This is a genomic window from Xanthomonas arboricola pv. guizotiae, assembly GCF_002940205.1.
Taxonomy (GTDB): Bacteria; Pseudomonadota; Gammaproteobacteria; order Xanthomonadales; family Xanthomonadaceae; genus Xanthomonas; species Xanthomonas arboricola_C.
The window spans coordinates 113,135-203,738 of record NZ_MDSK01000002.1; the positions used below are offsets into that span (position 1 = coordinate 113,135).

A 90,604-nucleotide genomic window follows, 5' to 3' on the forward strand; every position below is an offset into this window, starting at 1 on the left:
CAGGTGGAAGAGAAGACCCGTGCCGCCTACGTGCAGCTGGAACTGAAGGGCGACATCTCCGGCATGACCACCAATACGCGGCTGGGTTTGCGCTACGAGCGTACCGATGTGGAATCCACCTCGCAGGTGGCCACGCCCACGGCATTGCTGTGGCAGGCCAACAACGACTTCCAGCTGTTGCGCTCCACCGAGCAGCAGCCCTTCAGCGTGAAGACCAGCTACAACTACCTCCTGCCCAATCTGGACTTCAGCATCGACATCTCCGATCAGCTGAAGGGGCGCGCCTCGTTCGGCCAGACCATCGCACGCGCGCCCTACAACAACCTGATCGCCGGCCCGACGCCGAATACGCCCAATGGCTCGATTCTGATCAATCCGTCCAACCGTGCCGGTGGCAGCTCGCAGAACCCGCAACTGGACCCGCTGGAATCGGACAACCTCGATCTGGCGCTGGAGTGGTACTTCGCCGATGCCAGCTACGTGTCGGCCACGTTCTGGAACAAGCGCGTCAGCAACTTCATCGGCAACACGGTCTCGCGCGAATCCCTGTACGGGCTGAGCGATCCCACCTCCGGTCCTGACGCCCAGGCCGCGCTGGCGTTCCTGCAGAGCGGCGCCTGTGCGGCGCAGGTGGGCGCCTCCGGCAACGACGTCGCGGCGGCGTGCTCGGCCAACGACACCTCGCTGTTTGCGGCGATGGCGCTGCTGCGCAATGCCGCGGCCACCGGCGGGCTGGCCGCCTACAACGGCAGCTCCGCGCAGAGCCTGGCACTGGAGAACGCCTACGATATCGTCGGCAATGCCTCCGATCCGCTGTATCAGTTCGACGTGTCGCGCCCGGTCAACCAGAACAAGGCCAACATCCACGGCTGGGAATTGGGCGGGCAGTACTTCTTCGACAGCACCGGCTTCGGCATCTACGCCAACTACACCATCGTCGAAGGCGATGTGGGCTTCGACAACACCGTGATCGATCGCGACCAGTTCGCGCTGCTCGGCCTCAGCGACACCGCCAACGTGATGCTGATGTACGAAAAATACGGCTGGAGCGCGCGCCTGGCCTGGAACTGGCGCGACGAGTACCTGATCGCCGCCAACCAGGACAATGCCAACCGCAATCCGTACTACGTCGAGGCGTATCAGCAGTGGGACCTCAGCGTCAGCTACAGCTTCAGCAAGCAACTTTCCGTGGGCTTTGAGGCGATCAACCTCACCGGCGAGGACGTGCGCTGGCATGGGCGCTCGGACAAGCAGATCATCCGCCTGATCGACCAGCAGCCACGCTACACGCTGGGTGTGCGTTACGCGTTCTGACCCACCGGCTGCGCTCACTTCCCTCCCGGTGAGCGCAGCCGGTGCCTGGTGGGGCAGATGCCGACGTGCAGGCTGGTGCGGGCCCGTGGTGCGCTTCTTCTGAAGGCACCCGGGCAATCGTTCGCTGGTTGCGCGGAGTGGCCGGGTCGCGTCGTCAGCCTGCGTGGCGCTGGTCTGGCGACCGCAACTGCAGGCTCGACCTCGATGCCGCGACGCATTCGTGGATGCGGCCGGCACGCATTGCGGTTGCTTGCAAGCAAACGCCCGCCTGCTGGTGGCCGCTATGGCAGCGCAGCGACGCCGAGTGCAGCAGGCTTGTTCCCATGCTGCTGTGCCGCTTGCCGGCCTGGCGCTTTTTGGCAATGCTCGCCAACAGCGGGCGCGCCACCCGGCCGCGCGATCGACGCATTCCACGCAATGCGGTACTCCGTGGCGGAGCACCGTTGGAGTTTCAGATGACGCGATACGCAGTGCTCAACAATGTGGCGCATCACGATCTGCGCGTCGTGCTGCGCTTCGGTGCCGAGTTCGGCGATGCGCTCGGCCTGGTGCCGGCGTTCGTCACCGAATACGCCGAGCTGCAGCGCGAGTACCCGCTGTTCTTTCGCAAGGATCCGGCCACCGGCGGCTACCAGTCGGTGGCGCTGCTGGGCTTTGCACAGGACGAGAATCTGTTCCTGCAGGACGGCCGTTGGACGGCCAGCTATCTGCCGGGCATCGTCGCCAAGGGTCCGTTTCTGATCGGCTTCCAGGAGCAGCGCATCGATGGCGCCTTGGTGCAGGAGCCGGTGATCCACGTCGATCTGGAGCACCCGCGCATCAGCCGTCACGAAGGCGAGGCGGTGTTTCTGCCGCAGGGCGGCCATAGCCCGTACCTGGAGCACATCATCGGTGTATTGCGCGGTATCCGCGACGGTGTGGATGCCGGCCAGGCGATGGCGGCCGCGCTGGATGCGTTGGGGCTGATCCAGCCGGTGCAGCTGGATGTCACGCTGGATGCCACCCACGCCACCACGCTGGAAGGCCTGTTCGCCATCGACCGCGAGCGGCTTGCCGCACTCGATGCGTCCTCGTTGCAGCAACTGCATCGGGCCGGCTATCTGGAGGCTGCGTTCCTGATGCTGGCCTCGCTGCACAACGTGCGTCGGCTGATGGCCGAGAAGCAGCGCCGCCTGCAGCAGGCGCACAGTGCGTCTGCGACTGCTGCGTTCGCCTGAGCGCATGACGACCGGCGCAGCCTTCTCCTCCCTTGCGGCCGCCGCCGAGCGCAGCGATTGCCACCCCGACGCGCTGCCGCTTGCCGCGCTGTGCGATGCCGCCGAGCCGGTGGTGCTGCGTGGCGTCGCACGCGACTGGTCGCTGGTGCAGGCCGGGCTGCGCAGCCCCGAGGAGGCGATGGCGCTGCTGCGCGCGCACGATAGTGGACGCCCCCTGCAGTATTCCCGCGGCGGCCCGGAGATCGCCGGCCGGCCGTTCTATACCGACGATTGCAGTGCGCTGAATTTCGAGGTGCAGCGCGGTAGCTTGAGCAGCTTGCTGGAGGCCATCGTGACGCATCGCGACGATCCGCAGCCGCCTACCTATTACCTGGCGTCGTTGCCTATTGACGACAATCTCCCGGGCCTGCGTGCAGGCAACGATCTGGATTTCGCCGCCAGCGGCATCGCGGTGCAGCCGAGTATCTGGATCGGTAATCGCGTCACTGCTTCCTGCCATTACGATGCGCCCAACAACCTGGCCTGCTGCACGGTGGGGCAACGTCGCTTCACGCTGTTTCCGCCCGAGCAGGTGGCCAACCTGTATCCCGGCCCGCTGGATCCCACGCCGGGCGGGCAGGTGGTGAGCATGGTGGATATCGCCAATCCGGATCTGCTGCGGTATCCACGCTTCGCCCAGGCGCTGGCGCAGGCGCGCACCGTTGTGCTGGAGCCGGGCGATGCAGTGTTCATTCCCGGCATGTGGTGGCATCACGTGCAATCGCTGCAGCCATTCAACGTGCTGGTCAACTACTGGTGGAGCAGCGTGCCCGCGCAGTTGCCGGCGCCGATGCCCGCGCTGTATCACGCGCTGTGGGCCATCCGCGACCGCCCGGCAGCGGAGAAGGAGGCCTGGCGCGCCCTGTTCGACTACTACGTGTTCGGCCCTGCCGAGCGCGCGGGCGAGCATCTGCCCGAGCAGGCACGGCAGGCGCTGGGCCCGATCGACCCCACGCTGGCGCGACAGCTGCGCGCGCTGTTGCTTGGCAGGCTCAACCGCTGATGCGCGCGATCGGCTCCAAGGCCACTGGCCGGACAACTGCGCAGCTGCCGGGCGGGCAGGGCCGATGTGCGGCATTGGCAGGTGCCACTCACGCGTTCCACTCCCGGCGGGCCACCCGCGTTGTCCAGACGATCGATCAAGACCTCACCCCGGATCCATCACCCAGGAGCGCACAGTGAGCCGGGCCCCGATTCGCAAGGTCGTCATCGCCGGCGGCGGCACCGCTGGCTGGATCGCCGCCTGCGCACTGTCGCATCAATTCCGCGAGCTGCTGGAGATCACGCTGGTCGAGTCCGAGCAGATCGGTACCGTGGGTGTGGGCGAATCCACGGTGCCGCCGATCCGCAGCTTCCATCGCTTCCTGCAGATCGACGAGCAGGAGTTTTTGCGCGCGGTGGCCGGAACCTTCAAGTTGTCGATCTCCTTCGAACATTGGCGCCGCCCGGGCGAGCGCTATCTCCATCCGTTCGGCATCGCCGGGCAAAGCACGCTGGTGTGCGCCTTTCACCATCTATGGCTGGAAAGCCAGCGCCGCGGCATGCCGGGCAGCTTTGGCGATTACTGCCTGGAAACCGTGGCCTCGCGTGTCGACCGTTTCGCCTTGCTGCGCGAGCCTGCGGTCAACTATGCCTATCACCTGGATGCCGCACTGTATGCCAGGTTCCTGCGCACGCGCAGCGAAGCCTGTGGCGTCAGGCGTATCGAGGGCAGGATCCAGCAGGTGACATTGCAGCCGGACAGTGGCGATGTCGCCAGCCTGCTGCTGGAAGACGGGCAGGTGCTCGAGGGCGACCTGTTCATCGATTGCAGCGGTTTTCGCGGCCTGCTGATCGAGCAGGCGCTGCACACCGGTTACGAGGACTGGAGCCAGTGGTTGCCGTGCGATCGCGCCGTTGCGGTGCAGACCGAAGCGCTTGGCCCGCCGGTGCCGTACACCCGCGCCATCGCGCACGAAGCCGGATGGCGCTGGCATATCCCGCTGCAGCATCGCGTCGGAAATGGTCTGGTCTTTTCCAGCAAACACCTGTCCGACGACGAGGCGCATACCAAGTTGCTACGCGATGTGGCCGCGCCTGCGCTGAAAGACCCCTGGCTGGTGCCGTTCCGCACCGGCCGCCGCCTCAAGGCCTGGAACAAGAACGTGGTGTCGCTGGGCCTGGCCAGCGGCTTTATCGAGCCGCTGGAATCCACCAGCATCCATCTCGCCATTGCCGCGGTGGTGCGCCTGATCAGCTTGTTCCCGGCGGATGGCATCGCGCCCTCGCAGGTGCAACTGTTCAACGATATCAGCCGCGCCGAAATGGAACATGTGCGCGACTTCATCATCCTGCATTACCACGCCACCCAGCGCGAGGAACCGCTATGGCGTCAATGCCGCGCGATGGAACTGCCCGACTCGCTGGCGCTGCGCCTGCGCGCCTGGCGCGAACGCGCACATGCCTGGCAAGCGGCCGATGAGCTGTTCCGCGTCGACTCCTGGACCCATGTGCTGATGGGGCAGGGCATGCTGCCCGAGCAGCATCACCCACTGGCGCGCGCGCTGTCCGATCGCGACCTGCGTCGCCTGCTGGACGGCATCGCCCAGCCGATCCGGCACGCGGTGGAGCAGATGCCGTCGCAGCAGGCGTTTATCGACGCGTACTGCAAGGCAGGGGCGAGCGTGTGGGGCCTGGGCAGTCCGGTGGTGGCGTAGAGCGGCTGGCAAGGCTGGGGCGCCGCCGGCAGGCAGGCGCAACCGCTGCCCACAACCGACACAGCGCCAGCACGTCCTGGCCCGGCTCGGCAATGCGATGCGGGACGGGCGGCGTGCTCCGCGCAGTCGGCAAGGACGGCCGGCACGGGCCGTCGGCGCGGGCCAGACCAATGTAGGAGCGCGCTTGCGCGCGATTCGATTGAGCGTCACCGGAAACGCCTCGTCGCGCCCTTCCACCCCGGTTCCGAGCGCGCCGTCCACGTCCACCTGGCGACTGCTTGCTACGTGTTAGCCGCTCTTGGGCACACGAGACCACAGATCCAGTGTCGCCTGCTGTGTCGTGCCCGCTCTGCACGATGCCTGGTGATTGCGTGCCGCTTGAGAGCGGTTGCCGACATCACTGCCGGATACAGCTCGAATGCGCTGACGACAGGACGCAGCCGGATCCATCGCTGCGGTGCCCGGCTGCTTCGCTACAAGCGCATCAAATCCTTGCCGACCACAATCGGCCCGGCGTAGTGCCTGCGCGCGCCCTCGCTCCACATCGCATCGCTGATCGTCGGGTCGCCGCCGGGCACGAAGTGATTGAGCACCAGCATCCTTGCGCCGGCCGCTGCCGCGATCCTGCCCACTTCTTCGCTGGTGGAATGGCTCTTGAGCAGATGGTCGAGCAAGGTCGGTGCGTTGTCGTTGGTCTTGAGCATCGTTTCCAGCGCGGGCAGGTACATCACCTCGTGCACCAGGATGTCGGTGTCCTTCGCGAAGTCGGCCAGTGCAGGCAGGTAGCGCGTATCGCCGGAGAACACCACCGTGCGGTCGCGCGCGGCGAAACGGTAGGCGAACGCCGGCTTGAGCGTGTAGTGGTCCACCAGCGTCGCGGTGACAGTGACCTGGTCGTTCTGCAGCACCGTGCCGGGCTGGTCGAACTCGTGCACATGGATCAGCTGCTTGAACGGCGGGCGGCCTTCTTCGCGGATGCGCGCATCGATGTCGATGGCATTCATCTCGACAAAGGCATCCACCATCCTGGCGATACCGGGCGGGCCATAGAGATGCACCGGTGTCTGCAGACCGCTGGCCCAGGCCAGCCAGACCACGTTGAGCAGGTCGGCGTTGTGGTCGGAGTGGTGATGGGTCAGGAAGATGTCGCGCAGCGCAGGCAGGCGGATGCCGGCCTTGGCCAGTTGCTGTGCAACGCCATTGCCGCAGTCGATCAGGTAGGGCTGCCCGTCGATGACCAGCGCATTGGCGGCCGCGGCGCGCAGCGGTGATGGCGTGGGGCCGCCCTTGGTGCCGAGCAGCACCAGCACGCTGCCGTTGGCCGGAAAGGGTGCCGGCGGCGACGGGTCGGACGACGCAGGGTCTTCCTTCGGTGCGCGCCGTAGTGCGGCACCCAGCTGGCTCGTCACGCTCAGCGTGGCCGCTGCCAGCGCGATGCGCAGCACCTGGCGACGGGAAGGGCGTGGCGAAGCTGCGGACATGACGGCTCCTGTCGAAGCGGGAAGAGGATGTGCCAGGCGGGGAGTGGAAGTGCCTCAGACTAACGTGGGGCTGCCGGGTTTGCGAATGGCTCACGCAAACCTCGGCACTGGCATGCCCACGCCCGATGCAGCAGAGCTGCAACTGCGACGCACGCGGCGCGTGTACTGCTCGATCCGATGGCCCGCACCGAATCGGCCACGCCGATCCATCCGTTGCCTTCCAACGGTGGGCTTGCATCGATTGCCTTCAGAGTTCCTGTGCAATGAACGCGTTCAACGCAGGCGAACGATAAAACGCCATGCATTGCGCGAAGATCCTGTTGAACGGACCGCGGCGGGATTCGTCCTTCATCGGCACTTCGGCGCGATGGAAGTCTGCCGTCTGCTCGGCCACGAAACGGTGCAGGCGGTCGGTGGCACCGGCCTTGGCATTGTCGAGCGCGTAGGTCGTCAGCAGATACGAGCGATCGCGCAGCTGGTCGGAGGTGTATTTGCCGCTACGCTCATAGTTGTTGTCCAGGCACAGCTGCAGCGCGTAGGCCTTGACGTCGTCGCGATTGGCGGGTTTGCCGGCTGCATGGGCGGTGACCTGTAGCGACAAGGCCAGGAGTGCAGCTACGGCGATGACACAAGGAGTGCGTTGAACGGGCATACCGATCCAGGTGAAGGACGAGCTGCCAAGTCTGCATCATCCGGGCGCTGCAGATGAAGTGCATGACGACTGACGCGCGTGACCGATAAGGTCCAAGGGTCAGTGCAAAAAACATCAACCCGCACAGATCGATCCACACAGCACATCAAACAATCGACCACACTCTGTACAGGCCAGGCGCAGTCGCACGTGGCAGGCGCTACCCGCCTGCCACGCACATCACCCGCTTACGGGCCGAAGTAGGTGGAAATGCTGGAATACACGTCCGAGAAGCGCGAGTAGTAATCCGGATCGGTCTGCGCGGTGCAGAACGAGTAGCCGCCGTACAGGCCGCCGCGCAGCTGGTAGGCGCCACCGCTGGCGACGGTGAACAGGCCCGAGCCGGACGAGCCGCCCTCGGTGACGCCATCGTTCCAGACCACACGGTACAGCGGGCTCTTGCCGTCGATGCTGGTGCTCAGCCCGTTGACGGTGCCCAGCGAATACTTCTTGACGTCGCCGGACGGGTGATGGATGCCGACGATCGAGGTGCCGGTCGCGCCGATCGCTGCGCTGTTCCATGCTGCATAGAACGCGCCGCTCGGCGGTGCGGTCTTCAGCTCCAGCAATGCGGTGTCGCGCGTGGTATTGGCGTGGCGCAGGAATGCACCGCCGGTCAAGGTGGTGGCCTGCGAGCTGGCGGTATTGCCGTTGCAGCTGGCCGCGTCGTAGAACCAGTAGGTCTGCAGTGTGTTGGCGACCGTCTGCGTGCTGATGCAATGCGCTGCGGTCCAGAACAGGTTGCGCTTGGGCGAGTTGGTGTTGTTGAGCAGCGTGCCGGTGCACAGGAACGAGCCCTGGCTGGTGGTGAACACCATGCGCGCCACCGCCTTTGCGGCATTGGTGAAGCCGGCGGTGGGATTGGCGCGGCAGACGATGTCGTTCTGGCAGGAATCGCTCTCGCCGATGGCAATGGTCATCATGTCGCGCGCGCTGGCGGTGGGGCTGATGTCCAGGTGCGACAGTTGCGGGATGCTCAGGCTGAAGTTCTCCGGATACTGGCCGGCCGGCAGCGACAGCTCCACCAACAGATTCTCGCCGCTGACGGTCGGCGACCAGCCGCTGGCGTCGCCGCTGGCGGCGAAGCTGGCACCGGATTGCTCGAATACCCGGCCATCGTCGCCGGCAAAGCGTAGCGTCACCTTGGACGGATCGCCCGGCGTGGCGCCGGCACCACGCAGGATCAGCGCCGCACGCAGCGAGGCCGCCTGCGCGGAGCCGACCTTCAAGGTCGCCACGCGTGAGCCATCTTTGGCCATCTGCCAATCGAGCGTGGCCAGATTCACCAGGGGCTTGGCCACCGCGCGCGAAAACCCGATCTGCAGGGGCTGCCCATGTTTGACCTGCGCGATGCGACGCTCACGCACGCGACCGATCTCGGTGCTGGTGGGCGCAGTGAGTTGCACCACACGCGTGGGCAGGATGCCGCCACGCAGACTTGCCGACTGCAACGTCGCCGCGCCGAGCTTGGCCGCCTGCGGCGCGGTACTCACCGGCGCCGCATCCATTTCGGTCGGCGGCGTTGCCAGTGCAGCGCCGGAAACGGCGGAAAACAGCGCCAGGTACAAGGCATTCTTGCGATTCATGGGTAGTCCTTCTTATCAGGGAACGACAGGCTGCAGCGGGGGCCACAGCGTGCGGGCGCCATCGTTGGCGCCGAACGAGACTAGCGAATGTTTAAAGCTGAATATGTGCTGAAAATCTCGTTCAGAGATTGATAGTCGATAAAAAGATCATCGTGTTTTGAGCGCAGCAGTCGACGTGCGCACGACTTGCCAGTGGCCTTGCGCAGACGAACACGCATATGCACACGCATGGCGCCGCAGCGCCGCATTCCAGGAATCGTCTGCAACACGTACGCCGCTCTACCTGCGGCAACTGCGGTCGCGCAGCGCACCGGCAGCGCCGCCTTGATCAAGCTGTCAGGCGATGCAGGTAGCTACGCTGCATGCGGGATGGTGAGCGCGCATAACCTTTGCGGGCTTTGACAAGCGCGCGCTACGTCCCTGCAAGCAGGCATATCGACGACGCCGGCAGCCAGCAGCAAGGCTGCATATCGGCTCGCGACGGATTATTCCAACGCGTCGCTGGCGCGGAAGTCGGTCGAGCGACCGCTGGCTTTCAAAAACGCCAACACTGCAAGCCCGACCACCATCCAGGCCGTGCCGCCGAGTTGCGCATGCCGGTCGGCATTGATCAGCACATAGGCCAGGATCACGATGCCGATCAACGGCGTCGCGACATGCAACAGTACGCGGCGGCCCTGTCCGCGGAAATGCCACAGCACCGCCACGTGCAACAGGATGAAGGCGGTCAGCGCGCCGACATTGCACAACGAGGACAGCAGCGCGATCTGGCCGACGAAGACTTCGCCCAGCACCATGCTCAGGCCTGCCACCAGCAGGATGGCGCGCTGCGGCACGCCGGTACGTGGATGGATATGGCGCAGAAAGGCCGGCAGCTGGCGGTCGCGCGCCATGGCGAACAACAGGCGCGAGGTGGCGGCCTGCGCCACCAGGGAATTGGCGATCGCCGCACTGATCGCGACCGTGAGCGCAATGACGATCTGCAACCACGGCCCGGCGATCAGGCGCCCGATCTCGAAGAAGGCATCGTTGGAAGCCTGCGCGCTGGGATAGCGTTGCAGGGTGGGCTGCAGCAGCGCGGCCAGCCAGGTCTGCAGCACGAACAGGCCGGCCACCAGCAACAGCGCCAGCAGGGTCGCGCGCCCGACCACGCGGTTGCCGCCACGGGCCTCTTCGGACAGTGTGGAGATCGCATCGAAGCCCAGGAACGACACCACGGCCACCGACAAGGCGCTGAAGATCAGCTGCGGCGAAAAGGCCTGCGGGTTGTAGAACGGACGCAGGTTCCAGTGCGCACCATTGACGCCACGCTGGATCGCCAGGCTGGCCAGCACCACGAAGACCGCCAGCACCACCAGCTGCGCGTAGAGGAAGAAGCGATTGGCACGCGCGGTGGTTTCGATGCCGCGCAGGTTGACCAGCGTGTTGAGCAGCACGAAGAAGGCGATCCACGCCGGCTGCGGCACCGCCGGCAACACGTTGTGCATGGCGTTGGCGCCCACCACGTAGAGCAGGGTGGGCACCAGCAGATAATCGAGCAGGATCGCCCAGCCGGCCAGAAAGCCGATGCCGCTGCTCAGGCCACGCCCCACATACGCATACACCGAGCCGGCGACCGGAAACGCCTGCGACATCTGCTGGTAGCTCAACGCAGTGAACAGCATCGCCACGAAGCCGACCAGATAGGTCAGCGGCACCATCCCGGCGCTGATGTCGAACACGCCGCCGAAAATGGAGAACGGCGCGGTCGGCACCATGAACACCAGCCCGTAGATCAGCAGGTCCTTGAGCGTCAGCCGCCGCTTGAGCTCCTGGGTATAGCCAAAGCGTTCCAGCGCGGCCGCGTCGTCGCGGCGGGAGGTGTCGGTCATGCAGGTGTCCGCTGAAAGGAGTGCCGGATTGCGAGGCAGGCGCGGTGGAGCGCCTGCACGTGATGCTGCAGTGCAGCTGTCTGACTGGCATTGTGACGATAAAGTGGCCGCCAAGCCCATCCATTGGTAAAAGTGCTAGGTTTTCCACGCTGGATGTCGTCCAGCGGCGTACGTCGACACCGAAGGACCCACCATGTTCGACACTCTGGCCAGCCTGGGCCGCGACCTGCAGGCGCTGCACACGCTCAATGCCTGCCTGGATCGGGTGTTTTCCGACGTCTGCGGGCTGGGCTTCCAGTCCCTGGTCTACGACTACGCACCGGTCCCGCTGAGTCTGGAAGGGGCATTGATCACCCCGTCGGTGTTCATGCAGCGCAATGCGCCGGGCGACATGCAGCACATCTGGTGCGAGCACGGCTATTACCAGCACGACCCGGTGCAGCAGCGTGCGACGCGCCGCACCACGCCATTCGTATGGTCCTACCGCAGCGACGGCGAGATGGAAGGCGTGGAATATGTCGGCAGCCAGCATCGGCAGGTCACGCGCTACCTGTGCGACAGCGGCATGGGAACCGGTGTCACCGTGCCCCTGCACCTGCCGGGCGGCGCGTTCGCGACATTCAGTGCTGCGGTCGACGCGGTCGCGGCGGAGGCGCCACGGCTGGCCGAAGCGCAGCTGTCGCCCTTCCTGCTGCTGGCGCATACCTTCCAGGCACGTGCGCAGGAACTGCTCGATCCGCAGGAGCGCCGCTGCCACCACATCGCGTTGACCCGCCGCGAGCGCGAATGCCTGCAGTATTCAGCCAAGGGGCTGACAGCCAAGAGCATTGCCGCGGCGCTCAACCGTTCCACCGCCACGGTGAACCTGCATCTGAACTCGGCAGCACGCAAGCTGGGCGCGCGCAATCGCGTCGAGGCTGTCGTGCGCGGCATGCATTATCGATTGCTGGAGCCGTAGCGCGGCGGATTCAGCCCCGACGGCAGGCCGCGATGGACGATTTTCCAGTGGGGGAAAATTTGCGATCGGCAGGCGCAATCGCTGCACGGGTTGATGCCCGTCCTGGCGAGCACTGACCCGCCCGGCCGATCGTGCGGCGCGCTCGGACCTTCGAAGGCGCTACAAACCTGGGAGTTTTGCCAGTTAACGCGCGCCGGTTGCCTCGCTAGGCTCGGCGCTCATTCTTGCCGTTAGCAGGCGCAGGTCATGCAGTCCACCGAGGGTTACGTCGAATTCCGTGGGTACCGGACCTGGTACCGCATCACCGGCGACCTGCGCAGCGACGCCTGCCCGCTGATCGTGCTGCACGGCGGCCCCGGCTGCACCCACGACTATGTGGACAGCTTCAAGGACCTGGCGGCCAATGGCCGCGCGGTGATCCATTACGACCAACTCGGCAACGGCAGGTCCACCCATCTTCCCGATGCAGACCCCGGTTTCTGGACGGTGGGGCTGTTTCTGGACGAGTTGCAGGCCCTGATCATGCAACTGGGGCTGTCGCAGTACGCATTGCTGGGGCAGTCCTGGGGCGGGATGCTGGCGGCCGAGCATGCGGTGCGCCGGCCGGCCGGCCTGCGTGCGCTGGTGATCGCCAACTCCCCGGCATCGATGGGCTTGTGGCGCGCTGCCGCGCTACGGCTGCGCGCGCGCCTGCCCGAGGACATCCAGGCGGCGCTGGACGCGCACGAGGCGGCCGGCACCCTGGACGACCCGGCCTATCGCGCCGCAAGCCAGGTGTTCTACGCCCAGCACGTCTGCCGCGTGCTGCCGTGGCCCGCGGAAGTGGCGCGCACCTTCGCCGCCATCGATGCCGACCCGACCGTGTATCACGCGATGAATGGCCCGACCGAATTCCATGTGGTGGGCAGCCTGCGCAACTGGAGCATCATCGAGCGCCTGCACCGCATCAACGCGCCCACGCTGGTGCTGTCGGGCAAGTACGACGAGGCCACGCCGGAAACGGTGGAACCGTACGCGCGCCTGATCCCGGACGCGCGGTGGCATGTATTCGCCAATTCCAGCCATATGCCGCATGTGGAAGAACGCCCGGCGTGCATGCGCCTGGTCGGCAACTTCCTCGACGACCACACGCCGTGGCCCGGCGAGCGGCTGGTGCATGCCTCCCTACAGGCCAGCCGCGCGGTGTGAGCGGATGGGGTGGGATGGATGTGAGTGCACGTGAAGCTGAGCGTGCCCGGCTGCGGTGCGCAGCTGCGACGCGTCGCGATTGAGCATGAGCTGCCTTGCTTGCGCATTACATGCGTCAGCGTGAGCAATGATTGAAGAGTCCTCCTGTCGATACACGCAGCTATGCCTCAACCGCGTGTCGCTGAGCCGACACATCCAATGCGGATTGCCAGCTACGGTCGAACACCACCTGACGCACCACGTGGTTGGACCTACGCGGCCTGACCATGTCGAGAGAGGCTGGTCGTCGCGCCGGCGCTCGCCCACTGTCGCGATTGCGCCAGAAGCGCAAGCAAGCATCGTCTTCTGCAAAGCGCCATCTGACGTGGCGTAAACCACACGAACCACACAAACCTCGCAAACCGCATGTGCCTGCGATGGCGCTGCTGCTACGCACCAATGACGCTCACAACACACGTTCGTGTGCAGTGACCACCGCGCAGCATTGCGTGTTGCACTTCGATGCTTAAAAAACGCTTCTGCCACTCGCAACTGCGGTCGAACGCGCGCGTGAGTAAACCAGCATCGGCCTGCGTTTGCATGCATGAAAAACACATCTGCATATAGAGGAAAACACTGCGCACGCCGCAACGGTGTCCTGTCCCGGGTGTCCCGCGCTGTCTCTTTTGCATGTCCTGCAGGGAGAACACCGCGATGCGTCAAAGTTTCAGTGATGGATAATTGTTTTATGTTTTAAATCGCGCGAAGAATGCGGCCCCCCACGCACCGCTTTGCTGTTGCCGTCGCTCCGGCGCAGGCAGCACGCATCGCTTTCCATACTTTGGGAGAGGCTGCATGATCATCAAGACATTCCAGGGCGCAGTTGTGCTTGCACTGTCCGCCTGCACTGCGGGCGCCATCGCCGGGCCGGTCGGGTACGGCGCCGGCACCACCGGCGGCGGCAACAAGACACCGGTCACGGTGACCACCTTCGAGGCGATGCAGGCTGCGATCGACAGTTATTCCGGCAGCGGCGGGTTGGTGCTCAACTACACCGGCAAGTTCGACTTCGGCAGCATCAAGGACGTCTGCGCGCAGTGGAAATTGCCGGCCAAGACCGTGCAGATCAAGAACAAGAGCGACATCACCATCAAGGGTGCCAACGGCTCGTCGGCCAACTTCGGGCTCTGGGTGGTAGGCAACTCCAGCAACATCATTCTCCAGAACATGACCATCGGCCTGCTGCAGGGCGGTGAAGATGCCGACGCGATTTCGCTGGAGGGCAATTCCAGCGGCTCGCCGTCCAGGATCTGGGTCGACCACAACACCGTGTTCGCCTCCTTGACCAAGTGCTCGGGCGCCGGCGATGCGTCTTTCGATGGCGGCATCGACATGAAGAAGGGCACCCATCACGTCACCGTGTCCTACAACCACGTCTACAACTATCAGAAGGTGGCGCTCAACGGATACAGCGACAGCGACAGCAAGAATTCGGCCGCGCGCACCACCTATCACCACAACCGCTTCAAGAACGTCGAGTCGCGCGTGCCGTTGCAACGGCGTGGGCTGAGCCACATCTACAACAACTACTTCAACAGCGTCACCACCTCGGGCATCAACGTGCGCATGGGCGGGGTTGCCAAGATCGAGTCCAACTACTTCGAGAACATCAAGAACCCGGTGACCTCGCGCGACAGCAGCGAGATCGGCTACTGGGACCTGATCAACAACTACGTCGGCAGCGGCATCACCTGGGGCACCCCGGACGGCAGCAAGCCCTACGCCAACGCCACCAACTGGATCACCACCAAGGTGTTCCCCGAGCCGCTGGGCTACACCTACAGCATCACCCCGGCCGCACAGGTCAAGGCCAAGGTGATCGCCACTGCCGGCGCGGGCACCAACCTGGCCGAGTAAGCGGCAACAGGGTGCGCTCACATGGATCCCCGGCCTGGCCGGGGATGCTTGTCTGCGCGGTGCAACCGTTCGCGCAGCGACGGTCGCAGCCAGGCATGGCGCTGGCCGGTGGTTGCCCACGTGCGGTGAATCCCTGGCGGTGGATGCAGGCAAGCGCCCGCCCGGCTTGATCGACCTCGCTCCGGCGCCGGCGTCAAGAGGCGCGGCAGGCGCCGCGACGCGGTATCGTGTCGCGATCCCATCCATGCAAGCCCGTCCATGCCGCTTCCGACCGATCCCGTTGCTGAGCACGCTCCGTCCGCCGCACCCACCTTGCGCCACGCGCTGAAACCGCGGCAATTGATGATGATGGGCCTGGGCACGGCGATCGGTGCCGGGCTGTTTCTGGGCTCGGGTGTGGGGATCCATGCGGCGGGGCCGGCAGTGCTGGTGTCGTACCTGATCGCCGGAGCGCTGGTGATCATCGTGATGAACGCGCTGGGCGAAATGGCTGCGTCCAAGCCGGCCAGCGGTGCGTTTTCCGTATACGCGGCCGACGCGATGGGGCCGACCGCCGGTGCGACGGTGGGCTGGTTGTGGTGGCTGCAGATCGTGGTGGTGATCGCGGCCGAAGCGGTCGGCGCGGCGGGCCTGCTCGCCTCGGTATGGCCGGCGTTGTCGGTGCCGTTGCTGGCGGTGGTGTTCATGGCCATCTTCACTGCGATCAATCTGCTCGGCGTGCGCAATTTCGGCGAGTTCGAATTCTGGTTCGCCATCCTCAAGGTCGTTGCGATCGTGGTGTTCCTGCTGATCGGCGTGGCCTTGCTGGCCGGCTGGCTGCCCGGCGTGGTGTCGCCGGGGCTGTCCAACTTCACCCGGAACGGCGGGTTCGCGCCGAAGGGGCTGGCCGGCATCGGTTCGGCGTTGCTGGTGGTGGTGTTCGCCTTCGGCGGCACCGAAATCGTGGCGGTTGCCGCTGCGGAAACCGCCGACCCGGGCCGCAGCCTGGCACGCACGATTCGCACCGTGGCCTGGCGCATCCTGGTGTTCTACATCGGCTCGATCAGCGTGATCGTGGCGGTGGTGCCGTGGACCAGCGCGGCGCTCAGCTCGCCGTTCGCCGCCGTGCTGGAGGTGGCGCGCATTCCCGGCGCGGCCACCGCCATCACCCTGGTCGCCGTGGTGGCCTTGCTGTCGGCGCTCAATGCCAATCTGTACGGCGCCTCGCGGATGATCTTCTCGCTGGCGCAGCGTGGTGAAGCGCCGCGCTGGCTTGGCAGGACCAGCGGCGAGCAGGTGCCGCTGGTGGCGGTGATCGCCAGCGTGCTGTTCGGCTTTGCCGCAGCCGCGCTGGAACTGCTGTACCCCAACAAGGTGTTGCCGATGCTGCTCAACATCGTCGGCGCCACCTGCCTGCTGGTGTGGACGATCTCGCTGCTGTCGCAGCTGATCCTGCGCGCACGCGCCGACCGCGCCGGCATCGCGTTGCCGTTCCGCATGCGGGGGTATCCGTTTCTGACCCTGCTGGCCCTGGCGATCCTGGCGGTGATCTTCGTGCTGCTGGCGTCCTCGGCGGACACCCGCGCGCAGTTCCTGTCGATGGTCGGTCTGACTGTCTTCATCGCCGTGGTCAGCGAAGTGGCGCGACGCGTGCGTGCAAGGACATGAGCTTATAGGTCTGCGCGGCTGAGTGCGTGATCGTCCAGCGGCGCAACCACGGCTGCAGTGCGCTTTTGCACACCGTCGAAGCGAGAACAGGCAAGCAGTCTTGCGGTTTCCTTCCCATCGGACAGGCGAGTGGCTGGATCTGCCGATCCAGCTCGGCTACTGTGGTTCGGTCGATTCTGTCCGTTGCATCGGGTTGCCTGGAAACAGCGACGCGCCAGCGCGCGACGATGAAAACACACCGCTGCACTCCTTGATTGTTTCAGCAGTCATCGCCGGGGTTCGCGCATGCATGCCGTTTCGTCCGAGAATTCTGCTGCCTCGCCTGCCGCCCGCACCCTGGAGGCAGTGCATGCGCTGGCCTATCCGGTCGATACGCATCTGGACTCCCTGTATCTGTCGCGCCTGGGCGGCTTCGATTTCTGGAAGGGCGACTGGAAAGCGCATCGGCGCTCGCTGATCCTCTGGCTGATGTCCAGGACCTCGCCAAGAGGGCGCAACCAACCGCTGATGTACCACGTCAGCGGCCCGGACTTTCTGGCCGGCGGCTACGGCGCTGCCTGCTTCAGCGCCCACGCGTTGTGGGAAAACCTCTTCGGCGCGCCGTTTCTCGATCCCTGGAACAACTGGGTGGAGCATCAGCGCTATGTCGAGGAGATGGTGGCCGCGAGCAAGGGTCGGATGCGGCTGGCACGCAGCGCCGCCGAGCTGCGCGCGGTTCGGGCCGAAGGCCTGTGCTGCGCCATCCTGTCGCTGGAGGGCGCGCATATGCTCGGCCCACGCGGGGTCCGCAGCCAGGCGCTGCGGCTGCAGCGCCTGGACATCGCTGCCAGGGCCGGCGCCGCCTATGTGACGCTCAACCATTTCAGCCATACCGACATCTCCCAGGCCGGCTATGCGCCGCTCAATCCGTGGTGCGGGATCGAGGGCGCGGGGCTGTCGGAATTCGGCCGCAAGGTCGTGGAGCGCTGCATCGATGCCGGACTGCTGGTGGATCTTTCGCATACCTCGAGCCAGGGCGTGCTCGATGCCTGCGCCATCTGCGTCCGTCGCAACGTGCCGGCCTTCGCCTCGCATGCCGCCTCGCGCAGCGTCACTCGTGGCGCCGAAACGCGGCCGTCGCGTCATCTCGACCGCGGGCTCGACGACGCGGCGATCCGCGCCATCGTCCAGACCGGTGGCTGCATCAGCGTCATCCTGGCACCGTACTTTCTGCAGCATACGTATCTGGCCGATGGCAAGCCGAACATGGATGCCGATCTCGCCTTTGTCATCGGCTACTACGAAGCCTTCGCCCGGCAGATCGCCGCCATGGGGATCGTCGAGGATGCGTGGAAACACCTGAGCTTCGGCAGCGATTTCGATGGCGGCATTTCCAGCCTGCCGACCGGTATGCGCAGCGGTGCGGATCTGCCCAGGCTCACCCAGGCGATGATGAATGCCGGCTGGCCCACCCAACGCATCGTCGATGTGTACAGCGGCAATTTCCTGCGGATCTGGGAGCGGGTGCGGCCGTAGCGTTTTCCGGCGACCTGCGTGCGGATGGGTGGGGGCGGCCCCAGCCCCAGCCCCGGCCGCGTGCGCCGGGCGCATCGCAGTGACCGGCCCGCGCGCAACGCCTCCGCATGCGAGGAATACGCGCTGCATTGCACACCGGGTGTAGCATCGCGCACAGGGCCAACAAAACTGCTGCGCCGCGGTCAGGCGGGCGCGGCCGGTGCTCGAATCGGCATGGACCACGCATGCGCTGCGGTTCCGGGCGCGCCGTCCGCATCCACCTGACGACCACTGGCTACGTTTTGTTGGTCGCCCTTGGTTGCACAAACGCGGCACTTGCCGCAGATGCGACGCCGTGTCGCATCGGGAACACGCACGACCGTCCTTATGATGATCCCGTAGCGCAGACATCGCGATCGGCCGGCACTGGTGTTCGGCAATCGACCTGCAGCCCGTGCGCTGATGCTGCCCCATCTTTTCCTGGAGGACTCTCCATGGATGCCTTGCTGTTATCGCGGATCCAGTTCGGATTCGTCATCGCATTCCACGTGCTGTTTCCCGCATTCACCATCGGGCTGTCCAGCCTGCTGGCATTTCTCGAGTGGCGCTGGCTGCGCACCCGGCTGCCGGTGTGGCGCGAGCTGTATTTCTTCTGGCAGAAGATCTTCGCGGTGTCGTTCGGCATGGGCGTGGTCAGCGGCATCGTGATGGCCTTCCAGTTCGGAGCCAACTGGCCGGAGCTGAGCCGGATCGCCGGCAGCGTGATCGGCCCGTTGCTGAGCTACGAGGTGCTGACCGCGTTCTTCCTCGAAGCCAGTTTCCTGGGCGTGATGATGTTCGGCTGGGGGCGCATTTCCGAGCGCCTGCATTTCCTGGCGACCTGCATGGTGGCGCTGGGTACGCTGTTTTCCACGTTCTGGATCCTGTCGTCCAATAGCTGGCTGCAGACCCCGGCCGGCTATGAGGTGGTGGGCGGCGTCGTGCATCCGGTGGCGTGGCTGAAGATCATTTTCAACCCCTCGTTCCCGTACCGGCTTGCGCATATGGCGCTGGGCTCGTTCATCACCACCTGCTTTGTGGTCGGTGCGGTGGGGGCGTGGTATCTGCATCGCGGCGTGCACCGCGAGGCCGGGCTGCGCATGCTCAAGCTGGCGGTGGCCTTCGCGGCGATCACCGTGCCGCTGCAGATCTTCGTCGGTGACATGCATGGCTTGAACACGCTAAAGCACCAGCCGATGAAGATCGCGGCGATGGAAGCGCACTGGCATGACGAAGGCCAGGGCAAGGGGTTTCCGCTGGTGCTGTTCGCGCTGCCCAATGCGCAGGCCGAGCGCAACGATTACGAGGTGGCGATCCCGCGCCTGGGCAGCCTGATCCTGACCCACAGCCTGGAAGGCAGCATCGCGCCGCTGACCTCGGTGCCGGCACAGGATCGCCCGCCGGTGACGCCGGTGTTCTTCGCCTTCCGCATCATGGTCGGGCTGGGCTCGTTGATGCTGCTGGTGGCCTGGGTCTCGGCGTTCGCCTGGTGGCGCGGCACCTTGCTGCAGTGGCGCTGGCTGCTGGCGACCTGGCGCTGGATGTTGCCGAGCGGCTTCATCGCGCTGGTCTCGGGCTGGTTCGTCACCGAGATGGGGCGGCAGCCGTATGTGGTCTATGGCCTGTTGCGCACTGCCGATGCGGTGGGCCCGCAATCGACGCTGATGACCGCGATCTCGCTGGCGGTGTACGTGGTCGGCTATGCCTTCGTGTTCGGCTGGGGCATCTGGTACCTGGTCAAGATCGGCAAGATCGGGCCGACCCCGCATGACGCGCCGCAGCTGGACCACGGCGAACACACCCCGGCACGGCCGCTGTCGGCGGCCGATGAACCGATCGACGGAGCCGCATGATGGACATGAGCAGCGTATTGCCGGTGGCATGGTTCGCGGTGATCGGCTTCGGGGTGTTGATGTACGTGGTGCTGGACGGCTTCGTGCTCGGCATCGGCATCCTGGCGCCGTTCCGCAAGGACGAAGCGCAGCTGGACCTGATGATGAATACCGCCGCGCCGATCTGGGACGGCAACGAGACCTGGCTGGTGCTGGGCGGGGCAGGGCTGCTGGCGGCGTTTCCCAAGGCGTATGCGGTGATCCTGTCGGCGCTGTATCTGCCGGTACTGTTGATGGTGATGGCGCTGGTGTTCCGCGGGGTGGCGTTCGAGTTCCGCTTCAAGGCGCATCGCTCGCGGCGGCTGTGGAGCAACGCCTTCGCTGCCGGCTCGATCCTGGCCACGTTTGCGCAGGGCGTGATCCTGGGCGCGCTGGTGCAGGGCCTGCCGATCGCAGACGACCGCTATGTCGGCGGCATCTGGGGCTGGTTCAGTCCGTTCGCGATGCTGACCGGCGCGGCGCTGGTGTTCGGCTACGCGCTGCTCGGCAGCACCTGGCTGATCCTCAAGACCGAAGGCCATGTGCAACAGCTCGCGCGGCAGTTGAGCCGGCCGCTGACCATCAGCGTGTTGATCTTCATCGGCCTGGTCAGCGCGTGGTTGCCGTCGCTGCAATCGCATGTGATGGACCGCTGGTTCAGCGGTGCGCATTACCTGTGGCTGCTGCCGGTGCCGGTGCTGGTCGCCATCGTCGGCTTCGCGCTCTGGCGCTGCACCGAAGCGGGGCGGCCGGATACGCCGCCGTTCCTGCTGGCGATGGGCCTGTTCGTGCTCGGCTTCCTCGGCCTGGTGCTGGGCATGTGGCCGTACCTGGTGCCGCCGGTCTACACCATCTGGCAGGCCGCCGCGCCGCCGTCGTCGCAGCTGTTCGCGCTGATCGGCCTGGTGGTGCTGCTGCCGCTGATCCTGGGCTACACGGTGTGGTCGTACCGCGTGTTCCGCGGCAAGATCACCGCAGATACCGGCTATCACCACTGAGCGGGCGCAGACCGCACCGGCGCGATGCGCCGCCCGCTCAGTGCAGGCGCTGCCTGAACATCCACTCCCACATCGCCGGGTCTGCGTAGGTCGCATCCCAGGCGTTGTGGTTGCCGTCCGGATATTCGCTGTAGCGCACGTTGGCGCCGATGCCCTTGGCGGCGCGGTACAGCGCACGGTCGTCGTGCGGTGGCACCGAGTCGTCCTTGGCGCCATGGAACATCCAGATCGGCACGTGCCTGAGCTGGGTGACCGCAGCGGTATACGGGTCGGCTTCCTTGGCCACCAGGCTGACGTAGAGCGTGCGACGCTCATCGCGCGGCGCCTTGAGCGCACCGCAGATCGGCACGATCGCGGCAAAGCGCTGCGGCTGCATCAGGGCGATTTCCCAGGCGCCATAGCCGCCCATCGAGATGCCGGTGAGATAGGTGCGCTGCGGGTCGGCAGCGAATTCGGCACTGGCCGCATCCAGCGCGGCGATCGCCATGCGTGCATTGATGCCCAGCCACTCCTCGTCGTCGGGCACCTGCGGCAGCACCACCAGCGCCGGGAACTCGGCGGTGTGTTCGCTCAGGTAAGGCCCGATGCCGACTTCGGCCTGATCGCGCCCGTTGTCGCCGCGTTCGCCCGAGCCATGCAGGAACAGCACGATGGGGCGCGGTTGCGGCGCCCTGGAGGTCGGCACGAACACCTGATAGCGGTAGAGCCGTCCTTCCAGCTGCAGCGTGCGGGTGACGAAATGGCCGCGGCGTCCGTCGTGGTGGCGCTCAGCCATGCTGGAACAGCCGGCCAGCAGCAGCGCAAGAATCGCAAGAACAAGACAACGACGGATCACGCACACCTCCTGACCGATGACATCCCCGCAGTATCGCCGCATGCAGCTGTGCTGGCATGTCGCGCTGCGACGGTTTCTGCCGAGTATTCATCTGATTGTGGCCGCGATGCGCCTGGCGCAAAGTCGATCGCAATGGCTCGACATGGCGACTACGGCAGCAGGATCAGCGTCGCCAGGCCGAGGAAGCTCAGGAACCCCATCACGTCGGTCAGCGTGGTCAGGATCACGCCGCCGGCCAATGCCGGATCGAAGCCCAGCCGTTTCAGCGTCACCGGGACCAGCACCCCGCCGAATGCGGCGGTGAGCATGTTCACCGTCAGCGCGGTGCCGATCACCAGCGACAGCATCGGCTGCTGGAACCAGGCCAGCACGATCAGGCCCAGGCCCACGCCCAGCACCAGGCCGTTGATCAACGCGACGGTGAGCTCCTTCTTGAGCAGGGTCATCACGTTGGACGAGCCGATCTGGCCCAGCGCCAGGCCGCGCACCATCAGCGCCAGCACCTGGGTGCCGGCATTGCCGCCCATGCCGGCGACGATCGGCATCAACGCCGCCAGCGCCACCAGTTGCGCGATGGTCCCCTCGAATTCGCTGACCACGCTTGAGGCCAGGAACGCGGTGCACAGGTTGATGCCCAGCCAGATCAGGCGGCGGCGGAAGGCGCGCCGCGCCGGGCTGAACATGTCCTCGTCCTCGTCCAGACCGGCCGCGCTCATGGCCTGGTGTTCGGCCTGCTCGCGGATGATGTCGACCACGTCGTCGATGGTGATGCGGCCGAGCAGGATGTTGTTGTCGTCCACCACCGGGGCGGAGATCCAGTCGTGGTCCGAGAAGCGCCGTGCGACCTCGTCGGAGCCATCGCCGACATCGATCGCCGGTTGCTCGTCGTCGATCAGGCGGTTGACCGGCGTGCTGTCCTCATGGGTGACCAGCGCGGCCAGCGACACCCGGCCCAGGTATTGATGACGCCGGCTCACCACGTACAGGTGATCGGTGTGGTCGGGCAGCTCGCCGCGCAGGCGCAGATAGCGCAGCACCACATCGACATTGACGTCGGCACGCACCGTCACCACGTCCGGGTTCATCAGGCGCCCGGCAGTGTCCTCCGGATACGACAGCACCTGCTCGAGCCGCTCGCGGTTCTCGCGGTCCATCGACTTGAGCACTTCGTCGATGACGGTGTCGGGCAGGTCTTCGACCAGATTGGCCAGATCGTCGATGTCGAGGTCTTCGACCGCGGCGACGATCTCGTCGGTGTCCATGTCGGCCAGCAGGCTTTCGCGGACTTCATCGCCGACATGCAGCAGCACTTCGCCATCGTCTTCCGGGTCGACCAGCCCCCACACCACTTCGCGCTTGCCGGGCGGCAGCGACTCCAGCAGGTTGCCGATCTCCGCCGGCGCCAGCGTATTGACCAGCCGGCGTACCGGGCCCAGGCGTCCGCTATCCAGCGCATCGGACAGCAATCGCAGCTGGCGCGCGGTCTTGTCGTGGCGGACGGCTTCGGCCATGCGCGGCTCCCTGGAAGAGTGGACACGTCCCGATGGAAGACGCGCTGCTGAGTCAGCACGACATTATCGCTTGCGCACGGTGACGAAACATACAGTGCCGCTCGCAACGCGTTAGAACATCGCCTGCGCGATGCCGCGATCGCTCAGCGCGCCAGGCCCTGCGCGACGTTGGCCAGCCACTTCTCGATCCCCTTGCGGTCGCGCGCGTGCAGCAGCTTGTCGCCCTGCACACGCAACTCGCCCAGGTGGATGTCGCGCACCGCACGGCGCACTTCCAGCAGCGTGGCAGGATGCAGGCTGAACTCGGTGAGCCCCAGGGCCAGCAACATCGGGACGAACCGCGGGTCGCCCGCGATCTCGCCGCACACCGCCACCGGCTTGGCGTACGCGCGCCCGGTGGCGATCACCTGCGCGATCAGCCGCAGCACCGCCGGATGCAACGGCGAATACAACTCGCCCAATGCCTCGTTGTTGCGATCCACCGCCAGCAGGTACTGCACCAGATCGTTGGTGCCGATCGACAGGAAATCGATGTCGTCGATAAAGCAGTCCAGTGCCAGGGCCGCAGCCGGCACTTCGATCATCGCGCCCAGCGGAATGTGCTCGGCGATCTCGTGGCCTTGTTCGCGCAATTGCGCGGCCAGCTTCTTGATCTGCCGGCGCAGCAGCTGGACTTCCTCGCGGCCGCTGACCATCGGAACCAGGATGCGCACCGGCCCGTAGCCGGAGGCGCGCAGGATCGCGCGCAACTGCGCCTGCGCCACCGCAGGCCGGGCCAGCGACAAGCGCACCCCGCGCAGGCCCAGCGCCGGGTTGTCCTCATCGCTCAAGGTCAGGCCGGTGCGGTCGGCCTTGTCGGCGCCCAGGTCCAGGGTGCGGATGGTGACCGGTCGCCCGCTCATGCCCAGCACGGTGTCGCGATAGGTGTGGAACTGTTCTTCTTCGTCGGGCAGCTCGTTGCGCTGCAGGAACAGGAATTCGGTGCGATACAGCCCCAGGCCGCTGGCGCCGAGCGCATGCGCCTTGGCCACGTCCTCCAGCGATTCGGCATTGGCCAGCAGCGTGATGTCGACGTTGTCGCGCGTGCGCGTGGGCTTGGAGCGCAGCCGGCCCAGTTCGCGCTGTTCCTTGGCCAGCGCACGCAGGCGCTCGCGGTAGTCGCGCAGATGCTCGGGGGTGGGGTCGACGATCACCTGGCCCGAGCCGGCATCGACGATCAACACATCGCCATCTTCGATGCGCTGCACCGCGTCGCTCACGCCCACCACCAACGGCAGGTGCAGGCTGCGCGCCAGGATCGCGCTATGCGACAGCGCACTGCCGGCGGTGGTGACGATGCCCACCACCCCTTGCGCCTGCAGCTGCGCCAGTTCGGACGGTGCCACGTTGTCGCAGACCAGGATCTCGCCGGCCACGCCCTTGAGGTCGGGTGCGCGCTTGTGCAGGAACGCATGGATGCGGCCGATCACGTGATCCAGGTCGTCCATGCGGCTCTTGAGGTAGGCGTCCTCCATGCCGTCGAACACCGCCGCCAGCCGGTCGCGCTGCACGCGCAAGGCGTAGTCGGCGCTGTAGCGGTGGGTGCGGATCAACTCGTCCAGGCCTTGCAGCAGCTCCGGGTCGTCGAGCAGCAGCGCATGCAGTTCGAGGAACTCGCCGACCTCGCGCGCAAGCGCGCCATGCAGGCGGTCGCGCAGCTGCTGCATTTCGGTGCGTGCCGCCTCGATCGCCACGTGCAGACGCTGCAGCTGGGTTTCCACCTGGCTGGCGGGCACGCGTTGTTCGGCCACTTCCAGCGTGTGGCTCTGGCGCACGCGCGCGCGTCCGAGTGCGTTGCCGCGCGAGGCGGCGTGTCCACGCAAACGCAGGCTCATATGTGGCCCTGGCGCGGACGCGCCCTGTCGGTCAGCCTCGCACCGACGCGGCGCATGCTCAGCTGTCCTCGTCGAAACGACGCTCGAACAGGTCCACCAGCGCCTGCAGCGCTTGCGCTTCGTCCTCGCCATCCAGCCGCACCACCACGCTGGTGCCCTGGCCGGCGGCCAGCAGCATCACGCCCATGATGCTCTTGGCATTCACCTCGCGGCCCTTGGCCGCCAGGGTGGCGTTGCTGCGGAAGGACGACAGCGTCTGCACCAGCTTGGCGGTGGCCCGCGCATGCAGCCCGAGTCGGTTGGAAACTATGAGTTCGCGTTCAAGCATCGTCGATGATCGCTCCGTTGCGGGTGCCTGCCGCCGCGGTGGCGGGCAGCTCCTGCAATCCTTGTTCGGGGTAGTTCATCACCCGCAGCAGCATCGGCAGGCTGAGCGCGGACACCCGGCGAACCGGCGTGCCGAGCTTTGCCAACCGGCTGGCGAGATTGCTGGGGCTGGCGCCGTACAGGTCGGTCATGACCAGCACGCCGTCGCCGCCGTCGACCCGCCGCATCGCCGACGAGGCCTGGGGCAGCAAGGCGTCCAGGTCTGCATCGAGCGGCACGTCGAACGCTTCGGTCTTCAGCGGCAACTGCCGCAACAGCCCCGTCGCCACGTTCAACAACGCCGCGCCGATGCCGGGATGAGTAATGAGGAGAATGCCACAGGCCATGCCGAAACGTTAACAGGTCGGCATGACCGCGCGATAGCGTTTGCCGGCATCGATGTGTTGCGAAATGAATAGCCGTTTAGGACCGCTGCAGCGTGTCGCGTGCACTGCATGCAGCAAGCGCGCCGCTGCCCACATGGCGATGATCGTGCGTCCGCAGCCTGCCGATGCGAACCGCATCACAAGCGAACGCTGCAGCGCGCACTTGCTGGGCAGCGCATGATCGGAACGCGCCGACGAAATGCACCGATCAAACGTTTTTTCCGCAGGCCCACTGCCTGCGCCAGGCCGATCGATCTGCGACCGGCAGCAAAACAAGGAAGCAGCAGTGACAAAGGCGGCCTGCAGCTCCAAATGAGCCATCAAGATCAAAGTCTCGACAGCAACCGCGGGGCAGGGATCCGATGCCGAGGCCAACTCGCAAGGCCAAGCTTCAAAGCACAGCTGTCATCGACCGTTCGCACATTCCAAGCCGCATGACACCGCTTTGACGATTCCCGAATCCCGAATCCCGAATCCCCGCCCTTCAATCCTGCTCGCGATGAAACGTCGCCACCTCCGGCCAGCCCTGTTCGCGCGCGTGCCGGGCCATGCGCTCGGCCATGTACACCGAGCGGTGCTTGCCGCCAGTGCAGCCGAAGGCGATGGTCACGTAGCTGCGGGTGTCGTTGCGTAGCCGCGGCAGCCAGGTATCGAGCAGATCCACGATCTGCGCGCTGTAGCGCTGCACATCGGCTTCGTTGTCCAGGTACTCGCGCACGCCGGCATCGCGGCCGGTCAGCGGGCGCAGTTCCGGATCCCAGTGGGGATTGGGCAGGACGCGCGCATCGAACACGAAATCGGCCTCGGTCGGCACGCCGCGTTTGTAGGCGAACGATTCGAACAGCAGCGACAGCCGGTCGCTGCTGCCGAGCGCGAATTCGGTGACCACGCGGCGACGCAGCTGGTGCACGTTGAGCGCGCTGGTGTCGATGATGGCGTCGGCCTGCGCACGCAGCGGTTCGGTCAACTGCCGCTCGCGGGTGATCGCTTCCGGCAAGGCCAGGCCCAGATGGCTGAGCGGATGGCGGCGGCGGGTATCGGCGTAGCGCTTGATCAGCGCCTCGTCGCTGGCCTCGAAAAACAGCAGCCGCGCCTCGATGCCGTATTCCTGCGCGGCCTGACGCCATTGCGCCAGCTGGGTCAGGTCGCTGCGGCTGCGGACATCGATGCCAACCGCCAGGCGCTGGTCGCCCAGCGGGTTGCCGCGCAGGCGGCTGCGCACGAAATCCGGCAGCAGCTCCACCGGCAGGTTGTCCGAACAGTAGTAGTCCAGATCCTCGAAGGTCTTCAACGCGACCGATTTGCCCGAGCCGGACAGCCCGCTCACGATCATCAACGTGGAGGGCGCGGTACTCATGGCGTGCGTCGCTCCAGCAGGTTGCTGTGGCGGGCGATGAACATCGCCGCCGGGTCGATGCCCTTGGTACGCAGGATATGCAGGCGCGTGGCGGCTTCGGTCAGCACCGCCAGGTTGCGGCCGGGCATCACCGGCAGGGTGATCAGCGGCACATCCAGATCCAGCACGTGCCGGCTGCCGGAATCGCCGGTCAGGCGTTCGTAGCCGGACGGGGTGGGCTCGGTCATCGGGCGGGTCAGGTGCACGATCAGGCGCAGGTACTTGTTCTTCTTCACCGCGGTGTCGCCGAACATGTCGCGCACGTTCAACACGCCCAGGCCGCGCACTTCCAGCAGGTCCTGCAGCAGTTCCGGGCAGGTGCCGTCGAGCACATCGGGGGCGATCTGGGTGAATTCGGGCGCGTCATCGGCCACCAGCCGGTGGCCGCGGCTGAGCAGCTCGAGCGCCAGCTCGCTCTTGCCCGAGCCGGCCTCGCCGGTGATCAGCACGCCGATCGAATAGATCTCCATGAACACGCCATGCAGCGTGACCCGCGGCGCCAGCGTGCGCGCCAGGTGGTAGGAGAGGTGATTGAGCAGTTCATGGCCGCGCTTGGGCGAGATCCACAGCGGCGTGTTGGATTCGTCGGCGGCCGCGCGCAGGTCTTCCGGGCACGACTGGTTCTTGCTGATCGCCAGCGCCAGCGGTTGTACCTGGATGATCTTCTCGATGGTTTCCCAGCGTTGCCGCGCATCCAGCGAATCCAGCCAGGCCAGCTCCTCGGTGCCCAGGATCTGCACCTTGTTGGGATAGATCACATTGAGATAGCCGGCCAGCGACGGGCGGCGTGCGTTGTTGCTGCCGGCCTGGATCTCGCGGTGCTCGCCCTTCTGGCCGGCCACCCAGCGCAGCGCCAGCTTGTCGCGTTGCTGGTCGAACAGTTCGCGTGCAGTGATGCTGGTATTCATGCGGCGCTGGCCTGTGCTGGCGGTGCGTCGGTGAGCAGCGCCAGCAAGGCGTCGGCATTGGGGGCGGCGCGCAACTGCTGACGGAAGTCCGCATCGGAAAACCGCTCGGCCAGTTCCGACAGCAGCATCAGATGCTGGTGGGTGTAGTGCGCAGGCACCGCCATCGCGAAGATCAGGTCCACCGGCTCGTCGCCGCCGAAGGCCACGGGTGTGTCCAAGCGCAGCAAGGCGCCACGCGGTTCGGTGAGATTGGGACAGCGCCCATGCGGGATGGCGATGCCGTGACCGATGGCGGTGCTGCCCAGGGCCTCGCGTTCGCACAGGTTGGCGTAGAGCTCGTCGGCGCCGGCCTGGCGGCAGGACAGCAGGTCGGCGGCGGTGTGCAGGACGGTGTCGCGATCGGCGGCCGGCGACACCACGGTGCGCACGGCCGCCATCAGATCGGTTAAAGGCATGGGGGCATCAAGCGGGAAGCGTCACGCGGGATTGTCGCGCACCTCGCGTGCATGGTGGTTACATTTCTTTTCCTTGTGCTTGAGCACCAGGCGGTCGAGCTTGTCGACCAGCAGGTCGATGGCCGCATACATGCTGGAGCCGCTGGCATCTGCGTGCAGGGTACGACCGGGAAGGTTGACGGTGGCGACCACGTGGTGGTCTGGCTTGCGAACGGCCAGCTGGGTGCGGACTTCGCAGTGCTGGTCGAAATGGCGCTGCAGTCGTTGCAGCTTGCTTGCCACGTACTCCCGCAGCGCCGGGGTCACTTCAAGCTGGTGGCCATACGTCTCGATACGCATCGGATACCTCCATTGGTCGGTGGGCCAATGAACCGTTCCGGTGATCCGACAAACCCGGCGCAGGCCGGCGTTGCGGTGGTTGCAACGTCAGGCGATGCGGACGCGTTCGTGGGAGGCGGAAATGTTCATGGCCTCACGATACTTCGCAACGGTGCGCCGCGCCACTGGTACGCCGGATGTTTTCAGCAGATCGGCCAGTTTGGCGTCGGACAAGGGTTTGCGCGGGTTTTCCGCCTCGATCAGGCGCCGGATCATGGCCTGGATGGCGGTGCTGGAGGCCTCCCCGCCGCTGTCGGTGTCGATGCCGGAGGCGAAGAACGAACGCAGCGCGATGGTGCCGCGCGGGGTGCGCACGTATTTGCGGGCGATCGCGCGGGAAATGGTGGATTCGTGCAGGCCGAGCTCGCCGGCGATCTCGCGCAGGGTCAGCGGACGCAAGGCCTGCGCGCCGAATTCCAGGAACCCGGCCTGGTGCTGCAGCAGGCAGCGCACCACCCGCAGCAGGGTCTCGCCGCGCGCCTCCAGGCTCTTGAGCAGCCAGCGCGCCTCCTGCAGCTGACCGCGCAGGTAGCCGGCGTCGGACTCGCCGCAACTGCGGATCAGGTTCTCGTAGCCGCGGTGGATGGTGACCTTGGGCTGCGCGCGGCCGGCGAGCGAGGCCCGCCACACGCCGCGCTGGCGCCAGATCACGCAGTCCGGCACGACGTAGGTGTCCTGCGACAGGTCGCCGATCTGCTTGCCCGGGCGCGGGTCCAGCGAGCGCACCAGCTGGACCGCCTGCTCGACATCGGCGGTGGAGCGCTTGAGTTCGTGCGCCAGGCCGGCCACGCCGCTGCGCGGCAGGCGCTCCAGCGGGCCGGCGACGATCTGCAGCGCCAGCGCGCGCCCCGGAGTGGCCGGGTCGAGCACCGCCAACTGCAGTGCCAGGCATTCGCCCAGAGTGCGCGCACCCACGCCGACCGGGTCGAAGCGCTGGATCTGGTGCAGCACGGTCAGCACTTCGGCCTCGTCCACCGCCGCACCGAGCGCCAGCGTTTCCAGAATCGCCGACAGCGGCTCGCGCAGGTAGCCGTCCTCATCCAGCGCATCGATCAGCAGCGCGCCGATCTGGCGGTCGCGCGGCGACAGCGGCGACAGGTGCAGCTGCCACAGCAGGTGGTCGGCCAGGGTTTCGGATTCGGCTACGCGCTCGGCGGCATCGCCGGATTCGTCGTCGTCGAAGCTGCCGCCGCTGCCCGACCCGGTCCACTGCAGTTCGTCCTGCGACCAGTCGTCGTCGCGCTCGGCCGGCGCCGGCTCTTCGCGCGGGGTGTCGTCGGTGGAGGCGGCCGACGACGCGTCCACCGGCAGCTCGTTGGCCGCATGCGCGGCCTCGTCGGCCCATTCCAGAAGCGGATTGGTCTCCACCGCTTCGGCGATTTCCAGTTCCAGCTCGGTGGTGGACATCTGCAATAGCTTGATCGCCTGACGCAATTGCGGCGTCATGACCAACTGTTGTCCTAGCGATGTCTGAAGCCGGGCTTTCATCTTTTCCCCATGTTCTGTTGCATGTCCAACAGATCTTATGCGATTGTGAAGGCGCCGATCGTCGGCTATTCAATCTAAGGATGGTTTTATGTATAGCTTGGGCTCATGGGTCAAAGTCGTAGCTTCAGTCGGTATGCTTTCTTTTGCTCTAGTTATTCCGGATGCGAAAGCGTCTGATGAAGTTGAAATTAATGGTAACACTTATAGTTGTACAAATCGTTGCGTAGTTACTGTTACCGCTGGTGGCTATAGTGTCAGAGATTGTTGTGGGGGGCGCCTTTTTGTGACGCTAGCGAGATAATCTGGATCGCATTAGTTGGATGGTCTATTTTATTGAGGGCTGGTCATGAAGACTGTACTTTACTTTTGTGCAATTATTTCTGTGATTTTCGCAGGACTTCATTTATTTTTTTTTCGTGAAGGTCTTGAGCGAAGTAACGAGATTTTTGTGGCCAGTCCTCTTAAAGAAGAGCATAAGGTAGGCGAGTCTAATGCTGGGATTTCTGTCCTGCCATCTCCTGCTGGTTTGATTGATAAGGGGTCTTCAATCGTCCCCAATTCTAAAATCACTTCGCCTGTAGATGTCAAAGTGGTGCTTGCTGGTGCCTTGTCTAGAGACGGTCAGCTAAATTTGCTGAAAGCTGGCTACTTGTTGGATGATTTGAAATTTCAGCCTGCTTTGAATGCTGTTTCTAATAGTGCCAACGGAAGTTATAATGCTATTAGGGTAAGGAGTGAGATTTATGCTGCTATTAATGATTTTTCTGGGCGGCATGGTGGCTCAAGGCTTGTGCAGCTTGAGTGTAATGAAGCTCTTTGTATGGGGGAGTTCAATTCCCGTAACAAGGGTGATTATAAGGCCATGGTGCACGAGGTTTTTGAGGTGGATGGTGCATTTAGTTCTTTTGTGGATAAGTCAATTAAAATTGAGGGGGGGGAGTCCTATCGTTTCTTAGTTACTATAGGGGGGGGCGGGAAAGGCGTGGCAGGGCGCTAAGATCCTATTTACAGTAGGGTTGCTAAAGTTGGAAGCTATCACCTAGGTAAACACGCCTCACATCTGAGTTCGAAAGTATTGAACTTGGGGATCCCTGCGCCAGCACGCCCCCTTCAGCGAGAATATACGCGCGATCGCAGATTCCCAAGGTTTCGCGCACGTTGTGATCGGTGATCAACACGCCGATGCCGCGTTCCTTGAGGTGGATGATGATGCGCTGGATCTCGCCGACAGAAATCGGATCCACGCCGGCAAAGGGTTCGTCGAGCAGCATCATGCGCGGCTTGGCGGCCAACGCGCGCGCGATTTCGCAACGGCGCCGCTCACCACCGGACAGGCTGGCGCCCAACTGGTCGGCCACATGGGTGATCTGCAATTCTTCCAGCAGCGAGGTCAGTTCCTTCTCGCGCCCCGCACTGTCCAGGTCTTCGCGCAGCTCCAGCACCAGGCGGATGTTGTCGGCCACGGTGAGCTTGCGGAAGATCGAGGGCTCCTGCGGCAGATAACCAACGCCGAGTTTGGCGCGCGCGTACATCGGCTCGGCAGTGAGGTCGCGGCCGTCCAGCTCGATACGCCCGGCATCGGCCTCGACCAGGCCGACGATCATGTAGAAGCAGGTGGTCTTGCCGGCGCCGTTGGGGCCGAGCAGGCCGACCACTTCGCCGGCCTCGAGCGTGAGGCCGAATTCCTTGACCACTTCGCGTTGCTTGTACTTCTTGCGCAGACCGGTGGCGACCAGCATTACTTCTTCCCCTGCGGCTTGGCAACGGCGGGCTTGGCGGCAGGTGCCGGAGCAGGCGTCGCCGCCGCAGGCGCCGCGGTCTTCGGCTGGATGATCGTACGCACGCGGCTGCCGTCGCCGCCGCTCTGCATGTTGCCGGTCTTGGTGTTGTAGACCATGCGCTGGCCGGCGTTGGAACCCTTGGGCGACTTAATGCTGTAGTTGCCAGTGAGCACGATGATCTCTTCGCCAACCTTGTACTCAATATTGTCCGCTTGCCCGTTCATCAATGAACCATCATCCATTTCTTGCTTGAGCGTGGCTTGCTTGCCGCCCAATATCACACGGTCAATCTCGCCATTTTTACGATGAAGATCGGCAGTTTCTGCATGAATCTCAAGTGTTCCTTGCACGATCACGACGTTTCCCGAGTAGCGGATTACGCCGTTGTCGTCGAGCATGTTGCCGTCCTGCCTAGTCGAATCGATCGTCATCGGCTGGTTACGATCGCTGGTCTTGGCCAATGCAGCCATGGGCAGCAACAGCGCGAGCAACATCAAGTTAGCGGGCAGCATTCGGTTCATAGCGGGTCTTGACCTGGGAAAGGAGCTTGTACTGGCGTGATTTGAGATCGGCCTCGAAGCCGACCCCGCTCTGCATGATACCCGGCCGGCTCATGCTCACCGGGGCCGCGGTCTTGGCGAGGTTCTGCTGCGGGAACACGTCCAGGCTCTGGGTGCGGAACGTGGTCGGCGGGGTCGCGCCGCCGGTGGGGCTGTCGCCCTCGACATCGCCGCGCAGGCGCAGCTCGTCGCCCGTGGGGCTGATCCAGCCGGTCTTGGAGCGCAGCGTCCACGGTTGATTGGTGTTGTCGGGCAGCAGGAACACCGGGGTGGTGACTTCGGAAGTGCGATCGGCGCGGTTGCGATGCATCTCCGGCGCGCGCAGCGTCATCGATTCCTTGCCGGTTTCCTTGTCCAGCGCAATCAGTTCGAAGTCGCGCAGCACGTAGTCGGCGCGCGCATCGTCTGTCGCCGCGGCGACCGGCCGCGCGCGCTGCTGCCACGCCGACCAGCCGGAAATCACCGCGGCGGCGAACAGCGCCACGCCCAGGGTGGTGCGCCAGTTCCAGCTCATGCGGAGAACCTTTCGATGATGCCCTCGACCTGACCCTGCGCGGCCAGCACCACATCGCAGACCTCGCGCGCGGCGCCTTCGCCGCCACGTGCCCGGGTATGCCACTGCACGCGCTCGGCGATCCACGGGTGCGCGTTGGCCGGTGCCACCGGCAGGCCGACCGCCAGCAGGGCCGGCAGGTCCGGCAGGTCGTCGCCCATGAACAACACCTGGTCCAGCGACAGGCCGTGCTCCTGGCACAGGGCCAGCACCGCCAGGCGCTTGTTCTTGACCCCGATCTGCACGTGCAGGCCCAGATCCTGGCCGCGTTTTTCCGCCGACAGGCTGGCGCGCGCGGTGATCAGCGCGACATGGATGCCGGCATGGTCGAGCTGCTTGAGCCCCTGGCCGTCGAGCACATTGAACGACTTGCTCTCGTTGCCGGCATGGTCGTAATAAAGACGGCCGTCGGTCAGGGTGCCGTCGACGTCGAAACAGGCCAGGCGGATACGCGCGGCGCGGTCGGTGATGTCGGCGGGCAGGTGTTGCAGAGGGGAATAGGGCATCGGCACGAATCGGTGAGAACGGGGTTCCAACGGTAGAAAACTGAACCTGTTAAACCACTTTGGCGCGCAACAGGTCGTGAATGTTCAATGCGCCCACCGCGCGCTGCTGCGCGTCGACCACGATCAAACCGTTGATCTTGTAATCCTCCATCAGCCGTGCGGCTTCGGCGGCCAGCTGGTCGGCGCCGATGGTGCGTGGGTTGCGTGTCATCACCTGGGCGATGCCGGCGCTGCGCACGTCGATCTCGCTGTCCAGCGCGCGGCGCAGGTCGCCGTCGGTGAACAGGCCGATCAGGCGGCCGTCTGCGTCCACCACGGCGGTCATGCCCAGCCGCTTGCGGCTCATTTCCATCAGTGCCTCGCTCAGGCTGGCGTCCTCGCGCACGCGCGGCAGGTCGTCCCCGGCATGCATCACGTCGGTGATGTGCAGCAGCAGGCGGCGGCCCAGGCTGCCGGCCGGATGCGAGCGCGCGAAGTCGTCGGCGGTGAAGCCGCGTGCATCCAGCAGCGCGACCGCCAGGGCGTCGCCCATCGCCAGCGAGGCGGTGGTGCTGGAGGTCGGCGCCAGATGCAACGGGCAGGCTTCGGCCGACACGCTCACGTCCAGGTGCACGTCGGCGGCCTGGGCCAGGCTGGAGCTCGCGCGCCCGGTCATGGCGATGATCGGGTTGCCCTGGCGCTTGAGTACCGGCAGCAACATGCGCACTTCGTCCGATTCGCCGGAGTAGGACAGCGCCAGCACGATGTCGGCCGCGGTGATCATGCCCAGGTCGCCGTGCCCGGCCTCGCCCGGATGCACGAAGAACGCCGGGGTACCGGTCGAGGCCAGGGTGGCGGCGATCTTGCGCGCGATATGCCCGGACTTGCCCATGCCGGTGGCCACCACGCGCCCGCGCGAGGTCAGCACCAGCCGGCAGGCCGCGGCGAAGTCGCTGCCGATCCGCGCGCCCACGCTGGCCAGCGCCTCGCGCTCGATCTCCAGCACGCGCTGGCCGCTGGCGACCAGGCTGGCGTCGCTGACGGTGGCGGAGGGCAGGTGCGAGACGGCCATGCGGGACTCGGGTGAAGAGTAGAATGTGCGCTCATTTTATGAGGAAACGCCCTGTGGACGCCGAAACCATCCGTAAACTCATCGAATCCGGCTTGCCCGAAGCCCGCGTCGACGTGCACGGCGACGACGGTGTGCACTTCGAGGCGACCGTGATCAGCCCCGCATTCGCCGGCAAGGCCCCGTTGGCGCGCCATCGCATGGTCTACGCGACCCTGGGCGAACTGATGGGCGGCGCGATCCACGCGCTGCAGCTCAAGACGCTCACGCCCGACGAAGGCTGAGCGTCAGTCGGATCCTGGCCTGTCGGGCTGCGCCTGCGCCCCGACTGCCAGGTGCCCGGCCGGCTCCTGGCGACGCTTCCCATTCCCCCGACATCCCTTTTCGGATTCCCCAAGCTCCCATGGCAAAAATCGTAGTGACCGGCGGCCAAGCGCTGCACGGTGAGGTCAATATTTCCGGCGCCAAGAACGCGGTGCTGCCGATCCTGTGCGCCACCCTGCTGGCCGATGCGCCGGTGGAGATCAGCAACGTGCCGCATCTGCACGATGTGATCACCACGGTGAAACTGCTCAGCGAGCTGGGCGCCGAGGTCACCATCGACGAAGGCACGCTGGCCAAGGGCCGCTCGATCCTGGTCGACCCACGCTCGGTCACCCACCAGGTCGCGCCCTACGAGCTGGTCAAGACCATGCGCGCCTCGATCCTGGTACTCGGCCCGCTGCTGGCGCGCTACGGCACCGCCGAAGTGTCGCTGCCCGGCGGCTGCGCGATCGGCTCGCGCCCGGTCGACCAGCACATCAAGGGCCTGCAGGCGCTGGGTGCGGAGATCAGCGTGGAGAACGGCTACATCAAGGCCACCAGCAAAGGGCGCCTGAAGGGCGGCCGCTACGTGTTCGACATGGTCAGCGTCACCGGTACCGAGAACGTGCTGATGGCCGCCGTGCTGGCCGAAGGCACCACCGTGCTGGAGAACGCGGCGATGGAGCCGGAAGTCACCGACCTGGCCGACTGCCTGATCGCACTCGGTGCGCAGATCGAAGGTGCCGGCACGCCGCGCATCGTGGTGCAGGGCGTGGAGCGCCTGGGCGGCGGGCACCATGCGGTGCTGCCGGATCGCATCGAGACCGGCACCTTCCTGGTCGCCGCGGCGATGACCGGCGGCAGCGTCAGCGTGCGCCGCGCCCGTCCGGACACCCTGGACGCGGTGCTGGACAAGCTCACCGAAGCCGGTGCCAGCATCACCACTACCGCCGACAGCATCACGCTGGACATGCACGGCAAGCGCCCGCGTGCGGTCAACCTGACCACCGCGCCGTACCCGGCGTTCCCCACCGACATGCAGGCGCAGTTCATGGCGCTCAACTGCGTGGCCGACGGGGTGGGCGTGATCAACGAAACCATCTTCGAAAACCGCTTCATGCACGTCAACGAACTGCTGCGCCTGGGCGCCGACATCCAGGTCGAAGGCCATACCGCGATCGTGCGCGGCGCCGAGCGCCTCAGCGGCGCGCCGGTGATGGCGACCGACCTGCGCGCCTCGGCGTCGTTGATCCTGGCTGGCCTGGTGGCCGACGGCGACACCACCATCGATCGCATCTACCACCTGGACCGTGGCTACGAAAACATCGAGGAGAAGCTGGGGGCGCTGGGCGCGACCATCCGGCGCATCGCATGATCCTGCGCGGGCGCTTCACCACCCGGCGCAAGATCCTGCTCGGCGTGATCGTGCTGATCCTGGCGTGGCTGGCGTATGCCTGGTCGGTGGGCATGGCGATCACCCAGGGCGTCGAGTTCAAGGACATGGACTGGAACAACGACGGCACCGCCAGCCGCGACGAGATCGCGCAGTCGTTCTATGCGGTGGCGGACAGGAAGACCGTCGAAGGCAAGCGCCATTGCGACCTGTTCTACTGGCGCAGCACCGGCGAGCAGATCCGCGTGGACTGCCGCACGGTGTTCTCCAGCGGCGAGGACAAGGCGGCGGCCAAGCCCTGAGGGTCGAGCGTTTCTGGGTGCTGCGCAGCGTCCGCCGCACGCCGATCGGAACCAAGAGCCCGGCTCGCAGCCGGGCTCTTCCTCGCTGTCGGAGCAGGTTTCCATGCCCCGGTAGGAGCGTGCCCGCGCGCGACGGGGCGTTACCGATCACGCAACGGGGCCTTACCGATCACGCGACGGGGCCTTACCGAGAAAGCCCCGTCGCGCGCGGGCACGCTCCTACCGAGCGCGCCTGGCGCTTAGCGCAGGCCCTTGATGGTCAGATCCAGCGCGTCCTGGCCTTTTTCCTTCTGCAGCAGGCGCGCCGGTACCGGCAGGTCCTTGACCACCCAGGCGATCAGTTCCTTGTCGCCATCCACGCGCGACACCTTGGTCGCCTGTTCCTGCTTGCCGTTGACGGTGATGGTTTCCTTGCCGACCACCTTGTAGCTCATCGGCTTGATCCGGCCTTCGTCGACCATGCGGTAGTTCAGCGGCTTGCCGGCGGCCAGGTCGCGGGTAATGGCCAGGTTGATCAGCAGCGCATCCATGTCGCCGGGCTGCAACTTCACCGGGCCACGGCGGTCCGGCTTGATGTCGCCGCCCCAGGTCGCCTGGCTGGTTTTCCAGTCGTAATTGGCGGTGACGTTGCGGCGCTTGACCATCATCGACGAGGTGTCGTTGCTGCTGACCGGACGCAGTTGGCCGTTGCTCTCTTCGAACACCGTGCTCTGGGTCAGGTTGGCCAGCTGGTTCTGGATGGTGAGCGTATAGCGCCACTGGTTGGCGCCGGCGGCGGCCAGGGTCATGGTGCCGTTGGCCTGCATGCCCATGTAGTTGGCCGAATAGTCGGCCTGAAAGGGCTGCATGGCGAATGCGGGCAGGCTGGACATCGCCAGTGCGGCGGCGGCGATCAGCGAACAGGTGCGGGAAACGGTGTGCATGGGTCAGGCTCCTTGGTATTCGACCAGGCGCAGATCGACCTGATCCTCACCTTTGTCACGTTGCAGGATACGCACCGGCGTGGGAACGCCGTTGGCGATCCAGAGGATGGTTTCGTTGTCGCCGCCGTTGACGCGGTACACGCGCAACGCGTCGTAGCTGAGGTCGCCGACCTGTACCACCTCGGTGGCATCGGCGACCTTGTAGTCGTACTTGCGCACCCGGCCGACATCGACGTAGCGGTAGCTCAGGCTGCGTCCGGGTTGCGCGTCGCGCATCAGCGACAGGTTCAGCGACAGCGCGCTCTGGTCGCCGCGCTGCAAGGGAATCGCCTGCTGGCGCTCCTTCTTCAGGTCGCCGTCCCACTGGGCGCTGGCGGTCTGCCAGTTGTAGACGCCGGTGACCTTCTTGCCGAAGAACATCGCCTTGCGTACCGTGCTCTGGCTCAACGGCACATAGGTGTCGCCATCGACGCGGAACACCGTGCTCTGTTCCAGATTGAGTCCGAGGATGCTGGCAAAGCCCTTGCGGCCGCGCACCGACATGTCGATACGCCACTGGCTGCCTTCGCCGTTGCTGACCTGCATGGTGGCATCGCCGGCTTCCTTGCCACGGTAGAACGCCTGGTAGGTGGCCACGAAGGGTTGCAGTGGCGGCGGCGTCCAGGTGCTGGCCGGCAGGGCCGCTGCCGATGCCGGCGCCGACACCGGAGCGCCGGTGGCTGGCGCAGGTACGGCAGGGGCCTGTTGCGCGCGGCCGGCAGCGGCCGGGGCGAGCAGGGCAGTGGTCAACAGCGCGGTGGCGATCGGGAGGCGTTTCATGCGCTGGGAGGGGGCACGGGGGCCGCCAGGATGTCCGAGACAGGATGAGGAGGGCGTATCCGCATTCAGGCCAACGCGGTGTCAGCGGACTCTAGTCGCAGTGGCGTAAACAGGCACTGACCGTCGAGATGGACGCCATCGCCACGCACCTCCACGCGCCCGCTGGCGAGCAGGTCCAGCGTGGCCAGCAGCAGCGGGTGTTCGCGCGCCAGCACGCGCGCGGCCAGCTGCTCGGCGCTGTCGTCGGGCAGCACCGGCACGCGCGCCTGCGCGATCACCGTGCCGGCGTCCAGTTCCGGCACCACCAGGTGCACGCTGGCGCCATGTTCGGCATCGCCGGCCTCCAGCGCGCGGGCATGGGTGTGCAGGCCGCGGTATCTGGGCAGCAGCGAGGGGTGGATGTTGAGCATGCGCCCGGCAAAGCGGCGCACCAGCGGCTCGCCGAGGATGCGCATGTAGCCGGCGCAGATCACCCAGTCCGGCTGCGCGGCGGCGATCGCATCGCCCAGCGCAGCGTCGAAGGCGGCGCGGTCGGCGAAGTCGCGCGGGCTGGCGCTCCAGCGCAATGCCTCATCGACCTTGTGCAGCGCCGGCGCCTGCGGGCGATCGGAAAACACGCCGACGACCTCGGCCGGCAGCCGGCCGCTGGCGATGGCATCGAGGATGGCCTGCAGGTTGCTGCCACGGCCGGAGGCCAGGACGGCCAGACGCAGGCTCATGGGGGCGGATTCGCTGAAGTCATGCGGCAGTGCGCGTCAGGCGGCGGTGGCGGTCGGAGCGAACAAGGCCTTGACCTGCGGGCGCAGCAGCACCACCAGCGTAAACACGCCGACGACGGTGCCGAACGGCATGAAGGAGCAGGAAATGCCGGCCACGATCAGGCACAGCAGATGCCGTCTGCGCTGGGCGATGCAGCGGCCAGCGTAGGCCATGCACGCCGCCAGCGTCAGGCCGCAGACAATGAATACAGCCGCGAACGCCACGAAGAACCAGCCGAACAGCCGCTCGTCCATCTGCGGCGCCCCGGAACCGGTTTGGGCCGGCATGTGGCCACTGACCATGGCGATGCCCAGGAACAGATGCAGCAGCGGGAACAGGGAGAACAGCCCGGTGATGCCGGCCAGCACATAGTGAAAGATCGACAGCAGCTTGAGTTGCTGCAGGTCTTCGGCGCTGGCCGAGGGGGTGGTGGCGAGTGGGGAAGCGTCCATGCAGGTCTCCGAGATTGCCCGATCAAGCGATCCGCACGCGCTCGCCGCCCTGCGCCGGGACCACCTGGCCGATGCGCCAATGCGCCAGCGACTGCGCATCCAGTGCCTGTTCCAGCGCGGCAGCCTGCTCGGGTGCGGCGATCAGCACGAAGCCGATGCCGCAGTTGAAGGTGCGCCACATTTCGGCATCGGCCACCGCGCCTTCGCGCTGCAGCCAGGCGAACACTGGCGGCAGCGTCCAGGCGGTGGCGTCGATGTCCAGGCCCAGGCCGTCGGGGATCACCCGGATGATGTTTTCGGTCAGCCCGCCGCCGGTGATGTGCGCCATCGCGTGGATGCTGTCGCCCTGCGACTTGAGCAGCGCCAGGATCGGCTTGACGTACAGCGCGGTCGGCGCCATCAGCGCATCGATCAGCTTGACGCCGTCGTCCAGCACCAGCTCGGCGGGTGCGCCGGCACGTTCGTAGATCTTGCGGATCAGCGAGTAGCCATTGGAATGCGGGCCGGACGAGGCGATGCCGATCAGCACGTCGCCCGCGCGCACCTGCGCGCCGTCCAGCAGCTGCGATTTTTCCACCGCGCCGACGGTGAAGCCGGCCAGGTCGTACTCGCCCGGCGGATACATGTCGGGCATCTCGGCGGTTTCGCCGCCGATCAGGGCGCAGCCGGACAGCTCGCAGCCGCGCGCGATGCCGCCGACCACCGCCGCGGCGGTGTCCACGTCCAGCTTGCCGGTGGCGAAATAGTCCAGGAAGAACAGCGGCTCGGCGCCCTGCACGAGCACGTCGTTGACGCACATGCCGACCAGGTCGATGCCGATGGTGTCGTGCCGGCCGAGCTGCTGCGCCAGCTTGAGCTTGGTGCCGACGCCGTCGGTGCCGGACACCAGCACCGGCTCCCGGTACTTGCCGGACAGGTCGAACAAGGCGCCAAAACCGCCCAGGCCACCCATCACCTCCGGCCGGAAGCTGCGCTTGACCAGCGGCTTGATGCGTTCGACCAACGCATTGCCGGCATCGATGTCGACACCCGCGTCACGGTAGGTCATGGGCGAGGAGCTGGAAGGCGTTTGGCTGGTCACGGGCAGGGAGGGCTCGGCTGTAAAGGCGGCGATTTTAGCAGCCACGTTGGCGCTGGCGTTCCATTCGGGCAACAATTCACCCGGATACGCTTACGTCATGGAACCGTCGATGCGCCGCAGTCTCGCTTTCTTTCTCGCCCTCGTGGTCGCCATGCCCCTCGCGCCAGCCTTTGCGCAGGCCGATCTGCGCACCGAAGGCGACGTCGCCAAGGCGCAAAGTGCCTACGAGGCCGAAGTGCCGGTCAACAGCCAGAGCGAGTCCGATCGCCCCGGTGCGCTGGCGCGCGCGTTGGGCGCGGTGCTGGGCAAGGTCTCCGGCGACCGCGGCGTGATGAGCCGCCCCGGCGTCCCGCAGGCATTGCGCGGCGCGCCGGGCTATGTCGAAAACTACGATTACCGTCAGGACCAGGGCACCTCGCGCACCGGCGCGCCGACCTTCCGCACCGTGCTGGTGGCGCGCTTCCGGCAAGCGGACGTGGATGGCCTGATCGCCGCGCTGGGCCTGCCGGTGTGGCCGCTGCCGCGGCCCAAGCCGGTGCTGTGGCTGGCCATCGACGACGGCAGCGGCCCGCGCCTGGTCGGCGTGGCGCAGGCCAATGCCGCGCGCAGCGTGCTGGACCGGGCGATCGAGCGCGGCTACCGGCTCGGCCTGCCCGGCGGTGCCGCCGCCGAGCAGGTGCTGGCTGGCGCGATCTGGCGCAAGGACACCGCCATGGTGGCGCGCGCATCGGCCAAGTACAGCCCGCCGATGCAGTTGATCGGCAAGCTCTACCGCCATGACGCCGGCTGGACCGCCGACTGGGTCTTTGTCGACAACGGCAACGTGCTGTCCAGCTGGACCAGCAGCGACGCCGACGCGCGTCGTGCGATGGCTGCAGGCGCCGACGGCGCCGCCGACGCTCTGGTCAAGCGCTACGCCAAGCGGGTGGAGTCGGGTGTGCCCGGGGTCTACCGCGCGGTGATCACCGGCATCGGCAGCGCCGACGACTACCTGCGCGTCTCTGCCGCGCTGCAGGGCGTCTCGGTGGTGCGCAGCATCCGCCCGGTCAGCGCCAATGGCGACCGCATGGAAGTGGATCTGGAATTGCTCACGGGCATTTCCGGCCTCAACCGTATGCTCGGCGACAACAGCCCGTTGGTGCCCGTGTCGGTACCGACCGAGGGCCCGATCATTCTCGAAAACGAGCACGCCGAGTACCGCCTGAAATGACTTTGACTCCCGAAGCCGAAATCGCCCTGTTTCTGCGTCGCCTGAAATGGGTGGCGGTGACCGTCGGCGTGTTGTGGGTGGTATCGCTGCTGTCGCCGATCCTGACGCCGTTCGTGCTGGCGCTGCTGCTGGCCTGGCTGGGCGACCCGCTGGTGGACCGCATCGAGCGCGCCGGCCGCTCGCGCAACATCGCGGTGGTGCTGGTGTTCGTGCTGGCAACGCTGCTGTTCGTGCTGGCGCTGATGATCCTGGTGCCGATGATCGAGCGCCAGATCATGACCCTGATCGATGCGCTGCCGCAGATGCGCAACTGGGCAATCGGCACCGCCATTCCCTGGCTGGAAGCCAAGACCGGCGTGGAGCTGATGGCCTGGCTGGACCCGGAACGCCTGATCGACTGGATCCGCAGCCACTGGGAGCAGGCTGGCGGCGCCGCCAAGACCTTCTTCGGCTATGTGCAGCGGTCGGGCTTTGCGATGGTGACCTGGGTGATCAACCTGGCGTTGCTGCCGATCCTGGCGTTTTATTTCCTGCGCGACTGGGACCGCCTGGTCGAGCGTGTGGCCGCGGTCATTCCGCGCGCCTACATCGGCACCGTGAGCCGGCTGGCGCAGGAATCCAACGATGTGCTGGGTGGCTTCATCCGCGGCCAGTTCCTGGTGATGCTGGCGCTGGGGGCGATCTATGCCGCCGGCCTGTCCATCATCGGGCTCAATCTGGGCCTGTTGATCGGCATCATCGCCGGCCTGATCAGCTTCATTCCGTATCTGGGCGCCACCACCGGCATCGTGCTCGCCCTGCTGGCGGCGGTGGTGCAGGCACAGGGCTTCGACCTCAAACTGCTGATCGGCGTCGGGGTGGTGTTCACCGTCGGCCAGCTGCTGGAGAGCTATGTGCTGACGCCGCGCATCGTCGGCGACAAGATCGGCCTGCATCCGGTGGCGGTGATCTTCGCGGTGATGGCGGGCGGCCAGTTGTTCGGCTTCCTCGGCATGCTGCTGGCGCTGCCGGTGGCGGCGGTGGCGAATGTGCTGCTGCGCTATGCGCATGAGCAGTACACGCGCAGCGATCTGTATGCGGGTGAACGTGCCGGCATCGTGCTGCAGTCCACCAACGAGCGCAGCGTGATCATCGACCCGAGCAAGGACACGGATCGGCTGTGAGCGTCCCGCAGTTGCCACTGGCGCTACGCGCGCCGCCCGATCAGCGATTCGATAGTTACATCGCCGCGCCTGACGGCCTGCTATCGCAACTGCAGGCGTTGGCGGTCGGGCAGGTGAGCGACTGGCTGTATCTGGCCGGCCCCGCCGGCACCGGCAAGACGCATCTGGCGTTGTCGGTGTGCGCCGCCGCCGAGCAGGCCGGGCGCGCCCCGGCGTACCTGCCTCTGCACGCCGCCACTGGCCGGTTGCGCGATGCGCTGGAAGCGCTGGAAGGGCGCAGCCTGGTCGCGCTGGATGGCGTGGAAAGCATTGCCGGGCAGCGCGACGACGAAGTGGCGCTGTTCGATTTCCATAACCGCGCGCGCGCTGCCGGCACCACCTTGCTGTATACCGCGCGGCACATGCCCGACGGCCTGGCCCTGGTGTTGCCAGATCTGCGCTCGCGGCTGTCGCAGTGCATCCGCATCAGCCTGCCGGTGCTCGACGACGCAGGGCGCGCGGCGGTGTTGCGCGATCGTGCGCAACGGCGCGGACTGGCACTGGACGAGGCGGCAATCGACTGGCTGCTGATCCATAGCGAACGCGAACTGGCCGGACTGGTGGCATTGCTGGACCGGCTGGATCGCGAATCGCTGGCTGCCAAGCGCCGCATCACCGTGCCGTTCCTGCGGCGGGTGCTGGAGGATCGCGGCTCTTCGAGCAGCTGACGGGATTACTGTGTTCAGCGCTAGATCGCGGGTTGCTTAGCGCTTCCCATCTGCACATCTATCGCAGTGTCCGGGCATTCGAGGCACATCGCCTGAAGCTTGTAGAGCAGCTGATCTGCGGGTTGGCTGCATGGCCCTTGCCCGCCTACCGTCGCGGGGACACGCCGCAAGTACGTCCATGTAGGCTCTTACGCGGCATCCATGCCGCGTAAGGTCCCGCGACGGTAGGCGGGCAAGGACCTGTCAAGATGGTCGGTGCGCATGGACAAGAGCAGGAGCGGCGCCGGCGGTTTGGCTGCAAGTCCGTCGAGATGGTCGGTGTTCGTGGTTCGAGCAATGCGCGACGCGCGGCCCGGCACTTGCAGCGGCGTGGTTGCGATCAGCCGCCGTCGCGCAGCAATCGGGCATCCAGCTCCGCCAATCGCTGCGGCGTGCCGACATCGGTCCAGCGCCCGGCATGGTGGATGCCATCGATCAGGCCTGCCGCCATTTGCGCGCGCAGGATCGGCGCCAGCGCGAAGCGCGGCGCCGTGCCGGCGGGCTCCGGGAGCTGGCCGATGACCGATTGCCAATCGCGCAGCAACGCCGGTCGATACATGCCGATGCCGGCGTAGGTCAGCGTGGCGGGTAGATCTGCGCGCACCTTGCCATCGGCATCCAGCGCAAAGTCTGCGCGCGCCGCATAGGCGGGTTGATCGACCAGCATCAGCTGGGCCAGGCCCGCCGGCGCGGCTGACAGCCGCGCGAAATCGAAATCGGTCCAGATATCGCCGTTGACCAGCAGGAACGGCGCATCGCCCAGCAACGGCAACGCGTGCAGCATGCCGCCACCGGTCTCCAGCGGGGTATCGCCCTCAAAGGAGTACGTCAGCCGCAGCCCGAACGCGCTGCCATCGCCCAGTTCCTGCGGAAACTGCTCGGCCAGCCACGAGGTATTGATCACTACCTCGTCCACTCCCAGTGCGGCCAGCTTGCGCAGATGCCAGACGATCAGCGGCGTGCCGCCGACCGACAGCAGTGGCTTGGGCGTGCGCTCGGTCAACGGACGCATGCGCTCGCCGAAACCGGCGGCGAAGACCAGTGCCTTCATGCGCCGGCCTGCGCGGAGCGTGCCGCCAGGGCGGGTTTGACCAGGTCTTCCAGCAGGCCGATCAGTGGCGCAAGTTCCGGATGACGCGGCAACACCTCGTCCAGATAGACAATGAAACGCGGCACGTTATCCAGATACCAGTGCTTGCCGTCGCGATGGCTCAGGCGCGAGAAGATGCCGAGATTCTTCAGGTGCCGCTGCACGCCCATCCAGTCCGCATCGCGCAGGAATTGCGTCAGCGGCGGCACCGGCAATCCAGCCGCTGCGGCACGTGCGTGGTAGCGCGCCAGCCAGCCATCCACGCGCGCCAGCGGCCAACTCACCGAGGTGTCCTTGAACAGGCTGATCGGGTCGTAGGCGATCGGCCCGATCACGCAATCCTGGAAGTCCAGCACCGCCAGCCCGTCGCCGACCGGCATCAGATTGCGCGGCATGAAATCGCGATGGGTAAACACGCGCGGCTGTGCCAGTGCGTTGTCCATCAAGCGGCGCTGCACCAACTGCAGCTGCTCGGCCTGGCCGCAGTCCAGCTGCAGGCCCAGGTGGCAGCCAAGAAACCATTCTTCGAACAGGCCGGCATCGCGTTGCAGCAGCGCCTCGCCGAACACGCCGCTGTCGGCGGGCGGCGCAATGCGCTGCAGCAGCAACAACTGGCGGATCGCCGCATCCAGCAACGCGTCGGCGTTGGCGTCGGTCAGCACCTGCGCCAGGGTCGGCACGCCCAGGTCTTCCAGCAGCAGGAAGCCTGTTGCAAGATCCTGCGCAAGCATCCGCGGCACGCGCACGCCGTGCGCGCCGAGCAGGGCGTGCATGCGCAACCAGGGCGCCACGTTTTCCAGTGCAGGTGGCGCATCCATCAGGATGCGATCCACGCCGCGTCCTTGGGTGCGCCAGTAACTGCGGAATCCCGCATCGACCGAGGCACGTTGCAGCGTGACCTCAGGATCGTCCAACGCCTGCCGCGCCCATTGCAGACGGAGCGCAGCGCGCGCGGTATCGGGAGTCAACGATGAGGTCATGGGTGAATGCTGTGTCGTGAAGTGAGGCGCAACCAGGGCGAAAACGACGCCCGGTCGCTCAACGCTTGCTGCCGCTGAACAGGCGCAGCAGCGCCAGGATCGCGATCGCACCCAGCAACGCGCCGAGGAAACCGGCCGGTTCGCCGGCGTGGTACCAGCCCATGTAGCGGCCGAACCAGCTGGCCACCGCTGCACCGGCGATGCCCAGCACGATGGTCAGCAGGCAACCCAGTCGCTGCGTGCCGGGCGTGATGAAACGCGCCAGCAGCCCGACCACGAAGCCGACCAGAATGATGTAGAGCCAGCTGTCGCTACCGAAGAGAGTGTTCATCGCAGGCACCGAGGGGGAAACGGGATCGGCAGACTAGCATCCGCCGCTGTGGCAACCACATGGGCAGCGCCGACTGCGACGGGGGCGTTGGGTTACGTCCATGCGCGTGCCGCAGCGCATGGCAATGCCCCTGGACCGCCCCGGCATGCGCGGGGCGGTCCAGGGGTCAATCAGCAGCAGCCATGCCCACCATGACGGGTGCCGCTGTCGGCCGCCACCGGCGAGCCGCTGGTCTCGCCGCGCAGGCAGGCGGCGTGGTGCTCGGCGATCACCTTGGACACGCAGGCCGTGACCCGCTTGCCCATCGGGATATGCAGGAACTCGTTGGGGCCATGCGCATTGGAATGCGGGCCGAGCACGCCGGTGATCATGAACTGCGCACCGGGGAACTTCTCGCCCAGCATGCCCATGAACGGGATCGAGCCGCCTTCGCCCATGTACATCGCCGGCTTGTCGAAGAACGCCAGGCTGGCGTCGTCGATGGCTTTTGCCAGCCATGGCGCCATCTCGGGCGCATTCCAGCCCGATGAGGCCTTCTCCAGTTCCAGGGTTACCTGTGCGCCGTTCGGTGGGTCGCGCAGCAAGGCCTCTTTCAGCAGTTCGCCACAGGCCTTGCCGTCGGCGGTCGGCGGCAGGCGCAGCGACAGCTTCACCGCGGTCTGCGGACGCAGCACGTTGCCGGCCGATGCCAGCGGCGGCATGCCATCCACGCCGGTGATCGACAGCGCCGGGCGCCAGGTGCGGTTCAACACCAGCTCGGTGAGGTCGTCGTGCATCGGCACCAGGCCCTCGACCATCGGGAACTTGTCGAAGATGGCGGTATCCAGCGTCGCCGCCGCGGCCTTGGCCTGTGCCAGCCGTTCGGCCGGTACCTGCACATGCAGGCCGTCCAGCAGGATGCGGCCGCTGGCTTCATCCTCGATCCGCGACAGCAACTGGCGCAGCAGGCGGAAGCTGGACGGCACCACGCCGGAGGCATCGCCCGAGTGCACGCCTTCCTCCAGCACCTTGACGGTCAGGTTGCCGCCGGTCAGCCCGCGCAGCGAGGTCGTGCACCACAGCTGCTCGTAGTTGCCGCAGCCCGAGTCCAGGCACACCACCAGCGACGGTTTGCCGATGCGCTCGGCCAAGTGATCCACATAGGCCGGCAGGTCGTAGCTGCCGGATTCCTCGCAGGCCTCGATCAGCACCACGCAGCGCGCATGCGGCAGACCCTGGGTGCGCAGCGCCAGTACCGCCGCCAGCGAACCGAAGATGGCGTAGCCATCGTCGGCGCCGCCGCGGCCGTACAGCTTGTCGTCGCGCAGCACCGGCTCCCATGGGCCCAGGTCCGCATCCCAGCCGGTCATTTCCGGCTGCTTGTCCAGGTGGCCGTACAGCAACACGGTGTCGTCGCCGGATTCGGCGCCGGTTGCCGGAATCTCGATGAAGATCAACGGCGTGCGGCCTTGCAGGCGCACCACCTCGACCTGCATGCCGTCGATGGCCTGCGCGCGCGCCCAGGTTTCCATCAGGGTGACCGCCTGCTCCATGTAGCCGTGCGCAACCCAGTCGGCGTCGAACATCGGCGATTTATTGGGAATGCGGATGTAATCGACCAATTGCGGGACGATCTCGCGGTCCCAGGTGTCGCTGATGAATTGGTCGATTTTGGCGCTGTCCATGGAGACTCCGAATACGTGACTTAGCGACACATTCTACGCCCGTGCCTGGGGGTAGGTATTTCCCTACAAGGCGGCGCGCAGTTCACCGGCTGTGTGAAAAGTTCGTTGGCGATAGGATTGCTGCATGTGGCGCGGGACACTGGCTCCGCCGGCAGGAATGCTGGCTAGGACCATCACCCAAGCCACAAGGAGCGTTGCAATGAAGTCATTTACCGTAGCCCTGAAGTCCCTGCTACTGGCGTTGCTGTTGTCCTCGAATGCGTATGCACTCGACAAGGTCGATATCAACACCGCGTCTGCTGAGGAATTGGACAAGGTGCTGACGAACGTCGGGCGATCAAAAGCCGAGGCAATCGTCGAGCACCGTCAGGCAAACGGTCCCTTCAAGAGTGCCGAGGAACTGGCACTGGTCAAGGGCATCGGACTCAAGACGGTCGAACGGAATCGAGACCTGATCGAAGTGGGAGCCACGATGGCTCCCGCCAAGAAGGCTGCCAAGGGGGCGGCGGTGAAACCGGTGGGACGGCGTTAAGGGGAAGGGATCCGAGATACGGTTCGACGCCAGGATGCGTGGCCGCAACCTAACTGGACAGGATGTCCGGGGGATGGCTGGAGGCCGACAAGGACGTGGAATCGCCCGGTGTTGCACCTGGATGTGCAGCCGGGCGTTTTTCGTTTTGGGCCCGCGTGGGTCGCAAGCGCACGCAAGCGTTTGTAACTGCGGGAAACCAGCGCCCGCCGCATGAAGCGCTACTCACTCCGTGAGGCACCAGCCGCTTCGTAGGTCTCGCCCACCCCCTCAAGTTGAGGCTTGGCCTGAGCCTAAGGCACATCAGCAGCCCGAAGCACCGCATGACGGCTTGGCGCCGGGCTTGCGGCACAATGTGCCCATGCAGCTGACAGACCTGAGCAGCCGGGTGATTCCGGCCACCGAGTACCGCCGCGAGCGGTGGCGCAATCAACTGGGCTGGACGCGCGAGATCCTGCGTCTCGGCGACGCCGACGCGTGGTCGCTGCGCCTGTCGATTGCCGAGATCGGGCAGGATGCGGCGTTTTCCGCGTTCCCGGGCATCGATCGCGAGCTGGTGCTGTTGCATGGCAATGGCATGCGGCTGCAGTTTGGCGATGCTGCCAGCGGTATGGGCAGCGACACCGGCACCAGCACTTGCGCCTACACCAGCACCGGTGCAGGCATTGGCATCGGCACTGCTACTAGCGGCGGCGTCAGCAAAAGCGATAGCGGCAATAGCAATGGCAATGGCAATGGCAATGGCAATGAGGGCAGTGGCGCTGACCAGGGCGACCATGCCGCCAGCGCCGGTGGTGATGTTCCTGGCAGCCGTCATCGCAGCTGCGAGTTGCTGCCGCCGCACCAGCGCGTCCGATTCGCAGGCGAGGAAACGGTACATGCGACGCTGCTCGATGGGCCGACCCAGGATTTCAACCTGATGTGGCGGCGCGATCTGCTGCAGACCGAACTGCTGCACCGGCCGCTGGTCGGCACCATGCTGTTTTTCGCCGACCCGGGCAGCGCCTGGGCGATCCACCTGCTGGCAGGCCAGGCCAGCTTCGGGCGCGAGAGTGGCCTGCTACCGTTGGCTGCCGGCGATACCGCGTGGCTGAGCGCCTCCACGCGCACCCGCTATGTGCTCGATGGCGGCGGCGAATTGCTGGCGATCCGGGTGAGCCCGGTCTAGGGCCTTTCACGTATCTGCGAGCAGGGCGCGCCTCCTGGCACGCGCCCGGATGCGTTCGTGTCAATGCAGACAAGCGACGGCATCGCTGGGCCACCTGGCTAGGGAACAGTGCAGGTGCCGGGAGTGGTTCCGGCAATTCCAGGGGAAAACCAATGCGTACCATCAGTTCGGTCGGAGCCGGCTATGCTGCCTACCCGTCCTAGGCAGGCCGCAGCGCGACCGCCGGCAACGCCGCATCCGCCGCGCAGGCGGAAAAACCAATCCGCTGACACAGTTGTTCAAATCCATCGATAGCGACAGCGATGGCAGCCTGACCGCGTCGGAGCTGGCGACCGCGCTGTCGTCCAATAGCGATGACGACAGCAAGATCGACATCGACGGGTTGCTGAGCATGCTCGATCAGGATGGTGGCGGCACCGTCAGCGAGAGCGAACTGGCGCAGGCCTTGCCGCCTCCGCCGCCGCCGGGCGAGCAAGGACAGGATGTGCAGTCGTTGTTTGCCGGCCTGGACAGCGATGGCGACGACAGTGTCAGCAGCGGTGAATTGAGCACGCTGGTCAATGGCGACAGTGGGTCGAGCACGCAACTGCTGGACCTGCTCGACAGCGACAGGAGCGGGGCGCTGAGTCTGCAGGAACTGCAGGAGGCGATGCAGCCACGCGATCCGCCGCCGCGATCGCCGTCATCGGTCGATGCATCCAGCAGCGACGGCACGCAGCAGGCGTATGCAGCGTTGGTGCGGATGGCGGTGGGGCAGTACCGCAGCGTTGGCGGGAGTGCGGCAATACGCAATCTGGTCGATCTGGCAGCATAACGCGGTGATCGAGAGATAACGGGGACGCCGGAGCGCGGTCCTGGGTCAGCCGGTGCGGTTGGCGCGCAGCCACCGCAAGCAGGGATGTAGCGGATTTCAGCACCAGACGCGCTGCGGGCACCTGCGCAATCGTCTTGTTGATCAGTTTTGGCAGTGCCGCATGCGATGGGTCAGTACACATCGCGGCGATAGCGCCCGTTGTCCAGCAGCTGTTGTCTGACATCGGCTCCGAGGATGCAATCCAGCGTGCGGTCGAGTTCGGGCGCCATGCCGCGCAGGCTGCCGCAGACGTAGATGCAGGCGCCTTGACCGATCCAATGACGCAGGTGATCGGCGGCTGCGGCCAGTGCGTGTTGGACGTAATGCGGTGACTGTTGCTGATCGCGCGAGTAGACAAGCTCCAGGTGTTCGATCCAGCCATCCCGCTGCCATTGCTGCAGCTCATCGGCATACAGCGCGTCGTGCGCGGCATTGCGTTCGCCGAACAGCAGCCAGTTGCGCCGCGCGCCGGCGGCGATGCGTGCACGCAGATGCGCGCGCAGGCCGGCGATGCCGGTGCCGTTGCCGATCAGCAGCATCGGCCGGTCGGGTGCGGGCGGGTGGAAGCCGGGGTTGCTGCGCAGGCGCAGCGCGATGGCCGCGCCGATCGATGCATGGACGCAGAGCCAGCCGCTACCCAGGCCCAGGCTGCCGTCGGCGTGCCGATGTTCGCGCACCAGCAGTTCGGCGTGGCCTTCCTCGGGGATGGAGGCAAGCGAGTAATCGCGATGAGGCAGGGTGACCAAACTGCGCACCAACGCATCTGCGTCCAGTGATGAAGTTGTGCCTGTGGCTGTTCCCGTAGCTGTATCAGTGCCTTTACCTGTGTCCGTAGCTGGGTCGATTCTGACTTCGGCATCCGCATCCGCATCCGCATCCGCATCGGCACCAGCACTATCGCTGAGGCTGGTACCGGCACCCCCATCGATACCGAGAGCGGCATCGACGGGAAGTTGCGCGCCGCCGAGCCAGTCGCGCAGGGGGCGGCCGTCGATGTGCTGCGCGCCGTCGTAGTGGTTGTGCTGCAGCCAGGACTCGACCGCATCCGGTGCGTGATGCGGTGCGATCTCCGCGATATCGCCTGCGCTCCACTGCGGCAATGCGCCATCGCATGGCGTCAGGCGCAGTCGGTAAATCGGCGCACCCGCACTGCCGGGGTTGAGGTGGACACGCTCGCGTAGCTGCCAGGTGGTGTAGGTCGGCAGGCTCCAGTCGGGTTGCGTCGCCAGTGCGGGCGCCAGTTCCGCCAGACGGCGTTGCCAGTGCTGCAGGGCGTTCGGGTCAGCGTTATCGACCTCGATGCGTTCGAACAGGCGAGTGGCGCCGCGCGCCTGCAGGCGATCGTCGAGGCGCCGGCCGAACGCGCAGTAGTGCGCGTAACCACGGTCGCCGAGCGCCAGCACCGCGTACTGCACGGCGGTCAGATCCTGCGCGTGGTCGGCACGCCAGGCGCGCTCGGCGGCCTGCGCATGGTCGGGCGCATCGCCTTCGCCGGTGGTGCTGACGATGCACAGCAGCTGCGGTACGCGCGCGAGTCGATCGCTGTCGATGGCTTCGATCGGCAGCGCATGCGCGCCGACACCGGCCGATTGCAGCGCGGCAACGCTGCGTTGCGCCAGCTCACGCGCAAATCCGGTCTGGCTTGCCCAGACGATCAATACGCCGCTGGCGTCTGCGCGTTGCGCGCCGACGCGCTTGCGTGCACGCAGCAGCACGACCACGCACAGGCCCAGATACAGTGCCAGGACGAGTGTTGCCAATTGCCAGCGATGCGGCGTGGGTGCGCTCCACCACCATGCGCCGTCATGCAGGCCGGCCAGCCAGCCGACGATGACCGCAAGCGTCAGCAGGACCAGCCCGTTGCCCAGCCACACGCGTGAGGTGGCGCTGCTCATGGCGCGGACAGGTGGCGTTCGAATGCCGGGCTCATGGATTCGAGCAGGATGCCGTCCTTGCGTGCCAGGAACCGCACCGCCAGCTCTGCCTTGCGTGCATGGGCAAGACCGGCATCGACGCCGAGCACGGTCATCGCGGTGGCCCAGGCATCGGCCTGCATCGCATCGGGCGCGAGGACGGTGACCGCTGCGGGGGCATGTGGAACGGGCGCGCCGGTGCGTGGGTCGAAGGTGTGCGTGTAGCGGGTGCCGTCGGCATCGAAGCGGTGCCAGCGATCGCCGGAGGTGGCGACCGCCAGGCCGTCCAGCGCCAGCACGCGTGCCGGTAGCGCGCTGCCGGCGTCTTCGTCGGGGGCGGATTCGACCAGCACGCGCCACGCGCTGGCATCGGGCTTGCGTCCGTAGCCGAACAGCTCGCCGCCGACCTCGATCAATGCACTGTCGATACCCGACTGCAGCAATGCGCGATGCACGCGGTCCACACCGAAGCCCTTGGCGATGCCGGACAGATCCAGCGCCGCTGCGCCCGGCTGCAGCACACGCCTGCCATCCAGCTGCAGGCGTTGCCAGCCGCAACGCAGGCTCGCCAATGCGATCGCCTGCGCTGTCGGCACACGCTGACGCGTGCCGGCGGCGCCGAAGCCCCATAGCTCGACCATCGGGCCGACGGTAGGGTCGAAGGCACCCTCGCTGGCCTGTGCGATCTCCAATGCTACGCTCAGCACGGCGTGGAATTCGTCGGGCAGGTGGTGCCAGCTGCCCGACGGTGCGCGGTTGTAACGGCTGATATCCGAATCGGCCTCCCAGGTACTCATCTGCGCGACCACGCGATCCAGCGCGGCCTGGATGCACGCATGCAAGGGGTGCAGATCGCGTCCGCGCGGCGCCACCAGCTTCACGCTCCAGGTGGTGCCCATGCTGCGGCCGCCGAGCGTGGCGATGGCGTGGTCGGCGGAAGACGATGCGGGCATGGACGGGTCTTATGAAGATGGGCGGCAGGATGCACGCTGCGTGCACTCCTGCCGCGTGCCGGCAGGTTACTGCGGCAACACTTCCAGGGTGGCGACATAGCCCAGGCGGCGCTGCTTGGCTTGCGGCAGCCAGGTCTTGGTGTCTTCGGTGGTGGTTTCCAGCCAGTACATGCCCGGCTCCGGCCAGGTCACGCTGAAGCCGCCCTTGGCATCGGTTTTGAGCTTGATCTCGTTCTGCGCATCGCGATAGCGGGTGCCGCCGCGCACGATCTCGATCTCCAGCCCGGCGGCCGGTTTGCCATCCAGCTGCAGCGTGAACTGCGCCGCTTCGCCGGCGACCAGATCGTTGGGATGGGTCACCGGAATCAATTCGATGCCCTTGCCGGCGGGCTTGAAGACCGTGGTGGTCGGCGCACCGCGGGTGACGAAGGTTTCCACCCGGTTGAAGGACTGCGAGACCTGCAGATCCTGCGCGTTCTTCGGCACCTCGGTGGCAAAGCGGGCTTCGTCGCCACGCCAGCGCTTGGGCTTGCCGTCTTCCTTCCAGCTGGCGAACAGGCCGGCGTTGACGATGCTCAGCTTGTAGGTGCCGGGCTGGGTGAGCTGCAGGTCGAACACGCTGCGGTACTTGCCGGTGGCCGGATTTTCCGGCTTGAGCGCGCCGCCGTCGGGCGCGGTGATGCTCAGGTTGTCCAGGCGCAGCGGCACGTGGTTGAAGTAGAACAAGTCGTTGGACACCGCTGCATCCACGGTGATCCACGGCGCCTCACCGGCGATGACGGTCTGCGACGGCAGCAACCAGGCCTTGTGGGCGAGGGCGCTGACCGGCAGTGCGGCGAGCATGGCGATCAGGACGAGCGAACGTTTCATGACAACTCCTTGAAGGACGATGAGGACGGTGGGTCACGTGTCTGATCAGCGCACAGGTGTGGCGCTGCGTGGATGCGTGGAAAGCGGAGTGTGTTTAGCGAAGCGATGCAATGCGCATCTGCGCCGGCGCTTGGCGAGCATGTTGTGTGCGGCCGCCGACAGCTGCGCAGGGCTCAGGGTTTTGCGACCAGAGAGATGGCGCCGAGCTCGCTGCTGCCGCTGGCCTTGGCAGTCTGCGCAGACTTTGCCGGCCAGGTGAAGGGCACCTTGACCAACTCGCGGCCGCCGACCTCGCGCGCAGCTTCCACCACCAGCGTGTACTGGCCGGGCGGCAGCGACTTCAACGCGCCCTTGGTGTCGGAGAACGACAGCGCATGCGCGCCGGCCGGACGGGTGGGGCCGGTGACGCCGTCGACCGGCACCTCGAGGGTACGCCCGCTCTTGCGCCACCACTGGCGCAGGTCCGGCAGCCACTTGGTGCCGTGGCCTTCGGCGGTGTCCTTGGATTGATACCAGACCGCCAGATTGGCGGCGACCTTCTGGTCCGCACCTTCCAGCCAGATCGCCACGTACGGGCGGTGATATTCGGCGACGTTGAGCTTGGGGATCTCGACGTTGATGTCGAGCGTGGCGGCGTATGCCGGCATGGCGAGCAGGCCGCTCAGGGCGATGGTCAGGGTGGCGCGCATGATCGTCTCCGGTAGGAAAAAGTCAGTGGATCAACAGCAGGGCGAGCAGCAACGGAATCAGCAGACCCAGGCCGACCAATGGCCAGGTCATGCGGCGCTGGCGCGCATGCAGATGCAGCAGGAACAGCCCGGTGATGCAGAACACCAGGCAGGCGATGGCGAACACGTCGATGAACCAGCCCCAGGCCGGCCCGGCATTGCGTCCCTTGTGCAGATCGTTGAGATAGGCGATGGCGCCGCGCCCGGTACGCTCGTATTCGATCGCGCCGGTGCTGCGGTCCAGGCTCAGCCAGGCATCGCCGCCAGGACGCGGCAGCGCCAGATACACCTCGTCGGCCGACCATTCGCCGGCACGGTTACCGATGCTGATGTCCAGCTCACGCCCCAGCCACTGCGCCACGCGTGGCGGCAGCGCGGCATCGCCTTCTTCGCGGCTGCCCAGCGACTTGAGCAGGGCCGGCGGCAGCGTGAGCGTGCGGTGTTCGGTCGAAGGGCTGGCTTCGATGCGCGCGGCATGGTTCAAGGTCAGCCCGGTGATGGTGAACAGCAGCATGCCGATCAGGCACAGCGCCGAACTGATCCAGTGCCATTGATGCAGCATGCGCAGCCAGAAACCGCGGCGTTGCTGGGTGGTGGCAAGGGTGTCGTTGGAGGTCGCCATGGTGCTCAGGCCGCACCCGCTGCGAGCGACGTCTGCAGGTGCGATTGCCGCGCGGCCACGTCGCTCAGCAAGGCGCGCAGACGCGGTTGCGTTGCACCCGCCAGCAACGGCGTGAGCTGTTGCAGGAAGCCGGCATGCCCGCCGGCGATCGCACGGCGCATCCATCGCTCGGCCTGGTCGATGTCGCCGGCGTCCGCGAGCAAGGTGGCGTAACCGGCCTGGCCGCGGAAATCGCCTGCTTCGGCAGAGCGGCGGTACCAGTGGCGCGCAGCGACCGGATCGGCAGCGCAGGCCAGGCCCTGTTCGAGATAGCGCGCCACGAAGTTCATCGATTTGGCATGCCCGCAGTCGGCGGCGGTGCGATACAGCGCCAACGCCTGCGCGTGGTCCTGCGCCACGCCACGGCCGGAGCCGTACAGATGGGCGAGGTTGTACATGCCCCAATCCAGCCCATGCTCGGCGGCGCGGCGGTACCACAGCGCCGCCAGCACCGCGTTGCACGCGGTGCCGAAACCCAGTTCGTGGCAGCGCCCCAGCTGGTTCATCGCTTCCGCATGCCCGGCATTGGCGGCGACCTCGTACCACAGCATCGCCATGCCCGGATCGGCGGGGATACCGCGGCCTTCGGCGTAGAGCTGGGCGAGCAGCAGTTGCGCGGCCAGATCCTGGCGCTCGGCGGCCTTGCGCAGCAGCGCGACCGCGCGATCGGGCTGCGTGCGCAGCAGCTCGATCAGCTGTGCCGGGTCCAGTGCGGGCTCAGACATCGGCCCATTGCCGCAACAGGTTGTGATAGACGCCGGTGAGCTGGATCAGTGACGGGTGGCCGGGGGTGTCCTGGGTGAGCCGCCGGATCGACACGTCCAGTTCGAACAGCAGGCGACGCTGCGCATCGTCGCGCAGCATGCTTTGGGTCCAGAAGAAACAGGCGACGCGCGCGCCGCGGGTCACCGGCATCACCCGATGCAGGCTGGTGCCGGGATAGATCACCAGGTGCCCGGCCGGCAGCTTTACCGACTGCGTGCCGTAGGTGTCTTCGATCACCAGCTCGCCGCCGTCGTAGCTGTCCGGGTCGCTGAGAAACAAGGTGGCCGAGACATCGGTGCGCACGGGATCCGCGCCGCCGCGACTGCGGTCGTAGCGGATCGCGTTGTCGACGTGGTAGCCGAACGACTGCCCGCCGCTGTAGCGATTGAACAACGGCGGATAGATGCGCCGCGGCAAGACCGCCGAAAAGAACGTACTGCTGCGCGAGAGCGCGTCCAGCACCAGCGCGCTGGCCTCGCGTGCGACGGCGCTGTCTTCGGGCAGTTGTGCGTTGTCCTTGGCCTGCGCCGACTGATGGCCGGCGGTGATGCGGCCGTCCGCCCAGTCGGCCGCGTCCAGCCGCGCACGCAGCTCGGCGAGCTGGGCGGTGCTGAGAACATCGGGAATGGGCAGCAACATGCGGTGGTCTCCACGCCGCCCGGGTTGTGCGGACGGCGTGCCAGTGGGTCAGAAACTGAAGGTGGCGCTCAACACCGCCGAGCGGCCTTCGCCCGGAAGCGCCCAGCCATTGCCGGCGGTGACGGTGCCGGCCGCATTGACGGTGAGGTTGTTGCGCACGCTGGTGTAGTACTCCTCGTCGAACAGGTTGTTGACGTTCAACTGCAGGCTGAGCCAGTCGTTGACGCGCAGGCCGACCATCGCGCGGTGCACCCAGTAGTCGTCGGTCTTGCGATAGGCCGCGGCCGAAGCGTTGTTGGGATAGAAACCGCCCTGGTAGGTGACGCCGTAGCCGAAGGTCCACTGATTGAGCGTGTAGGTGGTCCAGATGTTGCCGGCATTGCGCGGGGTCTGCACCAGGTCGCGTCCGGCCACCGGGTCGCCGGTGAGGCTCTCGGTGCGGTTGGACACGCTCTGTAGCACTTCGCTGTCCAGGAAGGTGTAGTTGGCGAAGATCGACCAGCGCTCGGTCAGGTAACCGGTGGCGCCGAGCGCGATGCCGTCCACGCGTGCCTTGCCGTCCAGCACCTGCTCGGGGATCAGCGGATCGCCGCTGTTGACCTTGTAGTTTTCGCGCTCGTTGCGGAACAGCGCAGCGGTCAGTGCCAGGCGCTGGTCCAGCACGTCCCACTTGCCGCCCAGTTCGATGTTGACCGCTGTTTCCGGCTCGACATTGCAGTTGGCGCCGGCGGTGGCCGTGGCGATCGGCGTGCACGAGCCGTTGACCGAGGCCTTGGACGGCGTCTTGCTGTTGGCGTAGGACAGATACAGGCTGGCGTTCTCGGCCGGCTTGAACACCAGGCCGGCGCGATACGAGAACAGGTCCTCTTCGCTGCCGGCCGGGAAGCCCGCGCTCACACCAGTGACGTTGCCGGCGGCGTTGACGGTGTAGGTGGTGCTGTCGCCTTCGTTGTGCTCGTAGCGGCCGCCCAGGTTGAGCATCCACTGTTCGTTGAACTGCAACGTGTCGAACAGGTACACCGCCTGATTGGTCAGGCTGCCCTTGCTGCGCCCGGTGCGGAAATAATTCTGCGGGCCGGTCCAGATGTTGTACGGATTGTCGAAGGACTGCACCGGGTAGGTGATGCCGGTGGTGGAGCCATCGGCATTGCGGAAGGTGGTGCCGCTATCGAGTTCGAAGTCTTCCTTGCTGAAGGCCACGCCTGCGACCACGCGGTGCTCGATGGCGCCGGTGTGCAGGGTGGCGGTCAGGTCGGTCTGGCTGTGCGCGATGAAGTTTTCCGTCTCGCGGACCAGGCCACGCGGGCCGCTGTTGGGGTTCCAGCTGGCGGCCGGCTGGCCGACGCAGGCGCGGCCGGTGTACGGGTCGGTGCCGTTGGGCAGGCACCAGGTGCCCTGCGGTGCGGTGGCATTGGTGGTCTGGTCGACCCGCTGCACGCGCGCCAGGCTGCGCAGTTTGACGTTGTCGTCGAAATCCATTTCCAGCACGCCGGTCAGCATGTCCACGTCGATTTCCTGACGCGAGGTATTGCGGTAACCGAAGAAGGTTTCCGGGTCCACGCCCGGCAGCGGGCCGTCGTTGAACGGGCTGAGTGCGAACGGCACGCCGTACTGCGGCAGGTTGTTGTCGTGCTGGTGCAGGTAGCTCAGGGTGAAGCGGGTATCCGAGCCCAGGCCGAACGCCACCGACGGCGCAAAGCCCCAGCGATGACGAAACTCCTCGTCGCGCCCCGGCACGTCCTGGGTGTGGCCCATCGCGTTCAGGCGCACGGCGGTGCCGTTTTCGAAGTCGTAATTGCTGTCGGCGGTCAGCCGGCCATAGCGGTCGCTGCCGCCACCGACCACGACGTTGGTGAAGTCGCCCTGGCCGGCGGTCTTGGTGACCAGATTGATGTTGCCGCCGACCGAGCCGGCGCCGGACATCGCCGAGTTGGCGCCGTTGATCAGCTCCACCGCTTCCAGGTTGAAGGTGTCGCTGCGGCTGTACTGCGCACTGTCGCGCACGCCATCGGTGGTGATGTCGCTGCTGGCGGTGAAGCCGCGCAGGTTGATGCTGTCGCCATAGCCACCGCCGCCTTCGCCTGCGCCGAAGGTGATGCCGGGCAGGGTGCTCAGCACGTCGCGCAGCGACAGCAGATTCTGCTGGTCCATGGTCTGCTTGGTGACCACGGTGATCGTCTGCGGCGTGTCGCGCAGCACCTCGGTGTACTTGGGCGAGGACGGCTTCTGCGCGCGTTCCTGCTGCACCCGGATGGCGTCCAGATCGACCGCGCCCGGAGGCGCCGGCGCATCGCCAGGCTGGGCGAGGGCAGGAGCGGACAGCGTCAGCAACACGGCCGAGGTGAGTGGGGAAATCCTGGGAGTCATGAGGCGTCTCGAAGAGGAAAGCGAGGCTCCGGCCTGGCGGTGGCTCGGCGGATGCGGGAAGGGAAGCGGATCGGGGAATGCGCGCCCGCTAGCCCGAGGCGGCCAGTCGGCCGGACCAGTCTCCGGACACGCACAGGCGCTGCGCAGCAAGGCGCATGCGGGGCAGGATCGGGAAAAAGGTGTCGAGCAGAGCTGGGCGCATGGGGATCGCAGGGCAGGCCAGTTGTTAAGAAGGCCTGAAGGGTTGCGATATTAAATGCAAATCATTCTTCTTTGCAATCTTTGTCGGACGGTGTCACGCACGAGGCAGTTGCGCTGCTTGAGGCGTCAGCCGCTGCGGTGGCCAATGCCGGGTTGTACAGGGAACTGCACGTGTTTGCGCTTGCTGGCAGAGCGGGGTGCCGCTAGCAAGGCTGGTCGAGCTCGCTGGCGTGGCAGCGCGTCTTTTTCCTGCGCGGCGCGGATCTGCGCACGCCAGGGGCACGCACCGGACGGGACGGGACTGCGGATCAGCGTCCTGAGCGGTCTGCGCTCATGGCGACCGTGTCACGCACGGGGCCGGCTGGTGTCAGCGGTCGTCGCGGGTCCAGATGCCGCCGTGTTCGCGCTTGACCGGGAACTTGGGCACCGCGGTGTAGGCCGGTGCGCACAGCGGGCGGCCGTCGCGGATGTCGAAGCGGGCGCTGTGCAGCAGGCACTCGATGCTGCCTTCTGCCGGGTCGAACGTACCCGGCGACAATTCGTAGTCTTCGTGGCTGCAGCGGTCTTCCAGCGCGTACAGCTCGCCGTGGAGGTTGAAGATGACGATCGGGGTGTCGGTCACCTCGTCCCAGACGGTCTGCAACTCGCCGGGCAGCAGCGCCTCGCTGGCGCAGACAAAGGTCCAGGTGTCGCTCACGGTGCTGCGCCGCCGAGCGGTTTTTCCAGCACCTCGAAGCGCAGATCCTGACGCAGCGGCACGCCGAAACGCGCGTCGCCATACGGGAACGGTTTGAGGATGCCGGTGCGGCGGTAACCGCGTCGCTCGTAGAACGCGATCAGCTCGTCGCGGATGTCGATCACCGTCATCTGCATCACCGGCAGCTGCCACTCGGTGTAGGCAATACGCTCGGCCTCGGCCAGCAGCGTCTTGCCCAGCCCGCTGCCCTGCAGCGACGGTTCCACCGCAAACATGCCGAAGTAGCCGGCACCGTGGTCGTCGGCGATATGCGCGCAGGCCAGCAGGCGCCCGTCCTGTTCGACCAGTAGCACCAGGCTGCGGTCGCGCAACAGGTCCTCGCGCAGCACTGCAGGATCGATCCGCGCGCCGTCGAGAAAGTCGGCCTCGCTGGTCCAGCCAACGCGGCTGACATCGCCGCGATAGGCCGAGGTCACCAGCGACACAAGGGCGTCGATGTCGTCGACGGTGGCCGTACGAAAGGTGGTAGTCAGCATGGGAGCAGTTTAGCGGGAATCGGGAATCGGGAATCGGGAATCGGGAATCGGGAATCGGGAATCGGGAATCGGGAATCGGGAATCGGGAATCGGGAATCGGGAATCGGGAAAAGCGTTGCGCCGCTCGATGAGCTACTTCCAACATGTCGAACTGCACCAGTATGCGGGAGAGCCGCTTTTCCGATTCTCCATTCCCGATTCCCGATTCCAATCAACCCAGCAACCGACGCACCTTCACCAACGCAGCAACGAAGCGCTCGATCTCGTCATGCGTGTTGTAGAACGCCAGCGAGGCGCGGCAGGTGGCGGCGACGCCGTAGTACTGCAGCAGCGGGTGCGCGCAGTGCTGGCCCGAGCGGACCGCGACGCCTTCCAGGTCGAGCAGGGTGGCCAGGTCGTGGGCATGCGCGCCTTCGATCAGGAACGACACCACCGCGGCCTTGTCCGGCGTGGTGCCGAAGATGCGCAGGCCGTCGATGCGCTGCAGTTCTTCGGTGAAATGCGCCAGCAGCTCGGCTTCGCGCGCTTCCACGTGCGCCAGCCCGACCGACTCCAGGTAATCGACTGCCGCGCCCAGGCCGATGAACCCGGCGATGTTGGGCGTGCCGGCTTCGAACTTGTGCGGGGCATCGTTGAACACCGTGCCCTCGAAACTGACTTCCTTGATCATTTCGCCGCCGCCCAGGAACGGCGGCATTGCCTGCAGGTGTTCGCGCCGTGCCCACAGCGCGCCGGTGCCGGTGGGCCCGCACATCTTGTGGCCGGTGATGGCGTAGAAATCGCAGCCGATGCCGGCCACGTCGATACGCCGATGCGGCGCCGCCTGCGAGCCGTCCACCACGCTGACGATGCCGCGCTTGCGCGCCTCGCGGCAGATCTCGCGCACCGGATTGACCGTGCCCAGCACATTGGACACATGCGTGATCGCCAGCAGCTTGACCTCCGGCGTCATCGCCTTGCGCAAGGCGTCCAGATCCAGTGCGCCGTCCGGGGTGATCTCGGCCACGCGGATGGTCGCGCCGGTGCGTTGCGCCACCAGTTGCCACGGCACGATGTTGGCGTGGTGCTCCATGCGCGAAATCAGGATCACATCGCCGGCGCCCAGGCGCGGCAGCGCCCAGGAATAGGCCACCAGATTGATCGCAAAGGTCGTGCCGCTGCACAGCACCAGTTCGTCGGCGCGCACGTTGAGAAAGCGAGCCAGCTTGCTGCGCGCGCCTTCGAAGGCGTCGGTGGCCTCGGTGCCCAGCGCATGCACTGCGCGGCTCACATTGGCGTTCTGACGGCGATAGAACTCGTCGGTCGCGGCGATGACCTGCAGCGGCTTCTGGCCGGTGTTGGCGTTGTCGAAATAGATCAGCGGCTTGCCATGCACCTGCCGCATCAGCAGCGGAAAATCCAGGCGCACGCGGTCCCAGTCGGGTACCGCGCTGTGCGGAATTGCCGACATGTTCATGCCACGCCTGCCGAATTCAATGCACGGTCCAGTTGCAGCGCCAGCACGGCGCTCAAGGCGGGTGGCAGTACGCGCAAGGGTTCGTGGCAGAACGCGGCGCTGAGCAGGCGTTGCGCCTCGGCCTGCGGCAGACCGCGCGAGCGCAGATAGAACAAGGCATTGTCGTCGAGCTGGCCGACGGTGGCGCCATGCGCGGCCTGCACTTCCTCGGCATCGATCACCAGCACCGGCTGGGTGTCGATCTCGGCGTTGGCCGACAGCAGCAGATTCTTGTTCGACAGCCGCGCGTCGGTGCCATCGGCGCCCGGACGGATGTTGATGCCGCCGTGGAAGGCCACCCGGCTGCGATCGGCGCCCACGCCGCGCCAGACCAGCTCGCAGGTGGTGTCGCGTGCGATATGCGCGATGCCCAGACGTGTATCGACATGGCGGCGGCCGTTGCCGAGCAGCACGCCATTGGCGGTGAGCTGGGCATTGTTGCCCTCCAGGCGCACGTTGAGCTCGTGGCGCGACAGGTTGGCACCCAGTTCCAGATCCACGCGCTGGTAGCGCGCATTGCGCGCCAGCACCGCATCGGTGCGCAGCAGCGACGTTGCGTGCGCACTGTCGGCCTGCACGCGCGCATGCGACAACACCGCATCCTGGGCCAGATGCACATGCATCAGGCTGTTGTGCAGATGCGCGGCATCGCCGACATGCAGGTGGTGCTCGACCACGTTCAGTGCCGCGCCGGCGCGCAGTTCGATCAGGTGGCGGTGGTGCCAGGACAGGTCGTGCTCGCCGGCCACGCCGATGAAGACCAGATGCAGCGGCGCCTCGATCTGCGCGCCGTCCTGCACGCGCACCAGCACGCCTTCGTCTGCAAGTGCGGCGTTGAGGCGCGCAAAGATTTCATCGCTGCCGTCGAAACGGCGGCCGAGCAATTGCTGCGCCTCGTCGCCGGCGGCCAGCGACGCAGACAAGGTGTCCAGCCGCACGCCGTCCGGCAGTGTCGACAGGTCGCTCAATGCGTCGGACGGGCGGCCATTGACGAACACCAGCCGCGGCGACGGGATCTCGTCCAGCAGCGCGGCATCGATCAGCGTCGGCACCAGCGGCGCGGGCTGGAAGCTGCGCCGCTCCAGCTGCCGCAGCGAGGTGTATTTCCAGGCTTCGGCGCGCGGGCCGGGCAGGCCGGCCTGCAGCGCGGCATCGAGTTCGACCCGGCGCGCATCGTTCCCGCTGAAGCCGCGGGCGAGGGATTCCAGCAGGGCGCTCATCAGGCAGCCGCCTCGGGCACCACGCGGTCCTTCAGGAAGTGGTAGCCGTGCTTTTCCAGCTCCAGCGCCAGTTCCGGGCCGCCGCTCTGCACGATGCGGCCTTCGGCCAGCACATGCACCACGTCCGGAGTGATGTAGTCGAGCAGGCGCTGATAGTGGGTGATCACCAGGAACGAGCGCTCCGGCGAGCGCAGCGCGTTGACGCCGTCGGCCACGCTCTTGAGCGCATCGATGTCCAGGCCCGAATCGGTCTCGTCCAGGATGGCGAGCTTGGGCTCGAGCACGGCCAGCTGGAAGATCTCGTTGCGCTTCTTTTCGCCGCCGGAGAAGCCTTCGTTGACGCCGCGATGCAGCAGCTCGTCCTTCAGGTGCAGCACGGCCAGCTTCTGCCGCACCAGCTTGAGGAACTGCATCGAATCCAGCTCGTCCTCGCCACGCGCCTTGCGCTGCGCATTGAGTGCGGCGCGCAGGAAGTAGGTGTTGTTGACGCCGGGGATTTCCACCGGGTACTGGAAGGCCAGGAACAGACCGGCGGCGGCGCGTTCTTCCGGCGGCAGCTCGAGCAGGTCCTTGCCTTCGAACTGCACGGTGCCGGCGCTGACTTCATAGCCGTCGCGGCCGGCCAGCACATTGCCCAGCGTTGATTTGCCGGCGCCGTTGGGCCCCATGATGGCGTGCACCTGGCCCGGCTGGATGTCCAGCGACAGGCCCTTGAGGATGTCTTTGCCGGCAATGCTGGCGTGGAGGTTGTTGATCGTAAGCATGGGAATAGAGAATCGAGAATAGGGAATGGGTAATGCGAGACGTTGGCGCGGCAAGGAGCAGGAAAGAGAACCGATACCGATTCTCCATTCCCCACTCCCGATTCCGTTGGCGTCAGCCGACGCTGCCTTCCAGCGAGACTTCCAGCAGCTTCTTGGCTTCCACCGCGAACTCCATCGGCAGCTCGCGGAACACCTGCTTGCAGAAGCCGTCGACGATCAACGACACCGCGTCTTCCTGGCTGATGCCGCGTGCGCGGCAATAGAACAGCTGGTCGTCGCTGATCTTGGAGGTGGTGGCCTCGTGCTCGACGGTGGCGCCGGGATTCTTCACCTCGATATAGGGGAAGGTATGCGCGCCGCACTGCTTGCCGATCAACAATGAATCGCACTGGGTGTAGTTGCGCGCGCCGTCGGCATTGCGGTCCACCTTGACCAGGCCGCGATAGGTGTTCTGCCCGCGGCCGGCACTGATGCCCTTGCTGACGATCTTGCTCTTGGTGCGCTTGCCGATATGGATCATCTTGGTGCCGGTGTCGGCCTGCTGACGGTGATGGGTCAGCGCCACCGAGTGGAACTCGCCGACCGAATCGTCGCCGAGCAGCACGCAGGACGGATACTTCCAGGTGATCGCCGAGCCGGTTTCGACCTGGGTCCAGGTGACCTTGCTGCGCGCACCGCGGCATTCGGCACGCTTGGTGACGAAGTTGTAGATGCCGCCACGGCCTTCCTCGTCGCCCGGGTACCAGTTCTGCACGGTCGAATACTTGATCTCGGCATCTTCCAGCGCCACCAGCTCGACCACCGCCGCGTGCAGCTGGTTTTCATCGCGCATCGGTGCGGTGCAGCCCTCCAGATACGACACGTAGGCCTTGTCCTCGCACACGATCAGGGTGCGCTCGAACTGCCCGGTGTGGCCGGCGTTGATGCGGAAATAGGTGCTCAGTTCCATCGGGCAACGCACGCCCGCAGGAATGAACACGAAGCTGCCGTCGGAGAACACCGCCGAGTTGAGCGCGGCGAAGTAGTTGTCGCCGACCGGCACCACGCTGCCCAGATACTGTTTGACGATTTCCGGATGTTCCCTGATCGCCTCGGACATCGAGCAGAAGATCACGCCCTTTTCGGCCAGTTCCTTGCGGAAGGTGGTACCGACCGACACCGAGTCGAACACCGCATCCACCGCCACGCCGGCCAGCCGGGCGCGCTCGTGCAACGGCACGCCGAGCTTGTCGTAGGTGTCGAGCAGTTCCTTGGGCACGTCGTCCAGCGAGGCGTACTTCGGGCCCTTGGGCGCGGAGTAATAACTCAGCGCCTGGAAATCGATCGGCGAAACCTTCAGCTTCGCCCATTCCGGCATCGGCATCTTCAGCCAGTGGCGATACGCCTCAAGACGCCAGTCGGTCATCCATTGCGGCTCGTCCTTCTTGGCCGACAAGGCACGGATGACGTTCTCGTCCAGGCCAGGCGGGAGCGAGTCCGATTCGATCTCGGTGATGAAGCCGGCGTCATAGCGTCGGCCCAGCCGTTCGATAATTTCGGCATTCTGCGGGGGTGCAAGTTCGGTGGCCATCGGGCTGCCTACAGGGTCAGGTGGTCGCGACGCGTGCGGCAATGGAACGCCGACGGCTGTCGCCAGGGAGAGAGAGGGGCTGCAACATCTGTGCGAGCGTGACGCGACGCAATGCATCGCCGACCACGTCGTTGATCAGGCGCCAGTTGGAACGCACCCCGCATGTCTGCGCGATGCCGCACTGGCTGTGGTCCTGGCTGCATTCGGTGATCGCCAGCGGGCCTTCCATCGCCTCGACGATTTCCACCAGCGTGATCTCGCTGGCCGCGCGTGCCAGCCGGTAGCCGCCGTGCACACCGCGCAGCCCTTCGACCAAACCCGCCTGCGACAGCGGCTTGAGGATCTTGCTGACAGTCGGCGCTTCCAGGCCGGCCTGCTCGGCAAGTTCGCTGGCGCTGAGCACCTGGCCGCAGCGCGCTGCCAGGACGGTCAACACGACGGTGGCGTAATCGGTGAGTTTGGTGACGCGCAGCATGGGAAGGCGATCAATCCGAAAGCGGACCGAAATTGTACGCTTTTAGCCGGGGCGGGGCCAGCTGCCTGGTTCAGCCGCCGGCAAGCAGCAGCCGTTGCAGCCAATGCTGCGCTTGTGCTTGGCGCATCGTCGCACTGCAGTCACAATGAGCGGCCCCATCACTGGACCCCTTCATGTCGCGCAAAGTTGCCGCCCGCAAGTCACGTATCCACGGCAATGGCATGTTCGCCCTCGCCGCGCTCCGCAAGGGCGAGCGCATCATCCAGTACAAGGGGCGCCTGCGCACGCACGCGGAAGTGGATGCCGATGACACCGGCGATGTGGAGAGCGGCCACACCTTCCTGTTCACGCTCAGCGACGACTACGTGCTGGATGCCAATTACGAAGGCAATGTCGCGCGCTGGATCAACCACAGCTGCAATCCCAATTGCGAAGCGGTGATCGAAGAAGCCGACGGCGACGACCGCAGCAAGGACAAGATCTTCATCGAGGCCAAGCGCGCGATCAAGGCCGGCGAAGAACTCACCTACAACTACGGCATCACCCTGGCCGAGCGGCATACGCCGCGTCTGAAGAAGATCTGGGCATGCCGCTGCGGATCGAAGAACTGCACCGGCACGATGCTGCAGCCCAAGCGCTGAGTACCGGTGCCTTGGCGCCGCACTGACGCGGCGCACACATCGATTCACTCATGCGCAACAGGCGCACGCCTAGCGTGCGGACTTCTTTTCAACAAGGAGTCCCCGCATGTCGTATTCGCTCTCCGGCAAGACCATCGCCGTGCTGGCCACCGATGGCTTCGAACAATCCGAACTCATTGAGCCCAAGCGCCTGCTGGAATCCTGGGGCGCCAAGGTCGATGTGATTGCGCCCGGCGACGCTGCGCAGATTCGCGCCTGGAACAAGACCGACTGGGGCGATTCGGTGCCGGTGGACCAGCGGCTGGATCAGGCCAAGATCGACAGCTACGACGCGCTGGTGCTGCCCGGCGGGGTGCTCAACCCCGACACCTTGCGCGGCGACGCCAAGGCGATCGCATTCATCCAGGCCTTTGCCAGTGCCGACAAGCCGGTCGCCGCGATCTGCCACGGCCCGTGGCTGCTGGTGGAAAGCGATCTGGTTCGCGACCGTAACGTCACCTCGTGGTCGTCGGTCAAGACCGACCTGCGCAATGCCGGCGCACGCTGGCAGGATGCGGAGGTGGTTGTCGACGGGTCGCTGATCACCAGCCGCAAGCCCGACGATATCCCGGCTTTCACCGCTGCGGTGGCCAAGGCCCTGGTGGCCTGATCACCTGTTGCAATGTTGCAAGAATGAAAACAGAGGCCCGGCGTGGTGACGCCGGGCCTCTGTCTTGCTCCGATGGCCGTTTGCGCAGATCGGCGCGACGGCATGACGGCGTATTTCAAGTCCTGTGTTGCAACTGGCGCGTCAGCCTATTTCCCGGACAGTGCAGCGGCCGGCACCAGCTGTTCGATGTTCTGGTTGAAATTCACCGCGACGCGGCCGTTCTGGATGCCGACCGACTCCACCTGCACATTGCCCATCACCGCCGCGATGGCCGGGTCGATGCGATAGATCGGCTCCTTGCGCGCGTAATCGGCCAGCCAGGCATTGAGCAGCTGGCGGGTGCTGTGGTCGAGTTTCGCGCCGGCGTTGGCCGGGCGGAAATCATCGATGCTGGGTTGATCGAGATAAAAGCCCTGCTTGGCGGTGTCGTAGCGCAGTGCGCTGGTCAGGGTCACGTTGCCCACCGCTGCGGGCGTGCCGCCGGCAGTGGCGAGCGCCAGGTCGAAGGCCATCTTGAGCCGGTCGCCCGGCGGCAGCGACAGTGCCGGATTGCTGACCGTCATCTCGACCAGGCCGCCCAGCGCATCGTGCGTCTGCGGGAAGCGACCCCCCAGGAATTGCTGCAGGTCGCTGCCCTGTACGCTGATCTGGTGTCCCTGGATCTGCGGGGTCGCCCACGCACTGGACGTGGGTAGCGCCAGAGCGAGGGCAAGCATGGATCCGGCAAGCGAACGCAGTTTCATCGGGTGACTCCGGCAACAGGTGCGATCACCTTAGTCGGTGCCGGTGAACCGTGGGTTAGCGCAATACCGGGTGCAGGGTGGCCGAGTAGATCTCCCAGTCGTCGCTGCCGCTGCGCGGCTGCAGCCGGTAGGCGCCGACCAGGCGTTGGGTGCCGGTGTCGGTGCGCACGATCAGTTGCACCGGCACTTCGATCCGGCGCGGGGGCTGTTCCTGATCCAGTGCGATGGGCGCGTCGTTATTGATACGCATCGACTGGATATTGCCGATGCCGCGCAGCGCCGCATCGTCCGGCACCGGCGCAGGGCGACCGCCGCTCCACAGTGCATCGGCATCGCCACGTGCCGCACCTGGCAACGCGCCCAGGTAGCGCTGCACGGTTGCGCTTGCTTTGGCGAAGTTGGCGCGCGCGACTGCATCCTCAGGGGTGGCATCGCTTGCGGATCGTGCGGGTGTGTTGTCTGTGGTGGCGGCACCCGGCGTTTGCGTCGCCGCTATGACTTGCGAGGGCGCTGCCGCGTCGCCTGTTTCTTCGTCTGCGCTGCGATGACAACTGCAACCGGCGATTGCCGCTGCAAGCATGACGATCCCCAACCCACGCATGGCGCATCTCCCGTTCCCGATGCGCACAGTGTAGCGGTCGCCGCGACGCCGGTCTCAGCTGCCGGCGGCCGGCTGCACGCGTTGCAGGCGCTCCAGCAGCAACTGCAGTCTTGGCCGCAAGGCTTCCAGTGCATCGCTTGGCTGCGCGCGCGGGCGGGCGGCCAGGTCTTCCAGCAGCTGCGAGCCGACCGTCAGCGCCGCGCATTCGTCGCTGCTCAGATCGCGTCGCAGATGCAGCTCCTCGAGCAGCCGCATCCAGTCGGCCCGCGAGCGCTGTTCGAATTCGATGGTGCAGCGATCGCTGCAGGGGCGGCCATCGCTCTCGATGGGCGTGACCGTAATGCGATAGCGTTTTCGGGACATGGAGGGGGCGTCGTTCCTTGGGCTGACTCCACCATAGGCGTAGCCAGCAACGGCCTCGATAGCTCAGGCCATGACGCAGTGTTCCAGCATGCTCACTGTGCCGGCGGTGGCACGGGTTTGCGCAGCAGCGGCAGTGGATCGTACGCACCGTTGCGCCCATAGACACCATAGTGCAGATGCGGCGGCGTGCCGCGTGCGTTGCCGGTGGTGCCGACCATGCCGAGCGGTGTGCCGGGCTCGACGACATCGCCAACAGCCAGGCCGGCAGCCCAATCGTCCAGGTGCGCGTAGTAATGGCGTTCCATCGCCGGCCCGAGTACCCAGACCTGCTTGCCGCCCAGGCCTTGATCGCGGATGGCGCTGACCACGCCGCGTGTCGCGGACAGCACCGGCGTGCCGCGCGGCGCGAAGATGTCCACGCCGGCATGGTGTCGGTCGCGACCGCGCGGTGCGCCGAAGGTGTCGGCGATACGGCGCGCCTGCATGCCTTCGACCGGAACCGACAATTGCACGGGTGGCGGCATGCGCGACAGCTCCCAACTGGCGCGCAGTTGTCCGGCAACCGGCAACTGCCACGCCCACCGCGCGGCCACACCCAGGGCGCACAGCAATGCGATCGATACCAGCAGCCGGCGCAGGTGGCGTGCAGGGCTGCGGCTTGCCGATGACGGCGGTGTGGATGGGCGGGGAGACGGCGGATCGGTCACATGCACCTGCTGCGTTGCGAATCACCATGCAGGGTAGGCAAGCGGCTATGAGCGGCATGTGGGGGCGTGCGCGGGCGCTCACGCGCGCGCAAAAAAAAGACGGCCCGCAGGCCGCCTTGGTGACAACGGAGGCGTGCTCGCTTAGAGCGCGGCGTCCTTCAACTTCTTCAGCAGGCGAGCCTTGACCTTGAAGCTGGCCGGCTTTGCTGCAAAGGTCTGCTCTTCCTTGGTGAACGGGTTGATGCCCTTGCGCTTCGGCTTGGCCGGCACATGGACGCTGGTCAGCTTCAGCATGCCCGGCAGGGTGAACGAGCCGGCGCCCTTCTTGCTCAGCGACGAATGAGCGGCCGATTCCAGCGTAGCCAGAACAGCGCGGACGTCCTTCGGAGCCAGTTGGGTGGTTTCGGCAATGTGCGCGACCAGGCCGGTCTTGCTCAGCGCTTCCTTGATCGGCTTCGGCGCAGCGGACTTGGCAGCAGCGGCCTTGGCCGGCTTTGCGGTCTTGGTCGCGGCGACCTTTTTCACTGCCTTCTTGGGGGCAGCCTTCTTAGCGGCGGTTTTTGCCATGAGTTATGTGTTCCGTGATCGTTGGTGGTGTTGGGTCTGCCGACCCAGTCGGCAACGCGAAATGTAGGGCAACTGCTGCGCGCCGCCAATAGGGAAACGATGAAACAACCGAAAAAAAGCGTCTTTTGACCGGGATTCGTTCACTGGCGGCAGAAAACCTCCGCGAAAGCGCTGTCGACACGGCTGCGATGCGCAGGGCGATACGGTGTCTGACGCAGAGCAGCAGATCGTTTGCGCGAAGCCCGGTGTGCGTTTTGCAGCATGCTCGGCGCTGCGCATTGGCCACGGCGTGCAGCTGGCGGTGGCGTTCGCTGCCGCGATCAAGTGTCGCTGCATGGCTGCGCCTTGCAGGAGATGTCTGGTGTCGCCAGCTGTTGGTGCGCGTTTCGAAGGCCTTGTTCGATGCGTCGATCCACTGCGTTTGCGTCGCTGCTGCCGTGGGCGACGGCAGCGTGCGCCGGATCTTCTGCACCTGGCAGGTGCCAACGCGCTGCGTGTCGTTACGGTTCCATCGTGCAATTGCCGTGGTACTCCCGCGCGCGGCACGGCCGGCCGTTGCGGAACATGTCGACTTCTGGAGGAGGTCCGGCGGTAGGCTGGCTAATCATTGGCCGCCGACAGGCTGCGGCCGCGCTCGGTCGCTGCGGCAATCGCCTTGGCGGTGAGCGCTTCGAACTGGCCGGCCTGAAGGGTCTCGATTGCCGCCTGTGTGGTGCCGTTGGGCGAGGTCACCCGGCGGCGGAGCAACTCGGGCGCTTCGCCCGATTCGGTCAACATGCGCGAGGCGCCGAGCAGGGTCTGCAGCACCAGCGTGCGTGCGGTGTCGGCGGGCAGTCCTTGCGCACGCGCGGCGGCTTCCATCGCTTCGGCCAGCAGAAACACATAGGCCGGCCCGCTGCCGGAGACCGCGGTCACCGCATCCATCTGCGCCTCGTCGTCGATCCAGACGGTAACGCCGGCGCTCTCCAGCAGGCCGGTCGCCTGCGCGCGTTGCGCGTCGGAGACGCGTGGATTGGCATACAGCCCGGTGACGCCGGCACCGAGCAGCGCGGGCGTATTGGGCATTGCGCGCACCACCGCAAGCTCGCCGCCGGACCAGCGCTCCAGCTGCGGAGCGGTGATGCCGGCGGCGATGGACAGCAGCAGCGGCTGCTGCGCCTGCGCAAGATCGGCCAGCTGCGCGCATACCGCTGGCAGCACCTGCGGCTTGACCGCCAACACCCAGATGGCTGCGCCTTCCACGGCGCTGCGCGCCTGCTCCACGACCTGCACGCCGAAGTCGCGCGACAGTGCATCGCGCAGTTCGGCCACCGGCTCGGCGACGCGGATGCCGCCCGCGGGTACGCCTTGCCGGATCAGCCCGGCAATCAGGCTGCGCGCCATGTTGCCACCGCCCACGAATGCGATGAGCGGAGCTGCAGAAGGCGCGGGCGAGGAGGGCAGAGTCATTGCGACACCTTAAGTAAGAGAAAACGGCGATGTGCTACGCGAGGCCGATCGGAACGGACGGTCAGGACGTTGCGGTAGCCGACGAGCCGCGTTCGCCGAACAACGCAGTCCCGACCCGCACCATGGTCGCGCCGGCCGCGATCGCTTCGGCAAAATCCGAGCTCATGCCCATCGACAAGGTATCCACCTGCGGGTAGCGGCGCTTGAGCTCTTCGAACAGTGCCTGCATGCGGGTAAACGCCGCCATGCGGCGCGCCTGCTCGGGAAACGGCGCGGGAATCGCCATCAGGCCGCGCAAGTGCAGCCGCGGCTGCAGCGCGATGGCCGCGGCCAGGCCGTCGACCGCCTCCGGCGCACAACCATGCTTGCTGTCCTCGTCGTCGATGTTGACCTGGATCAGTACATTCAACGGGGCGCGATCGGCCGGCCGGTGATTGGCCAGCGGTGCGATCAGCTTGGCGCGGTCCACGGTCTGCACCCAGTCGAACCACTGGCTGGCCAGTTCGGCCTTGTTGGATTGCAGGTGGCCGATCAGGTGCCACTCCAATCCCAGCGTCTGCAGTTGGGCAATCTTGGTGTGCGCTTCCTGCACGTAGTTTTCGCCGAATGCGCGCTGGCCCTGCGCCGCCAGCGCGGCAACCGCGTCCGCCGGCCGGGTCTTGGACACTGCCAGCAGGCGCACATCGGCGCGCGCGTGCCGATGTGCGGCTTCGTGGATGGCATCGAGAATCTGCTGCAGCGACGAAGCCGGCACGTGGCAATCCAGGCGGGAAAGGAACGCTATAGTGCCGCCCCGGGCTGCGTCCTTCCAGCCGGCGCGCCGAATCGGGCCGGCCAACACCTCCGCCGCCATGGCGCCCGCCCGCGCCGCCCGCACCGGGCCTGCGCTCAGGCGAGGCGATCGGTGCAGCGCTGGCCCAGGCAAGGACCGTGCCCGCACCACGGCTCCAAACCAACCCCTTCAGGCGCGCCCGACGGTGCCGGCCTGAACCGGCCGCGTGCCGCTTCCCGCCGGCAGCCAGAACGCTATACTGCCGTTCGGGGAGTACCTTCCAATCGCAGCCTAGGGGAAAAGCAGCGCATGGATATCGCTGAACTATTGGCGTTTTCCGTCAAGAACAAGGCATCGGACCTGCATCTGTCGGCCGGCTTGCCGCCGATGATCCGTGTCGATGGCGATGTCCGTCGCATCAATATTCCGGCCCTGGACCACAAGCAGGTGCACGCGCTGGTCTACGACATCATGTCGGACAAGCAGCGGCGCGATTACGAGGAATTCCTCGAGGTCGACTTCTCGTTCGAGATTCCGTCGCTGGCGCGCTTCCGCGTCAACGCGTTCAACCAGAACCGCGGCGCCGGTGCGGTGTTCCGTACCATTCCTTCCGAAGTGCTGACGCTGGAAGACCTGGGCTGCCCGCCGATCTTTCGCCAGTTGATCGACCAGCCGCAGGGTTTGATCCTGGTGACCGGCCCGACCGGTTCGGGCAAGTCGACCACGCTCGCCGGCATGATCGACTACATCAACAAGAACGAATACGGCCACATCCTCACGGTCGAGGATCCGATCGAATTCGTGCACACCTCGCAGAAGTGCCTGATCAATCAGCGCGAAGTGCACCGCGACACGCATGGCTTCAACGAAGCGCTGCGCTCGGCGTTGCGCGAAGACCCGGACATCATCCTGGTCGGCGAATTGCGCGATCTGGAAACCATTCGCCTGGCGTTGACCGCCGCCGAAACCGGCCACCTGGTGTTCGGCACCCTGCACACCAGCTCGGCGGCCAAGACCATCGACCGCATCATCGACGTGTTCCCGGCCGGCGAAAAGCCGATGGTGCGCTCGATGCTGTCCGAATCGCTGCGCGCGGTGATTTCGCAGGCGCTGCTGAAGAAGGTCGGCGGCGGACGCACCGCCGCCTGGGAAATCATGGTCGGCACCCCGGCCATCCGCAACCTGATCCGCGAGGACAAGGTGGCGCAGATGTATTCCTCGATCCAGACCGGCCAGCAATACGGCATGCAGACGCTCGATCAGCACCTGCAGGACCTGGTCAAACGCAGCCTGATCACGCGCAACCAGGCGCGCGAGTACGCCAAGGACAAGCGGATATTCGAGTGATTCGGGAATAGGGAATCGGGAAAGGGGAATCGCGAAAGCACGCACCCCTGACCGGTCCCGGCTCCCGGCTTTTTCCAATTCCCGATTCTCGATTCCCCATTTCCGGCTCCGAAGGAGCACGCCATGAGCACCATCGACTTCACCTCCTTCCTCAAGCTGATGGCGCACCAGAAGGCGTCGGATCTGTTCATCACCTCGGGGATGCCGCCGGCGATCAAGGTGCACGGCAAGATCAGTCCGATCACCCAGACCCCGCTGACCGCGCAACAGAGCCGCGATCTGGTGTTGAATGTGATGACGCCGTCGCAGCGCGAAGAATTCGAAAAGACCCACGAGTGCAATTTCGCCATCGGCGTGTCCGGGGTCGGGCGCTTTCGCGTGAGCTGCTTCTATCAGCGCAACCAGGTCGGCATGGTGCTGCGCCGGATCGAAACGCGTATTCCCACGGTGGAAGAGTTGAGCCTGCCGCCGGTGATCAAGACGCTGGCGATGACCAAGCGCGGCATCATCATCTTCGTCGGCGCCACCGGCACCGGCAAGTCCACCTCGCTGGCGGCGATGATCGGTTACCGCAACCAGAATTCCACCGGGCACATCATCACCATCGAAGACCCGATCGAATTCGTGCACAAGCACGAGGGCTGCATCATCACCCAGCGCGAAGTCGGCATCGATACCGACAGCTGGGAGAACGCGCTGAAAAACACCCTGCGCCAGGCGCCGGACGTGATCATGATCGGCGAGGTGCGCACCCGCGAAGGCATGGATCATGCGGTGGCCTTCGCCGAAACCGGCCATCTGGTGCTGTGCACCCTGCACGCCAACAACGCCAACCAGGCGATGGACCGCATCATCAACTTCTTCCCGGAAGACCGGCGCAACCAGCTGTTGATGGATCTGTCGCTCAATCTCAAGGGCGTGGTTGCGCAGCAATTGATTCCGACCCCGGATGGCCGCGGCCGGCGCGTGGCGATGGAGATCATGCTGGGCACACCGCTGGTGCAGGACTACATCCGCGACGGCGAGATCCACAAGCTCAAGGAGATCATGAAGGAGTCCACCAACCTGGGCATGCGCACCTTCGACCAGAGCCTGTTCGAGCTGTACCAGGCCGGCGAGATCAGCTACGAGGACGCGCTGCGCTACGCCGACTCGCAGAACGAGGTGCGCCTGCGCATCAAGCTGTCGCAGGGCGGCGACGCCAAGACCCTGGCGCAGGGCCTGGATGGCGTGGAGATCGCCGAGGTTCGCTGAGCGCCTGCATGAGCGCTGCACGCCGGGGCGGATGGCCGGGCGTGCATGGAAGGAAGCGGGATGGTCTGCGCTGGATCCGATCCAGCGTGCTGCTTGCAGCTGTTTCGCGCGCGATGCCGGCGGCGGGCGCCGCCATGGCCGATGAACGTGCAGCGGCGCAACGCACGCGTGGGGTGATGTTTCAGATGTAACCAGGCGGGCCGATAGTGTCTAATATCCGCACCCCACCGCAGTGCCCAGCCCGTGAGCCTTCCCGATTCCGATCTCCGTCCGGAGCAACAGCCGTTGCCCGACGACGGCACAGTGATGACTTCCGGTCCGTTGACGCCCCCACCGGATTCGGCCGGCACCCCGGCCGACGATCACGCGTTTCACCACTCGGTGGCCGAGGACGTGCAGGGCATGGTGCTGGCGACGCTGGTGGCCTCGCTGGGCCTGGCGATCTTCGCCAAGGGCGGCCTGATGATCGGCGGCATGGCCGGCGTGGCCTTCCTGCTGCATTACGCGCTGCACTGGAACTTCGGCCTGGTGTTCGTGCTGGTCAACCTGCCGTTCTATTGGCTGAGCGTGCGCCGCATGGGCTGGGAATTCACCCTGAAGACCTTTGCCGCGGTAGGCGCCTGCGGTGCGCTCACCGACCTGCTGCCGCGCTGGGCCGATTACGCGCACATCAGCACGTTGTTTTCGGCGATCGTCGGCGGCGCGCTGGCGGGCCTGGGCATCCTGTTCTTCATCCGCCATCGCGGCAGCCTGGGCGGCATCGGCATCCTGGCGGTGTACCTGCAGCGCGAGCGCGGCTGGAGTGCCGGCAAGGTGCAGATGAGTTTCGATGCGATGCTGATGCTGGTCGCCTTCAGCGTCCTCACCCCGGACAAGGTGCTGTACTCGGCGCTGGGTGCGTTGATGCTGAGCCTGGTGCTGATGTTCAATCACCGCCCGCATCGTTATATGGGCGTTTGATCCAGCGCGTTATGGAAGCCCTTGGTGCCGCTGCGACCGGCAGCTGCACCATCAGGTCGAAGCGGAATGCGCGCATTGCCACTGCAGCTGTACGCAGTGCAGCCCCGCCAGCGTTTGCTCGCTGACGTAGCCGCTAGGCCTTGCCGTGCTGCAGCCACGGCGGCGACAGTGCCTGGATGCGTTTAAACACCGGGCAATCGGCATGGTGCGCGCCGGGCAGGTAGCCCAGGCTCATCAGGAACTCGCCGGTGATCTCGCCGCCGGTGAAGCGGAAGGTCTGCTTGAACAGCTTGATCCAGGCGGTTTTGTCGAGCGGATGCTGTGCATCCAGCCATTGCGCGAAACTGCCGTGCGAGGCGCGTAACTGCTGGATGACCTGCGCATTGTGGATGGCCGCCAGCACCTTCAACCGGTTGCGGATGATGCCGGCATCGCCGAGCAGGCGCGCAATGTCGCTCTCGCCATAGGCGGCCACCGTGTCCACGTCGAAGCCGTCGTAGGCGCGCTGGAAGTTGCTGCGCTTGCGCAGGATGGTTTCCCAGCTCAGCCCGGCCTGATTGATCTCCAGCACCAGGCGCTCGAACAGCTCGCGCTCCTCGCGCTGCGGAAAGCCGTATTCGTGATCATGGTAGTGCCCGTGGACCGGATGGCCCGGGGCGATGCTGCAGTAGCCGCTCATGAGATGCCTGTTGATAGGTGGAGCAGGTGTAGGTGGACCAGCGGCCGGCGCAACGGCCGGGAGTCCGGCCCGTCACGATGGCGACCGAACGGCGACGCGTGGGTGCAAACATGACTGCGGTGCCGTAGCAGATCGATCGCAGCGCGGCGCAGCTCGAGGTCCGCGCCGCGCCGCCACCCGCGATCTGAACGGGCCGGCCTTGCCTGCCGGGTGCCACCGGCTGCGTCTGCGGGGCCGCTGTCCATCGGCAGCATCGGCAGTCCGGTGCCGCCGGCATGCAGCAAGTATGGCAGCGGCTCTGCGCGCGGCGAAGCGAACGGCTAGAATGCGGCCATGTCTGTTTTGCCCACGCCTCTGGCCAACCAACTGCTGATCGCGCTTCCGGCGCTGTCCGACCCCACCTTTTCGCGCAGCGTCGCGCTGATCTGCCAGCACGACGAGAACGGCGCCATGGGCGTGCTGGTCAACCGGCCCTCCGAATACACGCTGGGCGAGGTCCTGTCGCAAATGGGCATCGACACCGTTGACGAGCACCTGCGCGAGCAGGTCGTGCTCAGCGGCGGGCCGGTGCACCCGGAGCGCGGTTTCGTCATCCACGACGATGCGCGCGACTGGGATTCCAGCCTGGAAGTGGGGCAGGGTGTCTACCTGACCACCTCGCGCGACATTCTCGAAGCGATGGCGGCCGGCGAAGGCCCGCGCAATGCGCTGGTGGCGCTGGGCTGCGCCGGCTGGGGCGCGGGGCAACTGGAATTCGAACTGGGCGAAAACAGCTGGCTGACCGCGCCGTCGGATGCCAATGTGCTGTTCGCCACCGCGCTGGAAGATCGCTGGCAGACCGCTGCCGGGCGCATCGGCGTGGATCTGTTCCGGCTGACGGATTATTCCGGGCATGCCTGAGGCGGGCGCGATCCGCCCGGATGGCACGGTGCTGGGCTTCGACGTGGGATCGCGCCGCATCGGCGTGGCCATCGGCACTGCGCTCGGCGCCGGTGCGCGTGCAGTTGCCGTCATCAATGTGCATGCCAATGGCCCGGACTGGGTCGCGCTGGATCGCGTGCACAAGCAATGGCGCCCCGACGGCCTGGTGGTCGGCGACCCGCTGACCCTGGACGACAAGGACCAACCCGCACGCAAGCGCGCGCATGCCTTCGCCCGCCAACTGCGCGAGCGCTATGCGCTGCCGGTGGTGCTGATCGACGAGCGCTCCAGTTCGGTCGAAGCCGCGCAGCGTTTCGCGCGCGAGCGCGCCGACGGGCGCAAGCGCCGCCGTGATGCCGAGGCGCTGGACGCGATGGCGGCCGCGGTGATCGTCGAACGCTGGTTGGCCGCGCCCGACCAAGCCACTCTTCTTCCCTGACACTCCCGACCTGCGATGACCACCATGCAACTCGATTCGGACGGACGCCTGCGCCACCTGCTCACCCTGGAAGGACTGCCGCGCACCACGCTGCTGCAGCTGCTCGATCGTGCCGGCCAGATCCGCGATGCGGCGGTGGGGCGCGTGGGCAAGCGCAGCGTGCTCGCTGGCACCGCGGTGTGCACGCTGTTCTTTGAACCGTCCACGCGCACGCGCAGCTCGTTTCATCTGGCTGCGCAGCGACTCGGCGCGGACGTGCTCAACTTCGATGCCTCCACCTCATCCACCCGCAAGGGCGAGACCGCGCGCGACACGCTGAAGAACCTCGAGGCGATGGGCGTACGCGGCTTCGTGGTGCGCCATCCCGACGACGGTGCGGTGGAAGCGCTGGCCGCGGCCGCAGGCGAGGGCACCGCCTTGATCAACGCTGGTGACGGCCGCAGTTCGCATCCCACCCAGGGCCTGCTCGACATGCTCACCCTGCGCCAGGCCAAGGGCACCGATTTTTCCAAGCTCAAGGTGGTGATTGTCGGTGACGTGAAGCATTCGCGCGTTGCGCGCTCGGACCTGCATGCACTGCGCACGCTGGGCGCCGGCGAGATCCGCGTCTGCGGTCCGGCCAGCCTGCTGCCCGACGACGACATGCTGGATGGTTGCGTGGTCGGGCAGGACTTCGACGCCATGCTGGAAGGTGCTGACGCCTTGATGATGCTGCGCCTGCAGCGCGAGCGCATGGAAGAAGGCCTGGTGCCGTCGCTGGAGCAGTACCACGCCGTCTATGGGCTGACCCGCGAGCGCCTGGCACGCGCCGGCCGCGACGCTGCCGTGCTGCATCCGGGCCCGATCAACCGCGGCGTGGAAATCACCGACGAAGTCGCCGACGGCGCGCAATCGTGCGTGCTGCGCCAGGTCGCCAACGGCGTGGCGGTGCGCATGGCCGTACTGGAAACCCTGCTGGGCTAAGAGCAACCAACAAACGGCTGCGCAGGCGCCAGGCGGGCGCGGCCGGTGCTCGGAATCGGCATGTAGCACTCGTACACTGCGATCCTGCGCGCCGTCCGCACCTGACGACTGCTCGCGAGGTCTGGTTAGCCGCTCTAAAACGGCTGCGCAGTTGTGTTATTCGCCGTTCCAAGAGCGGCAACGCGGCCGCAACCAACACGCAGTCGCCTTCGATCTATGAATCACTGATTGCGAAGAGGCAGCGGCTGGTTGCCCGACGCACCGTGATCGGTTGCGTGGTCGCGCCCTATGCGCGACTCCGCGAGCGCAAACAGCCGCCGCTTGCTACCGGACGCGCCCGCGATCTGCTCTTGCGAATCCCGAATCCCGAATCCCAGCACCACGAGCTAACATCGACTCGCCTATCGTGGCCGCTCCTTTCATCGCAGGAGATCGCAATGGGTATTTCGCGTCACGCCACCGCTCACTGGGAAGGCGACCTCAAGACCGGCAAGGGCCAGCTCAGCACGCCGCAAAGCGGACTGATGGACAAGACCCGCTACGCCTTCAGCAGCCGCTTCGGCGACGAGAAGGGCACCAACCCGGAAGAGCTGATCGCTGCCGCGCACGCCGGCTGCTTCACCATGGCGCTGTCGGCACAGCTGAGCGAAGCGGGTTTTCCGCCGACCTCGCTGGAGACGCGCGCAGACGTGGATCTGTCGATGGAAGGCGGCCCGCAGCTGTCGCAGATCCGCCTCAAGCTCAAGGCCGTGGTGTCGGGGATCGACGAAGCCAAGTTCCGCGAACTGGCCGACACCGCGAAGAAGAACTGCCCGGTGTCCAAGGCGCTGAGCGCCGTGCCGATCAGCCTGGAAAGCGAGTTTTCCAACCAGGCGTGATCCCCCTGCGTGCGCCGGCGATGGTTGCCGCCGCACGCAGCTGGCGGCGACCTGAATAGGGCTTTGCAGGGGCGGTCCGGTTCAGGGCGGTTTCACTGGCGCAGGCCGAGCATCGGCAGCGTGTCCTCCCTGTGAAGCTGCTGCGATGAAAACTCTTGTGCTTGGTGCTCTGGTGATGGGTCTGGCAGTTGCAGGCGATGCAACGGCGCAGCGCTATGACAGCGGCTACGACGGACGTGGTAGCGTTGAGGATGGTCGTTACGAATATGCGCGGGTGGTGCGCGTGGACCCGATCATCGTGACCGATTCGTATAACGAGCGCAGCAGCGAGCGCTGCTATAACCGCCCCGCCGATCACTATTACACCCGCAACGACGGCTACTACCGCGATGGCGGCAGCTATGGCCAGGCCGGTGTGTCCAACCGTGGCGTGGCCAGCGTGATCGGCGGTATTGCCGGTGCGGTGCTTGGTAGCCAGGTCGGTGGCGGCAATGGCCGCCTGGTCGGCACCGCGGTCGGTACCATGGCCGGCGTCGCGGCGGGCCGCTCGATCTACGAAGCCAATAATCGCAACTACCAGGGCAACGTCAGCGTCTGCGAGCCGGTGTCCTACCATCGCGAACGCGATCGTGTCGATGGCTACGACGTGACCTACGAATACGCGGGCCGCACCTACCACACGCGTAGCGACTACAACCCGGGCGACCGCATCCGCGTACGCGTGGACGTGCGCCCGGACTGACCGCCGCGGTGCCGCACGCTGCGGTCAGGCGATCGAGATCGGCCGGTGGAATGACGAAAACGCTGCGGGCCACCGCAGCGTTTCTTGTTTCGACGCAAGCACTCTTCAGCCCGCGGGATCTGGCGCGCTCACCCAATCCAGCGTGCCGCGGATCACCGTCTGCACCTGGCCGCCAGACCACACATCGCCATTGGCGTCGATGCGCAATTCCAGCAAGGCGTCAAAGCCGATCTCGCGGCCCTGGCTGACCACGTAGCGACGTTCCTCGCCCGGCAATGCCTGGCGGCTGTCCAGCCAGGCGGCGAGCACTGCATTGGCCGCGCCGGAGGCGGCATCTTCGAAGCGCCGGCCATTGCCGACGAAGGCGCGCACCGCCAGATCGTAGGCACCGGGCGCTGCGGCGCGGGCATAGGCGAACACGCCCATGCTGCCGGTGGATTCGGCCAGCGCGGCGATCGCGTCCCAATCCGGCTGCAGGCCGCGCAGCGCCGCTTCGCTGGCCAGCTCCACCACCCACCAGGTGCGGCCGCCATCCATCAAGGCGGGCGGCAGGCTGCCGAGGGACCAGCCGCGCACCGCATCGCGCAGGCGCGGGTCGTCGGCCTCCACCTGCTCGGCCACGCGCGCACGCGGGGTGCGGATGGCGATGCTGCGGTGGCCCGCGATCTGCTCCACGCGCAGCGGCAGCTGGCCGGCGATGCCATCCTGGATCAGCACGCCGTCGTCGGGCGCGGCCAGGCCGGCCTCCAGCACCGCGTGCGCGGTGCCGACGCTGGGGTGGCCGGCAAACGGCACTTCCTTTTGCGGGGAAAACATCCGCAGCCGATAGCTGCTGTGCGCGTCCGGCGCCGCAAACACGAAGGTGGTTTCCGGCAACTTGGTCCAGCGTGCGATGGCCTGCATCGCGGCATCGTCCAGGCCTTGCGCATCCAGCACCACCGCCAGTGGATTGCCGCTGCCGGGGCGGGCGGAGAACACATCCAGTTGCAGGAAACGGCGGGTGGTCATGGTGGCGGCTCGGCGAACAGGGCGCGGCAGCTTACCAATCGATGCGGCCTTCGATCACTTGCCTGGTCGTTCCGCCGATCCAGACTTCGCCTGCGTGATCCACCTCCACGTGTACACGCCCGTCGCGGCCGACTTCGCGCCCCTGGCTGGCGACATAGCGCGACGCCTCGCCCGGCACGCGGCCTTCGCCGTGCAGGCGCGCGGCAATGCAGGCGTTGGCGCTGCCGGTGACCGGATCTTCCGGGATGCCGTCGCCGGGGCAGAAGGCGCGCACCACCAGGTCCGCATCGCCCCCGGCCTGCGGGGCGTAGATGGCCAGGCCGGTGGCTGCGCTGGCCTGGGTCAGGCGGCTGATCGCCGCAAGATCGGGCAGCGCCTAGCGTACCGCCTGCGCGTCGGCCAGTTCCAGCAGCCACCAGCCGGGGCCGTTGGTCCACAATGTGGCCGGGCGTTCGGCCATGCGCAGGCCGGCGCAGGCTTCGTGCAACGCCGCAGCATGCGCATCGCCGGTTTCGACTGCTTGCGCACGCGGTGCCCGCAGCCGCACCAGCAGGGCGCCGTGCCGGTCGATCACCTCTACGGGCAGCACGCCCGCCGCGCATTGCTGGCGCATCCGGCCGTCCGGCTTGAACGCCACCAGCCCGTGCGTTGCCGCCGCCCACGCCGCGCCGACGCTGGGATGGCCGGCGAACGGCAGCTCTGCGCGTGGCGTGAAGATACGGATGTGGTAGTCCGCATCGGGTGCGCTGACCGGCAGGAAAAAGATCGTCTCCGACAGGTTCAGCCAGGCGGCAATCTGCTGCATCTGCTCCGACGACAAGGTCTGCGCGTTGAGGACCACGCCCAACGGATTGCCGTGGCCGGCCTGGCCGGCGAACACATCCAGTTGCAGATAGCGGTGCTTGCTCATGGGGCATGGATCTCGGTCGATGGAAGGCGCGTCGATGGTTGCAGCGCAAACCGTTGCGGTGATGGCCGTGGCCGCCGGCAGGCTGTGACCGTACACGGGGTCATGCGGGCGACATTGGCAGTAGAATCGGAGGTTCCGCCCGGCGTACCGGGCGTCTTCCCCCTCATCCTAAACGCCTATCTCCATGTCAGCTCCCCACTCTACCGATCGTTGGATCGTCCTCAAGTTCGGCGGCACCTCGGTGTCGCGTCGTCATCGCTGGGACACGATTGGAAAACTGGCGAGCAAACGGGCCAACGAGACCGGCGGCCGCGTGCTGGTGGTGGTGTCCGCACTGTCGGGCGTGACCAACGAACTCACCGCGATTGCCGATGGCGCCGCCGATAGCGCGCAGCGCGTGGCCGCGCTGGAACAACGCCATCGCGAGTTCCTGGCCGAGCTGGAACTGGATGCCGATGCAGTGCTGGGCGAGCGCCTTGCCGCGCTGCATGCATTGATCGGCGATGCGCGCGCGGCAACCCGCACGCTGGACTGGCAGGCCGAGGTGCTGGGGCAGGGCGAGTTGCTGTCGTCCACCATCGGTGCAGCGTATCTGTATGCCAGCGGCCTGGACATGGGCTGGCTGGATGCGCGCCAGTGGCTGTCGGCGCTGCCGCCGCAGCCCAATCAAAGCGAATGGTCCAAGCGCCTGTCGGTGTCCTGCCAGTGGCAGTCCGACGCCGACTGGCGCGCGCGTTTCGCTGCGCAGCCCACCCGCCTGCTGATCACCCAGGGCTTCATTTCGCGGCACGCCGATGGCGGCACCGCGATCCTGGGGCGTGGCGGTTCGGATACCTCGGCGGCGTATTTCGGTGCGCTGCTCGGCGCCAGCCGGGTGGAAATCTGGACCGATGTGCCCGGCATGTTCAGCGCCAACCCGAAGGACGTGCCGGACGCGCGGCTGCTGACCCGCCTGGACTATTACGAGGCGCAGGAAATCGCCACTACCGGTGCCAAGGTGCTGCATCCGCGGTCGATCAAGCCATGCCGCGATTCCGGCGTGCCGATGGCGATCCTGGATACCGAGCGCCCCGATCTGCCCGGCACCAGCATCGACGGCAATGCCGAGCCGGTGCCGGGCGTCAAGGCGATCAGCCGGCGCAACGGCATCGTGCTGGTGTCGATGGAAGGCATCGGCATGTGGCAGCAGGTGGGCTTCCTGGCCGATGTGTTTACCCTGTTCAAGAAACATGGCCTGTCGGTGGACCTGATCGGTTCGGCCGAGACCAATGTCACCGTGTCGCTGGACCCGTCCGAGAACCTGGTCAATACCGATGTGCTGGCGGCGTTGTCGGCCGATCTGTCGCAGATCTGCAAGGTCAAGATCATCGTGCCGTGTGCGGCGATCACCCTGGTCGGGCGCGGCATGCGCTCGCTGCTGCACAAGCTCTCCGACGTGTGGGCCACGTTCGGGCAGGAGCGCGTGCACATGATCTCGCAGTCGTCCAACGACTTGAACCTTACTTTCGTCATCGATGAAGCCGATGCCGATGGCCTGCTGCCGATCCTGCATGCGGAACTGATCGACAGTGGCGCGATGCCGGTGAGCGAAGGCGAGGTGTTCGGGCCGCGCTGGCGCGAGATCATCGGCTCGGTGCGCCCGCGGCCCACGCCGTGGTGGCATGCCGAGCGCGCGCATCTGCTGACATTGTCCAAGGCCGGCACGCCGCGTTACGTCTATCACCTGCCCACGGTGCGTGCGCGGGCGCAGGCGCTGGCGCAGATCGCGGCGGTGGATCAGCGTTATTACGCGATCAAGGCCAATGCGCATCCGGCGATCCTGATGGCGCTGGAACAGGCCGGGTTCGGGCTGGAATGCGTCTCTCATGGCGAATTGCGCCGCGTATTCCAGGTGCTGCCCGAGCTGTCGCCGCGGCGCGTGCTGTTCACTCCGAGTTTCGCGCCCAAGGCCGAATACGAAGCGGGATTTGCGCTGGGCGTGACCGTCACCGTCGACAACGTCGAAGCATTGCGGCGCTGGCCGGAGGTGTTCCGTGGCCGCAACGTGTGGCTGCGCATCGACCTGGGGCATGGCGACGGCCATCACGAGAAGGTCAAGACCGGCGGCAAGGCGTCCAAGTTCGGCTTGTCGTCCACGCGCGTGGATGAGTTCGTGGAGGTGGCGCGCACGCTGGAGGTCACCATCACCGGTGTGCATGCGCACCTGGGCAGTGGCGTGGAGACCGGCGAACACTGGCGGATGATGTACGACGAACTGGCCGGCTTCGCGCGCCGCATCGGCACGGTGGAGACCATCGATATCGGTGGCGGCCTGCCGATTCCGTACAGCGCCGAGGACGAACCGTTCGATCTGGAGCTGTGGGCCAGGGGCCTGGCCGAGGTCAAGGCGGTGCATCCGGGCTATCGGCTGGCGATCGAGCCGGGCCGCTATCTGGTGGCCGAAGCCGGCGTCTTGCTCGCCAGCGTCACGCAAGTGATCGAGAAGGACGGCGTGCAGCGCGTGGGCCTGGATGCAGGCATGAACACGCTGATCCGTCCCGCGCTGTACGACGCCTGGCACGACATCGAAAACCTCAGCCAGCTCGATGCGCCGGCCGATGGCAGCTTCGATATCGTCGGGCCGATCTGCGAATCCTCCGATGTGTTCGGCAGGCGCCGTCGTCTGCCTGCCGCCACCGCGCCGGGCGATGTGATGCTGCTGGCCGATGCCGGTGCCTACGGTTACTCGATGGCCAGCACTTACAACCAGCGCGAATTGCCGCGCGAAGAGGTGATCGATGCGCCCGCAGGCTGAGTTCATTGCACTCAGTACGCTGGCCGGTGGCGCTGCGATCGTGTTCGCCACCGCGCTGCAGCAACTGAGCCTGGGCATGCCGTGGAGCGACACCTTCAAATGGGCGCTGCCCGCGCTGGTTGCCGCCGGTATCGGCGCATGGTTGGCCGGGCGTTGGCAACGTCGGCGCGACGCGCGGGTTCCCACGCGTCGCAGTGGCGGGATGGCAGTGCGTACGGTGCTGTTGAGCGCGCTGAGTTATGTGCCGGTGGTGGCGCTGTATCTCGCCGTCGCCTTCGCGGTGTCCGGAGATCCCGCAACCGCACGTCCGGATGTGCTGTTGCTGGCGGTGTTGTTCGGTTGCCTGCCGCTGCTGTGGGCTGCGGTGCCGTTTTCCATGATTGAATATGTCCTGTGCCGGCGTTATCTGCGTCGCGTACGTGTTCCTGCAGGTAGTCCATGAGCGCTTTCGACAAACACCAGATCTCCACCTTCCGTTTCGTGCGTTGCGCACTCGACGCGCAGACCGGCGTGGCGACGCTGGTGTATGCCTTCGATCAAGGGCCGGAGCTGGTCGAGACCGTCGCGGTGCCGGGCGCACCGTTCGTGCTGGACGGCGCGAAGGGCGCTGCCGTGCAACAGGCATTGCAGCTGCTGCATCTCATCGCTGGCGTGAGTTACTACAAGGCTGCAGTGCCGCCGACCATTGCCATCGACAGCTACGGCATTGATGCCGAAACCGCTGCGCTGGTGGAAAGCGTCTATCTGCACGGCCTGGGCGAGTTCGCCTATCGCAATGGCTTGAACCTGCACGGCAAGATCCACTTCCCGGTGGCTGCACTGGCTGCCGGCGATGCGCCGGCGCTGGGCCTGCGCGAGCATGCGCTGGTGGCGATCGGTGGCGGCAAGGATTCGCTGGTCAGTATCGAAGCGCTGCGGCATGCCGGCATCGAGCAGACCGTCAGCTGGATCGGCGGCTCGCAGCTGATCCGGGCCTGCGCCGAGCGCACCGGTTTGCCGGTGCTCAATATCGGCCGCGTGCTGGCACCGGAATTGTTCGAGCTCAATCGCCAGGGCGCCTGGAACGGGCATATCCCGGTCACCGCGGTGAATTCGGCCATCCTGGTGTTGTCGGCCTTGCTCAACGGCGTGGACCAGGTGGTGTTTTCCAACGAGCGTTCGGCCAGTTACGGCAGCCAGATTCCCGGCACCGGCGAGGTCAATCACCAGTGGTCCAAGGGTTGGGCGTTCGAGCAAGCGTTCGGCGATTACGTGCAGCGGCACGTGGCAGCCGACCTGCGCTATTACTCGCTGCTGCGGCCGTTGTCGGAGCTGGCGGTGGCGCGCCAGTTCGCCAGGACCGATCACTACGACGCGCATTTTTCCAGCTGCAACCGCAACTTCCACATCATGGGCGAGCGCCCGGTACATCGCTGGTGCGGGGTTTGCCCGAAGTGCCATTTCGTGTTCCTGGCATTGGCGCCGTTCATGCCCAAGACGCGGCTGGTCAAGATCTTCGGGCGCAATCTGCTCGACGATGCAACCCAGGCCGGCGGCTACGATGCGCTGCTGGAATTCCAGGACCACAAGCCGTTCGAATGCGTCGGCGAAGGCCGCGAATCGCGCGCGGCGATGGCGGTGCTGGCCAGCCGCGCCGAATGGAAGGAAGACGCGCTGGTGCTGCGTTTCATTCGCGAGATCCAGCCGCAGCTGGACCAGCAGGCGCTGCAGCTGGAGCCGTTGCTGGCCATCGACGGCGAACACCGGATTCCGTCGGCGCTGTGGGAGCGCGTGCGTGCGAATTTCGCAGCTTGAGGGCAAGGCGGTTGCGTTATGGGGCTGGGGGCGCGAAGGACGCGCCGCGTATCGCGCACTGCGCGCCGCGTTGCCCACGCAAACGCTGACGGTGTTCTGCAACGCCGAAGAAGCGCGCGAACTGGATACGTTGGCAGATGCGGCCTTGCAGGTGGAAACCGATGCCAGCGCGCAGGCGCTGGGCCGGTTCGAGGTGGTGGTGAAATCGCCCGGCATCAGCCCGTATCGCCCCGAGGCGCACACCGCCGCAACCGAGCACGGCACGCAATTCATCGGCGGCACCGCGTTGTGGTTTGCCGAGCACGCGCAGCCGGATGGCAGCGTGCCTGGCGCCATCTGCGTCACCGGCACCAAGGGCAAGAGCACCACTACCGCGCTGCTGGCGCATCTGCTGCGTGCGGCCGGCCATCGCACCGCCCTGGTCGGCAATATCGGCCAACCCCTGCTGGAAGTGCTGGCGCCGCAACCACCCCCGACGTATTGGGCGATCGAGTTGTCCAGCTACCAGACCGGCGAGGTCGGGCGCAGTGGCGCGCGTCCCGAGCTGGCACTGGTGTTGAACCTGTTTCCCGAACATCTGGACTGGCACGGCGATGAGGCGCGCTATGTGCGCGACAAGCTGTCGCTGGTGACCGAAGGTCGGCCGCGGATCGCCTTGCTCAATGCCGCCGATCCGCTGCTTGCCGGCTTGCAGTTGCCCGACAGCGAGGTGCGTTGGTTCAACCATGCCGATGGCTGGCACCTGCGCGGCGATGTGGTGTATCGCGGCGACCAAGCCATCTTCGATACTGCCGACGTGCCGCTGCCCGGCGAGCACAATCGCCGCAACCTGTGCGCGGTGCTGGCAGCGCTGGAAGCGCTGGGCCTGGACGCTGCGGCACTGGCGCCGGCGGCACTGAGTTTTCGTCCGTTGCCGAACCGCCTGCAGTTATTGGGCAGCGTGGACGGCATCAGCTACGTCAACGATTCGATCAGCACCACGCCGCATGCGTCGCTGGCCGCATTGGCCTGCTTTGCCCAGCGTCGCGTCGCGTTGCTGGTGGGCGGGCATGACCGCGGCCTGGACTGGCACGATTTCGCCCGGCAGATGGCGCAGCAGGCGCCGCTGGAGATCGTCACCATGGGCGCCAATGGCCCGCGTATCCATGCGTTGCTGGCGCCGCTGGCCGACGCCGGGCGCTTCGGCTTGCATGCCGCAAACGATCTGCAACACGCCATGCAGCTGGCGCGCGATGCGCTGGGCGAGCAGGGCGGTGTAATGCTGCTCTCGCCGGGTGCGCCGAGCTTCGGTGCCTACAGCGACTATGTTGCACGCGGCCGGCACTTCGCGCAGCTGGCCGGATTCGACCCGGCGGCGATCAGCGCAATCCCTGGGTTGGGCGTGCATTAACAGGAGCCGATACACCGGCTGCGCGCATCAGCAGGTGGGCGGAGGCGGTGCTCGGGATCAGTTTGTACCAGACGCTGCAGGTCATCGCGCTGTCCACGCTGACTGACGACTGCTCGCGACGTTGTGTTGTCTGCTTTAACTCCGGCGCCGCTGCGTTGATGCGGTTACCTTGCACGCCGGCACGCGCAGCGGATGCCGAGGTGCTGAACGCGCTTCGACCAGCCAACTGCCGGTGCAGTTGCCGACAGCGCCGATGACGACCCCTCCTGCACGGCGGCAGCGCCTACACTCGCCGCACCATCCTGGGAGCAAGCACATGCACAAGCAATGGACATGGCGTGGCGTTGGGTTGATCGGTGTCCTGGCCTCGCTGGCCTTCCCCGCAGCGGCGGCAATGCAGGCAAAACCGCTGGAATGGAAGATCGGCAGGGACACCTATAGCGGTGTGCTGGTCTACGACGATGCCGGCGATGCCAAGCGCCCGGGCCTGGTGATGGTGCCCAACTGGCGCGGCGTCAACGACTCGGCGGTGACCAAGGCCAAGCAGCTGGCCGGCGACGATTACGTGGTGCTGGTGGCCGATGTGTACGGCAAGGGCAAGCGCCCCGCCAACGACAGCGAGGCCGGGCAGTTCGCCGGCGCGCTGAAGAAGGATCCCCCGGAGCTGCGCGCACGTGCGCTGAAAGCAGTGGCGGTGCTCAAGGCGCAGGCCGGCACCGCGCCCCTGGATGCAGCGCGCATCGGTGCGGTGGGCTTCTGCTTCGGTGGTACCACGGTGCTGGAACTGGTGCGCGCAGGCGCGCAGCTGGCCGGTGTGGTCAGCCTGCACGGCGGCATTGCCACTCCCAGTCCGGCAGCCGCCGGCTCGGCCAAGACGCCGTTGCTGGTGCTCAACGGTGCCGACGACAAGAGCGTGAGCAAGGCGGATATTGCTGCGTTCGAAACCGAGATGAATGCAGCGGGTGCGGACTGGCAGTTCGTCAACTTCAGCGGCGCGGTGCATTGCTTTGCCGAGGCCGATGCCAACAGCCCACCGGGCTGCCTGTACAACCCGCGTGCGGCCAAGCGTGCGTATCGCATGCTGGGCGATTTCTTCGACGAGCGGTTTGGTGAGTAGCCGGGATTGGGGATTGGGGATTCGGGATTCGCAAAAGCGTGGGTCCCGTGCTTCAACGCATCTCCCGCCGGAGCTTGTGCTCCGGGGGGCGCTGACCAATCATTCGGCTAACGGATGCGGGGATTCGTCAATGCGCGAACTAGGTCCTGTTAACGCTAGTGGCTGGGGAGATTAAACTATTGGACATGGAGATCACGCCAGCACAATTTGCCCTCATCGAACATTGCTTACCTGTGCAGCGCGGCAATGTCAGCATGACCAACCT

General features: G+C 66.1%; 91 protein-coding genes, 2 other RNA genes and 1 pseudogene (1 of these 94 only partly in view). 38 read left to right on the forward strand and 56 right to left on the reverse strand.

Going from position 1 to position 90,604, the window contains the following annotated elements:
- The 4 genes from XarbCFBP7408_RS02070 to XarbCFBP7408_RS02085 all read left to right on the forward strand — a co-directional run.
- Positions 1–1,314 carry the 3' portion of a TonB-dependent receptor gene (locus tag XarbCFBP7408_RS02070; RefSeq protein ID WP_181106795.1) on the forward strand. Its footprint begins 1,845 nt before the window's first position, so the window shows 1,314 of its 3,159 coding nt (coding positions 1,846–3,159); its start codon lies off the left edge, out of view; its stop codon occupies positions 1,312–1,314.
- A gap of 455 nt (positions 1,315–1,769) precedes the next feature.
- Entirely contained in the window at positions 1,770–2,531 is a 762-nt protein-coding gene (locus tag XarbCFBP7408_RS02075; RefSeq protein WP_104561091.1) for a SapC family protein, read from the forward strand.
- A 4-nt stretch (positions 2,532–2,535) separates the two neighbouring features.
- Positions 2,536–3,573 (forward strand): cupin-like domain-containing protein, encoded by a 1,038-nt coding sequence (locus tag XarbCFBP7408_RS02080; RefSeq protein WP_104560958.1) that lies wholly within the window; start codon positions 2,536–2,538, stop codon positions 3,571–3,573.
- 175 nt (positions 3,574–3,748) lie between these two features.
- Positions 3,749–5,266, forward strand: a complete 1,518-nt coding sequence (locus XarbCFBP7408_RS02085; RefSeq protein WP_104560960.1) for a tryptophan halogenase family protein — start codon at positions 3,749–3,751, stop codon at positions 5,264–5,266.
- A 473-nt stretch (positions 5,267–5,739) separates the two neighbouring features.
- On the opposite strand, the gene XarbCFBP7408_RS02090 is transcribed toward XarbCFBP7408_RS02085, so the two are convergent.
- The 5 genes from XarbCFBP7408_RS02090 to XarbCFBP7408_RS02105 form a co-directional block, all read right to left on the reverse strand.
- A complete protein-coding gene (locus tag XarbCFBP7408_RS02090) occupies positions 5,740–6,747 on the reverse strand; it encodes an MBL fold metallo-hydrolase (protein ID WP_104560962.1) in 1,008 nt (335 codons plus the stop codon).
- Positions 6,748–6,994: 247 nt separating this feature from the next.
- Positions 6,995–7,399, reverse strand: coding sequence for a hypothetical protein (locus XarbCFBP7408_RS02095; protein WP_104560964.1), 405 nt, complete (start codon positions 7,397–7,399; stop codon positions 6,995–6,997).
- Positions 7,400–7,626: 227 nt separating this feature from the next.
- Positions 7,627–9,024, reverse strand: a complete 1,398-nt coding sequence (locus XarbCFBP7408_RS02100; protein ID WP_104560966.1) for a trypsin-like serine peptidase — start codon at positions 9,022–9,024, stop codon at positions 7,627–7,629.
- Between the two features lie 80 nt (positions 9,025–9,104).
- On the reverse strand, positions 9,105–9,356 hold the full coding sequence (locus tag XarbCFBP7408_RS22255; RefSeq protein WP_146093725.1) for a hypothetical protein: 252 nt from the start codon (positions 9,354–9,356) through the stop codon (positions 9,105–9,107).
- Positions 9,357–9,509: 153 nt separating this feature from the next.
- Positions 9,510–10,895 carry an APC family permease gene (locus tag XarbCFBP7408_RS02105; protein WP_104560968.1) on the reverse strand — a complete coding sequence of 462 codons (1,386 nt, stop codon included), beginning with the start codon at positions 10,893–10,895 and terminating at the stop codon, positions 9,510–9,512.
- Positions 10,896–11,088: 193 nt separating this feature from the next.
- Between XarbCFBP7408_RS02105 and XarbCFBP7408_RS02110 the strand changes: the two genes are divergently transcribed.
- The 8 genes from XarbCFBP7408_RS02110 (at position 11,089) to cydB (ending at position 20,986) form a co-directional block, all read left to right on the forward strand.
- Entirely contained in the window at positions 11,089–11,853 is a 765-nt protein-coding gene (locus XarbCFBP7408_RS02110; protein WP_016904441.1) for a LuxR family transcriptional regulator, read from the forward strand.
- 246 nt (positions 11,854–12,099) lie between these two features.
- Entirely contained in the window at positions 12,100–13,041 is a 942-nt protein-coding gene (locus tag XarbCFBP7408_RS02115; protein ID WP_104560970.1) for a proline iminopeptidase-family hydrolase, read from the forward strand.
- 834 nt (positions 13,042–13,875) lie between these two features.
- The gene (locus tag XarbCFBP7408_RS02120; protein ID WP_104560972.1) at positions 13,876–14,937 is read left to right on the forward strand and encodes a pectate lyase family protein; all 1,062 of its coding nucleotides are present in this window, start codon (positions 13,876–13,878) and stop codon (positions 14,935–14,937) included.
- A gap of 258 nt (positions 14,938–15,195) precedes the next feature.
- The gene (locus tag XarbCFBP7408_RS02125) at positions 15,196–16,584 is read left to right on the forward strand and encodes an amino acid permease (RefSeq protein ID WP_104560974.1); all 1,389 of its coding nucleotides are present in this window, start codon (positions 15,196–15,198) and stop codon (positions 16,582–16,584) included.
- Between the two features lie 285 nt (positions 16,585–16,869).
- Complete coding sequence (locus tag XarbCFBP7408_RS02130; RefSeq protein WP_104560976.1) at positions 16,870–18,099, forward strand: dipeptidase; 1,230 nt, start codon at positions 16,870–16,872, stop codon at positions 18,097–18,099.
- Between the two features lie 213 nt (positions 18,100–18,312).
- A non-coding RNA gene (locus XarbCFBP7408_RS02135) (sX9 sRNA) lies at positions 18,313–18,389 on the forward strand.
- 183 nt (positions 18,390–18,572) lie between these two features.
- Entirely contained in the window at positions 18,573–19,970 is a 1,398-nt protein-coding gene (locus XarbCFBP7408_RS02140; protein WP_104560978.1) for a cytochrome ubiquinol oxidase subunit I, read from the forward strand.
- On the forward strand, positions 19,970–20,986 hold the full coding sequence (gene cydB / locus XarbCFBP7408_RS02145) for a cytochrome d ubiquinol oxidase subunit II (protein WP_104560980.1): 1,017 nt from the start codon (positions 19,970–19,972) through the stop codon (positions 20,984–20,986). The genes XarbCFBP7408_RS02140 and cydB overlap by 1 nt, the downstream gene beginning before the upstream one ends.
- A gap of 37 nt (positions 20,987–21,023) precedes the next feature.
- Here the strand turns inward: cydB and XarbCFBP7408_RS02150 are convergent, their stop codons facing one another.
- From XarbCFBP7408_RS02150 to XarbCFBP7408_RS02195, 11 genes are all read right to left on the reverse strand, one after another.
- Positions 21,024–21,863, reverse strand: a complete 840-nt coding sequence (locus tag XarbCFBP7408_RS02150; RefSeq protein WP_181106793.1) for a prolyl oligopeptidase family serine peptidase — start codon at positions 21,861–21,863, stop codon at positions 21,024–21,026.
- A 107-nt stretch (positions 21,864–21,970) separates the two neighbouring features.
- Positions 21,971–23,332 carry a magnesium transporter gene (gene mgtE, locus XarbCFBP7408_RS02155; protein WP_104560982.1) on the reverse strand — a complete coding sequence of 454 codons (1,362 nt, stop codon included), beginning with the start codon at positions 23,330–23,332 and terminating at the stop codon, positions 21,971–21,973.
- 143 nt (positions 23,333–23,475) lie between these two features.
- Positions 23,476–25,206 carry a phosphoenolpyruvate--protein phosphotransferase gene (gene ptsP / locus XarbCFBP7408_RS02160; protein ID WP_104560984.1) on the reverse strand — a complete coding sequence of 577 codons (1,731 nt, stop codon included), beginning with the start codon at positions 25,204–25,206 and terminating at the stop codon, positions 23,476–23,478.
- A 58-nt stretch (positions 25,207–25,264) separates the two neighbouring features.
- Positions 25,265–25,534: an HPr family phosphocarrier protein gene (locus tag XarbCFBP7408_RS02165; RefSeq protein ID WP_104560986.1), complete on the reverse strand. Its 270-nt coding sequence runs from the start codon at positions 25,532–25,534 to the stop codon at positions 25,265–25,267.
- Positions 25,527–25,919 carry a PTS sugar transporter subunit IIA gene (locus tag XarbCFBP7408_RS02170; RefSeq protein ID WP_104560988.1) on the reverse strand — a complete coding sequence of 131 codons (393 nt, stop codon included), beginning with the start codon at positions 25,917–25,919 and terminating at the stop codon, positions 25,527–25,529. The genes XarbCFBP7408_RS02165 and XarbCFBP7408_RS02170 overlap by 8 nt, the downstream gene beginning before the upstream one ends.
- A 9-nt stretch (positions 25,920–25,928) precedes the next feature.
- Positions 25,929–26,282, reverse strand: a complete 354-nt coding sequence (locus tag XarbCFBP7408_RS22260) for a hypothetical protein (protein WP_146093726.1) — start codon at positions 26,280–26,282, stop codon at positions 25,929–25,931.
- Between the two features lie 160 nt (positions 26,283–26,442).
- Complete coding sequence (rapZ, locus tag XarbCFBP7408_RS02175) at positions 26,443–27,315, reverse strand: RNase adapter RapZ (RefSeq protein ID WP_181106791.1); 873 nt, start codon at positions 27,313–27,315, stop codon at positions 26,443–26,445.
- Entirely contained in the window at positions 27,312–28,262 is a 951-nt protein-coding gene (gene hprK / locus XarbCFBP7408_RS02180; protein ID WP_005993219.1) for an HPr(Ser) kinase/phosphatase, read from the reverse strand. The genes rapZ and hprK overlap by 4 nt, the downstream gene beginning before the upstream one ends.
- Positions 28,259–28,717 carry a PTS sugar transporter subunit IIA gene (locus XarbCFBP7408_RS02185; RefSeq protein ID WP_104560990.1) on the reverse strand — a complete coding sequence of 153 codons (459 nt, stop codon included), beginning with the start codon at positions 28,715–28,717 and terminating at the stop codon, positions 28,259–28,261. Before XarbCFBP7408_RS02185 ends, hprK begins: the two co-directional genes overlap by 4 nt.
- Positions 28,718–28,738: 21 nt before the next feature.
- On the reverse strand, positions 28,739–29,056 hold the full coding sequence (gene hpf, locus XarbCFBP7408_RS02190) for a ribosome hibernation-promoting factor, HPF/YfiA family (RefSeq protein ID WP_016904608.1): 318 nt from the start codon (positions 29,054–29,056) through the stop codon (positions 28,739–28,741).
- Positions 29,057–29,143: 87 nt separating this feature from the next.
- A complete protein-coding gene (locus XarbCFBP7408_RS02195; protein ID WP_429001405.1) occupies positions 29,144–30,541 on the reverse strand; it encodes an RNA polymerase factor sigma-54 in 1,398 nt (465 codons plus the stop codon).
- 388 nt (positions 30,542–30,929) lie between these two features.
- Here XarbCFBP7408_RS02195 and XarbCFBP7408_RS22265 point away from each other — a divergent pair, with 388 nt between their 5' ends.
- Positions 30,930–31,580, forward strand: a complete 651-nt coding sequence (locus XarbCFBP7408_RS22265; protein WP_146093727.1) for a hypothetical protein — start codon at positions 30,930–30,932, stop codon at positions 31,578–31,580.
- A 22-nt stretch (positions 31,581–31,602) separates the two neighbouring features.
- Here the strand turns inward: XarbCFBP7408_RS22265 and lptB are convergent, their stop codons facing one another.
- From lptB to XarbCFBP7408_RS02220, 5 genes are read right to left on the reverse strand one after another with little or no spacing between them, the layout of a single operon-like run.
- Positions 31,603–32,322, reverse strand: coding sequence for an LPS export ABC transporter ATP-binding protein (gene lptB, locus XarbCFBP7408_RS02200; RefSeq protein WP_104560994.1), 720 nt, complete (start codon positions 32,320–32,322; stop codon positions 31,603–31,605).
- Entirely contained in the window at positions 32,322–32,885 is a 564-nt protein-coding gene (gene lptA, locus XarbCFBP7408_RS02205) for a lipopolysaccharide transport periplasmic protein LptA (RefSeq protein ID WP_104560996.1), read from the reverse strand. Before lptA ends, lptB begins: the two co-directional genes overlap by 1 nt.
- Positions 32,863–33,438: an LPS export ABC transporter periplasmic protein LptC gene (gene lptC, locus XarbCFBP7408_RS02210; protein ID WP_016904604.1), complete on the reverse strand. Its 576-nt coding sequence runs from the start codon at positions 33,436–33,438 to the stop codon at positions 32,863–32,865. Before lptC ends, lptA begins: the two co-directional genes overlap by 23 nt.
- Positions 33,435–33,983, reverse strand: coding sequence for a KdsC family phosphatase (locus tag XarbCFBP7408_RS02215; RefSeq protein WP_024938741.1), 549 nt, complete (start codon positions 33,981–33,983; stop codon positions 33,435–33,437). Before XarbCFBP7408_RS02215 ends, lptC begins: the two co-directional genes overlap by 4 nt.
- A gap of 49 nt (positions 33,984–34,032) precedes the next feature.
- On the reverse strand, positions 34,033–35,034 hold the full coding sequence (locus XarbCFBP7408_RS02220) for a KpsF/GutQ family sugar-phosphate isomerase (RefSeq protein ID WP_104560998.1): 1,002 nt from the start codon (positions 35,032–35,034) through the stop codon (positions 34,033–34,035).
- A 53-nt stretch (positions 35,035–35,087) separates the two neighbouring features.
- Here XarbCFBP7408_RS02220 and XarbCFBP7408_RS02225 point away from each other — a divergent pair, with 53 nt between their 5' ends.
- The 3 genes from XarbCFBP7408_RS02225 to XarbCFBP7408_RS02235 all read left to right on the forward strand — a co-directional run bounded on the left by XarbCFBP7408_RS02225 (position 35,088) and on the right by XarbCFBP7408_RS02235 (position 37,029).
- Positions 35,088–35,315, forward strand: a complete 228-nt coding sequence (locus tag XarbCFBP7408_RS02225) for a BolA family protein (RefSeq protein WP_016905061.1) — start codon at positions 35,088–35,090, stop codon at positions 35,313–35,315.
- 119 nt (positions 35,316–35,434) lie between these two features.
- The gene (gene murA, locus XarbCFBP7408_RS02230; protein ID WP_104560999.1) at positions 35,435–36,709 is read left to right on the forward strand and encodes a UDP-N-acetylglucosamine 1-carboxyvinyltransferase; all 1,275 of its coding nucleotides are present in this window, start codon (positions 35,435–35,437) and stop codon (positions 36,707–36,709) included.
- The gene (locus XarbCFBP7408_RS02235; protein WP_104561001.1) at positions 36,706–37,029 is read left to right on the forward strand and encodes a hypothetical protein; all 324 of its coding nucleotides are present in this window, start codon (positions 36,706–36,708) and stop codon (positions 37,027–37,029) included. Before murA ends, XarbCFBP7408_RS02235 begins: the two co-directional genes overlap by 4 nt.
- 239 nt (positions 37,030–37,268) lie before the next feature.
- Here XarbCFBP7408_RS02235 and XarbCFBP7408_RS02240 read toward each other — a convergent pair whose 3' ends face one another.
- From XarbCFBP7408_RS02240 to purM, 5 genes are all read right to left on the reverse strand, one after another.
- Positions 37,269–37,952, reverse strand: coding sequence for a DUF3108 domain-containing protein (locus tag XarbCFBP7408_RS02240; RefSeq protein ID WP_104561003.1), 684 nt, complete (start codon positions 37,950–37,952; stop codon positions 37,269–37,271).
- Positions 37,953–37,955: 3 nt separating this feature from the next.
- Positions 37,956–38,771: a DUF3108 domain-containing protein gene (locus XarbCFBP7408_RS02245; protein ID WP_104561005.1), complete on the reverse strand. Its 816-nt coding sequence runs from the start codon at positions 38,769–38,771 to the stop codon at positions 37,956–37,958.
- A gap of 65 nt (positions 38,772–38,836) precedes the next feature.
- Entirely contained in the window at positions 38,837–39,490 is a 654-nt protein-coding gene (purN, locus tag XarbCFBP7408_RS02250; RefSeq protein WP_104561007.1) for a phosphoribosylglycinamide formyltransferase, read from the reverse strand.
- 36 nt (positions 39,491–39,526) lie between these two features.
- Positions 39,527–39,982, reverse strand: a complete 456-nt coding sequence (locus XarbCFBP7408_RS02255; RefSeq protein ID WP_104561009.1) for a hypothetical protein — start codon at positions 39,980–39,982, stop codon at positions 39,527–39,529.
- Between the two features lie 22 nt (positions 39,983–40,004).
- Positions 40,005–41,138, reverse strand: a complete 1,134-nt coding sequence (gene purM / locus XarbCFBP7408_RS02260; protein WP_181106769.1) for a phosphoribosylformylglycinamidine cyclo-ligase — start codon at positions 41,136–41,138, stop codon at positions 40,005–40,007.
- A 22-nt stretch (positions 41,139–41,160) separates the two neighbouring features.
- On the opposite strand from purM, the gene XarbCFBP7408_RS02265 reads away from it, so the two are divergent.
- The 3 genes from XarbCFBP7408_RS02265 to hda are packed head-to-tail and all read left to right on the forward strand — an operon-like array spanning position 41,161 to position 44,143.
- Complete coding sequence (locus XarbCFBP7408_RS02265; RefSeq protein WP_181106771.1) at positions 41,161–42,273, forward strand: DUF2066 domain-containing protein; 1,113 nt, start codon at positions 41,161–41,163, stop codon at positions 42,271–42,273.
- Entirely contained in the window at positions 42,270–43,436 is a 1,167-nt protein-coding gene (locus tag XarbCFBP7408_RS02270; RefSeq protein ID WP_104561015.1) for an AI-2E family transporter, read from the forward strand. Before XarbCFBP7408_RS02265 ends, XarbCFBP7408_RS02270 begins: the two co-directional genes overlap by 4 nt.
- A complete protein-coding gene (hda, locus tag XarbCFBP7408_RS02275; RefSeq protein WP_104561017.1) occupies positions 43,433–44,143 on the forward strand; it encodes a DnaA regulatory inactivator Hda in 711 nt (236 codons plus the stop codon). Before XarbCFBP7408_RS02270 ends, hda begins: the two co-directional genes overlap by 4 nt.
- A 379-nt stretch (positions 44,144–44,522) precedes the next feature.
- On the opposite strand, the gene murU is transcribed toward hda, so the two are convergent.
- From murU to XarbCFBP7408_RS02295, 4 genes are all read right to left on the reverse strand, one after another.
- Entirely contained in the window at positions 44,523–45,233 is a 711-nt protein-coding gene (gene murU, locus XarbCFBP7408_RS02280; RefSeq protein ID WP_104561019.1) for an N-acetylmuramate alpha-1-phosphate uridylyltransferase MurU, read from the reverse strand.
- Complete coding sequence (locus XarbCFBP7408_RS02285; protein WP_104561021.1) at positions 45,230–46,252, reverse strand: aminoglycoside phosphotransferase family protein; 1,023 nt, start codon at positions 46,250–46,252, stop codon at positions 45,230–45,232. The genes murU and XarbCFBP7408_RS02285 overlap by 4 nt, the downstream gene beginning before the upstream one ends.
- Positions 46,253–46,310: 58 nt before the next feature.
- Positions 46,311–46,583, reverse strand: coding sequence for a GlsB/YeaQ/YmgE family stress response membrane protein (locus XarbCFBP7408_RS02290; protein WP_104561023.1), 273 nt, complete (start codon positions 46,581–46,583; stop codon positions 46,311–46,313).
- A 170-nt stretch (positions 46,584–46,753) separates the two neighbouring features.
- Positions 46,754–48,247: a M20 family metallopeptidase gene (locus tag XarbCFBP7408_RS02295; RefSeq protein ID WP_104561025.1), complete on the reverse strand. Its 1,494-nt coding sequence runs from the start codon at positions 48,245–48,247 to the stop codon at positions 46,754–46,756.
- A 157-nt stretch (positions 48,248–48,404) separates the two neighbouring features.
- On the opposite strand from XarbCFBP7408_RS02295, the gene XarbCFBP7408_RS02300 reads away from it, so the two are divergent.
- The 3 genes from XarbCFBP7408_RS02300 to xopAW all read left to right on the forward strand — a co-directional run bounded on the left by XarbCFBP7408_RS02300 (position 48,405) and on the right by xopAW (position 50,758).
- Entirely contained in the window at positions 48,405–48,779 is a 375-nt protein-coding gene (locus tag XarbCFBP7408_RS02300) for a ComEA family DNA-binding protein (RefSeq protein ID WP_016904771.1), read from the forward strand.
- Between the two features lie 358 nt (positions 48,780–49,137).
- Positions 49,138–49,944 carry a HutD/Ves family protein gene (locus tag XarbCFBP7408_RS02305; protein ID WP_104561097.1) on the forward strand — a complete coding sequence of 269 codons (807 nt, stop codon included), beginning with the start codon at positions 49,138–49,140 and terminating at the stop codon, positions 49,942–49,944.
- Positions 49,945–50,218: 274 nt separating this feature from the next.
- Positions 50,219–50,758 (forward strand): EF-hand domain-containing protein, encoded by a 540-nt coding sequence (gene xopAW, locus XarbCFBP7408_RS02310; RefSeq protein ID WP_258071984.1) that lies wholly within the window; start codon positions 50,219–50,221, stop codon positions 50,756–50,758.
- Between the two features lie 170 nt (positions 50,759–50,928).
- Here xopAW and XarbCFBP7408_RS02315 read toward each other — a convergent pair whose 3' ends face one another.
- From XarbCFBP7408_RS02315 to XarbCFBP7408_RS02385, 15 genes are all read right to left on the reverse strand, one after another.
- A complete protein-coding gene (locus XarbCFBP7408_RS02315) occupies positions 50,929–52,692 on the reverse strand; it encodes a flavodoxin domain-containing protein (RefSeq protein ID WP_104561027.1) in 1,764 nt (587 codons plus the stop codon).
- Entirely contained in the window at positions 52,689–53,663 is a 975-nt protein-coding gene (locus XarbCFBP7408_RS02320; protein ID WP_181106773.1) for an FAD:protein FMN transferase, read from the reverse strand. The genes XarbCFBP7408_RS02315 and XarbCFBP7408_RS02320 overlap by 4 nt, the downstream gene beginning before the upstream one ends.
- A 66-nt stretch (positions 53,664–53,729) precedes the next feature.
- Positions 53,730–54,533 (reverse strand): DUF4198 domain-containing protein, encoded by an 804-nt coding sequence (locus XarbCFBP7408_RS02325; RefSeq protein WP_104561029.1) that lies wholly within the window; start codon positions 54,531–54,533, stop codon positions 53,730–53,732.
- 173 nt (positions 54,534–54,706) lie between these two features.
- Positions 54,707–55,222 carry a DUF2271 domain-containing protein gene (locus XarbCFBP7408_RS02330; RefSeq protein WP_039519819.1) on the reverse strand — a complete coding sequence of 172 codons (516 nt, stop codon included), beginning with the start codon at positions 55,220–55,222 and terminating at the stop codon, positions 54,707–54,709.
- Positions 55,223–55,244: 22 nt separating this feature from the next.
- Positions 55,245–55,883 (reverse strand): PepSY-associated TM helix domain-containing protein, encoded by a 639-nt coding sequence (locus XarbCFBP7408_RS02335; RefSeq protein WP_104561031.1) that lies wholly within the window; start codon positions 55,881–55,883, stop codon positions 55,245–55,247.
- A 5-nt stretch (positions 55,884–55,888) separates the two neighbouring features.
- Complete coding sequence (locus tag XarbCFBP7408_RS02340) at positions 55,889–56,647, reverse strand: tetratricopeptide repeat protein (RefSeq protein ID WP_104561033.1); 759 nt, start codon at positions 56,645–56,647, stop codon at positions 55,889–55,891.
- Complete coding sequence (locus XarbCFBP7408_RS02345; protein ID WP_104561035.1) at positions 56,640–57,326, reverse strand: Fe2+-dependent dioxygenase; 687 nt, start codon at positions 57,324–57,326, stop codon at positions 56,640–56,642. Before XarbCFBP7408_RS02345 ends, XarbCFBP7408_RS02340 begins: the two co-directional genes overlap by 8 nt.
- 48 nt (positions 57,327–57,374) lie before the next feature.
- Positions 57,375–59,693: a TonB-dependent receptor gene (locus XarbCFBP7408_RS02350; protein WP_104561037.1), complete on the reverse strand. Its 2,319-nt coding sequence runs from the start codon at positions 59,691–59,693 to the stop codon at positions 57,375–57,377.
- A 568-nt stretch (positions 59,694–60,261) separates the two neighbouring features.
- Positions 60,262–60,591 (reverse strand): non-heme iron oxygenase ferredoxin subunit, encoded by a 330-nt coding sequence (locus XarbCFBP7408_RS02355; RefSeq protein ID WP_104561039.1) that lies wholly within the window; start codon positions 60,589–60,591, stop codon positions 60,262–60,264.
- A complete protein-coding gene (locus XarbCFBP7408_RS02360) occupies positions 60,588–61,127 on the reverse strand; it encodes a GNAT family N-acetyltransferase (protein ID WP_104561041.1) in 540 nt (179 codons plus the stop codon). Before XarbCFBP7408_RS02360 ends, XarbCFBP7408_RS02355 begins: the two co-directional genes overlap by 4 nt.
- Before the next feature lie 211 nt (positions 61,128–61,338).
- Positions 61,339–62,583, reverse strand: a complete 1,245-nt coding sequence (locus XarbCFBP7408_RS02365; protein WP_104561043.1) for a cysteine desulfurase — start codon at positions 62,581–62,583, stop codon at positions 61,339–61,341.
- Entirely contained in the window at positions 62,580–63,842 is a 1,263-nt protein-coding gene (gene sufD / locus XarbCFBP7408_RS02370; RefSeq protein WP_104561045.1) for a Fe-S cluster assembly protein SufD, read from the reverse strand. The genes XarbCFBP7408_RS02365 and sufD overlap by 4 nt, the downstream gene beginning before the upstream one ends.
- Positions 63,842–64,606, reverse strand: a complete 765-nt coding sequence (sufC, locus tag XarbCFBP7408_RS02375) for a Fe-S cluster assembly ATPase SufC (RefSeq protein ID WP_039519836.1) — start codon at positions 64,604–64,606, stop codon at positions 63,842–63,844. The genes sufD and sufC overlap by 1 nt, the downstream gene beginning before the upstream one ends.
- Before the next feature lie 112 nt (positions 64,607–64,718).
- On the reverse strand, positions 64,719–66,176 hold the full coding sequence (sufB, locus tag XarbCFBP7408_RS02380; RefSeq protein WP_104561047.1) for a Fe-S cluster assembly protein SufB: 1,458 nt from the start codon (positions 66,174–66,176) through the stop codon (positions 64,719–64,721).
- A 16-nt stretch (positions 66,177–66,192) separates the two neighbouring features.
- The gene (locus XarbCFBP7408_RS02385) at positions 66,193–66,651 is read right to left on the reverse strand and encodes an SUF system Fe-S cluster assembly regulator (protein ID WP_016902345.1); all 459 of its coding nucleotides are present in this window, start codon (positions 66,649–66,651) and stop codon (positions 66,193–66,195) included.
- A 173-nt stretch (positions 66,652–66,824) separates the two neighbouring features.
- On the opposite strand from XarbCFBP7408_RS02385, the gene XarbCFBP7408_RS02390 reads away from it, so the two are divergent.
- Positions 66,825–67,292 (forward strand): SET domain-containing protein, encoded by a 468-nt coding sequence (locus XarbCFBP7408_RS02390; RefSeq protein WP_104561049.1) that lies wholly within the window; start codon positions 66,825–66,827, stop codon positions 67,290–67,292.
- A 106-nt stretch (positions 67,293–67,398) separates the two neighbouring features.
- Positions 67,399–67,941: a type 1 glutamine amidotransferase domain-containing protein gene (locus tag XarbCFBP7408_RS02395; RefSeq protein WP_104561051.1), complete on the forward strand. Its 543-nt coding sequence runs from the start codon at positions 67,399–67,401 to the stop codon at positions 67,939–67,941.
- Positions 67,942–68,087: 146 nt separating this feature from the next.
- Here the strand turns inward: XarbCFBP7408_RS02395 and XarbCFBP7408_RS02400 are convergent, their stop codons facing one another.
- The 8 genes from XarbCFBP7408_RS02400 to XarbCFBP7408_RS02430 form a co-directional block, all read right to left on the reverse strand.
- Positions 68,088–68,684, reverse strand: a complete 597-nt coding sequence (locus XarbCFBP7408_RS02400) for a DUF1439 domain-containing protein (RefSeq protein ID WP_104561053.1) — start codon at positions 68,682–68,684, stop codon at positions 68,088–68,090.
- Between the two features lie 55 nt (positions 68,685–68,739).
- Positions 68,740–69,060, reverse strand: a complete 321-nt coding sequence (locus XarbCFBP7408_RS02405; RefSeq protein WP_080639692.1) for a hypothetical protein — start codon at positions 69,058–69,060, stop codon at positions 68,740–68,742.
- A 279-nt stretch (positions 69,061–69,339) separates the two neighbouring features.
- Positions 69,340–69,648 carry a DUF3861 family protein gene (locus tag XarbCFBP7408_RS02410; protein ID WP_104561055.1) on the reverse strand — a complete coding sequence of 103 codons (309 nt, stop codon included), beginning with the start codon at positions 69,646–69,648 and terminating at the stop codon, positions 69,340–69,342.
- Between the two features lie 92 nt (positions 69,649–69,740).
- Positions 69,741–70,361, reverse strand: a complete 621-nt coding sequence (locus XarbCFBP7408_RS02415; protein WP_181106775.1) for a M23 family metallopeptidase — start codon at positions 70,359–70,361, stop codon at positions 69,741–69,743.
- A 135-nt stretch (positions 70,362–70,496) separates the two neighbouring features.
- On the reverse strand, positions 70,497–70,922 hold the full coding sequence (locus XarbCFBP7408_RS02420) for an HU family DNA-binding protein (protein ID WP_104561057.1): 426 nt from the start codon (positions 70,920–70,922) through the stop codon (positions 70,497–70,499).
- On the reverse strand, positions 70,903–71,394 hold the full coding sequence (locus XarbCFBP7408_RS22270) for a hypothetical protein (RefSeq protein WP_146093728.1): 492 nt from the start codon (positions 71,392–71,394) through the stop codon (positions 70,903–70,905). The genes XarbCFBP7408_RS02420 and XarbCFBP7408_RS22270 overlap by 20 nt, the downstream gene beginning before the upstream one ends.
- A gap of 128 nt (positions 71,395–71,522) precedes the next feature.
- Positions 71,523–72,371 (reverse strand): pyrroline-5-carboxylate reductase, encoded by an 849-nt coding sequence (gene proC, locus XarbCFBP7408_RS02425; protein WP_104561059.1) that lies wholly within the window; start codon positions 72,369–72,371, stop codon positions 71,523–71,525.
- A 61-nt stretch (positions 72,372–72,432) separates the two neighbouring features.
- Entirely contained in the window at positions 72,433–73,125 is a 693-nt protein-coding gene (locus tag XarbCFBP7408_RS02430; RefSeq protein ID WP_104561061.1) for a YggS family pyridoxal phosphate-dependent enzyme, read from the reverse strand.
- Positions 73,126–73,452: 327 nt separating this feature from the next.
- Here XarbCFBP7408_RS02430 and XarbCFBP7408_RS02435 point away from each other — a divergent pair, with 327 nt between their 5' ends.
- The 3 genes from XarbCFBP7408_RS02435 to XarbCFBP7408_RS02445 all read left to right on the forward strand — a co-directional run bounded on the left by XarbCFBP7408_RS02435 (position 73,453) and on the right by XarbCFBP7408_RS02445 (position 76,704).
- Entirely contained in the window at positions 73,453–74,490 is a 1,038-nt protein-coding gene (locus tag XarbCFBP7408_RS02435; RefSeq protein WP_003489919.1) for a type IV pilus twitching motility protein PilT, read from the forward strand.
- A 123-nt stretch (positions 74,491–74,613) separates the two neighbouring features.
- Entirely contained in the window at positions 74,614–75,744 is a 1,131-nt protein-coding gene (locus XarbCFBP7408_RS02440; protein ID WP_016902355.1) for a PilT/PilU family type 4a pilus ATPase, read from the forward strand.
- 285 nt (positions 75,745–76,029) lie between these two features.
- Positions 76,030–76,704, forward strand: a complete 675-nt coding sequence (locus XarbCFBP7408_RS02445) for a YitT family protein (protein ID WP_024940756.1) — start codon at positions 76,030–76,032, stop codon at positions 76,702–76,704.
- A 133-nt stretch (positions 76,705–76,837) separates the two neighbouring features.
- On the opposite strand, the gene XarbCFBP7408_RS02450 is transcribed toward XarbCFBP7408_RS02445, so the two are convergent.
- Positions 76,838–77,383, reverse strand: a complete 546-nt coding sequence (locus XarbCFBP7408_RS02450) for a DNA-3-methyladenine glycosylase I (protein ID WP_104561063.1) — start codon at positions 77,381–77,383, stop codon at positions 76,838–76,840.
- Between the two features lie 333 nt (positions 77,384–77,716).
- Here XarbCFBP7408_RS02450 and XarbCFBP7408_RS02455 point away from each other — a divergent pair, with 333 nt between their 5' ends.
- The 6 genes from XarbCFBP7408_RS02455 to XarbCFBP7408_RS02480 all read left to right on the forward strand — a co-directional run bounded on the left by XarbCFBP7408_RS02455 (position 77,717) and on the right by XarbCFBP7408_RS02480 (position 81,326).
- Positions 77,717–78,283, forward strand: a complete 567-nt coding sequence (locus XarbCFBP7408_RS02455; protein ID WP_047126906.1) for a YqgE/AlgH family protein — start codon at positions 77,717–77,719, stop codon at positions 78,281–78,283.
- Positions 78,276–78,743 (forward strand): Holliday junction resolvase RuvX, encoded by a 468-nt coding sequence (gene ruvX, locus XarbCFBP7408_RS02460; RefSeq protein WP_024939388.1) that lies wholly within the window; start codon positions 78,276–78,278, stop codon positions 78,741–78,743. Before XarbCFBP7408_RS02455 ends, ruvX begins: the two co-directional genes overlap by 8 nt.
- A 15-nt stretch (positions 78,744–78,758) precedes the next feature.
- Positions 78,759–79,706, forward strand: coding sequence for an aspartate carbamoyltransferase catalytic subunit (locus XarbCFBP7408_RS02465; protein ID WP_016902360.1), 948 nt, complete (start codon positions 78,759–78,761; stop codon positions 79,704–79,706).
- Positions 79,707–79,766: 60 nt separating this feature from the next.
- Positions 79,767–79,837: non-coding RNA, sX9 sRNA (locus XarbCFBP7408_RS02470), on the forward strand.
- A gap of 306 nt (positions 79,838–80,143) precedes the next feature.
- Complete coding sequence (locus tag XarbCFBP7408_RS02475; RefSeq protein WP_104561065.1) at positions 80,144–80,584, forward strand: OsmC family protein; 441 nt, start codon at positions 80,144–80,146, stop codon at positions 80,582–80,584.
- Between the two features lie 145 nt (positions 80,585–80,729).
- A complete protein-coding gene (locus XarbCFBP7408_RS02480; RefSeq protein ID WP_181106777.1) occupies positions 80,730–81,326 on the forward strand; it encodes a glycine zipper 2TM domain-containing protein in 597 nt (198 codons plus the stop codon).
- A 105-nt stretch (positions 81,327–81,431) separates the two neighbouring features.
- Here the strand turns inward: XarbCFBP7408_RS02480 and XarbCFBP7408_RS02485 are convergent, their stop codons facing one another.
- A complete protein-coding gene (locus XarbCFBP7408_RS02485; RefSeq protein WP_104561069.1) occupies positions 81,432–82,334 on the reverse strand; it encodes a PhzF family phenazine biosynthesis protein in 903 nt (300 codons plus the stop codon).
- Positions 82,335–82,365: 31 nt separating this feature from the next.
- Positions 82,366–83,244 (reverse strand): annotated as a pseudogene (locus tag XarbCFBP7408_RS02490) (PhzF family phenazine biosynthesis protein).
- Positions 83,245–83,428: 184 nt separating this feature from the next.
- Here XarbCFBP7408_RS02490 and XarbCFBP7408_RS02495 point away from each other — a divergent pair.
- The 5 genes from XarbCFBP7408_RS02495 to XarbCFBP7408_RS02515 all read left to right on the forward strand — a co-directional run bounded on the left by XarbCFBP7408_RS02495 (position 83,429) and on the right by XarbCFBP7408_RS02515 (position 90,339).
- A complete protein-coding gene (locus tag XarbCFBP7408_RS02495) occupies positions 83,429–86,038 on the forward strand; it encodes a bifunctional aspartate kinase/diaminopimelate decarboxylase (RefSeq protein ID WP_104561071.1) in 2,610 nt (869 codons plus the stop codon).
- Positions 86,022–86,480, forward strand: coding sequence for a hypothetical protein (locus XarbCFBP7408_RS02500; RefSeq protein ID WP_104561073.1), 459 nt, complete (start codon positions 86,022–86,024; stop codon positions 86,478–86,480). Before XarbCFBP7408_RS02495 ends, XarbCFBP7408_RS02500 begins: the two co-directional genes overlap by 17 nt.
- Positions 86,477–87,832: a UDP-N-acetyl-alpha-D-muramoyl-L-alanyl-L-glutamate epimerase gene (gene murL, locus XarbCFBP7408_RS02505; RefSeq protein WP_104561075.1), complete on the forward strand. Its 1,356-nt coding sequence runs from the start codon at positions 86,477–86,479 to the stop codon at positions 87,830–87,832. The genes XarbCFBP7408_RS02500 and murL overlap by 4 nt, the downstream gene beginning before the upstream one ends.
- On the forward strand, positions 87,813–89,222 hold the full coding sequence (murD, locus tag XarbCFBP7408_RS02510; RefSeq protein ID WP_104561077.1) for a UDP-N-acetylmuramoyl-L-alanine--D-glutamate ligase: 1,410 nt from the start codon (positions 87,813–87,815) through the stop codon (positions 89,220–89,222). The genes murL and murD overlap by 20 nt, the downstream gene beginning before the upstream one ends.
- Positions 89,223–89,538: 316 nt before the next feature.
- Positions 89,539–90,339 (forward strand): dienelactone hydrolase family protein, encoded by an 801-nt coding sequence (locus XarbCFBP7408_RS02515; protein WP_181106779.1) that lies wholly within the window; start codon positions 89,539–89,541, stop codon positions 90,337–90,339.
- Positions 90,340–90,604 lie beyond the last annotated feature (265 nt).

Excerpts from the sequence above, each read along its gene's own strand:
- XarbCFBP7408_RS02075 (WP_104561091.1), top strand. The coding sequence starts at position 1,770 with ATGACGCGATACGCAGTGCTCAACAATGTGGCGCATCACGATCTGCGC.
- XarbCFBP7408_RS02080 (WP_104560958.1), top strand. The coding sequence starts at position 2,536 with ATGACGACCGGCGCAGCCTTCTCCTCCCTTGCGGCCGCCGCCGAGCGC.
- XarbCFBP7408_RS02090 (WP_104560962.1), bottom strand. The coding sequence starts at position 6,747 with ATGTCCGCAGCTTCGCCACGCCCTTCCCGTCGCCAGGTGCTGCGCATC.
- XarbCFBP7408_RS02095 (WP_104560964.1), bottom strand. The coding sequence starts at position 7,399 with ATGCCCGTTCAACGCACTCCTTGTGTCATCGCCGTAGCTGCACTCCTG.
- XarbCFBP7408_RS02100 (WP_104560966.1), bottom strand. The coding sequence starts at position 9,024 with ATGAATCGCAAGAATGCCTTGTACCTGGCGCTGTTTTCCGCCGTTTCC.
- XarbCFBP7408_RS02105 (WP_104560968.1), bottom strand. The coding sequence starts at position 10,895 with ATGACCGACACCTCCCGCCGCGACGACGCGGCCGCGCTGGAACGCTTT.
- XarbCFBP7408_RS02110 (WP_016904441.1), top strand. The coding sequence starts at position 11,089 with ATGTTCGACACTCTGGCCAGCCTGGGCCGCGACCTGCAGGCGCTGCAC.
- XarbCFBP7408_RS02115 (WP_104560970.1), top strand. The coding sequence starts at position 12,100 with ATGCAGTCCACCGAGGGTTACGTCGAATTCCGTGGGTACCGGACCTGG.
- XarbCFBP7408_RS02120 (WP_104560972.1), top strand. The coding sequence starts at position 13,876 with ATGATCATCAAGACATTCCAGGGCGCAGTTGTGCTTGCACTGTCCGCC.
- XarbCFBP7408_RS02125 (WP_104560974.1), top strand. The coding sequence starts at position 15,196 with ATGCCGCTTCCGACCGATCCCGTTGCTGAGCACGCTCCGTCCGCCGCA.
- XarbCFBP7408_RS02130 (WP_104560976.1), top strand. The coding sequence starts at position 16,870 with ATGCATGCCGTTTCGTCCGAGAATTCTGCTGCCTCGCCTGCCGCCCGC.
- XarbCFBP7408_RS02140 (WP_104560978.1), top strand. The coding sequence starts at position 18,573 with ATGGATGCCTTGCTGTTATCGCGGATCCAGTTCGGATTCGTCATCGCA.
- cydB (WP_104560980.1), top strand. The coding sequence starts at position 19,970 with ATGGACATGAGCAGCGTATTGCCGGTGGCATGGTTCGCGGTGATCGGC.
- XarbCFBP7408_RS02150 (WP_181106793.1), bottom strand. The coding sequence starts at position 21,863 with ATGCGGCGATACTGCGGGGATGTCATCGGTCAGGAGGTGTGCGTGATC.
- mgtE (WP_104560982.1), bottom strand. The coding sequence starts at position 23,332 with ATGGCCGAAGCCGTCCGCCACGACAAGACCGCGCGCCAGCTGCGATTG.
- ptsP (WP_104560984.1), bottom strand. The coding sequence starts at position 25,206 with ATGAGCCTGCGTTTGCGTGGACACGCCGCCTCGCGCGGCAACGCACTC.
- XarbCFBP7408_RS02165 (WP_104560986.1), bottom strand. The coding sequence starts at position 25,534 with ATGCTTGAACGCGAACTCATAGTTTCCAACCGACTCGGGCTGCATGCG.
- XarbCFBP7408_RS02170 (WP_104560988.1), bottom strand. The coding sequence starts at position 25,919 with ATGGCCTGTGGCATTCTCCTCATTACTCATCCCGGCATCGGCGCGGCG.
- rapZ (WP_181106791.1), bottom strand. The coding sequence starts at position 27,315 with ATGAGTACCGCGCCCTCCACGTTGATGATCGTGAGCGGGCTGTCCGGC.
- hprK (WP_005993219.1), bottom strand. The coding sequence starts at position 28,262 with ATGAATACCAGCATCACTGCACGCGAACTGTTCGACCAGCAACGCGAC.
- XarbCFBP7408_RS02185 (WP_104560990.1), bottom strand. The coding sequence starts at position 28,717 with ATGCCTTTAACCGATCTGATGGCGGCCGTGCGCACCGTGGTGTCGCCG.
- hpf (WP_016904608.1), bottom strand. The coding sequence starts at position 29,056 with ATGCGTATCGAGACGTATGGCCACCAGCTTGAAGTGACCCCGGCGCTG.
- XarbCFBP7408_RS02195 (WP_429001405.1), bottom strand. The coding sequence starts at position 30,541 with ATGACGCCGCAATTGCGTCAGGCGATCAAGCTATTGCAGATGTCCACC.
- XarbCFBP7408_RS22265 (WP_146093727.1), top strand. The coding sequence starts at position 30,930 with ATGAAGACTGTACTTTACTTTTGTGCAATTATTTCTGTGATTTTCGCA.
- lptB (WP_104560994.1), bottom strand. The coding sequence starts at position 32,322 with ATGCTGGTCGCCACCGGTCTGCGCAAGAAGTACAAGCAACGCGAAGTG.
- lptA (WP_104560996.1), bottom strand. The coding sequence starts at position 32,885 with ATGAACCGAATGCTGCCCGCTAACTTGATGTTGCTCGCGCTGTTGCTG.
- lptC (WP_016904604.1), bottom strand. The coding sequence starts at position 33,438 with ATGAGCTGGAACTGGCGCACCACCCTGGGCGTGGCGCTGTTCGCCGCC.
- XarbCFBP7408_RS02215 (WP_024938741.1), bottom strand. The coding sequence starts at position 33,983 with ATGCCCTATTCCCCTCTGCAACACCTGCCCGCCGACATCACCGACCGC.
- XarbCFBP7408_RS02220 (WP_104560998.1), bottom strand. The coding sequence starts at position 35,034 with ATGGCCGTCTCGCACCTGCCCTCCGCCACCGTCAGCGACGCCAGCCTG.
- murA (WP_104560999.1), top strand. The coding sequence starts at position 35,435 with ATGGCAAAAATCGTAGTGACCGGCGGCCAAGCGCTGCACGGTGAGGTC.
- XarbCFBP7408_RS02235 (WP_104561001.1), top strand. The coding sequence starts at position 36,706 with ATGATCCTGCGCGGGCGCTTCACCACCCGGCGCAAGATCCTGCTCGGC.
- XarbCFBP7408_RS02240 (WP_104561003.1), bottom strand. The coding sequence starts at position 37,952 with ATGCACACCGTTTCCCGCACCTGTTCGCTGATCGCCGCCGCCGCACTG.
- XarbCFBP7408_RS02245 (WP_104561005.1), bottom strand. The coding sequence starts at position 38,771 with ATGAAACGCCTCCCGATCGCCACCGCGCTGTTGACCACTGCCCTGCTC.
- purN (WP_104561007.1), bottom strand. The coding sequence starts at position 39,490 with ATGAGCCTGCGTCTGGCCGTCCTGGCCTCCGGCCGTGGCAGCAACCTG.
- XarbCFBP7408_RS02255 (WP_104561009.1), bottom strand. The coding sequence starts at position 39,982 with ATGGACGCTTCCCCACTCGCCACCACCCCCTCGGCCAGCGCCGAAGAC.
- XarbCFBP7408_RS02265 (WP_181106771.1), top strand. The coding sequence starts at position 41,161 with ATGGAACCGTCGATGCGCCGCAGTCTCGCTTTCTTTCTCGCCCTCGTG.
- XarbCFBP7408_RS02270 (WP_104561015.1), top strand. The coding sequence starts at position 42,270 with ATGACTTTGACTCCCGAAGCCGAAATCGCCCTGTTTCTGCGTCGCCTG.
- murU (WP_104561019.1), bottom strand. The coding sequence starts at position 45,233 with ATGAAGGCACTGGTCTTCGCCGCCGGTTTCGGCGAGCGCATGCGTCCG.
- XarbCFBP7408_RS02285 (WP_104561021.1), bottom strand. The coding sequence starts at position 46,252 with ATGACCTCATCGTTGACTCCCGATACCGCGCGCGCTGCGCTCCGTCTG.
- XarbCFBP7408_RS02290 (WP_104561023.1), bottom strand. The coding sequence starts at position 46,583 with ATGAACACTCTCTTCGGTAGCGACAGCTGGCTCTACATCATTCTGGTC.
- XarbCFBP7408_RS02295 (WP_104561025.1), bottom strand. The coding sequence starts at position 48,247 with ATGGACAGCGCCAAAATCGACCAATTCATCAGCGACACCTGGGACCGC.
- XarbCFBP7408_RS02300 (WP_016904771.1), top strand. The coding sequence starts at position 48,405 with ATGCTGGCTAGGACCATCACCCAAGCCACAAGGAGCGTTGCAATGAAG.
- XarbCFBP7408_RS02305 (WP_104561097.1), top strand. The coding sequence starts at position 49,138 with ATGCAGCTGACAGACCTGAGCAGCCGGGTGATTCCGGCCACCGAGTAC.
- XarbCFBP7408_RS02315 (WP_104561027.1), bottom strand. The coding sequence starts at position 52,692 with ATGAGCAGCGCCACCTCACGCGTGTGGCTGGGCAACGGGCTGGTCCTG.
- XarbCFBP7408_RS02320 (WP_181106773.1), bottom strand. The coding sequence starts at position 53,663 with ATGCCCGCATCGTCTTCCGCCGACCACGCCATCGCCACGCTCGGCGGC.
- XarbCFBP7408_RS02325 (WP_104561029.1), bottom strand. The coding sequence starts at position 54,533 with ATGAAACGTTCGCTCGTCCTGATCGCCATGCTCGCCGCACTGCCGGTC.
- XarbCFBP7408_RS02330 (WP_039519819.1), bottom strand. The coding sequence starts at position 55,222 with ATGCGCGCCACCCTGACCATCGCCCTGAGCGGCCTGCTCGCCATGCCG.
- XarbCFBP7408_RS02335 (WP_104561031.1), bottom strand. The coding sequence starts at position 55,883 with ATGGCGACCTCCAACGACACCCTTGCCACCACCCAGCAACGCCGCGGT.
- XarbCFBP7408_RS02340 (WP_104561033.1), bottom strand. The coding sequence starts at position 56,647 with ATGTCTGAGCCCGCACTGGACCCGGCACAGCTGATCGAGCTGCTGCGC.
- XarbCFBP7408_RS02345 (WP_104561035.1), bottom strand. The coding sequence starts at position 57,326 with ATGTTGCTGCCCATTCCCGATGTTCTCAGCACCGCCCAGCTCGCCGAG.
- XarbCFBP7408_RS02350 (WP_104561037.1), bottom strand. The coding sequence starts at position 59,693 with ATGACTCCCAGGATTTCCCCACTCACCTCGGCCGTGTTGCTGACGCTG.
- XarbCFBP7408_RS02360 (WP_104561041.1), bottom strand. The coding sequence starts at position 61,127 with ATGCTGACTACCACCTTTCGTACGGCCACCGTCGACGACATCGACGCC.
- XarbCFBP7408_RS02365 (WP_104561043.1), bottom strand. The coding sequence starts at position 62,583 with ATGAACATGTCGGCAATTCCGCACAGCGCGGTACCCGACTGGGACCGC.
- sufD (WP_104561045.1), bottom strand. The coding sequence starts at position 63,842 with ATGAGCGCCCTGCTGGAATCCCTCGCCCGCGGCTTCAGCGGGAACGAT.
- sufC (WP_039519836.1), bottom strand. The coding sequence starts at position 64,606 with ATGCTTACGATCAACAACCTCCACGCCAGCATTGCCGGCAAAGACATC.
- sufB (WP_104561047.1), bottom strand. The coding sequence starts at position 66,176 with ATGGCCACCGAACTTGCACCCCCGCAGAATGCCGAAATTATCGAACGG.
- XarbCFBP7408_RS02385 (WP_016902345.1), bottom strand. The coding sequence starts at position 66,651 with ATGCTGCGCGTCACCAAACTCACCGATTACGCCACCGTCGTGTTGACC.
- XarbCFBP7408_RS02390 (WP_104561049.1), top strand. The coding sequence starts at position 66,825 with ATGTCGCGCAAAGTTGCCGCCCGCAAGTCACGTATCCACGGCAATGGC.
- XarbCFBP7408_RS02395 (WP_104561051.1), top strand. The coding sequence starts at position 67,399 with ATGTCGTATTCGCTCTCCGGCAAGACCATCGCCGTGCTGGCCACCGAT.
- XarbCFBP7408_RS02400 (WP_104561053.1), bottom strand. The coding sequence starts at position 68,684 with ATGAAACTGCGTTCGCTTGCCGGATCCATGCTTGCCCTCGCTCTGGCG.
- XarbCFBP7408_RS02410 (WP_104561055.1), bottom strand. The coding sequence starts at position 69,648 with ATGTCCCGAAAACGCTATCGCATTACGGTCACGCCCATCGAGAGCGAT.
- XarbCFBP7408_RS02420 (WP_104561057.1), bottom strand. The coding sequence starts at position 70,922 with ATGGCAAAAACCGCCGCTAAGAAGGCTGCCCCCAAGAAGGCAGTGAAA.
- proC (WP_104561059.1), bottom strand. The coding sequence starts at position 72,371 with ATGACTCTGCCCTCCTCGCCCGCGCCTTCTGCAGCTCCGCTCATCGCA.
- XarbCFBP7408_RS02435 (WP_003489919.1), top strand. The coding sequence starts at position 73,453 with ATGGATATCGCTGAACTATTGGCGTTTTCCGTCAAGAACAAGGCATCG.
- XarbCFBP7408_RS02440 (WP_016902355.1), top strand. The coding sequence starts at position 74,614 with ATGAGCACCATCGACTTCACCTCCTTCCTCAAGCTGATGGCGCACCAG.
- XarbCFBP7408_RS02450 (WP_104561063.1), bottom strand. The coding sequence starts at position 77,383 with ATGAGCGGCTACTGCAGCATCGCCCCGGGCCATCCGGTCCACGGGCAC.
- XarbCFBP7408_RS02455 (WP_047126906.1), top strand. The coding sequence starts at position 77,717 with ATGTCTGTTTTGCCCACGCCTCTGGCCAACCAACTGCTGATCGCGCTT.
- ruvX (WP_024939388.1), top strand. The coding sequence starts at position 78,276 with ATGCCTGAGGCGGGCGCGATCCGCCCGGATGGCACGGTGCTGGGCTTC.
- XarbCFBP7408_RS02465 (WP_016902360.1), top strand. The coding sequence starts at position 78,759 with ATGACCACCATGCAACTCGATTCGGACGGACGCCTGCGCCACCTGCTC.
- XarbCFBP7408_RS02475 (WP_104561065.1), top strand. The coding sequence starts at position 80,144 with ATGGGTATTTCGCGTCACGCCACCGCTCACTGGGAAGGCGACCTCAAG.
- XarbCFBP7408_RS02480 (WP_181106777.1), top strand. The coding sequence starts at position 80,730 with ATGAAAACTCTTGTGCTTGGTGCTCTGGTGATGGGTCTGGCAGTTGCA.
- XarbCFBP7408_RS02485 (WP_104561069.1), bottom strand. The coding sequence starts at position 82,334 with ATGACCACCCGCCGTTTCCTGCAACTGGATGTGTTCTCCGCCCGCCCC.
- XarbCFBP7408_RS02495 (WP_104561071.1), top strand. The coding sequence starts at position 83,429 with ATGTCAGCTCCCCACTCTACCGATCGTTGGATCGTCCTCAAGTTCGGC.
- XarbCFBP7408_RS02500 (WP_104561073.1), top strand. The coding sequence starts at position 86,022 with ATGCGCCCGCAGGCTGAGTTCATTGCACTCAGTACGCTGGCCGGTGGC.
- murL (WP_104561075.1), top strand. The coding sequence starts at position 86,477 with ATGAGCGCTTTCGACAAACACCAGATCTCCACCTTCCGTTTCGTGCGT.
- XarbCFBP7408_RS02515 (WP_181106779.1), top strand. The coding sequence starts at position 89,539 with ATGCACAAGCAATGGACATGGCGTGGCGTTGGGTTGATCGGTGTCCTG.